Consider the following 115,343-nt stretch of genomic DNA (forward strand, 5'->3'; position numbering starts at 1 on the left):
GCCACGATGCCATCGCCCTGCAGGCGGGTGTGCTCGGCAGCGTGCTGGGGTTGGGGCTGTTCAAGGCCATTGCCCTGTCGGCGCTGGCCAGTGGATCGGTGCTGGTGATCGGCCTGTGGCTGCTGGCCTGCGCGTTGCTGGGCGCCTGGGCGCTGGCGGCCTGCCTGGCCTGTCTCGCACTGAGCCGCCGCGTGTTCGTGCTGATGCTGGCGTTGTGCAGCGTGCTGCTGATCTGCATTGGCTGAAGCCGCCCTCTGCCAGGACGCCGGGGGGCGCCGGGCACCGCATCCACGGCGCGCGCTTGATCCGGCGCATGCACGCAGCTGACTGCGCCGTCACCGCCGATGGGCAACGATGCGGCATTGTTTCCTGCCGAGCTGTCCATGCCTGACGCGATCCACCCAGTCATCAGCGCCTTTGAGGCCGTGTTCAACCTGTCCGGTGGAATCGAGCGCATCACTGCGCTGACCATCACCTGCCGCCATTGCGCCGAAACCACTTCGGCCAGCGAAGAGAGCCTGCTGCATCTGCCCGGCGGTGCCTTGTTCCGCTGCGAGCGATGCGGCTGCCATCAACAGGTCAGCCATGCACGGGTGGCCGATTGGTCGTTGCCCTCGTTGCTGGGCGTATGACGCACTGAGGCAGCGTACGGATGTGCAGGCCGTGCTGACACCCCCTCGGCTATGCTGGGTGACCTCCCCGCGCTGTCGGCCATGCATCCTTTTCCCCTTACTGTCTCCGCGCCCGACCAGCTGGCCTACCGCCTGCTGCAGGACAGCGACTGGGCGCGCTCTGCCGCCGCAGCCAGCGCTCCGCCCGAGCTGCGCTCCCTGCTGGCGATGATTCTCGATTCTCCCGAGCCGCTGTGGATTGCCTGGGGCCACCAGGACAAGACGTTCTTCTTCAACGACGCCTACCTGCCGATGCTGGGCGGCAAGCTGCACGGGGCCATGGGTAATAGCCTGGAACAGGTGTGGTCCGATGTCTGGCAGGTGGTCGCGCCGGCGATCGGCGATGCGTTTGCCGGCACCAGCCGCAGCTTCAACAACCTGCCACTGATGATGGACCGCGACGGCACGCTGCGGGAGACCTTCTGGACGTTCTCCTATTCGCCGCTGCGCCTCGGCTGTGGCGCAGTGGGCGGCATCATCTGCGTGGTCAGTGAACAGACCGAGCGGGTGATCGAGCGCGACCGGCACAGCCGCCAGGTCGCGGCCATCACCGAGCAGGCGCGCGAGGCGCACCTGGAGCTGGTACGCGCGCGCGAACAGCTGCGGCAGTCACAGAAGCTGGAGGCCATCGGCCAGCTGACCGGCGGCGTCGCCCACGACTTCAACAACCTGCTGCAGGTCATCACCGGCTCGGTGGACATGCTGCTGCACACCTGGCCTGGCGACGATCCGCGCCTGCGCTACATCCAGGCCATCGGCAGCGCCTCGGACAGGGCCACGCGGCTTACCGCACAGCTGCTGGCATTCTCGCGTCGCCAGAGCCTGTCCCCGGAGGTCTTCGATCTGTGCGAGAGCGTGCAGGCACTGTCGGACATCATCACCACCGTGCTCGGTGCCCGCATCACGATGCGGGTGGACCTGCCTTGCACGCCGTTGCCGGTGCTGCTGGACCGCACGCAGCTGGATACCGCCCTGATCAACATCGCGGTCAACGCACGCGATGCAATCGAAGGCCAGGGCACCGTGACGATCCATGTCGCACAGGTGACTGCGGTGCCTTCGATCCGCTTTTCCGCACCGATGAAGGGCGCGTTCGCCGCCATCAGCGTGACCGACACCGGTGCCGGCATCGACCCGACCGTGGTCGACCGCATCTTCGAGCCGTTCTTCACCACCAAGGATGTCGGTGCCGGAACCGGACTCGGCCTCAGCCAGGTGTTCGGCTTCGTCAAGCAGTCCGAGGGCGAAGTGGATGTGAGCAGCGAACCCGGCACCGGCACGCGTTTTACGCTTTACCTGCCACTGGCCCAGTCCAGCGGCGCACTCCCGCGGCCGCTGTCGCAGCCGGGCCTGGTGCATGGCCAAGGGCTGTGCGTGCTGGTGGTGGAAGACAACGTCGATGTGGCCGAGTTCGCGGTCGGTGCGCTGCGCGAGCTCGACTACACCGTGGTGCTGGCGCGCAATGCAGACGAAGCGCTGGCCGCACTGGAACACGATGCCGCACGCTTCCACGTGGTCTTCAGCGACGTAGTGATGCCGGGCATCAACGGCCTGGACCTGGCGCGCAGCATCCGCAGCCGTTTTCCCGGGCTGCCGATCATTCTCACCAGTGGCTACAGCGAGCTGCTGGCACGCGACCCGGGGCATGGCTTTGCCCTGCTGCGCAAACCCTATTCGCTCAAGCAGCTGGCAGCGGTGATGACCGAGGCGGGGCGGCAGCGTTCGCCCGAGCCGGTGCGGGTATAGCGGTTCCTGCACCGGGCCGGTACGCGGGGAGACGATGCGCACGCTGCACAGTGTGCAGGCAATGGGCGGCCTGGACGCAGCCAGCGCCTGCGCTACCTATGACGGTAACGCGATGCACCCGGCCTGCCAGGAATCACCGCATCTGAAGGACATTCCGCCCGACGTGGCCGCGCGTGAAAGCCGCCGCAACAAGGGCATGGAGGTGTGGTCGAGCGAGCGCAAGGGCAGCGACACGCCGCTGGACCTGAGCGGCAGCAAGAAGGACCTCTGATCACCGCCGCACAGCCCTTGCCGGCTGCGCGGCGGCCGCGCGGATCAGGCCGGCACCGGCGAACCGGACCAGCGCCGCAGCGCCTCGGCCAGCCCCGTCGCGTCGCCGCCAGCATCGCAGGCCCAGGCCACAATGCCGTCGGGCCGGACCAGCACCGCGCCGAGACCGAGTGTGTCGTGCACCGGTGAAGCGACGCAGGCAAGACGATGGGACTGGCCGTCAATGCCCTCGCAAAGCGCAGGGTCGGCGTCGAACACCAACAGCACACCGCCTCCGGTGCGCAGCAGCTCGCCCATGCGACGGCCGTCGCCCAATTGAAAGTCGGGCACGCTGCGGCCAACCAGTGGATGCCCTTCGCCCAGATCCAGCTGCTGCGCAACGCCCCAGACCCGCTCGGCCAGATAGGTCGCGCCATCGCGGGACTCGGCCAGATCGGCCATGACCGCTGCCAGTGCGCGTGAACCCGTACCGGGTCGCATCAGCGCCACCTGCGCCCGCGACCAGTCCAGCACCCGTGCGCCGATCGGGCGCCGCTCCGCGCCATAGCTGTCCAGCAGCGCGCCATCGGCCGCACCGCGCACTACCACCGCCAGCTTCCAGCCAAGATTCATCGCATCGCCGATACCCAGGTTCAGGCCCTGCCCGCCCAGCGGCGAATGCACATGCGCGGCATCGCCGGCCAGCAGTACGCGCCCGTTGCGATAGCGCGTCGCCAGGCGGGCACCATCGGTCCAGGTACTGTGCAGATGCAGTGCGGTGATGGTGGCCTCACGCCCGGAAATGCGCCGCAACAGGGCCTGCGCCGCCTCTCGATCAAGCGCCGTGCGATGGCCGGCGCCACCATCGAAATCGGCCAGCGCCAGTACGCCCGGAGGACTGAAGTTGCACATGCCGTGCGCGGTCTGCTGGCGGCCCGGCGTCAGCACCGCAGGGTCGTCCAGTTCCACCAGCAACGAATGCCCGGTGAGTTCCGGATCGGTGCCGGCGAAGCCGAAGCCGCACTGCTTGCGCACAGTGCTGCGGCCGCCATCGCAGCCGACCAGCCAGCGACCGCGGACGGTCCCCTCGTTCGTTTCGATCACCACCTCGTCGGCGCCAGCGTGTACGGCCTGCAGCGCACGACCGCGCTCGATCCGCACGCCCAGCACGGTTGCGCGCGCGCTCAGGGCGGCCTCCAATGCATGCAGCTCCACTGCCATCTGGGTGCCGACAGGCGTGGCCAGCTGGTACGGCCAGCGACTGCGATCAACGTTGTCCAATGCGAACGGGATGCCGGCAAAGTGACCGCCCAGCGGCCGCGACTGCGCCAGCCAGTGCGCGGTACCGGGTGGCGGCGCGCCCTTGTCGGGCTTGAGCACCTGGGTCGCGGCCACCGCCTCGAGTAGGCCCCGCCGGTCCAGCGCCTCCAGGGTGGGCACATTCAAGCCGCGCAGGCCGAAAGGCAAGCGCTTCAACGGCGACTCCGGCGATGCGGCCGCTTCCAGCACCAGCACCGAGCAGCCGGCCAAGGCCAGCTCGCAGGACAGGAACAGGCCGACCGGACCGGCCCCGGCAACCACCACGTCGTACCCCATGCGGATTCCTCGTGAGCACCGGGCCGGCGCTCTGTCGAGCACAATGTTACACTGGGTGTACGTTTTAACAAGTGAACCCCCATGACCCCGCCCCCTGGCCGCCGTGAGCAGCGCAAAGCCGAGACCCGACAGGCGATTTCCGACATCGCCACCAGGCTGATCATCGAGCGCGGCTTCGAGGCCGTGTCGATGTCAGAGATCGCCGAGGCCGCCGGGGTCTCGCGCAAAACGGTGTTCAACTACTTCGCCAGCAAGGAAGACCTGGTATTTGATCGTGACGAGGAGGCGCGCGCGGTGCTGCGCGAAGGCATGACCGAGCGCGGCGGCATGACGCCGCTGGCCGCGTTCCAGTCGCTGCTGTGCAGCCTGCTGCACAGTGGCCATCCCCTGCTGCGGATCAGCGCCGGCGCCGCAGCGTTCTGGGCCACGGTGGCCGACAGCCCGGCGCTGGTCGCCCACGCGCGGCGCCTGCAGGCACAGCTGACCGACGATCTGGCGCAGTTGATGGCCACCGCTGCCGGCCGCCCGGCCCGTGATGCCGAGGCCCGGCTGGGCGCGGCGATGCTGCTGTCCTCGGTGGTGGCCGCCTACGAAAGCGGGCTGGCCAGCCAGGCGCTGGGGGAGGACCCGCGCGCTGCGATGGTGCAGCTGATCGTCCGCGGCGGCACCGGCGTACTTGCCGCCCTGGCCGGCACCCCGTACACCGACCCCGGCGCACGTCCATAGCGCATTCGGGGCTAGGCTGCGAAGTGTTGCAAATGCTAATCTTTCTCATTTGCAGCCAAGCGCCTCCCTTCCATGCCCCTGCCGATGCTCCGCCAACGCGCCCTGTCCGTGGCGCTGACCCTGCCCCTGGCCGCGCTTGCCTGCGCCGCCGAACCCTCGCCCAACACTCCCACCGCGCTGGACAAGGTTGAAGTGCGTGGCCGTGCGCAGACCCTGTACCGGGTGGACGATGCCGCAGTGGGCACCCGCACCGACACGCCGCTGGAGCTCGTTCCGCAATCGATCCAAGTGGTGCCGCGCGAGTTGATCGACGACCAGGCGGCGCGTCAGGTCACCGACCTCTACCGCAGCATCAGCGGCATCAGCTTCTTCAGCTATGCCGGCGTTACCCTGCGCGGCTTCCGCCAGGAGAACGTGCTGTACGACGGCCTGCGCGGCGACCCGTACGCCGGCTTCTCGGTGCCGCAGCTGTTCAACATCGAACGGGTGGAGATCCTGAAGGGACCGGCCGGGGCGCTCTATGGCGGCGGCGATGCCGGTGGCATCATCAATTACGTCACGCGCAAGCCGAAGGCCAGCGCCGAGCGCCGCATCGAAATGCAGATGGGCAACAAGGACTTCCGCGCCGGTTCCATCGAAGGCACCGGCCCGTTGAACGCCAGCGGCAGCGTGCGTTACCGCGCCGGGCTGTATGCCGACACCGAGCAGGGCCTGCGCTGGAATGCCGACAGCGAAAGCGTGATCGGCGATGCCTCGCTGGCCTTCGACGTTGGCCAGACCGGCGAGCTGGTGCTGCAGTTCACCGACATCACCCAGAACCTGGGCGGCAACCGCCTGCGCGGCGTGCCGGTGAACGATGCCGGTACCTTCCTCACCGACCGCCGCTGGAACCACAACGAGGCCAGCGACTTCCTCGACATGCGCGCGAAGGTGGCGTTGGCGCAATACCGTTTCGCACCGCGTGACAACCTGGATGTGGACATCGCCGCGCGCTGGTTCAGCAACAACGAGCACCAGATGTACCACGAGCCGATGGGCCTGATCGACCGCGACCGCGACGGCGTGGCCGAGTGGATGACCCGGCAGCTGCGCAACCAGATCCGCGACAACGAAGCATTCACCGCCAACGCCAATGCGGTGTGGCGGATCGACACCGGCCGCATCGGGCACAAGGTGCTGTTCGGTGCCGACGTCTACCAGCTCGATGCGGATTTCACTGCACAGACCGCCAACAGTGCCGACCTCGCGCGTGGCGCCGGCCCGGTGCGTGGCATCGACCTGTTCAATCCGGTATACGGCGGCAGCAGCTGGCACGACTACAATCTGGCCGCCCTGCCCTGGCGCAGCACCGCCACCCGCAGCACACGCTACGGTGCTTACCTGCAGGACGAACTGGCACTGGGCCAACGCTGGCACGTGCTGGCCGGGCTGCGCTGGGATGGCTTCCAGGATGAGGATCGTCTCGGCGCCAGCCGCGTGGACGGCAACGATCTGAGCTGGCGGCTGGGCAGCACCTTCAGCGTGCGCGAGGGCCTGAACGTATACGCCAACGTGGCCAGTGGCTTCGTGCCGCAGAGCGCGGCGAACCAGAACCCGGCCACCGGCGGCCCGTTCGACGCCGAGCGCAGCAAGCAGTGGGAAATCGGCCTGAAATCGCTGCTGGCCGAGCGCGTGAGCGTGAACATGGCGGCCTACCGCATCGACCGCAGCAACATCGTGCAGGCCACCGGCGAGGTGATCGGCGGCGTGAACCAGCTGGCCGCGCTGGGCCTGGTGCGCAGCACCGGCATGGAGCTGGACCTGCTGGCCGATGTCACCGAGCGCTGGGTGCTGAACCTGACCTACGCCTACAACGATGCGCGGGTGAAGGACGCCGGCCCGGGCGGCATCACCAACGCCTCCGGCGACCGGTTCGCCAATGCGCCGCGCAACAAGGTCGGGTTGTGGACGCGCTATGACCTGCCTGCGATCAACTCCGCCATCGGCTTCGGCGCTGACCATGTCGGCGAGCGTGTCAGCCTCGATGGGCAGACGGTGAAGGCGTATACCGTGTTCGACATGAGCTGGAAGACCACCTGGAAGCAGTGGCAGTTCCAGGCCAACGTCAAGAACCTGTTCGACAGGGTGTATGCCGCCAGTGGCTTCATCGAACGCAACGGGCACTTCCCGGGCGAACCGAGGCGGGTGTATGTGCAGGCGGCCTACACCTTCTGATCCCGTGGTGCAGAGATCGAAGGCATGGGAGTTGCACGCGTGGATGACAAGGCGACATACCCGCAGAGGCACAGAGGCGTGCTTTCGATTGCCGAAGATCCACATGAACCGTTGCAGCGGCAATTTCGCCACAGCGCCGGTCTCACCAGGTTCCCGACCTTCAACTATCCTCGCGCGTACTGTGGTACCCGCGATAGGTTTCACCCCATTCCCGCATCGCCAGCAGCACCGGCACCAGCGTGCGCCCGAATTCGGAAAGCTCGTACTCCACCTTCGGTGGCACCTCGGGATGGACGTGGCGGATCACCACCCCGTCAGCTTCCAGTTCCCGCAGCTGGCTGGTCAGCATGGACTGGGTGGCGTTGGGCACCCGCCGCGTCAGCTCCATGAAGCGACGCTTGCCCGTCATCAGATGAAAGAGGATGACCGGTTTCCACACGCCTCCCATGACCGACAGCGTGACTTCTACGGCGCAACCGCTCTTGCCATCCCAACGCCTGCTACGCATGAATACTCCGAAAAACCATAGTACCTACGGAAAAACATCGTTCTTGTTGCAATAACGGTGCGAGCCTAGCATGGCCCCATTCCTTGAATGCGAGGCCCCGCATGACGTTCAAAGCACTGCTCACCCGCAAGACCAACAACCAGGTTTCGACCGAGCTGGTCGATTTCGATGAAGCAGACCTGATGGACGGCGACGTCCTGGTGGAGGTCCAGTACTCCACGCTCAATTACAAGGATGCGCTTGCCCTCACCGGCAAGAGTCCGGTCATCCGGACGTTCCCGCTCATTCCTGGCATCGATCTGGCCGGCGTGGTGCTGGAATCCAGCAGGGCCGACTTCACACCAGGCGACCGCGTTGTGCTCAACGGCTGGGACCTGAGCATGGGCCACCACGGCGGCCTGGCCCAGCGCGCGCGGGTGCGGGGCGAATGGCTCAACCGGATTCCCGGCAACCTCAGCACCCGCGACGCCATGGCCATCGGCACCGCTGGCTATACCGCCATGCTCTGCGTGCTGGCCCTGGAACATGCAGGGGTGACGCCTGCGCAGGGCGATGTGCTGGTCACCGGCGCCAACGGCGGCGTCGGCTCGATCGCGGTGGCGATCCTCTCGAAGCTGGGCTACCGCGTGGTGGCCGCCACCGGGCGACCGGAACATGCCGGGTACCTGCACAACCTGGGTGCGGCCGAGATCGTCGACCGTGCGCAGCTCTCAGAACCGCGCGAGCGGCCGGTGAGCGCCGAGCGTTGGGCCGGCGTGGTGGATGTGGCCGGTGGCCCTACCCTCGTCAACGCGATTGCCGAGACCAAGTACCGCGGTGCCGTGGCGGCCTGCGGCCTGGCGCAGAGCGACACGCTGCAGGGCTCGGTGCTGCCTTTCATCCTGCGCAACGTCACCTTGGCCGGCATCGATTCGGTGAACGCGCCGCAGGACGTGCGCCAGCGTGCATGGGATCGCTTGGCCACCGACCTGGACCCGCAGAAGCTGGAAAGCACGGTCCAGCAGATCGGCCTTGCCGAGGTGCTGGACGTGTACGAGCAGATCATCCCGGGCAAGGTGCGCGGGCGGATCGTGGTGGACGTCAACGCCTGACGCCTGTTACGCCCGCAGGGGTGCAACACCATCGCGGGCTTCTGGCCGGCCAGGCCGAAAGCCCTGCGCACGGCACCACGCCCCCTTATCATGGGGCTGTAAGGGCGCTTTACGCCCAGTGACGTACGCAAGGCAGTATCTGGATGTCTATGGAATGGCGCCCCTCGGCCTGGGGCCAGCGTGTGACCGGCTCGCCGCATTGGCGGCTGCGGCTGGATGGCGAGCACGTCGAGCTCTTGATCGGCGGCCAGCAGTACCGGCAGCAGCTGGATGATGATCGATGCGTGCAGGTCATTCCGGGGCTGCTCTGGGCCCGGATCGAACTGAACTCACGGCAGGGTGATGCACTGACCGTGGATGGGCTGCCCAACGGCCAGGCCCGCCGGCTTGCGGCCGCCGTGCAGGATGTCTTCTTGGCGCGAAGCACGCGTGGGCGCAAGGGTCTGTTCGAGGACATCCTCCAGCAGATCCAGTCATGGTTGAGCGCGGCCGACGCGCTGGCCGATCGCGCGCACGCCCACAGACGCTGGATCACCCATGAACAACAGCAGGCGCTGCTGCACGATCGCCCCACCTTGCCGCTCGCCCCGGATGAGCTGGAGAGGTTGTTCCTCGATGCGACCGTGCACGACGACCTGCGCTCGAGCCGCCATCTGGCCGCGCTGGAGGCGCTGAATGACTGGTACCTGGATTGGCCTGCCGTCTGGGCCGACGCCAACGAGACCATGGCAACCCGCGAGCTGGCTCTGGCCAAGGACTTCCTGGACAGGGTCGAAAGCAGGCCACTGACCGAAGAACAGGCCCGCGCGGTCATCTGCTTCGACAACCGCGTGCAGGTCGTGGCCGCAGCCGGCTCCGGCAAGACCTCGACGATGGTCGCCAAGGCCGCGTATGCCATCGATCGCGGCTTTGTCGAACCCGAGCGGATCGTGATGCTCGCCTTCAACAAGGATGCCGCCAGGGAACTGGAGGAGCGCGCGCAGCGGTCCTTCGACCGACTCGGCATGGGCGACACCGTGGTCGAGGCGCGGACCTTCCACGCCTTGGGCCTGGCGATCATCGGCAAGGCCACCGGACGCAAGCCCGACATCCCCGAATGGGCCATTGACGCCACGCTGGGCTTCACCAAGCTGGCCGAACTGGTGGACGACCTGAAGGACCGCTCGACCCACTTCCGCACCCAATGGGACATGTTCCGCCTGGTGTTCGGGCGCGACCTGCCGCCATTCGGCGCCAAAATGGAGGCCGACGGCTACGACCGCGACGGCACGCCGTACATTCGGACCCTGCAGGGCGAGCGGGTGAAGAGCCTGGAAGAGTGCGTCATCGCCGATTGGCTGTTCTACAACGGCGTGGCCTACCACTACGAGCGCCGTTACGAATTTGATACCGCCACCGATACCCATCGCCAGTATCGTCCGGACTTCTATTACCCGGACGCTGCCCTGTATCACGAGCACGTTGCGCTGGATGCCGATGGCCAGCCGCCGAAGCACTTTGCCAACTACAGCGAAGGGATGCATTGGAAGCGCCAGCAGCACGTGGCGCGCGGCACCGCTCTGGTCGAGACGACGTCGTTTGGCCTGCGCAGTGGACAGGCCCTGCAGCATCTTGCCGAGCGGCTTGGCGCGTCTGATGTCGAGCTCGACCCGAACCCGGACCGTGAGCTCCCCACCGAGGGCGCCAAGCCGATGCCGGATGCGGACCTGATCGGCCTGATGCGCACCTTCATCGCCCATGCCAAGAGCAACTGCCTGACGCTGGACGATATGGCCGCACGCCTGCGGCAGATGCCCGACGACCAGTTCAAGGAACGCTACCGGCGCTTCCTGGAAATCGCCGGGCCGGTTTTCCAGGCCTGGGACAACGCACTGGCGGACGAGCGTGGCATCGACTTCGAAGACATGCTCAACATGGCTGCCGGACTGCTGGAACAGGGTCACTATGAATCGCCCTACGATCTGGTGATGGCGGACGAGTTCCAGGATGCCTCGCGGGCCCGCGCCCGCCTCTGCCGCGCCTTGGTCAGCCAACCCGGCCGTCATCTGTTTGCCGTGGGCGACGACTGGCAATCGATCAACCGCTTCGCGGGTGCCGATGTTTCAGTGATGACCGGTTTCCAGGAGTGGATGGGGCAAGGCCAGGTACTCAAGCTGGAACAGACCTTCCGCTGCCCGCAGGCGCTCTGCGATGCCTCCAGCCGCTTCATCAGCCGCAATCCAGCGCAGATGGCCAAGGCGGTACGTTCTGCTACGCCACCGATCGGGCCGGTGCTGCAGGCGTTCCAGCTGGCCCGACGTGAGGAAGTGCAGGACGGGGTTCGCCAGTACCTGGCCACACTGCACCAGCAGCTGCTGTCCGGCGCGCTACCTCGCGGCCACGCCGGTCGCGTGACGGTGTTCATTCTGGGCCGTTACCGGAATGAGCGCAGTGCCTTGCCTGCGGACTGGAAGGCTACATTTGGCAGCACAATGGACGTCGAGTTCCTCACCGTGCACCGCTCCAAGGGGCGCGAGGCGGACTATGTGATCCTGCCGGGATTGGTGAATCGTGGCTTCCCCAGCCTTCGCTCGGATGACCCGGTACTTTCGCTGGCGATGCCCGAAGGCGATGCCTTCCCGCTGGGCGAAGAGCGACGGTTGTTTTACGTGGCGCTGACGCGTGCGCGGCGGAGCGTGGCGATGTTCACCCTGCAGGGCAAGCACTCGCCGTTCCTGGATGAGCTGGTACGGGACGGCGCGGTGGAGGTGACCAGCCTGTCTGGCGTGGCCATCAACGAAGAACGCTGCCCGGTCTGCAAGGTGGGCGTGTTCGTGGACAGGAATGGGCCGCATGGAGCGTTCCGGTCGTGCTCGAGTTATCCGTTGTGCCTTAACAAGTCCAGAAGCGGAAATCCAATCAGAAACCAAGACTAAATACGACAACTATCACGGAGCCTACAAGAAATGTGAAAGAACCACATTAATCGATGCATCCGCACCACCTTTACGTTGAACTTCCTATCAAGCCGCCTCAGGAAGATCCAAAGGTACTGATTTCAGCTTAGTACTAAAGAACATAACCTCAGCCCCAGTGTAGCGCCTTCGCGCGGTGTACTTGAGACCATACCCCACTCCGTGGGATCTTGAGTACATCTCGCGGATCTCAGGCGCGTCATCATACGATACGATCCAGCGCCTAGGAAATTTCCGGAGCTGAAGCATGGCCGCAATAGCCAAGTGATCGTGATGAGAGTAGAAATTCCTGTATAAACCCTGTCCTTTAACGTAGTAAGGCGGGTCCAGATAGATCAAAGAACGCTCAGGCAGAAATTCGTCACACCTACTCAAAAGCGAAAGCGCGTCTTCGCCATAGACATTGATCTTTTTGGAATACTCACCAATCCTACCCAGGCGCGACACAAGGACGTCACGCATATAGCGAGCATCAATCCGATACTTTCCATCCTGAGCTTTTCCGCCAATCACACCGGCTTTCAAAATGCCTGATCGATTGGTTCTATTCATGAATAGAGTTGCAAATCCCCGGTGCAACTGCGACACCTCAACCTTACCAAAGAGAACCGATCGCCAGTGGTGCCATGCTTCTATAGTCACAGGCTCGCTCTCAACCAATGAGATCAGTTCGGAGGTGAAGCGAGTCGCGGAAATCCAAAAATCATAGACTGCAGAGTCCAAGTCATTGATATGAACTTCCTCAGCGATGCCATCAAAAAGAAGCTCCAATGCAACCCCCGCCCCCCCCGCATACGGCTCCAGATAATGACCGCCGACGAGGTTGTTATCCCTCATTACCCGAGCGATGTAAGGAGCAAAACGCCCCTTACCACCTGGATAGCGGAGCGGAGTGTATAGCTTATTGGAGTACATTCTTCACCTCTAAACTTTGCCTACTCGAGCCTGAGTCCTAAGCCTCTTCGCTACGACTTTGACCGCCTGATCGAAACTTGACCTAAAATCTGTAACCATCCCAGGATTCTCATCCATCCAAATCTTAAAAATACCCCAATCCCGGATATATTTAATTCTACCTCGCCACCACTTTTTTGCATGCTTTCGATCAGAGAGATCACCATCCCAGTTGAGCAAATGAGCTTGCACTTGGTCCGTGGTAATTCGCATTTTCTTAAGCTTCGCCCAAGCAGCGGGGTGAGCAGACGGATTATCGATAAGATCCTGAATGAATGAAAAGACAGTTCGCTCAGGCGACTTTTCGTCAATGCCAGGGAGTTTAACTAAATTTCCGTGCCTCATGCTTGACTTACTAATAACCGAGTCTGCATCGAGGGCAAATAGCGATAATTTAAAATGCGAATCAATTGAACTTAGGTTTGCCAGGCTATTACATCCAACTCCAAGAGCATAGACCTTTATCGCAACGCCGTACACGCGACCCAACGCACGCTTAATGGACGCCGGGATCAAATCATTAAAAATTTCGGCGGCCTCCTCGTCCTCAAGATACACGCGAAGAACCGGCTTTTGATTTTTAGCACTGACCGAAGGCGGAACTAGATCCATATCATTTAGTATTTCCTGAAGACCGCCTCCATGCATAACGTAAGGAGATCGTGTATCCATCAGGTAAACGACTGAATTTTTTGAAGCCTTAGTCCCGTTTTTCGGATGTACAGCTTCGATGAGCTTAGGCGAATGAGTCGTCGCAACGACCTGAAGCTCAAGCTCATCTGCAAAGCGCTCCAACTGACCAACGAGATTCAGGATAGCACGGGGATGAAACCCTGCATCCAGCTCATCAATAATCAATAGGCCACCAGGATACTCAGACCATTCTCTTTTGAGCATCTGGAATGAGGCAATGGCTGCTGCAATACTACCCAGACTATCCTGACCGAGCGAAACGCACTTCGCATCGTACTCGTAAGAAGGGTGACTGGAAAACTTGCTCGTTCCTTTAATCTTATTTGATGAAACGGAATCTTTACTTGCACCAGCCCCAACGATTACAGAATTGATAAATTCCGCAATCAGCCTCCTATCATCCTCATGCATGCCATCCATTTTCTCATTGGACACATTATCCTCTTCAACCTCGCCCAAGGGCAGGACTCGAGTCATACCGAGATAGAGGGTTGGCAGAGGAACTTTGGACGCTGGACCAACAACAACTGATCCATCCCTGCTAGTAAACTTTGTCGAGGGGCCGAAATTTCTCGGCACGATGCGCGCCTTACTTTCTGCGCTTCGATCAGTGAGTGCACAGCGCTTTTTAATAATCTCTTTGCCGTTAACGGAATACTCCACAAGAGGACGAGGAATAGCACCGGCCTCCTGCGCAGCAATGAACTCATTCTCATAATCAATGAAAATAATTTCAGAAAGATTCGCCTCGAACAATTTATCGAAATAAGATTTAGGCGCGCTTCCGCCTCGAGTTAATCCAGATGAGTTTGCGATCAAACCTAGAATTGTCGATTTTCCAACCCCGTTATGACCGCCTATCAATGTTATTCGAGGAGAAAACTCAATCTCCAAATTTTTTAGCTTTCGAAATGGCAATTCGTCAAATTTTAGACTCTTGAGCTCGACTCGACGACCCAACGAGTTCTTCGCAACATTCCTTTTCACAAAGTCCCTTTGCCCCTGCGGCAGCTAGTCACAACAAGTTTCTGGCTTTTTACGTCAACATTAACGAGCCGTCAATTGCTGTACAATACTTAGCTCCCTTCCTTACAGGCACCTCAGGAGAGGGACGTCAGGCACCAAGCTAAAGAAATCGTGGAACCATACGAGCCGTAGCTATGGCAACCCCATGAAAAGGGAAAACGACGCAGAGTCCTCGCCAAATGGCCCGTCGAAATCATGGGCACAATTTGGCGGAGAGAGTGGGATTCGAACCCACGGAAGGTTTAACCCTTCGCCGGTTTTCAAGACCGGTGCCTTAAACCGCTCGGCCATCTCTCCGTATCGGCCCAGCCTGCTGGCCGGGCACGTATTCTCGCACGGCCGGGCGATTTGCCCAAGACCGGCGTGGCGCCGGGCATCCCCCAGCGCCCCCACAGCAGGCCTCAGCCGGCATCCACCGCCAACGCGCCCAGCGCGCTGGCCTTGATCCGCTCCTTGGCCTTCTCGCATGCACCATCGCAATGCAGGCGCGAGGCCTCCAGCTGCGGTGGCAGGTGCTCGGCCAGGAAGTCGATGAACACACGCACCGCCGGCAGCAGGCCGCGGCGCGAGGCGAACACGGCGTGGCACACGCCCTGCGGCAGCGACCAGTCCGGCAGCACCACTTCCAGCTCACCATTGCGCACGGCATCGGCGCACACGGTTTCCGGCAGCATGGTGATGCCGAAACCGTCCTTCACCATGCTCTGCAGCAGCGGGAAATCGAAGCCGGCCACGCGCGGCTGCAGGTCGACCCGGCGCACTTCGCCTTCCGGGCCATGCAGTTCCCAGCGCTGGCGCGCTTCGTCTTCGCTGATGCTGAGGGTGACGTGCTGGGTCAGCTCCTCCGGGTCCTTGGGGCGGCCGGCGCGGTCCAGGTACTTCGGGCTGGCCACCAGCAGTTCCTGCACCTGGCCGAAGCTGCGCATCACCAGGCTGCCGTCGTCGTCCAGGCGCGAACGCACGCGCAGGGCCACGTCGTAGCCCTCGTTGATGATGTCCACGCGGCGGTTGCTGATGTTCAGCTGCAGCCGCACCTTCGGGTACTGCTCAAGGAACTTGGGCAGCAGCTTGGGCAGCTGCATCTGCGCCAGCGACACCGGCACGCTGGCGCGCACCACGCCGCGCGGTTCCGCGCTGAGGCGGTCCACCACTTCGCGCGCGGCCTGTGCCTCGGCCAGCATCGTCTGCGCATGGCGGTGCACGCTGGTGCCGACGTCGGTGACCGCAAAGCGGCGCGTGGAGCGCTGCAACAGGCGCACGCCCAGGTCGGTTTCCAGCTGGCTGATACGGCGGCTCAGGCGCGACTTGGGAATCCCCAGTGCGCGCTCGGCGGCGGCGAATCCGCCGTGGTCGACCACCATCGCGAAGTAGTACAGGTCATTCAGGTCATGCATACCCGAGTTCCATATCTAGAACAATACGTGGCATTCAATCACCTTTATTCCGCCTTTGCAACAACCTATCGTTCTCTCCATCGGCGGGGCCACCCCGCCCCTTCCTCCCAGAACATAGGTGACTGCCATGAAGCTTCTGCATCTCGACGCCAGCGTGCTTGGCGACAATTCCGTCTCGCGCCAGCTGTCGGCCGCCGTGGTCGCCCGCTTCACCGGCCAGATCGACGGCCTGCAGGTCGATTATCGCGATCTTGACGCCAATCCGGTACCGCACCTGCGCAGCAGCTCGCTGGCCAAGACCGACGCCGCCGAGGCGACCGACGCTGAACAGGTGATGCAGCAGTTCCTGGAGGCCGACATCGTGGTGATCGGCGCGCCGATGTACAACTTCAGCATCCCGTCCACGCTGAAGGCCTGGATTGACCGCGTGGCCGTGGCCGGCCGCACCTTCAAGTACACCGAGAACGGCCCGGTGGGCCTGGCCGGTGGCAAGCGGGTGATCATCGCCAGCAGCCGTGGCGGCATCTACACCGACTCGCCGGCCGACTTCCAGGAGCCGTTCCTGCGCCAGGTGTTCGCCTTCATGGGCATCAACGAGGTCGAGTTCGTGCGCGCCGAAGGCATCGCCTATTCGCCGCAGCACCGTGAAGACGCCATTGCCGGCGCGCTGGCGGCACTGCCGTCGCACGCAGCGGATGAAGCCGTCGCGGCGTAACGCGTTCCAACGTTCGGCGCCCCTCTCTCCTCGTCTGGGCGCTGAACGCGGGCCGGGATCCCCTCCCCCATCCTGGCCCACCCTGGCGGCCCCGCTCTGCGGGGCCGTTTTCTTTTGCGGCGCGCTAGGCTGGAGTCATGAACTACATCGTGACGGCTGCGCACCGCAGCGAATTTCCGCACCCGATCACCCTGCGCCGTGGCCAGGCACTGGTGGTGGGCGGGCGTTATGAAGGCCCGGAGGGCTGGGAAGACTGGTTCCTGTGCGAGGCCGAGGGGCAGCAGCCCGGTTTCGTGCCGGCGCAGGTGATCGGTCGCGATGCGCAGGGTGGCGTGTTTGCCACGGAGGACTACTGCGCGCGGGAGCTGGATGTGGATCCCGGGCAGGCGCTGCGCGGGGTGCGCACGCTCAATGGCTGGGCATGGTGCGTGCCGGAGACCGGCGAACCGGGATGGGTGCCGTTGGAAAAGCTGCGGGCCATAAAGGAGAGCCGAGCATAGGCTCGGCTCTACACGGCTCTGTAGCGCCCGAGCCCATGCTCGGGCGGCGGCGCGGAGCGCCGGCTATCAGCCGATGGTTTCCAGGCCACCCATGTACGGGCGCAGGGCCTCCGGCACGGTGATGCTGCCGTCGGCGTTCTGGTAGTTCTCCATCACCGCGATCATCGCGCGGCCAACGGCCACACCCGAGCCGTTCAGCGTGTGCGCCAGCTCCGGCTTGCCGGTGGCCGGGTTGCGCCAGCGCGCCTGCATGCGACGGGCCTGGAAGTCACCACAGTTGGAGCAGGAGGAGATCTCGCGGTAGGTCTCCTGCGACGGCAGCCAGACTTCCAGGTCGTAGGTCTTCACCGCCGAAAAGCCCATGTCGCCGGTGCACAGCAGCACCTTGCGGTACGGCAGGCCCAGCTTTTCCAGCACCACTTCAGCGCAACGGGTCATGCGCTGGTGTTCAGCATCGCTGTCTTCCGGGCGGCAGATCGAGACCAGCTCGACCTTTTCGAACTGATGCTGGCGGATCATGCCGCGCACGTCGCGGCCACCGCTGCCGGCCTCGGCGCGGAAGCACATCGAGTGCGCGGTCATGCGCAGCGGCAGGCGCTCGGCGTCGACGATCTCATCGCGCACGATGTTGGTCAGCGGCACTTCCGAGGTCGGGATCAGGTAACGCGTGGAGTCGCCCACGGCGGTCTTGAACAGATCGTCCTCGAACTTCGGCAGCTGGCTGGTGCCACGCAGTGAATCGGCGTTGACCAGCAGCGGCACGTTGGTTTCCTCGTAGCCGTGCTCGCCGGTATGCAGGTCGACCATGAACTGGGCCAGAGCGCGGTGCAGGCGCGCGATCGGGCCACGCAGCACGGTGAAGCGCGAACCGGACAGCTTGGCCGCGGTCTCGCCGTCCAGCCAGCCGTTACGGGCGCCGAGCTCAACGTGGTCGAGCACCTTGAAATCGAACTGGCGCGGGGTACCCCAGCGCGCCTGCTCGACGTTGTCGTTCTCGTCGGCACCGGCCGGCACGTCATCGGCCGGCAGGTTCGGAATGCCCATCGAGATCGCTTCGATCTTCTCGCGCAGCTCATCCAGGGCCACTTCCGAGGCCTTCAGCTCATCGGCGAAGGCAGCGACCTCGGCCATGATGGCCGAGACGTCCTCGCCCTTGGCCTTGGCCTGGCCGATGGCCTTGGAACGGCTGTTGCGCAGGCTCTGCAGCTCCTGGGTCCGCACCTGGATGCGCTTGCGATCAGCCTCCAGGGACTCCAGGGCAGACACGTCGAGCTCGAAGCCGCGGCTGGTGCGCAGGCGTTCGGCGAGGTCGGCGGGCTGGTGGCGGAGCAGGGCTGGATCAAGCATGGCAGGCGTCGTGGTGGGTGTCAGGGATGGGATTATCGCCTGTTATACGGATTTCTGCCGCCCGGTTCATTCCCGCCGTGGCAGAATCGGGGCATTCCGTACTGGTCCGGTCCATGTCTGCACCCCGCTCGTCGTCCGCCAAGTCGTTCACTGTGCATATCCCGCGCAACGCGCTGAAGATCGCCGGCATCGCCTTCGGCGTGGGCGTGCTGCTGTTCGTGGTGGTCTGGCTGACCGGCCGCGACAAGGAGTTCTTCCGCGCCGACCCGGCCGCACAGACCCCGCAGGAGACCGCCCAGGTGGAACCGCTGCCGGAACCACTGGCCGCCGCCGCCGGGTCCAGCGACATGCCTGATGCCAAACCGGCGCCGGTGGAGGAAGAAGCACCGAAGCTGGTGGAAACCGCCCCGCCGCCGGCCCCGGTCGCCGAAGCAGCCCCGGCCGCTGCGGGCCCGGCGCCAGCCGTGGCCGCCAACAGCCAGCCGATGCCGATTGCCGGCCAGTCGCCACCGCCGTCCTACCCTGCCGCCGCCCTGCGCGCCGGTGAGACGGGTAGCGTGGTGGTGCGCGTGGATGTGGACGCCACCGGCTATCCCAACAACGCGACGGTCATCCAGCGCAGCGGTTCACGCGAGCTCGACCGTGCCGCCACCGATGCCGTGCGCCGCTGGCGTTTCACCCCGGCGCACAGCAATGGCCAGCCTGTACCGGGCAGCATTGAAGTGCCGTTCGACTTCAAGACCCAGTAACTGAATGTAGTCCGGCAGGCAAACTGAACCCTGCCGGTGGCGTTGACGCAGCACTGACACTTCCGGACCGCGGCTCGGGCAACACTCTGCACGTCGTCAATTGACGGAAGGAGTTTGCGATGACCGCCGCCACCCACGAGAACCTTCATTCGACGCACGACACCCACGCGCAGCAGCGGCCGACGTCGCCCTGGATGTGGATCGCGCTGATCGCGGCGATGTTTGCTGCCGCGCTGCTGTGGCTGCGCCACGCCAACCCGGACGAGGTGGCACCGGCGCCGGTCAGCGAGCGCATGCTGCCGGCCGCGCAGCAGCCGATGGCCGATGCCGCCGCGCCTGCCATCGAGCAGGCGGCTCCGGCCGCCGCCCACACCCGCGCAGCACCAGCGGTGCGCAACCGCGAGGCGCGCCCGCTGGCCAGCAACAGCAAGCCGACCTACCCGGCAACGGCACTGCGCAATGGCGTGCAGGGCAGCGTGGTGGCCAGCCTCAATGTCGATACCCGCGGCCAGGTGACCAACGCGACGATCGTTTCGCGCAGTGGCGAGCGTAGCCGTGATCTTGATCGTGCGGTGCTCAGCACCGTGCAGAACTGGAAGTTCCAGCCCGCGGTGCAGGATGGCCGCGCAGTAGCCAGCGTGGTGCGGGTCCCGGTGGACTTCCGCACCGAGCAGCGTTGATCGCGGACGAGGGGTTCGTGATGTTTCGACGGAGGCTTCGGCCTCCGTCCTTTTGTGCGGAAAGCGTGCCAACCCAGGTTGGCACCTACCGGGCAATGCGATCCGCCGGGGATGGCCCGGCGGTCCCGATGCCGCTCAGGCCAGGTTGAACCCGGCGCTGCGGGCCAGACCATCGAAATCCGGGAACGAGGTAGCGACATTGGCGACATCGTTGATGCGCACCTCGCCCTCACTGATCTGGCCGGCAATGGCAAACGCCATGGCGATACGGTGGTCGCCGTGGCTTTCGATGGTGCCGCTGCCCAGGCGCACACCGCCGTGCAGGGTGGCACCATCTTCGGTTTCATCCACCTGCATGCCCAGCGTGCGCAGGCCATTGGCCATCGCCGCGAGGCGATCGGATTCCTTCACCCGCAGTTCGGCCGCACCGGTGACCACGGTCTGGCCTTCGGCGGCGGCCGCCGCCACGAACAGCGCCGGGAACTCGTCGATCATGTCCGGCACCAGCGCTTCCGGAATGCGGGCGCCCTTCAGTGGGGCGTAGCGCACCACCAGATCCGCGACGGGTTCACCGCCCTGCTCGGCCGGATTCTCTTCGGTGATATCCGCCCCCATCAGGCGCAGCGCGTGCAGCAGGCCGGTGCGGCGCGGATTCAGGCCGACCTGCCTCAGGCGCAGCTCGGAACCAGGAATGATGCTGGCGGCCACCAGGTAGAACGCGGCCGAGGAAAAATCGGCCGGCACCACGATGTCGGTGGCACGCAGTCGCTGTCCGCCGCGCAGGCGCGCCTTGCCCGGTGAAAATTCGATGTCCACACCGAACGCCGACAGCATGCGCTCGGTGTAGTCGCGGGTCGGATGTGGTTCGGTCACGCAGGTTTCGCCCTGCGCGTACAGGCCGGCCAGCAGCACCGCCGACTTGATCTGCGCGCTGGCCACCGGCGAGGCGAAGTCGATGCCGTGCAGCGCCTGGCCACCATGCACCTGCAGCGGCGGCGTGCCGTCGTCCTGGGTATCGATCTTCGCGCCCATCTGCGACAGCGGGCCGGTCACGCGGCGCATCGGACGACCGGACAGCGACTCATCGCCGATCAGCGTGCAGTCAAACGCCTGCCCGGCCAGCAGGCCGGCCAGCAGGCGCATGCCGGTGCCGGCATTGCCACAGTCCAGCGCTGCATCCGGCGCTTTCAGGCCGTCGATGCCAACGCCATGGACGATGCGCTGCGACGGGCTGGGCGTTTCGATGCGCACGCCCAGCTGGCTGAAGATGCGCGCGGTGGCGCGGGTATCTTCGCCCTCCAGGAAGCCCTCGATATGCGAGGTGCCGTCGGCCAGCGCAGCAAACATCACCGAGCGGTGCGAGACCGACTTGTCGCCGGGAATGGTCAGGCTGCCCTGCAGCGGCTGGCCCTTGCGGGCGATCCAGTGTTGCGCGTTGCTCATCGTTCGATCATTCCGTAAACGCCGGCAATGCCGGCGATGCATCAGGGAGCGGCGGCCACAGCCACCGCGGCATCACTCAGGGTACGGCCACCGGATAGGAACCCAGCACCTTGATCTGCGCCGAGTGCGCTTCCAGTTCGGCCAGCGCGGCCTGCATCGGCGCATCGTCGATGTGGCCAGCCAGGTCGATGAAGAAGCCGTATTCCCACTTGCCGTGGTGCGACGGGCGCGACTCGATGCGGTTCATGCTGATGCCGTGGCGGGCGAACGGGCTGAGCACATCGAACAGCGCGCCGGGCTTGTCATGGATGAACACCAGCACCGAGGTGCGGTCGTGGCCGGAGGTCGGGAAGATGTTGCGCCCGACCACCAGGAAACGCGTGGTGTTGTCGGCATCGTTCTGGATCGGCTTGGTGACCACCTTCTTCAGGCCGTATACGTGGCCGGCACTTTCGCCACCGATGGCCGCCGCGTCGTCAGCATTGCGCGCCCGGCGCGCACCTTCGGCATTGCTCGACACCGGGATCTTCTCGGCCTTCGGCAGGTTGGCGCGCAGCCAGGCCGAGGTCTGCATGAACGACTGCGGATGCGCATAGATGCGCTCGATGTCCTCGATGCGGCCGCTGCGCGACATCAGGTACTGCTGCACGCGCAGTTCCACTTCACCGCAGATCTTCAGGTTGGAGGTCAGGAACATGTCCAGGGTGATCTGGATGGTGCCCTGCCCCGAATTTTCTACCGGCACTACGCCGAAATCGGCGTTGCCGGCTTCCACTTCCTGGAACACCTCTTCGATGCTGGCCATCGGCAGGCCCAGCGCCGAGCGTCCGAAGTGCTTGAGCACGGCCTGCTGGCTGAAGGTACCTTCCGGGCCGAGGTAGCCGATCTTCAGCGGCTCCTGCTGGGCCAGGCAGGCCGACATGATCTCGCGATAGACATGCACCAGCAGCTCGTCGCTGAGCGGGCCTTCATTGCGGTCCACCACCATGCGCAGCACCTGCGCTTCACGCTCGGGGCGGTAGTAATCGACGGCGGCGGCCAGCTTGCCCTTGGCCTTGCCGACCTGGTGGGCAAAACGCGCGCGCTCGGCAATCAGGTTCTGGATGTCGCGGTCGATCTGGTCGATCTTCGAACGCACGTCGGCCAGTGCCAGTGGCGCCAGGGTGGGCGCCGGATTGGATGCGGCCTTGCTCTTGGCGAGGCGCTTGGGCGCGGCACTGTCCTTGGCCGGTTCGGCCTTCTTCGGCGCCTTCTTGCTGGATTTGCTGCTTGCCATCGGAATTCCTTGTTGCGGGGCCCGCACCCGACGGTGCGCGCCGTTCATTGCTCAGCCGTGACGCTGCTGGAAATCGGCCATGAAGGCGACCAGCGCCTCGGCCCCGGCCAGCGGCAGGGCGTTGTACAGCGAAGCGCGGATGCCACCGACCACCTTGTGGCCCTTCAGCGCCAGCAGGCCGGCGGCCTTGGCTTCGGCAACGAAACGGGCATCCAGATCAGCGTTGGGCAGGAAGAACGGGATGTTCATCCGCGAACGCGCGGCGTGTGCGACCTCGTTGCGGTAGAAGCCGCCGGAACCATCGATGGCGCCGTAGACCAGCGCCGCCTTGGCGGCGTTGCGCCGGGCGAATTCAGTCACGCCCCCTTCGGCCAGCATCCACTTGAACACCAGGCCGGCCAGATACCAGTTCCAGGTCGGCGGGGTGTTGAGCATCGAATCGCGGGCAACGTGCGAGCGGTAATCAAAGATGTCCGCGCGCGGCTGGCCACTGCGTTCGAGCAGGTCGCGGCGGATGATCATCACCGCGATGCCGACCGGGCCCAGGTTCTTCTGCGCGCCGGCATAGATCACACCGTAGCGGCGCACATCCAGCGGCTCGCTGGCGATGGACGAACTGAAATCGGCGATCAGCGGCACATTACCGGTATCGGGCACATCACCGAACTCGACGCCATGGATGGTCTCGTTGGCGGTGATGTGCACATAGGCCGCATCGGGCGAGAGCTGCCAGTCCGCGCGCGGCGGCAAGGTGCGATAGCCATCGGCCTCGCTGCTGGCGGCGATATTGACGTCCACGTAGACGCCTGCCTGCTTGACCGCGGTCTTGCCCCAGTGGCCGCTGACCACGTAGTCGGCGCGCTGGCCTGGGCTGGCGAAGTTGAGCGGGATCAGCGCCTGCTGGGTGGTGGCGCCACCAGACAGGAACAGCACCGCGTAGTCGTCGGGGATATCGAGCAGGCGACGCAGGTCGGCCTCGGCCTCGGCGGCCACGGACATGAATTCCGCACCGCGATGGCTCATTTCCACGATGGAGGCACCTGAGCCGTGCCAGTCCAGCATTTCCGCCTGCGCTTGGCGCAGGACCGATTCCGGCAAGGTTGCAGGGCCGGCACTGAAGTTGAACGCGCGCGTCATGTCACACCTGTGGGGCAAGACCCCTAGTATGCCGCAGTGCACCAGCCTTGCGGCCTTGTGCGGCAAGGGAAATTTGGTTTCATTGGAATCCATTGGCCGCCAGCATGGCCCCGGTAGTCGCCGACCTTGGCCGGCGTACGCCGTCAGGCGTCATTCCCTCCTGGAGAGCGTGCCGACCAAGGTCGGCACCTACCAAAGCCGTGCGCTGCCAGGCTTCATGACCCCTGATGGAACGTGCCGACCAAGGTCGGCATCTACCAGGGCAGACCCAGCGGATTCAGATCAGCGCGCGCCGAACCAGAGCAGCAGGCTGAGCAGCGCGGCCAGCAGCAGTGCACTGACCAGCAGCCACGGCCAGCGCCGGACCTTGCGTGGCGCAGCAGGCATCACTGGCGCCTGCTCGGCCTCGTGACTGGCGTCGTCCTCGTCCGGCTGCGACCGCCGACGCGGGTCGTGCGGCACTTCCAGCACGAAACGGTGCTGGCCATCGAATACCACCTGGTCGCCGGCCTGCAGCCAGCAGTGGCGCACGGCCACGCCATTGACGCGGGTGCCGTCGGCACTGCCGAGGTCGCGCAGCAGTACGCGCTCGCCGTGCACTTCCACCCGCGCATGCTGTTCGGCGAAGGCCGGATCGTCGATGGCGATGTCGGCGTCGTTGCCGCGGCCGATCAGGCGTGCACGCGACAACGTGAAGCTGCGTCCATGGTGCAGGCCGCCGACCCCGCGCAGCAGGCGCTGCTGTTCGTCGCTGGCCTCATCATGCTTCGGCGCAGGCGCCTGCAGCAGGCTCTCGACCTCGCCCTGCAGCACCATCTCCACGCCATCGACGTACACCGCATCGCCTGCACGCAACAGCGCCATCCGACGCACCGGCCGACCGTTCACGTGGATGCCGCGGATACCGTTGCCGACCTGCAGCCAGAGGCCGCGATCGTCCATGCAGAACTGCGCCAGCAACAGCGCACCGTGACCGGCATCGCCCAGCCGCACGCTGCCGTTGGCCTGGCGCACGATGCGCTGCACCCCGGGCCGCAGGGGCTGGTCGGGCTGTTGTTGTTGACTGAAGTGAACAAGCAGGTTCTGCACGCGGCGCAGCCTAGCAGGTTGGCCGCCAACGAAGAAGAACCTGCGATGAGTGCTTGGCGCGGACGCCCCCGATGCGCACAATGCTCGCCCTCTCTGATCATCCCCGCCCAGCGCCAGGAGCCTGCATGTCCAACATCGATGTCCGCCACGCCCACGCCCTGCCCGACGCACAGGCGCGCGCCGCGATCGAGCAGGTCGCCGCCAAGCTGTCCGAGCGCTTCGGCCTGAAGTCGTCCTGGACCGCCGATGTGCTGAACTTCTCCGGCAGCGGCGTGGACGGTGCGATCGAGCTGCAGCCGGGCGCCGTGCGCGTCACCGCCAAGCTGGGCTTCCTGCTGTCGGCGATGAAAGGCATGGTGGAAGGCGAGATCCAGCGCGTGCTGAAGGAAAAGCTGGGCTGAATCCCTGCGGCGGCCGTCACGGTCGTACAACGCCATCGCGCGCTACTCTCGGGGCAGGCCCAACTCCCACGGGAAGTGCGATGAACCGTTACGAAAACGACGACCGCCGCGACGACGACGCCTCGTTTGGCGACCAGGCCGAGCGCTTCTCGCGCAAGCTGAGCGATTCGGCCCAGCAGGTCTGGCTGGCCGGGCTCGGTGCTCTGGGCCGCGCCCAGGCCGAAGGCAGCCGCTTCTTCGATGGCCTGGTGAAAGAAGGCGAAGCCTGGGAAGCCCGCCGCCGTGAGCGCCAGGGCGACCAGGGCCCGGGCTGGCGCGACAACGTTGAATCGTCACTGGACGAAGCGCGTGAGAAGGCCTCCGGCACCTGGAACAAGGTCGAGAGGGCATTCGAGGACCAGGTGCAGGGTGTGCTCAAGCGCCTGCATGTGCCCACCGCCGACGAAGTGACCGCGCTGGAAGCCCGCATCGATGCCCTGCATGCGCGCCTGGCCAAGCTGGAAAACCGGGCAGCTTCGGGTGCAGACGCCCCCGCACCAGGCAGCCATCAGTCGCCGGACAGCGTGCCTTGATCGGCGATTGTTGCAATGCAATAAAATCTGGTTGACAATCGCGAGCAACCCGCCAATCGCTTCGGCTGCCGTTTGTTCCCTCCCCTCACGGCTTCAGGATTGGCGGGTTTTTCGTGCCTGCAGTACGCCGATCTGAGCGTTTGATCACATTTGGTGTCAGGAACCTCCTGACCCAGCGGGGCGGTGCGACCATTACACTGTCGTCTTCCGCACTCCCCCTTCCGCGCACCTCCCGCATGCTCCCCTGGATTCTGGCCCTGCTGTCGGCCCTGCTTGTCTGTTCCCTGGCCGTTGTCTATCTGTGGTGGATCAAGCGGCGCCAGAAGGAGATGCAGCTCGGTCTGCAGGCCCTGGCAGGGATGCACTGGCGCGAATTCTCGGTGCTGGTCAAGCGCATGCTTCGCGAGCAGCGCGGGTTGCGCGAACTGAACGATCCGGCCGAGGACGCGCGTGAGCCGAGCAGCGATTTCGTGCTCAGCGACGGCCCCAACCAGTGGCTGGTGTCATGCAAGCACGGCCTGGCCTACCGTATCGGCACTGCCGCAGTGAACGAACTGGGCGCCGCCGCGCGCCTGGCCGGCGCCAGGGGCGGCGTGCTGCTGACCGAGGGGCGGATCGAACGCGACGGCCGCGCCGCCGCCGAGAAGCAGGCCGTTGAAGTGCTGGATGGTCCGCGCCTGTGGCCGCTGTTGCAGCCTTACCTGCCAGGTGACATCGAGACGCGCGTGCGTGCCGGTGCACGCCACGAGGCGCTGCGCCGGATCGCTATCGCCGCGCTGGGCTCGGTCACTCTGGGCCTGCTGGTGGGCGTGGGTCTGCAGGGCCTGCATAGGGACAGCGCCGAACCGGCTGCTGCGGCGCCGGTGACCCCGACCGTGCCTGCTGAACCGGCCCGCCAACCGGCTCCGGTGGCCACGCCGGTTGCCATGCCCCCCCTGCCCACGCAGGTCTCCGCGGCCGCGCCGGCGCCCACCGATGCGCACAGCAACCCCAACCCGGATGCAGCCACCCTGGATCGCTACCAGGCCGATCTGGCCCGTGCCTTGGCTGGCAAGCCCGGCATCGCCAGCGGCGTCTGGCTCACCCGCCAGACCCTGGCCATCAACCGCACCGGCGAACTGGATGCGGTATGGCCGCTGGTCTGCGAGGAAGTGCTGCACTACCCGGCCCTGCGCAATGTCCGGATCCAGCTCAATGCCCGCCCCGGCGTGGACGAGCCGGTGCGCTGGCGGCAGTGCGCTACGTATTGATGGGGTGTCCGTAGATCCACGCCATGCGTGGATGGAATCCCTACCGCGCGCCCGGCGCGAAGCGCGCGACCAGGTCCCAGGCGTCGCCGAGGAACACCTGGCGCACGCGGGTGATCGGCTGTTCGCCGCGCCAGGTCAGGCGTTCGATCACCAGGCAGGCGGTGCCGGGCTTCACATCAAGCAGCTTGGCAGTGGCAGTATCCGCGCCCCAGGCACTGATGCGGTGCTGGGCACGGGTCCACGACACGTTCTGCAGCAACCAGCTGCCCGGCGCGGTCATGCCGAAGTCGACGTCCAGCACCTCGGGCACGCCCACCGGGCTGATCAGGCGATGCTCCAACGCCAGCGGGCGACCATCGGCCAGATGCAGGCAGCGCATCGCCAGCAGGTTTTCCTGGCCGGCCAGCTCCACCTCGCCGGCATTGCCGGCATCGGCCAGGCGCAGCTCGCGCTGCAGCAGACGATAGGCGTACTGGTGTCCGCGCGAGCCGACTTCCATCGCGATATCGGGAATCTCCAGCGCCACCTGTTCCAGGTGCGGTGGCTGCCGCGCCACGAATGAACCCGCACGACGGCGGCGTTCGATCATGCCGCTCTCGGCCAGTGCGGTCAGCACCTTGTTCACTGTCATCCGCGAGCAGCCGTACTGCTCCATCAGCTCGTGCTCGTACGGAATCCGGAATCCCGGCGCCCATTCTCCGCTGAGGATGCGGCTTTCCAGATCGCTGCGGATACGCTGGTTGAGCGTGGCGGACTTGCTGGCCTTCACGTAATGGGGTCTCGGTAGCGGGAGGCGATCAGCCCAGCACGCCACGCAGGGCGGCGGCGAAGGCGGTGGTGATCGCCTCGCGCTGCAGGTGGCGGCCCTGGGCCACGCATTGGCGGCCATGGCGCCAGACCGATCGCAGCGCGCCATTACGTGCGGCGAACACCCAGCTGTCAAGCCATGCGTCATCCTGTCGCGCCTGCAGCGCCGGGTGCCCGGCATCCAGTTCGACCAGGTCGGCACTGGCGCCGACCTGCAGGCCGGCGGCCACGCCCAGCGCCTGTGCGCCACCGAGCAGCGCCCCCTCGAACAGGAAGCGGCCGGTGCTGCGGGTGGCATCCGGGGCCAGTACGTTGCGCCCGCGCAGGGTCAGCCGCTGGCCGTACTCGAGCAGGCGCAGTTCTTCGGCCGCATCGATCAACACATTGGAATCGGAGCCGACACCGAAGCGGCCACCCTCGCGCGCGAACGCCTGCATCGGGAACAGGCCGTCGCCCAGGTTGGCTTCGGTGATCGGGCACAGGCCCGCCACCGCCTGGCTGGCCACGATGGCGGCGCGCTCGTCATCGGTGATATGGGTGGCATGCACCAGGCACCAGCGCGCATCCACCGGCGCATGGTCGTACAGCCACTGCACCGGACGCTGGCCACTCCAGGCCAGGCAGGCCTCGACTTCACGCACCTGCTCGGCGATATGGATGTGCACCGGGCCGTCGGTCAGCGGCAGCAGCGCGCTCAATTCCTCGCCGGTGACCGCACGCAGGCTGTGCGGGGCGATGCCGAGCACGGCGTCGGGCAACGCGGCCAACGCCGGCTTGGCGGCGTCCAGCAGCTGCGCGAAACCGTCCACATCGTGGATCAGGCGGCGCTGCGCTGGATTCGGCGGCGCCCCGCCGAAATCGGCATGTGCATAGAACACCGGCAGCAGGGTCAGGCCGATACCGGTCTGGTCGGCGGCGGCGGCAATCCGTGCACTCATTTCGGCGCGGTTGGCGTAGGCGTGGCCGTCGGCGCCGTGGTGCAGGTAATGGAATTCGCCGACGCGGGTGAAGCCGCTTTCCAGCATTTCCATGTAGGCCTGGGCGGCAATGGCCTGCACCGCGTCCGGGCGCAGATGGGCCAGGAAGCGGTACATCAGCTCGCGCCAGCTCCAGAAGCTGTCACCGTCACCGCCGCCGATCTCGGTCAGGCCCGCCATGCCACGCTGGAACGCGTGGCTGTGTAGGTTGGGCAGGCCCGGCACCAGAAGGCCGACGCGGGTATCACCGTCCTGCGCGCCCTGCCCGATGCTGATCGCGGCGATACGGCCGTCCTGCACCTGCAGGCGGACGTTACGGGCCCAGCCGTCGGCCAGCAGGGCATGGGCGGCATGGAAACAGTGCGGGGAACGCGAATCGGACATGGCTGGACAACCCGAAATGGACACCTATATTGTATAGACATATAAGCACAGCCGCGTTGTGGATGCCATGCACGTCGATACTCTCTGGTCCAACGTCCACCTGATCACCCTCGATGGCGAAGGGCTGGGTGTCATCCGCGATGGCGTCCTGGCCTGCGCCGACGGCCGCATCGCCCATGTCGGCGCGGCCGGCAGCGATGCCCACCTGCAGCCGACCACCCGCATCGACGGCGAGGGCCGCTGGATCTCGCCGGGCCTGATCGACTGCCACACCCACCTGGTCTACGCCGGCAACCGCGCCAACGAATTCGAGCAGCGCCTGCAGGGCGTCAGCTATGCCGACATCGCCCGTGCCGGCGGCGGCATCGTCTCCACCGTGCGCGCCACCCGCGCCGCCACGCCAGAGCAGCTGGCCCGCGAAAGCCGCCCACGGTTGCTGGCGATGCGCGCCGAGGGCGTGACCTCCCTGGAGATCAAGTCCGGCTACGGCCTGGCCCTGCCCGACGAACGCAAGCAGCTGCAGGTCGCGCGCGCGCTGGGCGAGCAATGCCGGGTCAACGTGGTGACCACCTTCCTCGGCGCACACGCGATTCCGCCAGGCCGCGAAGCACAGGAATACACCGACGAGGTGTGCAACGTGATGATTCCGGCCATCGCCGCCGAAGGCCTGGCCGAAGCGGTGGACGTGTTCTGCGAGAACATCGCCTTCTCGCCGGCGCAGGCGCGGCAGGTCTTCGAAGCGGCGCGCGCCAACGGGCTGGCGGTGAAGATCCACGCCGAGCAGCTGAGCAACCAGCACGGCGCCGAACTGGCCGCCAGCTTCGGTGCCCTCTCAGCCGACCATATCGAACATCTGGACGACGCCGGCATCGCCGCGATGGCCGCCGCCGGCACCGTGGCCGTGCTGCTGCCCGGCGCCTTCTATTTCACCCGCGATACCACCCTGCCGCCGATCGCGGCGTTGCGTGCGGCCGGCGTGCCGCTGGCGCTGGCCACCGACAGCAACCCCGGCACTTCGCCGCTGACCAGCCCGCTGCTGGCGATGAACATGGGCGCCACCCTGTTCCGCCTGACCGTGGACGAGTGCATCGCCGGCTTCACCCGTGAAGCGGCGCGTGCGCTCGGTCGCAGCGACCGCATCGGCCGCCTCGCCGTGGGCCTGGACTGCGACCTGGCGATCTGGGACATCGACGCGCCCGCCGACCTGGTCTATCGCATTGGATTCAACCCGCTGCACGCGCGCGTGGTGCGCGGACAGCCCGACCTGCCTGCCTCCTGGAGCAACACATGAGCAACACCCTGGTACTTCGCCCCGGCCATGTCACTCTCGCCCAGTGGCGGCAGGTTTATCGCGGTGCGCCGCTGGCACTGGACCCTGGCGCGCTGCCGGTGGTGCGCGCCAGTGCTGCGGCCGTCGCTGCCATCGTCGCCAAGGGCGCGCCGGTGTATGGCATCAACACCGGCTTCGGCAAGCTGGCCAGCGTGCGCATCGAGCGCGAGGACCTGGCCACCCTGCAGCGGAACATCGTCCTCTCGCATGCCGCCGGCGTGGGCGAACCGATGCCAGCCAGCGTGGTGCGCCTGATGATGGCGCTGAAGCTGGTCAGCCTGGCGCAGGGGGCTTCGGGCATCCGCGAGGAAACCCTGCTGCTGCTGGAAGCGATGCTGGTCAAGGGCGTGCTGCCGGTGGTGCCCGCGCAGGGCTCGGTCGGTGCCTCGGGTGACCTGGCACCGCTCTCGCACCTGGCCAGCGTGATGCTGGGCGTCGGCGAAGCCTTCATCGGCGGCGAGCGCCTGCCGGCGGTCGATGCGCTGGCACGCGCCGGCCTGCAGCCGATCGAACTGGGCGCGAAAGAAGGCCTGGCGCTGCTCAACGGCACCCAGTTCTCCACCGCCTATGCGCTGGCGGGCCTGTTCGAGATCGAGACTGTGTTCCAGGCCGCGCTGGTCACCGGCGCGCTGTCGGTGGAAGCGGCCAAGGGTTCCGACACGCCCTTCGACCCCCGCATCCACGCCATCCGCGGCCAGCGCGGGCAGATCGCCACCGCCGCCACCCTGCGCACGCTGATGCAGGGCTCTGACATCCGCGAATCGCACCGCGACAACGACGTGCGCGTGCAGGACCCATACTGCCTGCGCTGCCAGCCACAGGTGATGGGCGCCGCACTGGACATCCTGCGCCAGGCCGCCACCACGCTGGAAATCGAAGCCAACGGCGTGTCCGACAATCCGCTGGTGTTCACTGATACCGGCGAAGCGCTGTCCGGTGGCAACTTCCACGCCGAGCCGGTGGCCTTCGCCGCCGACATGCTGGCGATGGCGGTGTGCGAGATCGGTTCGATCAGCGAGCGCCGCCTGGCGATGCTGGTCGACCCGGCACTGTCCGGCCTGCCGGCGTTCCTGACCCCGCGCCCGGGCCTGAATTCCGGCTTCATGATTCCGCAGGTGACCGCCGCCGCGCTGGTCTCGGAAAACAAGCAGCGCGCCTACCCGGCCAGTGTTGATTCGATCCCGACCTCGGCCAACCAGGAAGACCATGTGTCGATGGCTGCACATGGCGCGCGCCGCCTGCTGCAAATGGCCGAGAACGCCGCCAATGTGATCGGCATCGAGCTGCTGGCCGCCGCACAGGGCTGCGACTTCCACGCCCCGCTGCGCTCCAGTGCCGCACTGGAAAGCGTGCGCGCCACCCTGCGTGCGCAGGTGCCGACGCTGGAAGAAGACCGCTACTTCCACCCGGACATGGTGATTGCCACGAATCTGGTGCGCAGTGGCGCGCTGGCGCAGGGCCTGACCGACCTGCTGCCAACCGTGGAACCGCAGGCATGAATACCCATCCCGAATGGCTGACGGTGCACGAGGGCGACGCCCCCCTCATCGTCAGCTTCCCGCATACCGGCAGCGAGCTGCCGCACGACCTGATCGGCGACTACCACTCGCCGTGGCTGGCCCGCCGCGATGCCGACTGGTGGGTGCATGAGCTGTACGACTTCGTGCGTGGCATGGGCGCGACCACGGTGCGCTCGGCGATCTCGCGTTCGGTGATCGATCTCAATCGTGATCCCAGCGGGGTGTCACTGTACCCGGGCCAGAACACCACCGGCCTGTGCCCGCTGACCACCTTCGACAACCAGCCGCTGTACCACGCCGGGCGCGAACCGGATGACGCGGAAATCGCGCGCCGCCGCGACACGTATTTCCTGCCTTACCACGATGCGCTGGCTTCGCAGATCACCCGCCTGCGTGCTCGCCACGGTACCGTGGTGGTGTATGACGCGCATTCGATCCGCTCGCACATCCCGCATCTGTTCGACGGTGAGCTGCCGCAGTTCAACCTGGGCACCGCCGGCCCGTCCGGCGCGCCCGACACGTCCTGCGACAACGCCCTGAGCGATGTGGTGGAAAACCTGCTGAAGATCAGCGGCATGAGCCAGGTGCGCAACGGCCGCTTCAAGGGCGGCTGGATCACCCGTCACTACAGCAACGTCGCCGGCGGCGTGCACAGCCTGCAGATGGAGCTGGCCTGCCGTGGCTACATGCACGAGCCCCTGCCCGACCAGGTGGACGAGCACAGCTGGCCCACCCCGCTCGACCCCGACCACGCCGCACCGCTGCGCCACACGCTGGCGCAGGTGCTCAATGCCTGCCTTGAATTCGCTACGAACCGGAGCGCCGCATGACCCGCAACGACCCGTCCCGCACCCTCGCCGCGCCGACCGGCACCACGCTCAATGCCAAGAGCTGGCTGACCGAAGCACCGCTGCGCATGCTGATGAACAACCTGCACCCGGATGTGGCCGAACGCCCGCAGGAACTGGTGGTGTACGGCGGCATCGGCCGCGCCGCACGCGACTGGGAAAGCTTCGATGCCATTGTCGAGACGCTCAAGCGCCTGGACGATGACCAGACCCTGCTGGTGCAGTCGGGCAAGCCGGTGGGCGTATTCCGCACCCACGCCGATGCACCGCGCGTGCTGATCGCCAATTCCAACCTGGTGCCGCGCTGGGCCAACTGGGACCACTTCAACGAGCTGGATAGGAAGGGCCTGGCCATGTACGGCCAGATGACCGCCGGCAGCTGGATCTACATCGGCGCGCAGGGCATCGTGCAAGGCACCTACGAGACCTTCGTTGAAATGGGGCGCCAGCATTTCGGTGGCGACCTGACCGGAAAGTGGCTGTTCACTGGCGGCCTGGGTGGCATGGGTGGCGCACAGCCCCTGGCTGCCGTGATGGCCGGCGCCTCCTGCCTGGCCGTCGAGTGCCGCAAGAGCAGCATCGACATGCGCCTGCGCACCGGCTACCTGGACACCTGGACCGACAATCTGGACGAAGCGCTGCGCCTGATCGACGAGTCGTGCAAGGCTGGTGCGCCGAAGTCGGTGGGCCTGCTCGGCAACGTCGCCGATGTGCTGGCCGAACTGCTGGCGCGCGGAGTGAAGCCGGACCTGTTGACCGACCAGACCTCTGCGCACGACCCGGTGAATGGCTACCTGCCACAGGGCTGGACGGTCGAGCAGTGGGACGAGAAGCGCGTGAGTGCACCGAAGGAAGTGGAGAAGGCCGCGCGTGCCTCGATGGCCAACCACATCCGCGCCATGCTCGGCTTCCACGCGCTGGGCGTGCCCACCGTGGACTACGGCAACAACCTGCGGCAGATGGCGCTGGAGGAAGGCGTGGCCAATGCCTTCGATTTCCCCGGTTTCGTGCCGGCCTATATCCGCCCGCTGTTCTGCCGTGGCATCGGCCCGTTCCGCTGGGCCGCGCTGAGTGGCGACCCGGAGGACATCGCCAAGACCGACGCCAAGGTGAAGGAACTGATTCCAGACAACCCGCACCTGCACCGCTGGCTGGACATGGCGGCCGAGAAGATCAAGTTCCAGGGCCTGCCGGCACGCATCTGCTGGGTCGGCCTGGGTGATCGCGATCGTCTGGGCCTGGCGTTCAACGAGATGGTGGCCAACGGCGAACTGAAGGCGCCCGTGGTGATCGGCCGTGACCACCTGGACAGCGGCAGCGTGGCGTCGCCGAACCGCGAAACCGAAGCGATGGCCGACGGCTCCGATGCGGTGTCCGACTGGCCACTGCTGAACGCCCTGCTCAATACCGCCAGTGGCGCAACCTGGGTCTCGCTGCACCACGGTGGCGGCGTCGGCATGGGCTTCTCGCAGCACGCCGGCATGGTGATCGTCTGCGACGGCACCGAGGCAGCGGCCAAGCGGATTGGCCGCGTGCTGTGGAACGACCCGGCCACCGGCGTGATGCGCCATGCCGATGCGGGCTATGAGATCGCGATCGACTGCGCGAAGGAAAAGGGACTGGATCTGCCGGGGATTCTGGGCTGATCCAAGGGGTGCCGGCCAGCGGCCGGCACTACCGCAAGGCACCTGTAGAGCCGAGCCATGCTCGGCTCAATGCGTCCGGGCCCGCGACGCCTGACCCGAAGGCAGCCGAGCAGGGGCTCGGTTCTACATGCTTGACCCGCTCTTCCGTCGTGACCAACATGCGCCATCACCGCTGATGGATCACCGCGATGTACCGCACGCTCGCTGCCGCATTGCTCTGCACGCTATTGGTGATTCCGCCCGCTTCGGCGCGTGACGTCCCCACCGCTCTCTCCACTCAGCTCAACACCCAACTGCAGACCAACCGCGAGCGCTACGGCATCGCCGGGCAAGCGGCGCTGGTTGCCCACAACGGCCAGGTGCTCTACCAGGGCGCCAGCGGTGAACGTGATCCCGCTGCCCATGCGCCCGCCACCGTCGAGACCATCTTCGCCGCGCAGTCGATGGCCAAGCTGCTGACCAGCACGCTGGTGATGCAACTGGTGGATCAGGGCAAGGTGGATCTGGATGCACCAGCCAGCCGCTATGTGCCGGACCTGCCGTCAGCATGGCAGGCGATCCGCGTACGCGACTTTCTCAACCACAGCTCGGGCATCGGCGAGTACTACGACCGCGTGGACAACCGTTGGGTCAGCAAGGGCTACCCCGGTGTAGCCCCTGACCTTGGCGCTGCACTGAAGGTGGCCGGCGCGGCACCGATGCAGTTCGCCACCGGCAGCCGCGTGCAGTACACCCAGGCCAACTACCTGGTGCTGACCGCCCTGCTGGAAGCGCATTACCACAAGCCCTACCCGGCCATCGCACGCGAACGCATCCTGCAGCCGCTGAAGATGACCAGCACTTCGTGGGGCGTCGCCAGCGTGCCCGCCGAGCGCGCGGCGGTACCGTACATCGGCAAGGACAGCCAGCTGCAGCCGGCCAATGAAGATCCCTGGCCCAACTACGGCTGGGGCCATGCCGACCTGCAGACCACCGTGGGCGACATGCACCGCTTCCTGCAGGCGCTGGCGACCGGCAGGCTGCTGCGCACGGCGACCCTGGAAAAACTCTGGCAGCCGCAGAAACTGAACGGTGGCGGCAGCAACTTTTTCTCCACTGGCTGGGACACCACCCGCAGCGACGGCTACACCCAGGTCGGCCATGATGGCGGCACCCGCGTTCGTGCGCGGTTGGCTTACAAAGGCACGCTGGCCGGCGGCTACTGGGTGTTCGTGTACCTGACCAACGGCAGCGCCCGCAATGTCTGGTCCAGCACGCTGGTGGAGAGCACGATGGCGGTCGCCGCGCCGCAGGAGTTTCCGCATGCGGTGCTGTCCGAGCGGCTGATCGCGTATGCGCTGGATGACAGCATCGATGCAAAAACGCAGATGCGTAGCTGGCTGCGCGACAGCAATGGCGTTCCCACAGATGAACTGGAACGTGCGATCAATGGTGATGGCTATGCCATCCGCGAAAGCCTCGGCGCACGCAAGGCACTGAAGGTGTTCGCGCTGAACACCGAGCTGTATCCGGATTCGGCCAACGCGTGGGACAGCCTGGCCGAGTGTCATGCGGCGCTGGGTGATGCAGAGATTGCCAAGGCGCTGTACGCGAAGGCAAAGGCGCTGGCGAAGCCTTCGCCGTAAACCCTGCTGTAGAACCGAGCCCATGCTCGGCTGCTCTTCGTGGCGATCGCAGAGAACCCGCGCTGCGCGCGATAGCCGAGCGTGGGCTCGGCTCTACAGCAACACGGCGGGCAGCCCATACGCCGCCGGCGGGTGACGCGGCGCCGCCGAACTGTTAACTTGCGCGCCACTTTCGTGGTTTACAGCATTCCCGCATGTCGCTTCCGTCGTACCGCCCTAACCCGTCGCTGCTGTTCCTGGCCGTTTCCCTCGGCCTCTCCTCCACTGCCGCAGCCGCCCCACAGGCCACCACGCTGGATGCCGTACAGGTCACGGCCGCCGATGCCAGCGCGCAGGCGCGCGAGGCACTGAAACGCGTACCGGGCGCCAGCAACGTCATCGATGTAGCCAAGGCCGACAGCCGCCTGTCCAGCAGCGCCGATGTACTCGCCTACCAGCCGGGCATCAGCGCACAGTCCCCGGGCAACGAAGGCACCAAGATCTCGATCCGTGGCTCGGGCATCAACCGGGGCCCGGGTGCGCACGCCTCGGGCATCGCCGTGTCGATCGACGGTCTGCCGCTGACCGGCCCGGGTGGTACGCCCTATGAGCTGCTGGAACCACTGTGGCTGTCGCGCGTGGAAGTCCTGCGCGGCGCCAACGGTCTCCAGCGCGGCGCGCTGGCGCTGGGCGGTGCCATCGACTACGTCAGCCGCAGCGGTCGCGATTCGGCGGGCGCGCAGCTGCACTACGAAGCCGGCAGCCGTGGCTACCAGAAGCGCGCCCTCAGCTGGGGGGGCGTCAGCGGTGATGTCGATTACTTCCTGGCCTACACCGATACCGAGTTCGATGGCTACCAGCGCCATGCCCGCGGTGATGGCAAGGGTGCAATGGCCAACATCGGCTGGCAGATCACGCCGGACCTGCAGACGCGCTTCTTCGTGCGCTACCGCGAAACCAATCACGAAACACCCGGTCGCCTCACCCGCGATCAGATCCGCAACGATCCACACGCCGCGAATGCCGCCAACCTGGCCATCGACGCGCGTCGCCCGCAGCCGGGCAGCACTTGGCTGGGCAATGTCACCACGCTGCAGATCGATGAGGACTCCTCGCTGCAGGCCGGGCTGGTCTATCACAGGTACCCGATGGACCTGAACGAGAGCCTGTACCGCCAGCAGCTGGACTACGCCAACCTCAACGCCACGCTGGATTACCGCCATCGCCACACGCTGTTCGGGCTGGGCAGCGACACCACGATCGGGCTGCGCGTCACCCACGATCTGGACGCCGATGTGCGCGAGTCGCTGCGCTTTGCCAGCAACGGCTATGCCGCCGGCACGCGTACGCGTGATTTCCGCCACCACGGCACCGACAGCACGCTGCACATCAGCAATACCCTCACCTTCAATGACCGCCTGCGCATGCAGACCGGGCTGGCACTGATCAACACCCGCCGCGATGTGCAGGTGACCTGGCCAAGCAGCGGCGGCCGCCTGCGTGACCGCGACTGGGACTACGCGCCGCGGCTGGGCTTCACCTGGCAACATAGCGCGCAGACGCAATGGTTCGGCAACCTCAGCCGCTCGGTAGAGGCGCCGCATCCATGGTCGATGATCTGGGGCTCGAACCAGTACTTCGGGCCAGGCAATGGCCCGTCTACCGGCCGCCAGCGCGCGCCGGTGCCGATGCAGAACCAGACCGCCACCACGCTGGAACTGGGTGCGCGCGGCGATGCGGCGCTGGGCCGCTGGGAATTGACCGGCTACTACGCGCATGTGAATCACGAGCTGCTGAGCGTGGAACTGCAACCGGTACCGAACCTGTTCATCGCAGAAAGCAACGCCAGCCCCACCGTGCACCGTGGCATCGAAGCTGGATTGGACAGCACACTGTGGCAGGCCGCGCCGGGGCGCCTGTCGTTGCGCCAGGCGTACACCTTCAATGATTTCCGTTACCGCCACGACGCGCGCTTCGGCAGCAACCGCCTGCCCGGCCTGCCGCGCCACGCCTACCAGGCCGAGCTGCGCTTCGATCACGCGTCCGGCCTGTACGCTGCGCTCAATACCGAATACGCCTCGCGCATCGCAGTGGACTACGCCAACAGCTCCTGGGCCGACAGCCATGTGATCTTCGGCAGCCGCATCGGCTACGACGCACCCGGTGGCCGCTGGCAGGCCTGGGCGGAGATGCGCAACCTCGGCAACCGCCACTACGCCGCCACGGTCACGCCGGGCTACGACGACGCTGGCAAGGATGTCGCGCGCTCGACGCCGGGCGAAGGTCGTGGCGTCTATGCAGGCGTGCGCTTGCGCTTTGATTGATGAACGCAGGCGGTGCCGGGCGTAATCCGGCGCCCTCTGCCGCTCTCGTCAATGGGCGTACGTCCAGGGCCGCAGTATGCGGCCGTCCCATACGCCGCCCAGACCCCGTTCCGGGGGTCTGGCTATCCAGCGTCCTTGTTCCCGATGCAGTACGACAAGCTCCCGGTAGACGAAATCGTCGGAACACGAATCCCAGGCGACCGCGATCATAGCCCACTGTCCATCGACTGGCCTGGGCTGCGGCACTCTCGGTCTGGCTTGAACGAGGTATCTGTCATCACGACTCCGCCAACGGGGGCCACAGACCGTGTCCAAAGCTCATATGGCGGACAGGCTGCACTCGAACATGCTCCCATCCGCCCTTCCTGCGGTGCAGAAGGTAGAGGACGCGCATACCCATTCCTCCACTGCACAGGTCCGAGGCGACCGATGCCATTGCCCAGTTCCCGTCCAGGCTGAACACAGGTCGCTGCAGATAGACAACGCCCAGATCCCGATTGCCCGGTCCCCCCATGCATCCTTCGATACCGCGCGCGCGTCGTTGCTGAAGCTCGTCCCACGTCATACGTTGCGCCCGCACATGCGCAAGCTCAAACGCGAGGTCGGGTACCCGTGCAGCCCGGCGGTTTACGACCTGCAGCATCGACTCCAGATGCTGCTGCAGTTGAAAGGACGCCGCACTGTCATCATCGCGCCACTCGACGACGCTGTGACGAACCTGGCAGACCGGGGCGGGATCTCCTTCACCGCAGGAGGGCGCGGTCCATTCCATCACAGCGAATGGCATGCCGGGCTCCCGGCCGTGCGGCTCGAAGTGCGCTGACGCGAGGTCTTCCAGCGGCACCGCCGCGGTCGCGAACCCACTGTTACCGGTCAGCATCGGGGAAGGGACTGCCTTGATGGGAGTCGGTGGTACGGGCAGATTTCCTGGTGGTGTCGGTCGCAGGTCGATGAGCTCTGCCATCACCTCGGCCTGCATCCTTGCCGTTCCCAGATTGATCGGAGGCGGGCCGACATCCTGCCGCCACTGCGGGCGCACGCTGGCCATCAGCGCTACGACTGCAACCATCGATAGAACGACCGTTGTGGCCAGGACGCGTTTCCGTGCAATGCGCTGTCGCATGAAGTTCCTGGAAGAAATGAAGCGGGTTGGGATATCGGCCGGGAACGTGGCGCTACAGCGCTTGAATGGCCTGCAGCAGATGGGTCGCATCTGGCGCGAGTTCCTGCGCGAGCCAGCCCAGCACCACAAAGAACAGCAGCAGGCCGAGCAGCGGCCAGATCGTGTGCGTCACGCATACCCGCCACCACCCCTGCTCGTGCATGCCCTGCATGCGCCGATACAGGCCACCGGCGATGGCGGCGTCCACCAGCAGTTCGGCCATCAGCACCGGCGCCGACCACACCACCCACACGCTCGCCAGCAGGACGGTCGCCACCAGCGCGACGATGCCGAGGATCGCCAGCAACGGCAGGCCCGCTTCGTCTTCGGCCAGGCCGGTCAACGGCAGCTGACCGGCATCGCCGCCGCTGACCTGCGCCGACTCATTCCACGAAGCTGATGCGCCGCCACCTCCAGAACGGCCACCGACGCCGCTCCACGGTGATTCCAAGGGACTTCCGCGAGGCGATGGGCTGCCACTGCCCACATCCGGCGACAGGCCATCCAGCACGTTGTCCCAGCGCCAGCGGATCCAGATCCACATCAGCAGCAGGAACACGCCATAGGCCAACAGCACGGCCATCGGGTAGCGAAGCAGCATCGCGTCGATGCCGGCCAGACGCAGCACATGCGAGGCAAGAAAACCGGCCGCACCGGTCAGGGCCACGATCAGCGCCATCTGCAGGCGTGGCCAGCCGCGTTCCTGCAGATGTTGCCGCGCGCGCACGAGCTCACCGGCGCGGTTCACCGGCAACTTCAGCGGGCTCCGCGCAAAGAAACGGGTGCGTTTCATCGGCGCCACCGGGTGCCGCGGATCGTGCAGCGGGGAAGCTCGAAAACCTGATGCTGCATGCGGACATCCTTGCCGGGCACGCGTGGGTGGTGTTGCGCGGATTCTACCGCGGTCGGGGCCACTGTCCAGACGACGGGCCGAGGCCATCGATCATCAGCTGCGGTCGACGATCCGCACGATGCGACCGTCCTCAAAAGCGAACTCGCTGTGTCCCTGCAGTGCCAGTTCCGTCCCCGCGCTGGGACCATCGGGAATGTCCTGCGCGAACACGCCGCGCCAGCCGATGCTGGCCAGCACCACGCCATCCTTGAAGGTCAGCTCGAGCAACCGCTGCTCGCGCTCACGGAACAACGGCGCCGATTGCCGTGCCAGTTCGCCGAAGGCATCAATGCCTTCGGTGACCATCGTCAGCCGGCCACCACTGTGATTCTCGAAACGCACGTCATGCGCCAGCACCGCCAGCATGGCGTCGATGTCGAAGCGGTTGTAGGCCTGCAGGTAGTGCTCGATCAGATGGCGGCAGTGCGATTCGTCCACGGCGGCGTCCAGTCAGGGCCTGCGCCGAGTCTCCCGCGACCGTGCCGCCGGATCAAGGCGGCGCAGCGGCCTTCAGCAACTGCGCGGCCACCTGGTCGAACGGAGCGATGTCCTGCAGTGCGCGGCTCATCGCCACCGCGCCTTCCACGCTGGCAATCACCAGGCTGGCCAAGCCGGCCGCAGCGGTCGAATCATGACCATCGGCGATGAAGGCAGCCGCCAGGTGCCCCTGCCAGCGCACGAACACCTCGGCGGCGGCCACGCGTGGCTGGCTCGGTGCGGCATCCATCGGCTCTTCCACTGCGGCGGCCAGTACCGGGCAACCGGCACGGAACTGCGTGCGCAGCAGGCGCTCGCGCCACATGGCCAGGAACTGCTGCAGGCCTTGCACCGCCCCGCCCTTCAGCAGCTCCACCAGCAGCGCTTCCACCTTGTCGCCGGCCATGTGGGTGGCACGCGCCAGCAGCTCCTGCTTGCCGCCGGGAAAATGGTGGTAGGTGGAACCCAGCGGCGCCTCGGCCAGCTTGGTCACCTCACGGATGCTGGTGGCATTGAGGCCCACACGCGCCAGCATCTGTGCCGCAGCATCAATCACGCGTTGGGGCGCATCAGAGGGGCGCGGGCTCACGGCAAGCTCCTTGCCAGGACAGTCGTTATAGATTAGCGTACCGGCGATTCTATAACAGTCGTCATAATCATGAATCTCTGGTTCCGCCTGCTCCATCTGCTGCTGTGCAGCCTGTTCCGGCCGAAGCTGGAGGCCCCGTTCGGAGTCTCGCGGCTGCGTTTCCGGGTGCTGCCCAACGACCTGGACAGCAACCTGCACATGACCAACGGCCGCTACTGGAACATCTTCGACCTGGGCCGGCTGGACCTGATCCTGCGCATGGGCCTGGGGCGGGTGGCGCTGCGCGAGAAGTGGGCACCGATCGTCGGCGCCGGCACCATCCAGTTCCGCCGCGAGCTGAAGCCGTTCCAGCGTTTCATCCTGGAAACCCGCCTGGTCGGCTGGGTCGGCTCGCGCGGCATCATGGAGCAGCGCGTGCTGATCGGGCCCGAGCAGAAGATCGCCACCCGTGCGCTGCTGGTCACCGGCATCTACGACCGGCGCGCGCGCCAGTTCCTGGGCATGCCGCAGATGATGGAAGCGATCGGCGTGGTCGCGCCGCCCTCGCCGCCGCTCAGTGCGGCCGCCGAAGCGCTGCTGGCGGCCGATGCCGCATTGAAGCAGGACGATGCCTGAGCCACAGGTGGAAGCCGACCTGCATGCGGCGCTTTTCGCCGCGCCGCTGGCGGCCCGCCCAGCGGTTGGCTGATGCCCCAGGACAGTGCGGCAGATCCGCTGGAGATCAGTTTCGGTACGTTGCTGTCGACAAACCTGCCTGCCGCAGCGACTTCTGCTGCAGCGCGCATTTGACCGCCGCTTCGGCCAACGGCGCCATCACCGCATAGCCCTCCGCCGTAGGGTGCACGCCATCGTCAGCCAGTGCCGGATCGAGGCCGCCAGCCGCATTGGCCATCGGCGTGTAGTAGTCCAGATAGACCAGATGCTGTGCATCTGCATAGCGCTTCAACGCCGTGTTCAATGCACGCACCTTCGGCGCGGGCGTTGTTCCCGGCAGCCACGGATAGTCGCTGACCGGCAGCACCGAGGCCAGCACCACGGCGATGCCATGCGCGCGCGCCAGCTCCACCATCGCGTGCAGGTTGTCTTCGATCATCGCCTGCGTGGAGGGGCCGGTGTTACCAGCGATGTCGTTGGTGCCGGCCAGGATCACCACCACCTGTGGCTTCAATGCCAGCACGTCCTGCGGGAAACGCACCAGCATCTGCGCCGTGGTCTGGCCGCTGATGCCGCGATTGAGCCAGCCTTTGCCAGGGAAGAACGAGGCGCTGCCTTCCCTGCCCCAGCCTTCGGTGATGGAATCGCCGTAGAACACCACGCGCGGCTGGCCGGATGCAGGAGCGGGCAGCTGTGCGTTGGCATCGCGGTAGCGCTGCAGCTGCGGCCAATCAGCCAGGCGCTGCTGCATGAAACGCACTTCGTCTGCGCGCAGCTCTCCGACCGGCTTCAGCAGCAGTGGATTGACCGCCGCAGCTTCGGCCGCCCTCAGCGGCGCGCCCAGCGCCATGCAAACGGCGACGGCAGCGGCAAGCAGCACGGGTACACGCATGCGGGTTCTCCAGCAAACCAGACCCGCAGTCTAACGCCCCAACGCTGCGTCATCGCGAAGCCGAGCGCGCTGCCACACCGGTCACCTTGGCCGGCATCCACATGCCCGGCGTCCAGCCGCTGGCGGCCAGAATCGCCTTCGGGTCATCCTGCTGGATCAGCGCACGCACCGCCTCGTGCTTGTCCTTGGCCTGAAGGTAGTACGCCTTGGCGATGCGGTAACCCACCCAGTAGCCCAGGTCGTAGGGCGCCTGCGAACCGGGTGAGTAGTTGTACAGCCACGGTGACAGATCGGTGCTGTCCAGATCCAGCGCGAATGCGCTTTCGATATGCACTTCGCGGCCACGCGTCCAGGCGGCATGGCGCCCGTTGCCGACGTTGCCGGAGATCAGCTCGGTGATGAACTCGGCGATGCCTTCGCCCAGCGAGATGCGCAGCACGGTCGCGCGCGGATCACCCGGCTCGACGTCGATCAGGCCGGTCTGCTGGATATGCACGTACTCGTGCGCGATCACGTGGACGAAGCGATCCTGCACATTGGGATTCATGAAATCGGCTGCGCACAGCGCTTCCAGGCCGATGATCACGCCGCTTTTCGAGGTCAGGCCGACCGGGCGGCCGCGGCCCACGGCGATGGTCACCGCAGGGAATGTGGTCTTCGGGTAGATCGCCTGCAGATTGGCGAACACCTGCACCAGGCGCTGCTTCACCGCCGGTAGCTCGGCCAGGCAGGTTCGTCCCTGCGCGTACAGCGCCGGCTGGTTGGCGATGGCCTCGGCGATGCGTTCGGCGGTGACCCGGCGCGCCTTGGCCAGCTCGGCCAGGCCGGTCGAACCCTCGGCCAGATACCCGTGCAACTGGGCAACACTGGGCTTGCCGCCAGCGCTGTCGTAGAGCGCATAGAAGCGACTGACATCCTCGGTGAGGATCTGTGGGCCCGCCGGTGCGGCGGCGGTGGCCACGCCGATCGCCCCGCCAAAGGCCAGGGCCAGCAGGCCGCGCAGGATCATGTACATCGCTCCGTCCTTGGTGGTGTGCATGCAAGGCGCGCAATCTACCACTCTGCGCGGCCTGCCGCAGCCGGAGGATGCGGCCACCCGTGGGCTATGCCAGACTCCCCCCGGGCAGCCAGCCACGGATGACGGAGCACGCACCATGATGATCGTTCCCGCCTACTGGGCCGAAGCCCGCGTGCAGGCCCGCTTCCGTGGCCGTGCGCTGGTCGTGCGCCGCTTTGGCTGGTCCGATGAGGGCCCCGCCGAAGCCCAGGCGCATGCCGATGCCCGCGCCAACGAGGCACTCCACGCCATCGTTGCCGGGCAACCGCTGCCACGCCGCGAGGTGCGCAGCAATTACGGTGTGGAAGGCGTGCCGATCCGCGAACAGATCGTGCAGCGCGATGGCGACGTGGTCATCACCCGCAACAGTTACGGCGCGTTGTGCCTGAACAGTCCGGATGTGCTGTTCGCCGACATCGACCATGCGCAGCCACCAGCCGGTTGCGTGATACCGGCGATCGTCGCTGCGGTCGTGCTGCTTGCCGGTGCAGTCATCGGCACCCTGCTGTGGCACTGGCTGGTGGGCCTGGTCCTGGGCGTGGCGGCAGTGCTGCTGGTCAACGCGGCAGTGCTGATGCGGCGGAAGCAACGCCTAGCCGCCGCCGGCGGCGTTGAAGGACTTGCGTTGAAGCGCGTGGAGGCCTTCAGCGCACGGCACCCGGATTGGCATCTGCGTGCCTACCGTACCCCGGCCGGCCTGCGCCTGCTGGCGATGCACGCGACGTTCGCGCCCGAAGACGAGCAGCTGCAGGGGTTGTTCAAGGACCTCGGCACCGACGCACTGTACGCACGCATGTGCCGGCTGCAGCACTGCTTCCGTGCGCGGCTGAGCCCCAAGCCTTGGCGGGTCGGCCTGAAGTACCGCATCCGGCCGCCGGTGGCGGCGTGGTCTTCCGAGCAGGCCCACAATCCCGACCGCCTGGCCTGGATCGCCGAGTACGAAAAGAAGAGCGCCGGCTTCGCGGCCTGCACCTACCTGCGCAGCTTCGGCGACACCGCCCGGGTGCATGCCAAGGCCGAGCATGTGCGTGACCTGCATGACCGGCTGTCACGCGCGCAGGACCGCCTACCGCTGGCGTGAGGGCGGGTACTCAGTCAGCGCTCTGCACGAACGGCTGCCCTGCCAGGGTAGTGCCCAGCCGCACCGCGATCTGTTGACCGTCCTTTTCGAAGGTCGTCGCACATTGCTTTCCATCCTTCTGGCATCCGACTTCCGGAAAGCCGTCCAGCGATTCCGGCGCGCCCTGCGCAGGTTTTGCCCGCCAGCCTGCGGCATCCAGCAGGCGCTTGGCCTTGGCGTAAGGCATGCCGGCGATGATCCCCAGCTGCGCCAATTCGGTGGGCAATGGCTGCGCACCTGCAGTTGAGACCAGGACCAAGGACAACGTTGCAGCAAGAAGGATGGCTTTCATTGCACCGACCTGGAACGAGCTATCAGGTTCAGCCTAGACCATTTGCGCGGCGTGCGAATGTGCCGGTAACACGTCGTTACCGAGCCTCCACAGTTGATTGCATAGCACCTGCAACTGTTTACAGGCCAACGGATAGCCGAGCGTGGGCTCGGCTCTACAGCAGGATGCAGGAAGGCCACCCGGAGGTGGCCTTCCTATTCCTTTACTTGGCGTTCTTCACGTAGGTGTCGAACCAGTCCAGCATTTCCGCCACCAGCTGCTCGTTCGATTCCAGCGCGGTGTACCAGTGCGGTTCGTTGGGCAGCATCACCAGGCGGGTGGTGCCGCCGTTACCGCGGATCGCCTGGTACAGCTTGCGCGACTGGAACGGCTCGGTGCCCGGGTTGGCATCGTCCTCGCCATGGACCAGCAGCAGCGGCAGCTTGATCTTGTCGGCATAGAAGAACGGCGACGCCTTCAGGTACACGTCCTGCGCCTGCCACACCGAACGACGCTCGTTCTGGAAGCCGAACGGGGTGAAGGTCTTGTTGTACGAACCGCTGGTGGCCACGCCGGCCTTGAACAGGTTGGTGTGCGCGATCAGGTTGGCGGTCATCAGGCCGCCGTGGCTGTGCCCGGTCACGCCGATGCGGTTGCGGTCGACCACGCCCATCTCCACCGCCTTGTCCACCGCCGCCTTGGCGTCGGCTTCCAACTGCTCCAGGTAGGTGTCGTAGGCGTTCTTCGGATCGCCCACGATCGGGAACGAGGCATTGTCGATGATCGCGTAACCCGCCAGCAGCATCAGCCGGTACGGCTGCAGGCGGGTAAACGTCTGCTGTGAGCCGGACACCTGGCCGGCCTGTGCGGCGCTGGCGAAGTCGGCCGGGTACGCGTACAGGATCGCCGGTACACGCTGGCCCTGCTTGTAGCCCGGCGGCGTGTAGAGAGTGAACGACAGCTCCACACCGTCGGCACGCTTGTAGGTCACCAGCTGCTTCTTGATCTGGCGCACTTCCGGGGTCGGGTCAACCAGCCTGGTCAGCGCGGTCGCGCTGGACGCGAACTGCGCCTCGCCGGCTTTGGCGCCGGCCACAACCTCACCCTGCTGGCGGATGAAGGCATTGGGCGGATCGATCACCGACTGGTGCCAGGTCAGGTAGCGGCCCGGCGTGCTGCTGAAGCCAAGGAACTGCTCATAGGCATCGGCACTGCTGCGGAACAGGCGCTCGCTCTTCAGCGAGCCCAGGTCCAGGCGGTCCAGGAACGGGCGGTCGCCCTGCGGCGAGGCGCCGCGCCCGCTGAGGAATACATGGTTGCCCTCCTGGCGCACGACCTGCGCGCCGTTCGGCAGGCGGGTAAAGACCAGGTTGCCGGGGTCGCCGTACAGCTCATCACTGGACATGTCCCACAGCAGCCGCCCTTCCTTCTGCGGCTGGTCCACATCGACGATACGGGTCTGCACCCAGTGCCGGTTCTCGTCATTCTCGTGCTGGAACGCCACGGCCGGATCGGCGGTCCATGCATAGCCTTCGAAGCGCTGCGCGGTGCGGGCGATTTCCACTGGCTTGCCGTTGAACGGTGCCTTCAGCATCAGCACGCGGTCGCGATGCGGCACGCTGACCTTCCAGTCACCCTTGTCCAGCGCTTCGGCATAGACCAGGGTGGCCGGATCGGTGGCGCGCCAGTCAAACCCACGCGGGCCTTCCGGCACGCCGTGCACCGGCACGCGATCGGCCAGCGGCAGGCTGGCGATCGGCGTGCTGCGGCCAGTGCTCACATCCAGCACGGCCACGTCATTGGCGAAGCGCTGGTAGGTCACTGCATGGGAGTACGGTGCCTTGATCGATTCGGTCAGCACATGCACACCATCGGGCGCGGCGCTGACGTCGTTGAACAACGCCGGCTGCCCGACCGGACGCACGCTGCCGGCGGCGGTGTCGACCACGGCCAGCTGCGAGGCGCCGTAGTAGGCGAAGAGCTTCTCGTCATGCACGCTGGTCAGCGTGTCGCGCGCCTCATAGGTGCTGCTCTCGCCGCTGCTGCCCAGCGACTCCTGTGCATCCGGGCCGGTCGGTACGCCGCCGTTGGACGGTGCCGGGCCCTGGTTGGCCGGCACCAGCTTCACCAGCAGGTTCTGGCTACCGCCCAGCCACTGCACGGTATTGCCGAAGATCGGGTTCAGCTGCACATTCGGCACCTGCTTCACCTGGCCGGTGGCCGCATCGCCCACCCACAGCTGCACGCTGGTATCGACGGCATTCTGGAAGGCGAAATGGCGGCCATCGGCCGACCACAGCGCGCCGGTGGCGCAGCCCTGCGGCAGGTTGACCTTGGTCTCCTTGCCGCTGCCGATATCGACCAGGGTGAAGTCGGCCACGCAGGCCGGAATGCCATAGCCACCCGGGGTGTCATGGCGGCTGCGGTTCTTCGGTTCCAGGCGTACGCCAGCGAGCTTCAGGTAGGGCTGGGCAACACGGCTGATCGACGGATAGGTCTGCGCGGTGGTCAGCAGCAGGCGCTGGCCACCCGGGGCCACGTTTGGCGCTGGCGGCGGCGGCGCCTTCAGCACCCTGAGCAGGTGCTCCGGCGGCTTCGCGTAATCAGCGAAAGCCGGTCCAGCGGCCAGCAGGCCGGCGGTGGCAACGGCAACCGCCGCCGCCAGCGAGGTTCGACGGATCAGCATCCTTATCCCCTGCAGTGTGAATGGAGCCCAAGGACGGGCAAGAGCCCGAATCTAGCACCGCAGGAGGTGGGGGGAATGGGCCGGAAGGGCTAGTGGCCGGATGGAGCAAAGTCGAACACGCCCGCAGACGCCGGCGGCGGGCCGGCGTCTGCCAGGCGTGGCCAGTCATTACTGCTGGGCGTGCAGGTCCCAGGCGGTCAGGTAATCAGGGTCGACCACGATCATGCCGCTGCTGCGCATGCGGTACTCGCCGGGCGCGGCCCGCTGGTACTGGTCGAGCATGGGCGGCAGGTAGTGCTCATGCCCATCATCTTCGTCGGCCAGCACCACGCCTTCATCGGCGCTGATGCGCAGCACGGTGCCTGCGTACTGTTCCAGACCCTGCACCTGGCCGTCGCCGCCATAGCGGGTGACGCCGACCAGCACCACCTTGCCGATCATCTCCTCGGCCTTGGCATCGTCCAGGGGCGGCAGCATGGGAGTGAATGAGTCGCTCATCGGTGCACCTCCAAAGCCTGTGGGGATATCGAGGATTCGGCGCCCTCCGCATTGCCAATACCGACGGCGACGCAGGGGATCCTCCCGGGGCGCAAGCGCCTGGATCGCAGGACCTGCCGGGCAAGGCCGGGGTCACGATCTGGGAAAAGTGTCTGGAACTGCGGGGAAACGGCCATCCGTTCCGGGGCGTGACCCAGTCAGGTCAAGGTCAACACCGGGCGTTGCGTTGCATGCAGGGTGAAGCATGACAGCTGCACTGTAGCGGCATCACGGCCTCCTGTTGAAGGTCACACGCGGGCGCGTTGCTCCGTCGGAACGAATGCTGCCACCCTGCACGGAAGGACGAAGTGAAGATTGCGGGCGGCCGGTACACGGTGATCCGCGCACTATCTGTTCGTTAAGCTGGGCCCCGCTCCGCCACAGCGCGACGGCCCGGGCGCCACGCTAGAATGCGCCATGCGCACCGTACATGCCCTCCGTTACATCACCCCGCTGCGGGAAGGCGGCTCCCTGCCCGCCGTAGTCGAAACCGACGACGACGGCATGGCCGTGCTGAAATTCCGCGGTGCCGGCCAGGGCCCGAAGGCGCTGATCGCGGAGCTGATCGCCGGCGAGATGGCACGCACGCTGGGCCTGCCGATTCCGGAAATCCTGTTCGTCGAGCTGGACCGCGAGTTCGCCCGCACCGAGCCGGACCCGGAGATCCAGGAGCTGATCCGCGCCAGCGAGGGCCTGAACCTGGGCCTGGACTACCTGCCCGGTGCGATCAATTACGACCCGGCCGCAATGCCGGTAGATGCCGACCTGGCCTCGCGGATCGTCTGGTTCGATGCGTTCACCAGCAATGTCGATCGCACCACGCGCAATCCCAACCTGATGGTGTGGCATCGAAAGCTGTACCTGATCGATCACGGTGCGGCCATGTACTTCCATCACGACTGGGCCAACGCCGGCGATGCCTGCGAAAAGCCGTTCGTGCTGATCCGCGACCATGTGCTGCTGTCGTTCGCCAGCCGCATCGCCGCGGTGGATGCCGAGCTGGCCGCGCGCCTGACCGATGCCGAGATCGAGCGCATCGTCGGCCTGGTGCCAGACAGCTGGCTGGTCAACGAGCCGGCCTTCGACAGTCCGCAGGCCTATCGCCAGGGTTACATCGACTATCTCAAGCATCGCCTGAAAGTGCGTGCGGTGTTCGTGCAGGAGGTCATCCGTGCCCACGCTGCACACGTATGACTACGCGGTCATCCGCGTGGTACCGCGGGTGGAACGCGAGGAGTTCATCAACGTCGGGGTGATCGTGTCCTGCCCGGGCGCGCGCCATCTGGAAGCGGCCATCGAAATCGATCCGGTGCGCCTGCACGCGTTCGCACCGGCGCTGGACCAGGAGGCGCTGCAGCCGTGGCTGGATGCGATCGTGGCGATCTGCCGCGGCGACGCCAGCGCCGGCCCCATCGCGCAGTTGCCCGCACGTGCACGGTTCCACTTCCTCACCGCCAAACGCAGCTCGGTCGTGCAGATGTCGAGCACGCATGTGGGCCGCACGGCCGACCCGGCGGGTGTGGTGGAACACTTGATGACGAGGATGGTGCGGGTGCCGGAATGACCGACACCTGCGGCGGTCACAGTGGCAGCCTTCGCGCGATGTAGCTGACGACGTTGCCGATCGCATCCGGATCGACATTGGCCAGGCCGACGATCACATAGCCCTGCGCGGGCAGCACCACGATGGCACTGTTCGATCCGGGCGCACCGCCTTCATGGCCGTACTGGTGTTCACTGCCCTCGCCCTGCACCACGAAGCCGAATCCGTACCAACCCTTGTGGTTCTGCGCTGTGGTGGCCTGCTTCAGCAATGCGGGCGAGACCAGCTTTCCGCTGCGCAATGCCTCGGCAAACTTCACCATGTCGCTCACCGTGCTGTAGCCACCACCGGCTGACATGCCGCGCCAAGGCAGCGACTTCGTTTCACGGATCCAATGCCCATCCTTCTTCGTATAGGCGACGGCACGTTGCGGGACGTTCACCGTTTCCGGCTCGAAGCCGGTACCGCTCATGCCGGACGGGCGCAGGATGTGCTCATCCACATACGCGTAGTATGACTTCCCTGAAACCGCTTCGATGATGCGCCCCAGTACGATGAAGCCATAGTTCGAGTAGCTGTCCTGGCTGCCAGGCGCGAACTGCGGCGCATCCTTGGCGAAGCGCTGCACGTAGTCATCCAGCGTCCTCAGCGACGCGGAATACTGATCGAAATCGTCGCCGAAGAAATCGCCCAGGCCACTGGTATGTGACAGCAGCTGGCGAACGGTGACGCTGTTGGCAACGGTCCTGTTCGGATAGTCCGGCAGGTGCTTGCCGATCGTGTCATCGAGACTGAGCCTGCCCTCCTGCACCAGCTGCAGGAGGGCCACTGCGGTGAACATCTTGTTGGAGGACGCAAGGCGGAACTGCGTATCCACGCCTACTGGAATGCCAGCGGTGCGATCAGCATCACCACCGCGCCAGTCCAGCAGCACCTTGCCGTTCTGTGCCACCTGCAATGCACCCGACAGCGCGTCCTGCGCCCGCAGCGCTTCCAGTTTTTCCATGGCATCAGCCATCAGCACAGGCAATGCAACCCGCGCTGGCTTGTACTTGTCCGGCGTTTCAGTGCCTTCGATCTGGAACTGCTTCACATGCTCCGGATTGGCCGGATCCATGACGGCCGTCACCCACATCGCGCGTTCGCTCAGCTGTCCCATCACCAGCAGCTTCGCCTGGCCGGGCGCGCTCTCGAGCGTTTCCAGAATGCTCAGCGGGCCCGTGCTCTGGCGGAACTCGAGATAGTCATTGGGAGTGCTGCCCTCCTGCTTCGCATATCTGTCGGCAAATGCCTGCAAGGCCTCGAGGCTGCCTGCATTGAAGGCCGCAAGCCAGTCATCGATGACGTCCTGCGCACGTGGCTGCGCACGCTCGGAAGAGGCTGCGCCAACTGCCGGAAACGCCGATGTGAGAATCAGGACCAAACAGGCCAGCGTATTGCAGAGAAACAGGCGTCCGGCAGCCCTCATTGCAGTTCCTTTGCGGTTATCCCTGCAGGCATCCTAGACGATAGGTCCGCCCGCCGCATCAACGCCAGAACTCCGCCGCAATACCCCAACGGTGACGTTGAATGCTCCGATGCGATGCCATCCACTCCGCCCACCGCCCCCATTGCGGTTACCTCGGCAGCGCAAACGCCATCACGTAATCGCCGTTCGGGGTTTCCATGAAATGGTGGCCGCCGGCCATGATCACCACGTACTGGCGCCCGCCCTGTTCGTAGATCATCGGATTGGCCTGGCCCCCCGCGGGCAGCTTGGCATGCCACAGCTCCTTGCCGGTCTTCAGGTCGATGGCGCGCAGCAGGTCATCGGTGGCGGCGGCGATGAACACCAGGCCGCTGGCGGTGATCACCGAGCCGCCATTGTTCGGCGTGCCGATCTCGATCGGCAGGCCGGAGCGGATGCCGAACGGGCCATTGCCGCGCGCGCTGCCGAACGGCCGATCCCACAACAGCTTGCCGGTGCGCAGATCGATGGCCCGGATGCCGCCATAGGGTGGCTGCTTGCACAGCAGCCGGGTGAACGGCAGCCGCCAGCCGGCGTTGACCTGGATGGCATAGGGCGTGCCCACCTGCGGATCACCGGCTCCCTCGCCACCGCCCTTGTCGGCGCGGATCTTCTCGCGCGGCAGCCAGCCCCGCCGGTCGGCCTCCGCACGCGGCACCAACCGGTTGTAGTTGGGCATGTCGTTGTAGTTGGCCACGATCACGCCACGTCGCGTGTCAATGGAGACGCTCCCCCAGTCCGAACCGCCGTTGTAGCCGGGATACTGGATGGAATGGCGGTCGCTGGCCGGCGGCGTGTAGAAACCTTCGTAGTAGGCCTTGCGGAACTGGATGCGGCAGACCAGCTGGTCGATCGGGGTCAGCCCCCACATGTCGCGCTCGGTCAGGTCATGCTCACGACGCAGCGTGTGGTACAGCGAGAACAGCTGGGTGGGCGAACGCTGTTCCGGTTCGACGCCGCCGACCGGGACCTTGCGCTCCTCGGCAGCGCTGAGCAGCTGGCCGTTGCGGCGATCGAGGATGTACAGGTCGCCCTGCTTGGTCGGCAGCAGGATTGCCGGCACCTTGCCGGCCGCCGTCGGGTAGTCGACCAAGCTGGCCTGCGAACCGAGGTCGTAATCCCACACATCCTTGCGCACGGCCTGGAAATGCCAGGCTGGCTTGCCGGTAGCCACGTCGATCGCAACCAGCGACGTCGCATAGCGGTTCTGGTTTTCCGTACGTGAGCCACTCCAGTAGTCCCCGGCTGAATTGCCCAGCGGCAGATAGACCAGCCCCAGCGCCTCATCACCGGTGGCCGTGGTCCACATGTTCGGCGTGCCGCGCGTGTAGGTCTGCCCATGCGGCGGCAGGCCGTTGCGCTCGGGCTGGTCCATGTCCCAGGCCCAACGCAGCTTGCCACTGATCGCGTCGTAGGCCTGGATCACGCCCGACGGCGCATCCCGGCGCTGGCCATCGAGTACCTGGTGGCCGGTGACGATCACCCCGCGCACGATGGCCGGTGGCGAGGTGATCGACACATAGCCTGGCGGCACCTCGCCCATGCCCAGGGTGATGTCGACCTGGCCGTTGTTGCCGAAGTTGGCGCACGGGCGGCCGCTGCCTGCATCCACCGCGATGATGCGGCCGTCCAGGGTGCCCTCGATGATGCGCGCCCAGCAGGCGGGATGAGTGCCGGGTGCGGCATTGCGGGGGAGCGTGGGCGGTGGCTCGGGCAGCGCCAGATCGGCGGCTACGTCGGCCAGCACCGCATCGGCGATGGCCGGCGCGCTGGGTTGTTCGTAGTAGCTCACGCCGCGGCAGGCGGCGGTGTACGGGATCGAAGCGTCCTTCACCTTTGGATCGAACCGCCATAGTTCCTTGCCGGTGGCCGCATCAAGGGCGATCAGGCGGTTGCGCGCCGTGCACAGGTACAGGCGGTCGCCAATCTTCAGCGGCGTGGTTTCCGCGCCCCAGCGCTTCTTCGGCAGGTCACCGGTTCGGAACTGCCAGGCCAACTGCAGCGTGCCGACGTTGGCCGGCGTGATCTGCTGCAGCGGCGAGAAACGGGTGGCGGCGTTGCTGCGGCCCCAGGCCGGCCAATCACCGTCGGCAGGCTGGTCGGCCGGCTGCAGGCCGGTGGTATCACGGGTGGGTTCCAGGCCGGCGCTGACCGCAGTTTCCGGGAACGGCTGATGCCCATCCACGTCGCCATGCGGCGCGAACGCCAGGCCGAACGCGGCCACGAACACCAGCATCAGCACAGCGGCCGCCGCACGCGACAACCGCCTGGGAACCGGCGTACGCAGGGTCGGCGCCAACAGCGCCAGTACGATGCCCAGTGCGGTCACCAGGCCCAGCCGCGGTACCCACCGCCAGTAGTCACTGCCCGACTCCCACCAGGTCCACAGCAACGTTCCGATGAATACCAGCGCGTACAGCAGCGCGCCACTGCGCCGGTTGCCGAACAGCAGCACGCCGCTGGCCAGCAGGCCGACGCCGGCGATGGCGTAGTACGCCGAACCTCCCAGACTGAGCAGCCACGCGCCGAGGCCACCGATGACCAGGCCAAGCACGATCAGCAGCAGCGACAGCACGGTCACCAGCGGATGGCGGGACACAACGGGGGCGACAGACTGCGGCGTGGCGGACATCGTCGATCTCCGGGGGGCAGCGTGGCCCGTTATCCCACCGTCGCTGTGAAGTGCGCGTGCGGTGAGCACCGGATACAACAACGCCGGCACGAAGCCGGCGTTGTTGAGGTGGCGCGGCGATGCGGGCTTACGCCTGCGGCGCGTCCTCGCTCGGTGCGGGGGCTTCGGCCGGGGTGGCGGCGGCCACCTCGTCCTCATCCTCATCGATCGAGGCATCCATGCGCTCCACCGCCTGCAGCTTCTCGTCCTTGGACAGGCGGATCAGGGTAACGCCCTGGGTGTTGCGGCCAACGCGGCTGATTTCCGAGCCACGCGTACGCACCAGAGTGCCGCCGTCGGAGATCAGCAGGACCTCGTCGTTGGAACCCATCAGCACCGCAGCGACCAGCTTGCCGTTGCGCTCGGTGGTCTGGATGCCGATCACGCCCTGCGTGCCACGCCCCTTGCGCGGATAGTCCGGCAGTGGGGTGCGCTTGCCGTAGCCGTTCTCGGTGGCGGTCAGGATGTACTGCACGCTGGCGTCGTCGGCGCTGTCGATCACCGCATCGCCATTGGCGGCGGCTTCCTCGACACCGTTGTCGTCCTCGTTCTCGTCCTCGATGCCACCGGCACTTTCGGCCACGATCAGGCTGACCACTTCCTCGCCGGCCGGCATCTTGATGCCGCGCACGCCGGTGGCGGTACGGCCCATCGAGCGGACCTTGTCCTCACCGAAGCGCACGGTCTTGCCGTTGGAGGCGAACAGCAGGATGTCGCGCTCACCGTCGGTCAGGCCGACGCCGACCAGGGCATCGCCCTCGTCCAGGTTGATCGCGATCTTGCCGCGCGCCAGACGGAAGGCGAACTCGCCCAGCGGGGTCTTCTTGACCGTACCGTTCTTCGTGGCGAAGAACACGAACTGGCCATCGGCGTACTCGCGCACCGGCAGCACGGCCTGCACGCGTTCGCCCGGTTCCAGCGGAATCCAGTTGATGATCGGGCGGCCACGGGCGTTGGAACCGGCTTCCGGCAGCTGGTAGACCGGCAGCCAGAACACCTTGCCCGAACTGGTGAAGGTCAGCAGCGTGTCATGCGTGTTGACCAGCCACAGCTGTTCGATGAAATCCTCTTCCTTGGTCGCCGCCGCGCTGCGGCCACGGCCACCGCGGCGCTGCGCGCGGTACACGCTCACCGGCTGGCGCTTGACATAGCCGGCGTGGGACACGGTGACCACCACGTCTTCCGGCGCGATCAGGTCGAGGATGTCCAGGTCTTCTTCGCTGTGGCGGATCTCGGTACGACGCTCGTCGCCGAACTCGGCCTTGACGCTGACCAGCTCTTCGCGGATCACCTGCAGCAGGCGGTCGGGGTCTTCCAGGATGTGGATCAGCCCGGCGATCACTTCCAGCAGCTGCTTGTACTCGTCGGTCAGGCGATCCTGCTCCAGCCCGGTCAGGCGGTGCAGGCGCATTTCCAGGATCTGCGTGGCCTGGATCTCGGTCAGCTGGTAACCGCCCTCGATCAGGCCCACGCCCTTGGGCAGGTCTTCCGGACGCGAGGCTTCGGCACCGGCGGCACCCAGCATCGCACCGACCAGGCCCGGCTCCCACACGCGTGCCAGCATGCGCTCGCGGGCTTCGTTCGGGTTCGGCGAGGTCTTGATCAGTTCGATCATCTCGTCGATGTTGGCCAGCGCGACGGTCAGGCCTTCCAGCACGTGGGCACGGGCACGCGCCTTGCGCAGCTCGAACACGGTGCGGCGGGTGACCACTTCGCGACGGTGGCGGACGAACGCCTCCAGCATCTGCTTGAGGTTCATCAACTGCGGGCGGCCATCGACCAGTGCCACCATGTTGATGCCGAACACCGATTCCATCTGCGTCTGCTGGTACAGGTTGTTCAGCACAACCTCGGCAGATTCACCGCGCTTGATCTCGATGTAGATGCGCATGCCGTCCTTGTCGGACTCATCGCGCAGCTCGCTGATGCCTTCAATCTTCTTTTCCTTGACCAGCTCGGCGATCTTCTCGATCAGACGCGCCTTGTTCACCTGGTAAGGAATTTCAGTGACGATGATCGACTCGCGGCCGTTGTCGGCCACTTCGATATCGGCCTTGGCACGGATGCGCACGCGGCCACGGCCGGTGCGGTAGCCGGCGACGATGCCGGCAGTGCCGTTGATGATGCCGGCCGTCGGGAAATCCGGGCCCGGGATGTACTCCATCAGGCCGTCGACGTCGATCTCCGGATTGTCGATCAGCGCGATGCAGGCATTGATCGATTCACTGAGGTTGTGCGGCGGAATGTTGGTGGCCATGCCCACCGCGATACCGGCCGAACCATTGACCAGCAGGTTCGGGAACCGGGTCGGCATGACCGTCGGCTCCAGTTCCTTCTCATCGTAGTTGGGCTGGAAATCGACGGTTTCCTTGTCGATGTCGGCCATCAGCTCATGCGCCAGGCGCGACATGCGCGCTTCGGTGTATCGCATCGCTGCTGCCGAGTCGCCGTCGATCGAACCGAAGTTACCCTGGCCGTCGACCAGCATGTAACGCAGCGAGAACGGCTGAGCCAGGCGCACCAGCGTGTCGTACACCGACTGATCGCCATGCGGGTGGTACTTACCGATGACGTCACCGACGATACGCGCCGACTTGAAGTAGGGCTTGTTGCTGTGCGCGTTGAGTTCATTCATCGCGAACAGCACGCGGCGATGCACCGGCTTGAGGCCGTCGCGCGCATCCGGGAGCGCGCGGCCCACGATCACGCTCATGGCGTAATCGAGGTAGCTCTTGCGCATCTCGTCTTCCAGGTTGACCTGGATGATTTCCTTGGCGGTTTCTGCCATTCGGGTTCCGTTGTCTGGTAGCGGTCCAGTCCGGCGCAGCCCTCTGCGGGAGGGGGTCGCACCGGAACCTCGATTCAACCTGCGGATACTACCACAACAGGCCGTTTTCCGCCTCCCTTTATCGGGATTTTACCGGCACAAATCAGGAACTTAGGGCCCCATACCGCCCCTGTAGAGCCGAGCCCATGCTCGGCTGCGGCGGATTCGCGGGCCGGGCCGAGCGTGGGCTCGGCTCTACAGGCATCCGCGACCCTGCCCGCCTCAGCCGCCGAAGGCAGCGCGCATGTTTTCGGCGGTCGGGTTCAGGATCACCCCGCGTTCGGTCACGATGGCGTCGATCAGCTCGCCCGGGGTGACGTCGAACACCGGGTTCCAGGCGGCGATGCCTTCGGCCACGGTGCGGGTACCGCCCACGCCGTACAGCTCGCCCGGGTCACGCTGCTCGATCTCGATCTGGCTGCCGTCCACGGTGTCCATGTCCACCGTCGAGGACGGCGCCACGACCATGAACTTCACGCCGTGATGGCGGGCGGCGATGGCCAGCTGGTAGGTGCCGATCTTGTTGGCGGTATCGCCATTGGCACAGATGCGGTCGGCGCCCACGATCACCCACTGCACGGCACCGGTCTTCATCAGGTGCGAGGCCGCGGAGTCGGCGATCAGGGTGGCATCGATGCCGTCCTGCTGCAGCTCCCACACGGTCAGGCGCGCACCCTGCAGCCACGGCCGGGTCTCGCCGGCGAACACCCGGGCAATGCGGTGCTGGGCCATGCCGGCGCGGATCACGCCCAGCGCGGTGCCGAAGCCGGCTGTCGCCAGCGAACCGGTATTGCAGTGGGTCAGCACGCCACTGCCGGCCTCGATCAGGCCTGCACCCAGCGCGCCCATGTGGCGGTTGGCGGCCAGATCCTCTTCGGCGATGGCCTGCGCTTCGGCCTCCAGCAACGCCGTCCAGTCGGCGCCTGCGACACTCAGGCAACGGCGCATGCGCGCCAGGGCCCAGGCCAGATTGACGGCGGTCGGACGCGAGGCGTTCAGGCGCTGCAGCGCCGGCTCCAGCTGCTGCAGGGCGTGCGCGCCATCGGCGGCCTGCACCCCGCGTGCCGCCAGCACCACGCCCCAGGCCGCGGCGATACCGATCGCCGGCGCGCCGCGCACGGTCAGCGCGTGGATGGCCGAGGCGACCTCGTCACTGTCATTGCAGACCACGTGCTCGACCACGAACGGCAGCTTGCGCTGGTCCAGCAGTTGCAGGGCGTCGCCGGTCCACAGGATCGGGCGGATGTGGTCGTAGCGGGCGTAATCGATGTCAGGGGCAGTGTTCATGGTCCCATTGTAGGGCCACGTCCTGCGCGGTTGGAGCCCGCCAGGGCTCAATTCACCGAGAATTCGGCGCGGCAGCCGCCATCCACCCAGATCCCGTTGCGGCTCCAGCCCCAGGTGTGGCCCTCCTCGCAGGGCGTGCTGGAGAGTTGCTGGGACACCGCCGCGCCCACGGAGATGCTCGCCCCGCAGAAACGCCGCTTCTTGGATTTCGATTCGCAGGTCAGCCGGCGCGGCATATCGACGAAGCGGCCCTGCTCGTCGGCCACTTCGAAATCGCCCTGGCAGCCACGGCTGGTCCACACTTCGTTGCGCTTGTAGCCCCACCCCTGCCCTTCCCGGCACGGCAGCACCGACAACTGGCGCAGCAGGCGCACCGGCGCCCCATCCAGGCGGACCGGGCAACTCTGCGGGCGGCCGTTGGACTCGCAGCGCACCACGCGGCGGAACTGGCGCTTGCCGTCGCTGCTGGCCGCTGCGGCGGACCCGGGCGCGCGGCGCGCACGGAACTCGGCGCGGCAGCCCAGGGTGACCCATACGCCACTGCGATCGGTCCCCCATTCGCTGCCACGGATACAGCTGTTGCTGGACAGCTGCCGGATCAGGTCGACGCCATTGGCGACCTCGATATCGCAGTGCACCCAGCCCATGTCGCGTGATTCGCAGGTGATCACTTCCTCGTCATAACCCGGTTGCTGGGCAGACGCGGAGAACGGCAGCCAAGCACCCCATAGCGCGATGGAGTACACCGGTACCGCAACAACCGCAAACCACTTGACCAATGCCTTCCCCAACAGGAGTGGACGAATTCCGATGCCAGTGTCCCGCATCGCCCGTGATAAGAGCATCATCCTGCTTGCTGAAGCAAGCGCGTGGATCCGGCAATCCGTTCAGTCTTCGATGTCCGGTAGCGGACGATGTTCATGCATGGGCGAAATCGAACGCCAGCACATCGGCGATGCGCGGCGTGCGCTCCATCGCCATCAGCAGGCGGTCCACCCCTACCGCCACCCCCGCGCACGCCGGCATCGACGGCAATGCGGCCAGCAATGCCTCATCCAGTGCCGGCTGCACCTGCCCGCGTGCATGGCGCCGCTGCTGGTCACGCAGGAAGCGGGCACGCTGCTCGTCGGCATCATTCAGTTCGTGATAGCCGTTGGCCAGCTCCACCGTGCCCAGGTACAACTCGAACCGTTCAGCCAATGCAGGTTTACCGGGACGGATGCGCGCCAGCGCGGCCTGGCTGGCCGGCCAGTCATGCACCACGGTCATCACCGCGTCATCGAACTGCGGCTGGATGTGGTGGGTCATCAACAGGTCCAGCCAGTCATCACGGGTCAACCCGACCGGGTCGATGTGCACGTCGCCAAGCGCAACACGCAGCGCGGCTTCATCGGCCTCGAACGGATCCAGGCCCACGTGCTGCTGGAACAGCTCGCGGTAACTCAACACACGCAGCGTCGCACGGCGTCCGACCAGGGCCAGCGCCTGGCCGACCAACTCGGCGGTTTCCTGCACCAACCGGTGGTGGTCCCAGCCGACCCGATACCACTCCAGCATGGTGAATTCCGGGTTGTGGCGGCCGCCGGCCTCGCCGTTGCGGAACACCCGGCCCAGTTCGTAGCAGTCGCCCACGCCGGCCGCCAGCAGGCGCTTGAGCGGATATTCCGGCGAAGTGCGCAGCCAACGACGGCGGCCACCGGCATCGACATGGCCGGTGAAATCGGTATGGAAGCTGTCGATGTTCGGCTCGGTGTTGCCCGCCACCGACAGGATCGGCGTTTCCACTTCCAGCACGTCGCGCTCGGCGAAGAAGCGGCGCACCAGCGCGTTGAGCGCAGCACGCTGGCGCAGCGCACGCAGCAGGGCCTGGCTCACAGGATGCCCTCCGGGCGCGGGTGGTCCAGCGGCAGGGTCAGCAGATCGCGGGTGTCGTCGATGTAGCCGCTGGCCAGGTACAGGCGGCGGGCCAGTTCGTTGTGGTGGTTCACCTCCAGGCGCAGGCGGCTGACACCACGCCCGCGAGCGCGCTGTTCACAGATGGCCAGCGCCTGCTTGCCGCGACCACGACCGCGCGCGCGATGGCTCAGGTACAGCTCGTCCAGCAGCATGAAGTGGCCGCCCTGCTCCAGGCTGAAGCCCATCGCGATCACCGCGTAGCCGACCACCTCGCCCGCCTCGTCCAGCCACAGCAGCACTTCGCCATTGCGCGGATCGGCCAGCAGCGCGTCGACGCCGCGGCGCACGCGTGCGTCGTCGAAGTCGATCCTGTCTTCGGCGTAGAACGCGCGCATCAACGCGATCAGCCGTTCTTCGTCGGCACGGGTCGCCAGGCGGAAATCCAGCGGGGCGGTCTGCATCGGTCATCCTTTGTAGTGCTTCATGCCGGGCGGGAAACGCCCGGCGGGGTCATCACTCGTGTTCGGCAAGGTAGGCCAGCAGGCGGTCTTCGTCCCACACCGGCACGCCCAGCGACTGCGCCTTGTCCAGCTTGGAGCCGGCCTCGGTACCGGCCACCACGAAGCTGGTCTTCTTCGAGACACTGCCGGAGACCTTGGCGCCGAGGGCCTCCAGGCGTTCCTTGGCGGCATCGCGGGTGAGCTGGGCCAGGGTGCCGGTCAGCACCACGGTCTGCCCATCCAGCGGACCGGCCACGATCTCGGCCAGCGCCGGCGCCTTGGCCAGGATCTGGCGCATCGCCCGTTCGGCCGCCAGCAGCATCGCGCCATGGCCCTCGCTGTCCAGCCACTGGGCCAGCCCACGCGCGGTGTCATCGGGCAGCCCGGCATTGACGAACTGGCCATGCTCGGCGTCGAGCACCGCCTGCGCGCCAGGAAGCGCGGCCACCAGCTTCTCCGCACGCAGGCGGGTGATGCCGGGAATTTCCGATTCGACCAGCAGCTGGGCCAGATCCAGCCCCTCGCGCAGCCTGGCACTGGGCGCATGCACATCACTGATGCGTACCTGGCCGACCTGCAGCAGGTCGTCGATGGCCTGTTGGTTGCCCTGCTGTTCGAAGAAGTGGCCCAGCGAGCGGGCCACTTCGCCGCCGATGTCCGGCACGCGCTTGAACAGCGGCCACGGCAGGTGGCGGATCAGTTCCAGGTCACCGAACCACTGCGCCAGCGCCTTGGCCGTGCTCTCGCCCACGTGCTCGATGCCCAGCGCGAACAGCAGCCGTTCCAGCGTGGCCGCTCGGCTGGCATCGATCGCCGCGATCAGGTTGTCGGCCCACTTGGTGGCGATCTTCTTCGTGTTCCATTCGAAACCGGCGGGCTGTGCCAGCGCCTGTGCGCGCCAGCCCGGATCGTTGCCGTCCAGCTTGAGCACCGCCGTGAGCACCGCACCACTGCCCTCGGCGGGCAGGTGCAGCTTCAGCGCGGCGGCCAGTGCCGACGGGTCCTCCGCATCCAGCACCAGCTTCAGGTGCAGCAGCGTATCGCGGTTGAGCCGGTACAGATCGGCCACGCTGCTGACGATGCCGGCATCAACCAGGGTTTCGATGTACTTGTCGCCCAGGCCGTCGATATCCATCGCGCGGCGCGAGGCGAAATGAGCGATGGCCTCCTTGCGCTGCGCCGGGCAGGACAGCTCACCCGAGCAGCGCCATGCGGCCGCGCCTTCCTCACGCACGATCTCCGAGCCGCACACCGGGCAGCGCGTCGGCATCTGCCAGGGCGAGGTGCCCAGTGGACGGCGGTCGAGGATGACGCTGACCACTTCGGGAATCACGTCGCCGGCGCGGCGCACGATCACGCTGTCGCCGACGCGCACATCCAGGCGCGCGATCTGGTCGGCATTGTGCAGCGTTGCGTTCGATACGATTACCCCGGCCACCGCTACCGGCGCCAGCCGTGCAACCGGTGTTGCGGCACCGGTGCGGCCGATCTGGATCTCGATCGCCTCCACCGTTGTACTCTGTTCCTGCGCCGGGAATTTGTGCGCGATGGCCCAGCGCGGCGCACGCGAGACGAAGCCCATGGCCTGCTGGCCGGCGCGGTCATCCAGCTTGTAGACCACGCCGTCGATGTCGAACGGCAGGCCGTCACGGCGCTGGCCGATATCGCGGTAATAGCCGAGCAGGCCCTCAATCCCCTCCACCACCTTGCACAATGCGCTGACCGGGAACCCCCAGGCACCCAGCTGTGCCAACGTTGCGGAGTGGGTATCGGTCAGCTCACCACCCTGCACGTCGCCGGTGCCGTAGGCGAAGAAGCTCAACCGGCGCTGTGCGCTGATCTTCGGGTCAAGCTGGCGCAACGAGCCGGCCGCGGCGTTGCGCGGGTTGGCCAGCACCTTGCCACCCTGCAGGCGTGCGCGCTCGTTGTAGGCCTCGAAGTCAGCGCGCGCCATGTAGACCTCGCCGCGCACCTCCAGCACATCCGGCCAGTCCTTGCCGTGCAGCCGCTTGGGAATGTCGCCGATCTCACGCAGGTTGGCGGTCACGTCCTCGCCGGTGCTGCCATCGCCGCGGGTCGCGCCAAGTACGAAATGACCGTCTTCGTAACGCAGGCTGATCGCCAGCCCGTCCATCTTCGGCTCGGCCGAGAACTGCAGGCTGCGACGGCCCAGGCGTTCATCGATGCGGCGCACGAAATCGGCCACTTCCTCGTCGCTGAAAGCGTTGGACAGCGACAGCATCGGCACCGCGTGGCGCACTTCCGGGAAACGGCCGGAAGGACGCGCACCGACCTGCTGGGTCGGGCTGTCGGCCCGGGCCAGTTCCGGATGCTCGCGCTCCAGCGCTTCCAGCTCGCGCACCATGCGGTCGTAGTCGACGTCGGGGATCTCCGGCGCATCCAGCTCGTGATAGGCGCGGTTGGCCTGGGCGATCTGCCGGCGAAGGTCTTCGGCGCGTTCGGCGGGGCTGGGGCTCATCGGAATCCGGTGGTTCTGGGATGGCCGGGAATTCTACCTCGCCCGGCCGTCAGGCCCCGTAACGCCCTCGCCTTCCGCAGCGTCGAGCCATGCTCGACTGCATTTGCCATCACAGTCGAGCATGGCTCGACGCTGCAAAAGGCAGCTTGCCGCCGATCGCCGCCGGCGCTAGCGTGCGACGGTCGCCCTTCGGAATCCTGCCCGTGACCCTGCCCGCCTCCCGTAGACGCTTCCTGCAAGTGGCCGGTGCCGGCTTCGCCCTGGCCGGTACGGGCCTGCCCCGCCTTGCCGATGCCCAACCCGCTGCGGCTGCGCCTTCGCCCTCGGCACCCGGCGAAGGCGCGGTGCTGCTGAACTTCAACGAATGCCCCTACGGCCCTTCGCCCGCGGCCCAGCAGGCGGCACGCGACAGCATCGCCGGTTGCGGCCGCTACCGCTTCGAACTGGCCGGCCAGGTGCGCGACGCCTTCATCGAACAGGCCGGCCTTCCGGCTGATCACGTGCGGCTTTATCCGGGCTCCAGCGAACCGCTGAACCGAGCCGCCGTGCTGTGGACCAGCCCGCAGGCGGGACTGGTGGTGGCCGACCCGACCTTCGAAACGCTGGGCGAAGTTGCCGCCGCGCACGGCGCGCACGTGCAGAAAGTGCCGCTGCGAACCGACGGCGCACACGACCTGCGCGCAATGGTCGCTGCCGCGCACGCGCGACCGACCGGGCTGCTGTATGTGTGCAATCCGAACAACCCGACCGGCTCGATCAGCCCGCCGGCCGAACTGGCGTGGCTGCTGTCGCACAAGCCTCCGACCACCCGTGTACTGGTGGACGAGGCCTATCTGCAGTACAGCGAGCAGCCGAGCCTGATCGCGCAGGTGGCGCAGCGCGATGACCTGATCGTGCTGCGCACGTTCTCCAAGCTTTATGGCATGGCCGGCCTGCGCCTGGGCGTGGCGGCCGCGCATCCCGACCGCCTGCGCGAACTGGCCAGCCTGGGCGACAACCCACTGCCGGTGCCGGCGCTGGCCGCGGCATTGGCCAGCCTGCGTGATCCTCAGTTGATCGCGCAGCGGCGCCTGCAGAATGCCAGGGTGCGGCAGGCCACCATCGCATGGCTGGGCAAGCGTGGTTTCAGTTGCGTGCCGTCGGAAGCGAACTGCTTCGTGGTGGATGTGCAGCGCGACGGTGCCGCCTTTGCCAAGGCGATGGCAGACAACGGCGTGGTGATCGGGCGCAGCTGGCCGATCTGGCCGCAGCGCGTGCGCGTGAGCGTCGGCACCGAAGATGAAATGGCCGCGTTCCGCAGGGCATTTGCCAAGGTCGCCGGCGTACCGGCCTGACCCTGTTGGTGGGGGCGAACCTTGGTTCGCCCCATCCACGCATGGCGTGGATCTACTGTTGTGGGTGCCGACCGTTGGTCGGCACACCATGGCGCTCACCAGCGCGGGGTCTTGGTCAGCGGCGGTGCCTGGTGCTGGCGATCATAGGCACGCAGTTCGTCACGGATGTGCGCGATGCGCTGCCGGCCGAGCGCATTGCGGCTGTCATCCAGCACCACGCCATCGAGCAGCTCGGCCATGCGCTGCACCGTCGGCAGCATCTTCTCCCAGGCGTCCAGCGCGGTCAGCGGCGCCGGCAGGGTCAGGAAGAAGGCAATGGCCGGGGTTTCCATGGCACGGATGTTGGCCATGTCGAAGCTGCCCGGCTTCATGATGCTGGCCATCGAGAAGATCGGGCCGCGCTCGGGGTGGCCTTCCACCAGGCGGTGGAACACGTTCATGTGGCCGAACACCAGCCCAGTCTTCTCCGCTGCCACCACGATGTCTTCGCCCCGCAGCTGCTCGCCGGCGCGGGCGGCCACGAACAGCGAGACGATCTTGTCGAAATCCTGGGTCGCGCGCTTGCCCAGGTCGCTGGCTGCGCCTGCGTCGGTGTCGGCCAGGCCGAGTTCGGCCTGCTCGCCCTCCCCGCCCATGCCGGGCTCAGGGCGGCCATCGGCCACGGCGACGCCGTCCTCACCCAGGACCGGCTCGCGGCGCTCGCCGCTGGTCGGTTCCGCGCCTTCCACGCGGCGCCCCTGGGGCTTCTTCTTCGGACGGCCAAACAGGAAGATCGCGGCGATCAACAGCAGGCCGGCGGCCAGGATGCCGATGCGCAACAGTGCCGTGTCGGACATTCGATAGGTTCTCCGGCTGGTTCATTCAGGTAACTAGGATGGCACGTCAGGCCGCGCCCGCCAATCGTGCGGCTTCTTCCAGATCCACGCTGACCAGGCGGCTGACGCCCGGCTCGCGCATGGTCACGCCCGAGAGCTGATGTGCCGCCTCCATCGTCGCCTTGTTGTGGCTGACGAACAGGAACTGCACCTTCTCGCTCATTTCCTTGACCATGTTGGCCAGGCGACCGACGTTGGCCTCGTCCAGCGGTGCGTCCACCTCGTCCAGCAGGCAGAACGGCGCCGGGTTCAGCTGGAAGATGGCAAACACCAGCGCCACCGCGGTCATCGCCTTCTCGCCGCCGGACAGCAGCGAGATGCTGGACACGCGCTTGCCCGGCGGGCGCGCCATGATCGTCACGCCGGTGTCGAGCAGGTCTTCACCGGTCAGCTCCAGGTAGGCATGGCCGCCGCCGAACAGGCGCGGATACAACGCCTGCACACCGGCGTTGACGCGGTCGAAGGTGTCCTTGAAACGCCCACGGGTCTCTCGGTCGATCTTGCGGATGGCGTCTTCCAGGGTTTCCAGCGCGGTAGTCAGGTCCGCATGCTGGGCATCCAGGTACTCCGAGCGCTGCGACGCCTCGCCGTATTCGTGGATGGCGGCCAGGTTGACCGGCTCCAGCCGGCGCATGCGGCCATCGATCTGGTGCACGGCCTGCTCCCAGTCGCCCAGGCGGGCGTCCTCGGGCAGTGCATTGAGGACGTCCTGCAGCACGAAGCCAGCCTTCTCCACCGCCGCCTGCAGGGTGTCCGCGCTGAGCACCAGGGCCTGCTGGTCCAGCTTGCGCTGCGAAATACGCTCACGCTGCGCCAGCGCCTGTTCGTCGCGTTGGTGACGGGTCTGTTCGTAATTGCGCAGCTCGGCGTCGATGCCATCGAGCAGCGTGCGCGCCTCGGTCAGCACGCGATCGGCGCGCACGCGTTCTTCCAGCGCATTCTGGTGCTCGGCCTGCAGCGACTCGACCGGCGAATCACCTTCATCCAGCTGCGAATGCAGTTCGCCCAGGCGCGAGTCCAGCTGCCCGCGCTGCATGCCCATACGCTCCAACGCCTGGCTCAACGAGGCCAGCTGCGCCCGCTGCGATTCCAGGGTCAGGGCCAGCGAATGCGACCGCTCGCGCACCGCGCGTGCAGCGTCGCGTGCCAGATCACGGGCCTCGGTCAGCTGGCGGCGCTCGCCCTCCAGCCGCTGCCGGGTCGATTCCAGGTCGCCCATGCTGCTGACCGCGTTCTCCAAGCGCGAGCGCGCTTCGCGCGCCTGCTCGTTGTTGGCTTCAATCGTTTCCTGCAGTTGCTTCAGCTCGCCTTCGATGCGGTCGATGCGCGTGCGCGCCGCCTCCACCTTGCCCTGCTGGCCCTGCAACTGCCCGGCCAGTTCAGAGACCGCACGATGGGCCTGGTACAGCGCACGCTGCGCGTCTTCGCGCTGCTGTTCGGCAGCCTGCAACTGCTCGCGGAAACCGGCCAGCTGTTCTTCCAGTTCGGCCTCGCGGTCCTGCAGCTGTTCGATCTGCTCGCGGAGTTCCTGGATCTCGCGTTCGCGCAGCAGCGCGCCCTGCTGGGCCGCACCGGAGCGCGATACGCGCAGCCAGCCCTGGCCCAGGCGCTCACCACGCTGGGTGATGATCGAATCGCCGTCCGGAAGGCTGCCCTGCAGCATCTTCGCTTCGGAAAGGTCCTTGGCTGCGTGCAGGTGTGCCAGCAGCCGACGGATCGCCACCGGGCCACGCACGCGGGCGGCCAACGAGGTCGGTGCAACCTTCAGTTCGGCATCGTCGTTGGCAACCAGCGCAAGGTGACCGTCGCCCAGCTCGCCGAGCGCGTCGACCAGGCCGGCCGGATCATCGACCAGCACGCCTTCGATCAACTGGCCGAGCGCGCTTTCCACCGCGTTTTCCCAGCCGGCATCAACGTCCAGGCGCTCGCCGACACGCGCCGCCGAATCCAGCCCGCGCGCCTTCAGCCAAGCCACGGCCGCGCCCTGCTCCTGGCCCAGCGCGGCCTGCTGCAGGGTTTCCAGCGAGGCCAGGCGACCGCGCAGGCCGTTGGCCTGCTTGCGCAGTTCGGCCAGTTCGTTCTGGCCATTGCGCTGCTGTTCCTGCACCGCCGCTACGCCCTGCTTGCGCAGCTCGACGTCTTCGCTCAGCTCATCCAGCGCGGCCTTCTGCGTGTCGTGCTGCAGGTGCAGCTGCTCGAACGCCTCTTCCAGCGCGTCCACGTCCAGCCCGGCGCGCTCGGCGGCCAGCGCTTCACGGCGCCGGTCGGCATCGAGGATCTGCTTGTCCAGGTAGTCCACGCGCGTGCGCTCGACGTCGCCGGCACGCGAGGCTTCCGAACTCTGCGAGGTGTGCTGCTCCCAGCGCTGCTGCCAGCTGGCCAGCCGTTCCTCAGCCTCGCGCAGGCTTTCCTGCTTGATCTCGTTCTCTTCCTGCAGCGCTTCCAGCTGCGGGGTGGCGGCCTCCACCGCTTCGCGCAGCACGCTCAGCCTGGCCTCGTCGCCGCTGATGTGCTGGCCCAGTTCGGCCAGCGCCTGCTGCGTCTCATCCCGCGCCTTGTGCAGGCGCTGCGACAGCTCGCGCTGGTGCTGGATCTGCTGTTCCAGGCGCGCCAGCGTGCTGCCGACCTGGTAGACCGCCGCCTGTGCGGTGTTGAGTGCATCGGCGGCCTCTTCGCGACGCACGCGCGAGGTCTCGATGCGGGCTTCGGCATCACGCTGGTCGGCAATCAGCTGCTGCAGCTTGGTCTCTTCCTGCGACAGCCCTTCGCGCAGCTTCGACAGGCGACCGTCCAGCCCTCGGAACTCCAGCGCCTTCCACTCGGCATCCTTGACCCGGCGCTCTTCCTGCAGCGCCTGGTACTGCTCGGCCTGCCGGGCCTGGCGCTTGAGGTGTTCGAGCTGCTTGCTGATCTCGTCGCGCAGGTCGCCCAGCCGGTCCAGGTTCTCGCGGGTGTGGCGGATGCGGGTCTCGGTCTCCTTGCGGCGCTCCTTGTACTTGGAGATGCCGGCCGCCTCTTCCAGGTACACGCGCAGGTCTTCCGGGCGCGCCTCGATGATCTGGCTGATCATGCCCTGCTCGATGATCGAGTAGCTGCGCGGGCCCAGGCCGGTGCCGAGGAACAGATCGGTGATGTCGCGGCGACGGCACTTGGTGCCGTTGAGATAATAGTTGCTGGTGCCGTCGCGGCTGACCGTGCGCTTGACCGATATTTCGTTGAACGAGGCGTACTCGCCGGAAATCGTGTGGTCGGAGTTGTCGAAGATCAGCTCGACCGTGGCCTGCGAGACCGGCTTGCGGGCATTGGACCCGGAGAAGATCACGTCGGTCAGCGAGTCGCCACGCAGGCGGCTGGCCGAACTCTCGCCCATGACCCAGCGCACGGCGTCGATGATGTTCGACTTGCCGCAGCCATTGGGCCCCACCACGCCGGTCATGTTGGTCGGCAGGTGGAGGGTGGTCGGATCGACGAACGACTTGAAGCCGGACAGCTTGATCGTGGAAAGACGCATAGGGGTTCCGGACTGGGGCCGGCGGGCGGCCTGCGTTTACCCTCCAAGTCATTGATCCTGTTGGGATCGATGCCCGTGGAACGGGTGTGACGCCCTGAGTATACCGATGTGGCCGTGTTCTACGAATGGGCGTGGAACATTGTCCAGCCCGACCGCGCCGGCCGGACGTGGCCCGACGCCACGAAACGGAGCCATAAAACAAAACGGGCACCCTTGCGGGCGCCCGTTCTGCGGTGATGCCAAGCCTTGCGGCGTGGGATCAGGCTTCGGCGACGACGACGACCTTGACGGTGGTCTCGACGTCGGCGTGCAGGTGGACCAGCACGTCGTATTCGCCGATGTTGCGGAAGGCGCCTTCGCCCAGGATGACTTCGCTCTTTTCCAGCGGCAGGCCGGCGGCGGTGAAGGCCTCGGCGATGTCGCGCGGGCCAACCGAGCCGTACAGCTTGCCTTCGGTCGAAGCGTTGGCGGCGATGGTCACGCTCGCGCCTTCCAGCTTGGCCTTGCGGCCTTCGGCGTCGGCGTGGATGGCCTGGGCCTTGGCTTCGTATTCGGCGCGCTTGGCTTCGAACTCGGCCTTGTTGCTCTCGGTGGCCGGCACGGCCTTGCCCTGCGGCACGAGGAAGTTACGGCCGTAGCCCGGCTTCACGTCGACCAGGTCGCCCAGGTTGCCGAGGTTGGTGACTTTCTGCAGGAGGATCAGCTGCATGGTATTGCTCCAGATAAGTTATTCGTTAGCGAGGCGATGCCCCGCAACAAAGGCTGTCCGAATAGCTGGCACAGCGGGGGCGGCGCCAGGCCGCCCCGCCTGCATCAGACGTCGTGGTTGTCGGTGTACGGGATCAGGGCCAGGAAGCGAGCGCGCTTGACGGCGGTCGCCAGCTGGCGCTGGTACTTCGACTTGGTACCGGTGACGCGGCTCGGCACGATCTTGCCGTTCTCGGTCAGGTACTGGCGCAGGGTGTTGAGATCCTTGTAGTCGATCTCCTTCACACCTTCAGCCGTGAACTTGCAGAACTTGCGGCGACGGAAGAACTTGGACATGGGAAGGCTCCTTAGGCGGCGGAAGCGGCGTCGTCGCCGGCTTCGTTGTCAGCGGTGGTGGTGGACTCGCCTTCTTCGTCGTCACGACGACGGCGCTCACCGCGCTCCGGCTTGTCACCCTTCTCGTCCTTGCTCTTCATGATCAGCGACTGCTCGGTGTCAGCCTCGTCACGCTTGATGACCAGGTTGCGCAGCACGGCGTCGTTGAAGCGGAAGCTTTCGGTCAGTTCGTTCAGAACGGCCTGGTCGGCTTCGATGTTCATCAGCACGTAGTGGGCCTTCACCAGGTTCTGGATCGGGTACGCCAGCTGGCGGCGGCCCCAGTCTTCCAGACGGTGGATGGTGCCGTTGCCGTTCTCGACCAGCGACTTGTAGCGCTCGATCATGGCCGGGACCTGCTCGCTCTGGTCCGGGTGGACCATGAACACGATTTCGTAATGACGACTCATGTTTTTTCTACCTTTCGGATGTGGCCTTGCGGCCGGACAGCCCCCCGCCGTGGTTACCGCGGTGGGGCAAGGGTTCCCGCCAGGAAGGCAGGAAGCCGCGCATTATGGCGCAGATGGGGGTGCCGGGCAACCGGCGGGGTCCAGGCAACCTGAACCGGGCAGCAGCGAGCCCTGGAACCGCCCCGCGCTACTCCAGATCAACATGAAGGCGATGCTGGCCGCATTCCAGGCACTGGAACAGGCATCCGACCATCGCGCCGTCCCGGCTCAGATGCTCCAGCACCCAGTCGGCGTCGCGCGGGTTGACCTCGGCCACGTCCGGCCGGACCTGGTCGAGGATGGGCTGAAGGTCCTCGCTGCCGGCATAGCCGAGGAAGGCGCAGGGCCGTTCACAGTGACTGAGCCAGACCGACTGCTGCCAGGAGGCATAACCGGGCGTGCGCTCGCAGATTTCCAGCAGCAGCGGACGGGCAATGGTCGGCGGCGGATCGGCCGGGTCCGGCGACACCCCCTCGATATCACTCCAGGCAGTGAACTCACCGCCGTAACTGGCCGCGGCCCTGCCATCGGCAATGCACCACGGACACAGGTAATCCGGGCGCAGGCGGGTGTAGAACGGCCCCCGGTAGCGCAGTTCCCGCAGCTCGCCGCAGCAATCGCAGACCCCGTCGATGTCCTCGAAGGACAGTGCGTAGGCGTTGGGGTGATAGGTGAAAACCGGTCGTTCCATCCGTGGATTCCCTTCTGGATATAGCGTGCCGACCACGGCCGGCACCTACCGGGACCGGCCGGGCCGTCAGGCCTTGTCGGCGTCGGTGGTGAAGCTTTCGCCGCAGCCACACTCGGCGGTGGCATTCGGGTTGCTGAACGTGAAGGTCTCGCTCAGGCCGTGCTTGCCGAAGTCGATCACGGTGCCGTCCACCAGCGCCAGGCTCTTGGCATCGACGTAGATCTTCACGCCGTCCTGCTCGAACACGGTATCGCCCTCGCGCTCATCGCGGGCCAGGTCGGTCACGTGGCCCCAGCCGGAACAGCCGGTCTTGGTCACGCCGAAACGCAGGCCCAGCGCGCCGGGGGTCTGGGCGACAAAGCGCTGCACGCGCTCGAAGGCAATGGGGGTCAGGCTGACGGCCATGGGACTACTCCAGAGGTACAGGGACATTATAAGGAGCCGTTGCCACGAAAAATGCCTCGCAAGCAGAACGCTGCAACCGGTAAACTCCCGTGTTCACAGATCGAGTCGATCAGCAGAGGATTCAAGTCATGACGGTGGTCAGCGTTGAACATGCGCTTGCCGGGAAGATCCCGGAAGGCGGCGAAGTCACGGTACGCGGATGGGTGCGCACGGTGCGCGGTTCAGCGAATCTGGCCTTCGTGAATGTGAGCGACGGCTCCTGCTTCGCCCCGATCCAGGTCGTGGCCAACGACACCCTGGGCAACTTCGATGAGATCAAGCGCCTGACCAGCGGCTGCTCGGTCATCGCCACCGGTACCCTGGTGAAGTCGCAGGGCAAGGGCCAGTCGTTCGAGATCCAGGCCAGCACGCTGGAGGTGGTCGGCTGGGTCGAAGACCCGCTCACCTACCCGATCCAGCCCAAGCCGATGTCGCCGGAGTTCCTGCGTGAAGTGGCGCACCTGCGCCCGCGCACCAACCTGTTCGGCGCGGTCACCCGCATCCGCAACTGCCTGGCCCAGGCCGTGCACCGCTTCTTCCACGAGAACGGCTTCAACTGGATCAGCACCCCGATCATCACCACCTCCGACGCTGAAGGCGCCGGCCAGATGTTCCGCGTGTCCACCCTGGACATGGTGAACCTGCCGCGCGACGAGAAGGGCGCGATCGATTTCAGCCGCGACTTCTTCGGCAAGGAGACCTTCCTGACCGTGTCCGGCCAGCTGAACGTCGAGGCCTACTGCCTGGCGCTGAGCAAGGTCTACACCTTCGGCCCGACCTTCCGCGCCGAAAACAGCCACACCACCCGCCACCTGGCGGAGTTCTGGATGATCGAGCCGGAAATCGCCTTCGCCGACCTGGCCGAAGACGCACGCCTGGCCGAAGAGTTCCTGAAGTACCTGTTCCGCGCGGTGCTGAACGAGCGCAGCGACGACCTGGCCTTCATCGCCGAGCGCGTGGACAAGAACGCGATCACCAAGCTGGAAGACTTCATCAACGCACCGTTCGAGCGCATCGACTACACCGATGCGGTCAGCCTGCTGCAGAAGTCCGGCAGGAAGTTCGATTTCCCGGTCGAATGGGGCCTGGACCTGCAGACCGAGCACGAGCGCTGGTTGACCGAGGAACACGTCGGCCGTCCGGTGGTGGTGACCAACTACCCGGAGCACATCAAGGCCTTCTACATGCGCCTGAACGACGACGGCAAGACTGTTGCCGCGATGGACGTGCTGGCCCCGGGCATCGGCGAGATCATCGGCGGCAGCCAGCGCGAAGAGCGCCTGGACGTGCTGGACGCGCGCATGGCCCAGTTCGGCCTGGACCGTGAGCACTACAGCTGGTACCGCGATTTCCGCCGCTACGGTTCGGTGCCGCACGCGGGCTTCGGCCTGGGCTTCGAGCGCCTGGTGGTGTACGTCTGCGGCCTGTCCAACATCCGCGATGCGATCCCCTACCCGCGCGCCCCGGGCAGCGCGGACTTCTAAGCCCCATACGACCACGGAGGTACTGCCCCCATGACCCTGTTCTTCGCCCTCTGTTTCGTCGGCGTGGCAGTGGCCGGGTTCAGTGCCTTCGTGATCTTCTGGCCGCTGACCCTGGTGCATGTGCGCGACCGCCACCCGGCGCTCGCCGAGCGCTTCGGCAGCGGCGCCTTCCTCAAGCCCGATGCCCTGGCCTGGCTGCTGCGCCGCGACTATCGCCAGCAGCCGGACCGCTCGCTGTCCGGGCTGGCGACGCCGGCCTGGGTATCGCTGCTGACCCTGCTGGCCGGACTGGGCATGGCTGCCCTGCTCTGGCTGGCCTCGCTCTGGTAATACGCCCATGAATGACATCACCGCCTCGCGCGACAGCTGGTGGCTGGCCAGCCTCGGCAACACCCTGATCTGGGCACGCCTGCGCGTTCGCCCCGCCGGCACCGCAGAAGTGCTCGACAGCGATGGCAACACGCTGAGCTATGACAGCGAGGACACCGCGCGTTCGCAGCTGTTCGACGCCGAATTCGTCGAGTACGACGGCCTGGACGAGGAAGACGCGCTGGTGCGCGGCTTCAGCCTGCACGAAGTGCACCCGCCGCAGGCCGACAGCGACGAGGGCCTGCGTGGCCGCATGATCCAGTCGCTGGGCGGGCGCGCCTGATCCAGGCATGTTCACTCCACGCGCCTTCGCCGAGACCGACCTGCTCTGGCTGGACCGCCTGCTGGCGCGCGATCCATTCGTCACCGTGCTCACCCCCGGCAGCGATGGCCTGCCCGAACTGACCCGGATGCCGGTGCTGTACCAGCGCGACGGTGACCGCATCGAACTGCGTGGCCACTGGGCGCGTGCGAACCCGCAATCGCGTCATCGTGGCGCGGCCAAGGTGCTGGTCGATGGCCCGCACGGGTATGTGTCGGCCAGCTGGTATCCCGACAAGGAACCTGCCGCACGGGTGCCCACCTGGAACTATGCCGCCGCCGAGCTGCGCGGCCAGCTGCAGACGTTCGACGATACCGGCGCACTGGCCGATCTGGTCGGTGCGATCAGCGACCGTTTCGAAGCCAGCGTCGGCCAGGCCTGGCAGTTCGACGCCACGCGCGCCGAACATGGCCCGGAGCTGCGCGTGATCGTCGGCTTCCGCTTCCAGGTCGAGCACGTGCAGCTGAAGCTCAAGCTCAGCCAGAACCATCCCGAGGCCAACCAGCAGGCGGTCATCGCCGCGCTGGAGGCACTGGCCACCCCTTCATCCCAGGAGCTGGCGCAATGGATGCGCTGGCACCGTGAACAGACCGCCCCCAGCGGCTGATCGCCTCAGCTTCCCGCGACGACGCGGCCAGAACGGCCGCGCCTTGCCCCCCACCCGACGCCAGGGATACCGCACATGAAAGACATCCACCGCCTGCTGCAGAACAACCGCGACTGGGCCGACCGCATCGCCAAGGAAGACCCTGAGTTCTTCCAGCACCTGTCCAAGCAGCAGCATCCGGAATACCTGTGGATCGGCTGCTCCGACTCACGGGTGCCGGCCAACCAGATCATCGGCATGGCGCCGGGTGAGGTCTTCGTGCACCGCAACGTCGCCAACGTGGTGGCACACAGCGACCTGAACTGCCTGAGCGTGGTGCAGTACGCGGTGGACCAGCTGAAGGTGAAGCACATCCTGATCGTCGGCCACTACGGCTGCGGCGGCGTGCATGCGTGCCTGCACAACACCCGCGTCGGCCTGGCCGACAACTGGCTGCGTCACGTCGGCGATGTCGTGCAGAAGCACCAGGGCATCCTCGATGCGATCGAGGATGACGAGCTGAAGCATGCACGCCTGTGCGAACTGAACGTGATCGAGCAGGTCGCCAACCTATGCCGCTCGACCATCGTCGAGGACGCCTGGGCACGGGGCCAGAAGCTGATGGTGCATGGCTGGGTCTACAGCCTGAAGAACGGCCGGGTCAGCGAAATGGGCATCGACGTCGGTGCACCGGAAGAGCTCAAGCCGGCCTACGAAAAGGCCCTGTCCTATGTGCCGCGCCAGGGCCGGCGCGACTGACCTCACTACGGACCACGACCATGCTCGCCTCGCCGATCAACCTGCACGCCTGGATCGAAGAACATCGCCACCTGCTGAAGCCGCCGGTGGGCAACAAGATGATCGACAACGGCGACTTCATCGTGATGGTGGTGGGCGGGCCGAACTCGCGCACCGACTACCACTACGACGAAGGCCCGGAATGGTTCTACCAGCTCGAAGGCGAGATGGTGCTGAAGGTGCAGGAAGACGGCGCGGTGCGCGACATCCCGATCCGCGCCGGCGAGATCTTCCTGTTGCCGGGGAAGGTGCCGCACTCGCCGCGGCGCCCGCCCGGCGGTGTCGGCCTGGTGGTCGAGCGCAAGCGCCTGCCGCACGAACGTGACGGCGTGATCTGGCATTGCGAGCGCTGCAATCACAAACTGTACGAAGAGTATTTCACGCTGCAGAACATCGAGACCGACCTGCCCAAGGTGTTTGCCAGGTACCAGGCCAGCCTTGAACTGCGCACCTGCAGCGAGTGCGGGCACGTGGACCCGCTGCCGGTGACCGCGGTGGGCTGACGCCCACACCGATAGGCGCCCACCTTGGTGGGCGCAGGAATCTACGCGCGCCAACCAAGGTTGGCCACTACCAGAAAACGCGGCGCTCGAAGCGTGGCCGCGACGCCCCGGGCAGGCGCCAGGCGCTACACTGGCCGTCCCGTTGCAGCCTGTTGCCCGCCCATGTCCGACCTGCTCAGCCGCACCCACGCCATTGCCCTGGACGCCGCCGACCCGCTGCGTCCGCTGCGCAACGAATTCCTGATTCCACGCCATGGCGGCGGCGAACAGACCTACTTTGTGGGCAACTCGCTGGGCCTGCAGCCGCGCGGCGCACAGGCGGCAGTGCAGGAGGTGATGAAGCAGTGGGGCGAGCTGGCCGTGGAAGGCCATTTCACCGGCCCCACCCAGTGGCTGTCCTACCACCGCCTGGTGAGCGCGCAGCTGGCCCGCGTGGTCGGCGCACTGCCCAGCGAAGTGGTGGCCATGAACACGCTGAGCGTGAACCTGCACCTGATGATGGTCAGCTTCTACCGGCCGACCGCACAGCGGCCGGTGATCCTGATGGAGGCCGGCGCATTTCCCACCGATCGCCACGCGGTGGAGGCGCAGATCCGCTTCCACGGCTTCGACCCGGCCGAGTGCCTGGTGGAAGTGCAGCCGGACGAGGCCAGCGGCACGATCTCGCAGGTCGCGATCGAACGCGCCATCGCCGAGCATGGCCCGCGCCTGGCGCTGGTGCTGTGGCCGGGCGTGCAGTACCGCACCGGCCAGGCCTTCGATCTGGATGCGATCACCCGTGCCGCGCGCCTGCAGGGCGCGCGCATCGGCTTCGACCTGGCGCACTCGGTGGGCAACCTGCCACTTCGCCTGCATGACGTGGCCCCCGATTTCGCCGTGTGGTGCCACTACAAGTACCTCAACAGTGGCCCGGGCGCGGTCGCCGGCGCCTTCGTGCACGAGCGCCACCACCGCGACACCACCCTGCCGCGCTTTGCCGGCTGGTGGGGCCATGAAGAGAGCACCCGCTTCCAGATGGCGCCGCAGTTCACCCCGGCCATCGGTGCCGAAGGCTGGCAGCTGAGCAACCCACCGATTCTCGGCCTGGCCCCGCTGCGTGCCTCGCTGGACCTGTTCGAGCGCGCCGGCATGGAGGCGCTGCGCAGCAAGTCGCTGGCATTGACCGGCATGCTGGAAGCGCTGGTACGCGCACGCCTGTCCGGCGTGCTTGACATCATCACGCCTGCCGAGCCGCAGCGGCGCGGCTGCCAGTTGTCGCTGCGGGTGATCGGCGGCCGCGAGCGTGGCCGTGCGTTGTTCGAGCACCTGCGCGGCATCGGCGTGCTCGGTGACTGGCGCGAGCCGGACGTCATCCGCATCTCGCCGACCCCGCTCTACAACCGCTACCTGGACGTGCACCATTTCGTCGAGGAAGTGGAAGCCTGGGCCGGCCTCTGAGCCGGCCCCTCCCCTACTGCTGGACAGTTCGTTGATCGCACACGCTTCCCGCTCGTTGAGCATTATCGGCGCCGGTCTTGCCGGGTCCCTGCTGGCCATCCTGCTGTCGCGCCAGGGCTGGCGCATCACCCTGTACGAACGCCGTGGCGATCCGCGCATTGCCAATTACGAAAGCGGCCGTTCGATCAACCTGGCACTGGCCGAGCGCGGGCGCAACGCACTGCGCCAGGCGGGCGTGGAAGACGAGGTGATGGCGCGCGCGGTAATGATGCGCGGGCGCATGGTGCATCCGCGCGACGGCGAGCCGCAGCTGCAGCGCTATGGCCGCGATGACAGCGAGGTGATCTGGTCGATCCACCGCAGTGACCTGAACACCACGCTGCTGGAGCTGGCCGAACAGGCAGGTGCCACCGTGCACTTCCACCGCCGCCTGCACACTGTCGATTTCGATGCCGGCCATGCGCGCTTCATCGACGACCGCGATGACAGCCCGCATGACATCCACTTCGACACCCTGATCGGTGCAGACGGCGCCGGCTCGGCGCTGCGTGCGGCGATGAACCGGCGCGCACCGCTGGGCGAGGACATCGCCTTCCTCGACCACTCCTACAAGGAACTGGAGATCCCGCCGGCCGCCGACGGCAGCTTCCGTATCGAGCGCAATGCACTGCACATCTGGCCACGCGGCCACTACATGTGCATCGCCCTGCCCAACCACGAAGGCACCTTCACCGTCACCCTGTTCCTGCCCAACCAGGGTGATCCCAGCTTCGCCACGGTCAACACCGGCGCGCAGGCCGAAGCACTGTTCGCGCGCGAGTTCGCCGACACCCTGCCGCTGATCCCGGACCTGCGTGCGGACTGGGAACAGCACCCGCCGGGCCTGCTCGGCACGCTCACCCTGGAACGCTGGCACCAGCAGGGCCGTGCCGTGCTGATCGGCGATGCCGCCCATGCCATGGTGCCGTTCCACGGCCAGGGCATGAACTGCGCCTTCGAGGACTGCGTTGCACTGGCGCGCCATCTGATGGAGGCGGACGACCTGGAAGGCGCCTTCGCGGCGTTCGAGAATGAGCGCAAGCCGAACGCGCGTGCCATCCAGCAGATGGCACTGGAAAACTATCTGGAGATGCGCGACCGCGTCGCCGATCCCGCATTCCTGCTGCAGCGCGAACTGGAGCAGGAACTGCAGCGGCGCTGGCCGACCCGCTTCGTGCCGCACTACACCATGGTCACCTTCCTGCACACGCCGTATGCCGAAGCACTGCGCCGCACGGAGATCCAGCGCGACCTGCTGGCGGCGGCCACGGCCGGCCATGATTCACTGGACAACATCGACTGGGCCGCACTGGAATCGCAGATCCATGCGCAGCTGACGGTGCTGGAGGGCGCGCACTGATGGCTGACAGCTTCCTGTTCTACGACCTGGAAACCTTCGGCCAGGACCCACGGCGCACCCGCATCTCGCAGTTCGCCGCGATCCGCACCGATGCAGACCTCAACGAGATCGACAGCCCGGTCAGCTTCTTCGTGCGGCCGGCCGATGACCTGCTGCCCTCGCCTATGGCGACCCTGGTCACCGGCATCACGCCGCAGCAGGCCCTGGCCGAAGGCATCAGCGAGGCCGAGGCATTTGATCGCATCAACGAACTGCTGTCGCGGCCCGGTACCTGCGCGCTGGGCTACAACACCCTGCGCTTCGATGACGAGTTCGTCCGCTACGGCCTGTTCCGCAACTTCCACGATCCGTACGAGCGCGAGTGGCGCAACGGCAATTCGCGCTGGGACCTGCTGGACATGCTGCGGCTGATGCGCGCCATGCGCCCTGACGGCATCCAATGGCCGCTGCGCGAGGACGGCGCCACCTCGTTCAAGCTGGAGCACCTGGCCGAAGCCAACCACGTACGCGAAGGCGATGCGCACGAAGCGCTTTCGGACGTGCGCGCCACCATTGGCATGGCGCGCCTGTTCAAGCAGTCACAACCACGCCTGTGGGACTACGCACTGAAACTGCGCGACAAGCGCTTCGTCGGCAGCCTGCTGGACGTGGCCGCGATGAAGCCGGTGCTGCATGTTTCCATGCGCTATCCCGCCAGCCGCCTGTGCGCGGCGCCGGTGCTGCCGCTGGCAGTGCACCCCACCATCAGCAACCGGGTGATCGTGTTCGACCTGGACGGCGACATCGATGACCTGCTGGAACTGCCCGCCGAGGTGATCGCGCAGCGCCTGTACATGCGCGCCAGCGAACTGCCCGAGGGCGTGGCGCGGGTGCCGCTGAAGGAGGTGCATCTGAACAAGGTGCCGGCACTGATCGCCTGGAACCACCTGCGCGCCGATGACCACGAGCGCCTCAGCCTGGATGTGGCGGCGATCGAGGCCAAGGTGGAACGGCTGCGCGCGTTCGCCCCGCAGCTGGCCGAGAAGGCGCGCCAGGTCTACAACCAGCCGCGCGCGGCCACCGTGGCCGACGTCGATGCCTCGCTGTATGACGGCTTCCTCGGCAACGGCGACAAGCCGCTGCTGGCGCTGGCCCGCACCACCGCACCGGAACAGCTGGCCGCGCTCGAAGGCCGCTTCCGCGATCCGCGCCTGCCCGAGCTGCTGTTCCGCTACCGCGCGCGCAACCACCCCGACAGCCTCGCGCCGGCCGAACGCCAGCGCTGGCAGGATTACCGCCGCCAGCGCCTGCTCGGAGACGGCGGCCTGGGCGAACTCAACCTGCCCCAGTACCAGCAGCAGCTCGATGCACTGGCCGCCGATGCGCCCGACGACGCGCGGCGCCAGGCCCTGCTGCAATCGCTGCGCGACTGGGGCCAGCACCTGCAGGAGACACTGTGAGCACCTACTTCTCGGACGCCAGCTTCAGGTTCCTGCGCAGCCTCGCGCGGCACAATGACAAGGCCTGGTTCAACGAGCACCGCCAGCAGTACGAAGACCACGTGCGGCAGCCGTTCCTGCGCCTGCTGGGAGACCTGCAACCGGCGCTGGCGGAGGTCAGCGAGCACTTCCGCGCCGATACCCGTGGTGTCGGTGGCTCGCTGTTCCGCATCCACCGCGACGCACGTTTTTCCAACGACAAGTCGCCGTACAAGACCTGGCAGGGCGCGCGCCTGTTCCACGAGCGTCGCCGCGAGGTGGCCGCGCCGTCGTTCTACGTGCACCTGCAGCCGGGCGAGAGCTTCGTCGGTGCCGGCCTGTGGCATCCGGAACCGGAAACCCAGCGCCGCGTGCGCCACTTCATCCTCGACAACCCGGGCAGCTGGAAGGCCGCCGCGCATGCGCCGGCCCTGCGCAAGCGCTTCGATTTCGAGGAAAGCGAGAAGCTGGTGCGTCCGCCGCGCGGCTTCCCGGCCGACTTCGAGTTCATCGACGACCTCAAGCACCGCAACTGGGTGATGTGGCGCTCGCTGGACGACGCCACGATGACCGGGCCGCGACTGTTGTCCACGCTGGGCAAGGATCTGGCCGGGCTGGGCCCGTTCGTCGACTACCTGTGCGCGGCACTGGACCTGGAGTTCTGATGCCGCCGCAGCCTGCGCTGGCGCGCCAGCGCCGAGTGCTGGGACGGACCGGCCTGGCGGTTTCGCCGGTCGGCCTGGGCTGCTCCGGCTTTTGGGGCCATCGTCGCTTCCCCGAAGAGGCGGCGGCAGCCGTGGTCGCCCATGCCCTGGCCCAAGGCGTGAATCTGCTCGACACCGGGCACAACTACTCAGGGTTCCATGCCGAGCCGCGCCTGGGCCGCATTCTTCGCCCGCTGCTGAAACAGTACCGGCGCGACGCGCTGGTGATCTCCAGCAAGGGCGGCACGCTGACCGGCCAGGCCGGCATCAGCGGTGCCGAGCAGCGCAACTTCTCGCCCGCAGCGATCACCGCCAGTTGCGAAGCCTCGTTGCGCAACCTCGGCCTGGACCATCTGGATATCTACCAGCTGCACGGCGCCAGCGAGCACGACATCAACGACGATCTGCTGGCCGCACTGCAACGCCTGCGCGAGCGTGGGCTGATCCGGCACACCGGCATCAACACCCACTCCGCGTCGACCCTGCGCTGGATGATCGCCCACCCCGCTGCCTTCGATGTGGTGCTGCTGGACTACAACGCCCTGCAGCAGGACCGCGAACCCCTGATCGACCAGCTGCACGCCGCCGGCATCGGCGTGCTGGCAGGCACGGTGCTGGCACAGGGCCATCTGCTGCCCGCGCGTCCGCGCCTGCCACGGCTGGCCGATGGCTGGTACCTGGCGCGCACCTGGCTCAAACCCAGCAGCCGGCAACTGATGCGCAGCGCCCGCGCGATGCGCAGCGCCGTGGCCGCGATCGACAGCCAGCGGCCCGCCCAGACCGCCTTCGCCTACGCGCTGGGCTACCCCGGCGTGGCCAGCGGCATCCTCGGCACCACCCGCATCGGCAGCCTGGATGAAGTGCTGGCGACACGACTGGAGGCGCTCAGTGCTGCCGAGCGCCAGCAGCTGGTGGACGCCTTCGGTGATGGCCGCCGCTCACCCAGTCATTGAGTCTTCACCCGGCACGGCCGCCGTTGCGGCAGTCTGGAGGCATGAAGAAGCTCATAGCCCTCGCAATCCTGCTGGTCCTGGCGCTGGCGCTGGCGGCCTGGTGGTTTGGCGGCCCCTACATGGCCGTCAACGGCCTGTCCAAGGCCATCGAGCAGCGTGACACCGCGCGCCTGGAGCGCTACGTCGACTTCCCGCGCGTTCGCAGCAGCCTGCGCGCCCAGCTCAACGACTACCTGGTACGCCAGGCCGGTCCAGAAGTGGCCACCAGCCCGTTCGGCGCCCTGCTCTACGGCCTGGGCGACCAGCTGGGCGGTGCCGCCGTGGACACCATGGTGACCCCGACCGGGATCGGCGCAATGCTGCAGGGCCACGTGCTGTGGAAGCGCGGCCGCAATGAACTGCAGGGCGGCGATGCCTTCGGCCCGACCGAACCGGCGCGGCCGCTGAAGAACGCCAAGCACCATTTCGAAGCGCTGGACCGCTTCGTGATCGACGTTGATCGTGGCCCCGGCCAGCCGCCGTTGAAGGTCGTGCTGGAACCGCAGGGCCTGCGCTGGAAGGTGGTGGACCTGCAGCTGGGGATGTCGGGCAGCCCTTGAACGGCCCCGTGGCCTGAGGGCAATGCCAACCAAGGTTGGCAACTACCGGGGCATGGGGCTCTGGTAGATGCCCACCTTGGTGGGCATGGATCCAGCACGGCGCCCGCCAAGGTGGGCACCTACCAGGCCCTACCCCTCGTTGGCAACGCCGTGCGGTACGTGGCCGGCGGCCACATGTTCGCGCGCACTGTCGATGTTGTGCTGCGAATCATCGAAGAAGATGTCGGCGCCAAACGCCTGCAGGAACGGCCCCTTGTGGCGCCCGCCCAGGAACAGCGCCTCATCCAGGCGCACACCCCATTCGCGCAGGGTGCGGATCACGCGCTCGTGCGCCGGTGCCGAACGCGCGGTGACCAGCGCGGTGCGGATCGGTGCGCTTTCGCCGGCCGGGAACACTTCCTGCAGCGTATGCAGGGCCGACAGGAAGCCGCGGAACGGGCCGCCGCTGAGTGGCTCGCGGGCGCGCTCGCGCTCGTGGCGGCCGAATGCCTCCACGCCCTGCTCGCGCGAGATGCGCTCGCTTTCATCGCCGAAGATCACCGCGTCACCGTCAAAGGCGATGCGCAGCTGCCCGGCAGGGCGGCCGATGTCGATCTGGTCGGCCGCTGCGGCCGCGGTCTCACCCGGTGGCTTGGGCAGGATGGTCGCTGCGGCAATGCCATGGCGCAGCGCGCTGCGCACCGATTCGGGGTTGGCCGACAGGAACAGGTCGGTACCGAACGGCTTCACGTACGGCCAGGTCGGCTCACCGGCGGTGAAGGTCGCGCGGATGATGCCCAGGCCGTAGTGCTGGATCGAGTTGAAGATGCGCAGGCCGGTATCGGCCGAGTTGCGCGACAGCAGGATCACCTCGACCCGCGGGTTCTCCGGGCTGGCGCCCTGGTTCAGCGCCAGCAGCTTGCGCACCACCGGAAAGGCCACGCCGGGGCCGAGGATGTCGTCCTCGTGCTGGCGCTGGAACTCGGCGTAGGCCGCCACGCCATCGCTCTCGAACAGCGCATGGCTTTCCTCGAGGTCGAACAGGGCGCGCGAGGTCACCGCGACGGTCAGCAAACGGGGGGAGTTGTCGCCCATCGGTGGGGGTCCTTCAAGCGATCGGCACGGCCGGCCGCCTATTGTCCTCAAAAAACGAACTGTTCGCTCAGGATCCGGTCTTCCAGGTTGTGCTCCGGGTCGAACAGCAGGGTCACGCGGCGGTCCTTCGACTCACGGATGGTCACCTCGACCACATCGCGGGTCTCGTGCGAATCGGCGGTGACGCTGACCGGACGCTTGTACGGATCAAGCACGCGGAAGCGTACTTCGGTATCTGCCTTGAGGATCGCCCCGCGCCAGCGTCGCGGCCGGTACGGGGCCAGCGGCGTCAGCGCGATGGTATGCGAGCCCAGCGGCAGCACCGGGCCGTGCGCGGAATAGTTGTAGGCGGTACTGCCGGCCGGGGTGGCCACCAGCACGCCGTCACCGATCAGCTCGGCCACGCGCTCCTGGCCGTTGAGGTCAATGCCGATGTGCGCCGCCTGGCGGGTCTGCCGCAGCAGCGAGACATCGTTGTAGGCCAGCGAGCCGGTACTGGTGCCGGACTCGGTCAGCGCCACCATTTCCAGCGGGCGCAGGTTGGCCGGTTCAGCGCGCGCGATGCGGGCCTGCACGTCATCGTCGCCCCGGTACTGGTTCATCAGGAAGCCGACGGTGCCCAGCTTCATGCCGAACACCGGCTTGCCCAGGTGCCCATGCCGATGCAGGGTCTGCAGCATGAAGCCGTCGCCCCCAAGCGGGCACAGCACGTCAGCCTGCTCCGGCGCGTGATCGCCATAACGCGAGATCATCGCCACGCGGGCCATCTGCGCGGGCTCGGCGGTGCTGGCCAGGAAAGCGATGCGGGGGGTGTCGCTCATCAGGCGTGGGTCCGGGGGATTTCGGCAAAGCATACCCGGACGCTCCATGGGTGCAACCACGGGGCCGCAATCGAACCCGGCACGTTCATCTGCTACGTACCTGCGCAGATCGGATTCCGATCAACGTTGCGAGCCGCAGATGGAATGTGATCGCAACCGCATTCCAGCGATCAGGGCATACATCTCTACATCGTCCGATAGGCGTCGTCGCCACGCGTTCTGATGATCGGGGACCCGATGCGCGCACCAGACAGGAACCCGCACGAGCGGAACGCTCGATGGAATCGCACGCAAAGGGGCAACTCCCAATGAGAGAGACACGATGAAGAATCTCACCGTCACCCTGGCCATGCTGTTGCCCGCCAGTACCTGCCTCGCCCAGGACTTTGGCGTGCCACTCAACCCCGGCCCGGCGCCTGGCGCAGGCACCGTTTCGGGACAGGGCCTTCTGACCCCAAGCAGCAACGGCTATAACGAATGGCTTCCGGATCGATACAGGAATCTCATCTTCACTCTGCGCAACAATGACTGGCAGGATCAGGTGCGACTGCCAATCAACAGGCAGCACCATGGCTACAAGACCATTGTCCTCCAGAATCGGGCAAGCTCCCCGAATCATCTGCACGTGCGCGGTAACTTCGCCCACCTTCCGGAGGGTGTGGACAGAATGATGCTGCCGGCCGGCACCACCCTTTCCGTCGACAACCGCAGTAATCGCTGGAACCTGTTGACGGAGAACATCCGCACACTGAATGGCCCCAATGAAGCACGCTGGCGTATTCCGTCCAACGGCCGCAAGCTGGCGACAACGCTGAACCTGCGAGACGGCCAGCACGTCAGCCTCGTAGGCCTGCCGGATGGGGCGCACCCCTACGACACGGTCACCGTCCGGCACACTGCGTCATGGCCCAGTACAGTCATCGCGGCGGACACGCTGTTCCCGCGCTCGAACCTCCGGATCGAGTCCGGAGATGTACATCACTACGTATTCGATCCCTTTTTCCGCCGGTGGAAGCTGGACCACGCAACCTATCGTCCGGTGCTCCCGAACGAAGCATCGCAGAAGACGGACTCGGCACGCACCCGGGTCACGGCCACCAACGAGAACTTCCGTGGCTACTACCTGGATTTCCCGCGCAGCCCGTCGGACCGTGATCGCCGCATGTTCAAGGTCGCTGATTCGAAGGTGATCGATCCGAGCTGGGGACTGAAGATCAACGATGACAATATCTTTGACCGCGAGGCCCACGTCTGGACCAATCCTGGCGAAGAGTTCGAATTCATGTACGTCGACGACGGCGGCCCCGGTTCCGGCCATTGGCACGCACTTCGCTATCCGGTGCCGCGCGTCGACATTGACAAGTCTCGTGGTGGCAAGGTCGACAACGCCGCCGCACTGCTCACCTGGGTGACCACGGGCGGAGGTACGGTCACGCTGCCAAATGCGTACCAGCGCCTGACGCGGCTGGTCGTGGAGAATGTTACCGGCACCCCGGCGCATCCAACACCGAGGACGACCACCGTCATCGGCCCCGGGTTGTCGGACAAGGTACTGCCGGGTGAGCAGGTCTCCTATCGCCTCAGGGACTACAGGTGGGTTCGTGAAACAACCACTGTTGACGTGGTGTTTGCCGTCTCCGGCCAGCTCGGCGAGATCGGTTCGAAGGACATGGCGTTGGAGCTGATGCGCGAAAGCCTGGCGAAGACCAACCAGGCGCTCGACAACTCGGGCGCAACGTTCCGCTTCCGTGAAGCGGCAGTGCGTGATATCACCGTGCCGTACTACCTGCCGACCTATGCCATTCCCGAATGGATTGCCAATCATGCACCGCAGGTGATCAGCGACAGCGGCGCGGACGGCGTGTACTTCGGTGGTGTCGCGACCGGCTGCAACGGCTTCCACCACTCCAAGCCGCGCAAGCAGTTTGCGGTGGCAATGAACCTGCTCTGCCCCACCGACCTGCTTCGTGAGGAAATGGGCAAGGCATTGGGCATGAAGGTCAATGGCATGCAGGGCGTCCCGGTCATCGGCTCCGGCAACAAGCTGCCGCTGTATCCGACGCCGGTGCGCTTCGTGGACGATGGCAACCGCGCCATCAACCCCGGCCAGCGCGATGAAGTGCCGCACATGAACGATGTCGCCGCCGAAGTCGCGCGCTACGGCTACCCGCGTTGATGACCTGATCGCTGGCCGCCATCGGTGGCCAGCGATCCCGGATACAGAACGGCCCCGCTTTCGCGGGGCCGTTCCGTTTCACGCATGCCAGGCATGGCCCGGCACTACATCACTTACGCACCGTGCGCAGCGAGCTGGCCCAGGCGCTGGACCGCGACCGAGACGGTCGGGTAGTCCAGGGTCTTCTGCTCGGCCAGTTCGGCCAGCATTGCCAGGGTGAAGCGCAGGCTGTTGTCGTCGCGGCCCATCCACGCAGCGACCTTGGCTTCGGCGCTTGCGCCCTTGGTGCCCAGCACCTGGCCGGCGAGGTTGCGGTGGTTGGCGGCCAGCTCGTCACGCAGCACGCCACGCGCCACCGCATGCCAGCGGCCGTTGACCTCCAGCGCGTCGACCTGCTCGAACAGCCACGGCAGCTGCAGGGCATCGCCCAGGCGGAAGTGGACCTTGGACACGTCCACCGGCTTCAGCTTGCGGGTACGGGCCAGTTCGATGATGTCGAACGCCGGCTCCAGGAAGTGCAGTTCGGCCAGCTGCTGCGCCAGGGCCGACGGCAGGCCCTTCTCCTTCCACTCGGCCACCAGGGCTTCGTAGGTCGGACGCTGCGAATCCGGCAGCACACCCGAAGCAACGCGGATGTCGTTGAACGGCCCCTGGTAGCGGTTGACTGCTTCGGTGATGCCCGGCATCGCGCCCGGGCGCGACAGCAGCCAGCGCACGAACGAGCGCTGCAGCTTCCAGATCACTTCCAGTGCGTCGATCTGCACCGATTCCGGCACCTTGCCGTCGAGGGCATCGATCTGCGCCCACAACGCGCGTGCATCCAGCGTTTCGCGGCTGATGGTGTAGGCCTTGGCGACCTCGGCGATGGAACGGCCGGTGTCTTCCTGCATGCGCATCAGGAAGGTGGCGCCCATGCGGTTGATGGTCTGGTTGGTCACGGCCGTGGCGATGATCTCGCGCTTCAGGCGGTGACGCTCCATCGCGTCGGCATACTTCTTCTGCAGCGGGCTCGGGAAGTAGCGCTGCAGTTCCTTGGACAGGTACGGATCTTCCGGAATGTCCGAATCCAGCAGCTGGGCGAACGCCACCAGCTTGGAGTAGGACAGCAGCACCGACAGTTCCGGGCGGGTCAGGCCCTGGCCACGCGCCTTGCGCTGGGACAGCTCGGCATCGGACGGCAGGAACTCGATCTGGCGATCGAGCAGGCCCTGCTGTTCCAGGGTACGGATGAAGTGCTGCTTGGACCCCAGGCGCTTGACCGCCATCCGCTCCATCAGGCTCAGCGCCTGGTTCTGGCGGTAGTTGTCGTTCAGCACCAGGTCGGCCACTTCGTCGGTCATCGACGCCAGCAGCTTGTTGCGCTGTTCAACGGTCAGCTTCTTGGCGCGCACCACATCGTTGAGCAGGATCTTGATGTTGACTTCATGGTCGGAGGTGTCCACACCGGCCGAGTTGTCGATGAAGTCGGTGTTGAGCAGCACGCCGGCCTGCGCGGCTTCGATACGGCCCAGCTGGGTCATGCCCAGGTTGCCACCCTCGCCCACCACCTTGCAGCGCAGCTCACCACCGTTCACGCGCAGCGCATTGTTGGCGCGGTCGCCGACATCGCTGTGCTGCTCGCTGGCGGCCTTGACGTAGGTACCGATGCCGCCGTTCCACAGCAGGTCGACCGGTGCCTTCAGGATCGCGCTCATCAGATCGTTCGGCGACAGTGCCTTGACGCTCTCGTCCAGGCCCAGCGCCTCACGCACCTGCGGGGTGATCTCGATCGACTTCAGGCTGCGCGGGTACACGCCGCCGCCCTTGCTGATCAGCTTGGCATCGTAGTCGGCCCAGCTCGAACGCGGCACGGTGAACATGCGCTCACGCTCGACGAACGAGGTCGCTGCATCCGGGTTCGGGTCCAGGAAGATGTGGCGGTGGTCGAATGCAGCGACCAGGCGGATATGGCGCGACAGCAGCATGCCGTTGCCGAACACGTCGCCGGACATGTCGCCGACGCCGACCGCGGTGAAGTCCTGGGTCTGGCTGTCACGGCCCAGCGCACGGAAGTGGCGCTTGACCGATTCCCACGCGCCACGCGCGGTGATGCCCATGCCCTTGTGGTCGTAACCGACCGAACCGCCGGAGGCGAACGCATCGCCCATCCAGAAGCCGTGCGCGATGGCCAGCCCGTTGGCGATGTCGGAGAAGGTCGCGGTGCCCTTGTCGGCGGCCACCACCAGGTACGGGTCGTCCATGTCGTGGCGCACGACATCCACCGGCGGCACGATCTTGTTGTTGACGATGTTGTCGGTGATGTCCAGCAGGCCCTGGATGAACAGCTTGTAGCAGGCCACGCCGTTGGCGAAGATCGCGTCGCGGTCGCCGTTCACCGGCGGGGTCTTGGCGAAGAAGCCGCCCTTTGCGCCGACCGGCACGATGACGGTGTTCTTGACCATCTGCGCCTTGACCAGGCCCAGCACTTCGGTGCGGAAGTCTTCGCGACGATCCGACCAGCGCAGGCCGCCACGGGCGACCGCGCCGAAGCGCAGGTGGGTACCTTCCACGCGCGGGCCGTAGACGAAGATCTCGCGGTACGGGCGCGGCTTCGGCAGGTCCGGCACCAGCGCCGAATCGAACTTGAAGCTGATGACATGGCCGTGCTGGCCGTTGGCATCGGTCTGGTAGTAGCTGGTGCGCAGGGTCGCGTCGATCACGCCCATGAACGAGCGCAGGATGCGGTCCTCGTCCAGGCTGGACACGCGGTCCATCAGCTTCAGCAGCGCATCGCGCGCGGCCTGCATCTGCGCGTCGCGGTCACCCTTGCGGGCATCGACCACGGCCTTGAGCACCTTCAGGGTGGCGTCGTCGCCAGCGGCCAGCACATCGAAGTGGGCCTTCAGCTGGGCCTGGCCGGCCGCGATGTCGTCCTTGCTCTCGTGGCCGGTGGCCGGATCGAAGCGGGCTTCGAACAGCTCGACCAGCAGGCGGGCCAGCAGCGGGTAGCGGGCGAAGGTGCCTTCCACATAGGCCTGCGAGAACGGCACGCCGGTCTGCAGCAGGTACTTGCAGTAGCCGCGCAGCATGGCGACCTGGCGCCAGTGCAGGCCGGCAGCCAGTACCAGGCGGTTGAAGCCATCGTTCTCGGCATCGCCGTGCCAGACGCGGGCGAAGGTCTCGCCGAAGGCTTCATCGACACTGGCGGCATCGATCGCGCCAGCGGTCGACTCGACCTCGAAGTCCTGCACGTACACCGGGGCGTTGTCGACCGACAGGCGGTACGGACGCTCGGCGATCACGCGCAGGCCCATGTTTTCCATCATCGGCAGCGCGTCCGACAGCGGAATGTCGTCCAGCTGGCGGTACAGCTTCAGGCGCAGGCCATCGCCGCTTTCGCGCGGCACCGCCTGCAGGCTCAGGCGCAGGTCGTCCGGGCCGGTCAGCGCGTCGAGCTGGCTGACGTCGTTGGCGGCAACGGCAGTGCTGTTGTCTTCGATGTAGCCGGCCGGCAGCGCCTTGCCGATACGGGCGGCGATACGCAGGCCTTCGGTCTCGCCGTGGCGGGCCACCAGCGCTTCGCGCAGGTCGTCCTGCCAGTTGCGCAGCACCTGGGCCAGCTTCTGTTCCAGTTCGGCGGTGTCGACGTCGAGCATCTCACCCGGCTTCGGGCGCACGATCAGGTGCACCTGCGCCAGCGGCGATTCGCCCAGCACCACCGAGCTGTCCACGTACTCACCGTGCAGTGCGTCCTTAAGCATCGCTTCGATGCGCAGGCGCACGTCGGTGTTGAAGCGCTCGCGCGGCAGGTAGACCAGCGCGGAGATGAAACGGCTGTACTTGTCGCGGCGCAGGAACAGGCGGCTGCGCACGCGCTCCTGCAGGCCCAGCACGCCCATCGCGGTGCGGAACAGTTCGTCCTCGCTGGACTGGAACAGTTCTTCGCGCGGCAGGGTTTCCAGGATGTGGCGCAGGGCCTTGCCGCTGTGGCTGGCCGGGGCCAGGCCGGACTGCTTCATCACGTGCTCGTGGCGCTGGCGCACCAGCGGGATTTCCCACGGGCGGCGGTTGTAGGCGCTGGAGGTGAACAGGCCGAGGAAGCGCTGCTCGCCGATGATCTTGCCCTTGGCGTCGAATTCCAGCACGCCGATGTAGTCCATGTAGCCGGCGCGGTGCACGCGCGAACGGGCATTGGTCTTGGTCAGGATCAGCGCGTCCTTCAACCCGGACGTGGTGTTCAGGCCCTGCGCGGCCAGGGTCTTGACCGGACGGGCGGCGGACTTGTCCTTGCCGCGCATCAGGCCCAGGCCGGTGTCGTTCAGCGGCGCCAGCACCTCTTCCTTGCCCTGCTTCTCGACGCGGTACTCGCGGTAGCCGAAGAAGGTGAAGTGATTGTCAGCGGCCCAGCGCAGGAATTCCTGTGCTTCCTTGCGCGAGGCATCGTCGACCGGCAGCTGGCGGCTGCCCAGGTCGTCGGCGAGCGCCAGCGCCTTGTCCTTCATCGGCTGCCAGTCGCGCACGATCGCTCGTACTTCGTCCAGCGCCTTGTTGATGGCCTGTTCGATGGCGGCCATGGCGTCGGCCGGCTGGCGATCGATTTCCAGCAGCATCACCGACTCGGCATCACCCTCGCCGACCTTGACCAGCTTGCCGGCCTTGTCGCGGGTGAAGCGCAGCACCGGGTGGCCCAGCACGTGGACGCCCACGCCCTGCTCGGCCAGCGACATGGTGACCGTATCGACGAGGAACGGCATGTCATCGTTGACGATCTGCAGCACGGTGTGCGGCGATTCCCAACCATTGGCCTTGGCGGTCGGATTGAACACGCGGACGTTGGCCTTGCCGGCCTTGCGGGCACGGGCGAATTCCAGCGTCTCAGCCGCGAGAGCGGCCCACTCTTCAGCGCTGTGGTGCGGGAACTCGTCCGACTCCATGCGCTTGTAGAAGTCAGTGGCAAAGGCCACTGCTTCGGCCTGCGCGGCCGCGGGGTAGCGCTTGCGCAAGGCCGTGTACACCGGCTCCAGGGAGAAACCAGCGGTCACTGCGACCTCCGACTCTGCTGGTTTCGTCTTGTTTTTCACGGTCTTGGCTGCGGTTTTTTGCGGTTTCATGGCAGAGCGATGCGCTTGCTCAGTTGGGAAAATGAAATTGTAGCCCTACCGCACGAAAAGGCCTTGCTGCAGGACGGAATAAGCAGATTCGGGTTTGCTGCGGTTTAGACGCCTATTCAGTTCGCTCCGGTATGGTCCCGGCGCCCTCCCCGGCACTGCCGACAGGATCGGCAAAGCGTGTTACCGGAAGACACACGCGGCAACGCCGATTCGATTCCACAATGCTGAACTGGACGGTATAGTCCACCGCGTGAACCCGGCCTACCTTCCCGTTGCCCTCGACGCACGCGATGAGCGCGTGTTCGATGCCGTGCGCGAACTGCTGGCCCAGCAGGGCATGCAGATAAGCATGGACGCGGTGGCCCAGCATGCCGGCTGTTCCAAGCAGACCCTGTACTCGCGTTATGGCAGCAAGCAGGAGCTGCTGCGCCGGGTCATGCAGCGCCATGTCGGCCACGCCACCGGCGCCATGGTGCGTGCACTCCGCACTGACGACCTGCGTGCCAGCCTGCTCCAGTTCGCCACCGACTTCCTGGAGCATTTCAACCAACCGCACGTGGGCCAGGCCTGTCGGCTGATCGCTGCCGACGCCGCGCAGTTTCCTGAAGAGGCGCGTACGCTGTACCGGCATGGCGCCGGCGCGCTGACGCTTCATCTTGCTGAATGGATTGGAACCGTTTGCATGCAGGGCCGGCTCCGCCATGACGACCCGCACTACATGGCCGAACTGCTGCTGAGCATGATCGCCGGTCAGGATTTCGACAAACAGCGCTTCCATACCGCCCATCGTGATGACGCGTTGCAGCGTCGGCGCTGGGCAGAGTTCTCCGTCGACAGCTTCCTGCGCGCGTTTGCGCCGCAGCCGTCGCCGGCCCCGACTACAAACCAACCCCGGAGTTCCTCCTGATGACCGCCCCACTCCGCACCCTTGCCTTGACGTGCGCCGTTGCTGTCGCGCTGGCTGCCTGCAAGAAGCCGGAACAGCAGACACCCCCGCCGCCGGAGGTGGGCGTGATCGACGCCAAGCCGCAGACCCTGCCGCTGCAGCGTGAGCTGGTCGGCCGCCTGTCGCCGTTCCGCAGTGCCGACGTGCGCGCACGCGTGCCGGGCGTTCTACTCAAGCGTGTCTACCAGGAAGGCTCGCAGGTCAAGCAGGGCCAGACCCTGTTCCTGATCGACCCGGCGCCGCTGCGCGCCTCGCTCAATGCGTCCGAAGCGCAGCTGGCTTCGGCGCGCGCCACCTACGCCAACGCCAAGGTCGCCGCCGACCGCGCCCGTTCGCTGGCACCGCAGCAGTTCGTCTCCAGGTCCGACCTGGACAACGCCGAATCGGCCGAGCGCACCGCACTGGCCGCGGTCAAGCAGGCCGAAGCTGCGGTGACCTCCTCGCGGATCAACCTGGGCTACGCCGAGGTGACCGCACCGATCAGCGGCGTGGCCAACAAGCAGCAGGTCACCGAGGGTGCGCTGGTCGGCCAGGGCGATGTAACCCTGCTGACCACCGTCGATCAGCTCGATCCGCTGTACGTGAACTTCTCGCTGAGCGTGGACGAACTGACCCAGCTGCGCGCGCAGCAGGCCAAGGGTGCGCTGGCGCTGTCCGGCGATGGCAAGGCGACGGTCAACGTCAAGCTGGCCGATGGCAGCACCTACAGCGAGCCGGGCACGCTGGACTTCTCCTCGACCACGGTCGATCCGGCCACCGGCGCGGTGTCGCTGCGTGCACTGCTGCCGAACCCGCAGCAGATCCTGCTGCCGGGTGCGTTCGTCAGCTTCCAGGCCAATCTGGGCGAGCGCAACAACGCCTACCTGGTGCCGCAGCAGGCGCTGCTGCGTGACACCAACGGCGGCTACGTGATGGTGGTCGGCGCCGACGGCAAGGTCATTCGCAAGAACGTCAAGACCGATGGCGCGCAGAACGGCAACTGGCTGGTCAGCGATGGCCTGGCCGCCGGCGACAAGGTCATCGTGGCCGGCGTGCAGAAGGTCAAGGAAGGCGCACCGGCCGTGGCCAAGCCGTGGACCCCGGGGCAGGACGCCAATGGCAAGCCCGCCGCAGGTGGCGCTGCACCGGCGGCCGCCAATGCGCCGGCCGACGCGGCCAAGCCCGAGCAGGCCGATGCGGCCAAGCCGGCCGCCACCGAATCGAACAAGCAGTAACGGGAACCTTCCGTCATGCCTAAATTTTTCATCGAGCATCCAGTCTTCGCCTGGGTGGTTGCGATCCTGATCTCGCTCAGCGGCGTGATCGCGATCCTCAACCTGGGTGTGGAGTCCTACCCCAACATCGCCCCGCCACAGGTGACCGTCTCGGCCACCTACCCGGGTGCCAGTGCCGACACCACGGAAAAATCGGTCACCCAGGTGATCGAGCAGCAGCTGACCGGTATCGATCACCTGCTGTACTTCAGTTCCTCATCCGCCTCCAACGGCCGCGCCTCGATCACCCTGACCTTCGAGACCGGTACCGATCCGGACATCGCCCAGGTGCAGGTGCAGAACAAGGTCTCGCTGGCCACGCCACGACTGCCGTCGGAAGTGACCCAGCAGGGCGTGGTGGTGGCCAAGGCCAACGCCGGCTTCCTGATGGTGATCGCGCTGCAGTCCGATACGCCGACCATCAACCGTGACGCCCTGAACGACATCGTGGGCTCGCGCGTGCTCGACCAGGTCTCGCGCATCCCCGGCGTCGGCAGCACCCAGCAGTTCGGCTCCGAGTACGCCATGAACATCTGGCTGAACCCGGAGAAGATGCAGGGCTACGGCCTGTCGGCCAGCCAGGTGCTGGCCGCGGTACGCGCGCAGAACGTGCAGTTCGCCGCCGGTGCGCTGGGTTCGGACCCGTCGCCGGAAGGCCAGCACTTCACCGCCACGGTCTCGGCCGAAGGCCGCTTCAGCTCGCCGCAGGAATTCGAGAACATCATCCTGCGCGCCAACCCCGACGGCTCGCGCGTGCTGCTCAAGGACATTGCCCGCGTAGCCTTCGGTGCCAACAACTACGGTTTTGATACCCAGTACAACGGCAAGCCCACCGGTGCCTTCGCCATCCAGCTGCTGCCGGGCGCCAACGCCCTGAACGTGGCCGACGCGGTGCGCGCCAAGATGGACGAACTGCAGCCCAGCTTCCCGTCCGGCGTGACCTGGTTCTCGCCGTACGACAGCACCACCTTCGTCAAGATCTCGATCCAGGAAGTGGTCAAGACCCTGTTCGAAGCGGTGTTGCTGGTGTTCCTGGTGATGCTGATCTTCCTGCAGAACTTCCGCGCCACGCTGATCCCGACCCTGGTCATCCCGGTGGCCCTGCTCGGCACCTTCCTGGGCATGTGGATGATCGGCTTCACGATCAACCAGCTGACCCTGTTTGCGATGGTGCTGGCGATCGGCATCGTGGTCGATGACGCGATCGTGGTGATCGAGAACGTCGAGCGCATCATGACCGAGGAAGGGCTGGCGCCGAAGCCGGCCACGCAGAAGGCGATGACCCAGATCACCGGCGCGGTGGTGGCGATCACCGTCGTGCTGGCGGCGGTGTTCATCCCGTCGGCACTGCAGGGCGGTGCCGCCGGCGAGATCTACAAGCAGTTCGCGCTGACCATCGCCATCTCGATGGCCTTCTCGGCATTCCTGGCACTGGGCTTCACCCCGGCGCTGTGCGCGACCTTCCTGAAGCCGACGCACAACGACAACCCGAACATCGTCTACCGCACCTTCAACAAGTACTACGACAAGATCAGCCACACCTACGTGGGGCATATCACCTCGGCGGTGCGCCACGCCCCGCGCTGGATGATCCTGTTCGTGGTGCTGACCGCGCTGTGCGGCTTCCTGTTCACCCGCATGCCGGGCAGCTTCCTGCCGGAAGAAGACCAGGGCTATGCGCTGGCGATCGTGCAGCTGCCGCCGGGTTCGACCAAGGGCCAGACCAACGAAGTGTTCGCGCAGATGCGTGGCATCCTGGAAAAGCAGGATGGCTATGAAGGCATGCTGCAGGTGGCCGGCTTCAGCTTTGTCGGTTCCGGCGAGAACGTGGGCATGGGCTTCATCCGCCTGAAGCCGTGGGAGGAACGCAAGTTCACCGCGCCGGAGTTCATCCAGAACATGAACGGCGCGTTCTACGGCATCAAGGAAGCGCAGATCTTCGTGGTCAACCTGCCCACCGTGCAGGGCCTGGGCCAGTTCGGCGGCTTCGACATGTGGCTGCAGGATCGCAGTGGTGCCGGCTACGAGCAGCTCACCCAGGCACGCAACATCCTGCTCGGCAAGGCCGCGCAGAAGCCTGAAGCGCTGGTCGGCGTGCGCCCCAACGGCCTGGAGAACGCGCCACAGCTGCAGCTGCACGTCGATCGCGTGCAGGCGCAGTCGATGGGCATGTCGGTGTCGGACGTGTACAGCACCATCCAGCTGATGCTGGCACCGGTGTATGTCAACGACTTCTTCTACGAGGGCCGCATCAAGCGCGTGACCATGCAGGCCGATGGCCCGTACCGCACCGGCCAGGAATCGCTGAAGAGCTTCTACAGCCCGTCCAGCCTGACCACCAATGCCGATGGCACCAACGCGATGATCCCGCTCAACACGGTGGTCAAGTCCGAGTGGGTGTCGGCACCGCCGTCGCTGAGCCGCTACAACGGTTACTCGGCGATCAACATCGTCGGCTCGCAGGCCCCGGGCACCAGCTCGGGTGAAGCGATGCAGACGATGGAGAGCATCGTCAACGACGACCTGCCGGCCGGCTTCGGCTACGACTGGTCCGGCATGTCCTACCAGGAAATCCTGGCCGGCAACGCCGCGACCCTGCTGCTGGTGCTGTCCATCGTGGTGGTGTTCCTGTGCCTGGCCGCGCTGTATGAAAGCTGGTCGATCCCGGTAGCGGTGCTGCTGGTGGTACCGCTGGGCGTGCTGGGCGCGCTGGGCCTGTCGATGCTGCGTGGCCTGCCCAACGATCTGTTCTTCAAGATCGGCCTGATCACCGTGATCGGCCTGGCAGCGAAGAACGCGATCCTGATCGTGGAGTTCGCGGTGGAGCAACGCGCAGCGGGCAAGAACCTGCGCGATGCCACCATCGAGGCGGCGCGCCTGCGCTTCCGCCCGATCCTGATGACCTCGTTCGCGTTCATCATGGGCGTCATCCCGATGGCGATCTCCACCGGCGCCGGCGCCAACTCCCGCCACGCCATCGGCACCGGCGTGATCGGTGGCATGCTGTTCGCCACCCTGCTCGGCCTGCTGATGATTCCGGTGTTCTTCGTGGTCGTGCGGCGCATGCTGGGCGACAAGCTGGATGAACCGTCCAAGGAGTTCATGGAACGCCAGCGCGACGCGGATGCTGCACACCGCCCGGACCGCTGATCCGGCCGTGCGCTGAAATGAGAAGGCCCCGGAGTGATCCGGGGCCTTTTTCTGTTGCCGCTGCGATTGAATGCAGGCCAACCAAGGTTGGCATCTACCAAGGCAAGGGCCTGCCCGCATGCCCACCAAGGTTGGCATCTACCCGAGCAACGGCATGCGCGGTAGCCGCCAACCCGGCGTTGGCGCCCCTCAGGCAACGCTTCAGCGCAGCAGCGCGACCACCGCGCACACTGCCACCAGAACCAGTGCGGCCCACTGCATCGGCACGAAGAAGAAATGATGGGGCGCGACTTCGCCCTTCTGCCGGGGTGCACGGTTGAGCCACAGGCCCAGCAGCACGTTCACCGCCGCGCCAATGCCGGCACCCAGCAACACCTGCGATAGCGGGATGTTGCCCTTGGGGCCTTCGTGCGGGAAGAAATACGCCAGCAGCAGGATCGCTGCGATCGGCGTGACCAGTGTCAGGATTCCCCAACCACGATAGATCATCTGTGCAGACCGTATGAAAACGGCCTGCATTGGAACAGATGCGGCATCGTTCGGCCAAGAGCACAGCGCATCCACGCGTGGCGTGGAGCTACTGGCCACGCCGCCATTACAGCGGCGCGGCCGTTGCGCCTCAGCGCAGCCCGGTCTCGTTGCGCGCGATCACCAGGCGCTGGATTTCCGAGGTACCTTCATAGATCTCGGTGATCTTGGCATCACGGAAATAGCGCTCCAGCGGCATTTCCTTCGAATAGCCCATGCCGCCGTGGATCTGCACCGCCTGGTGGGTGATCCACATCGCCGCCTCCGAAGCGGTCAGCTTGGCGATGGCCGCTTCATTGCTGAATCGCTTGCCCTCGCCCTTCACCCACGCCGCGCGCAGGGTCAGCAGCAGCGCCGCATCCAGCTTGCACTTCATGTCGGCGATCTTGGCCTGGGTCATCTGGAAGGTACCGATGGCCGCGCCGAATGCCTTGCGCTCCTTCACATACTCGATCGTGGCTTCATAGGCCGCGCGGGCAATGCCGATCGCCTGCGAGGCGATGCCGATGCGGCCGGCATCCAGCACGCCCATCGCGATCTTGAAGCCCTCGCCTTCCTGGCCCAGCACATCTTCGGGCTGTGCCACGTAATCGTTGAATTCGATCTCGCAGGTGGCCGAAGCGCGGATGCCCAGCTTCGGCTCGGTCTTGCCGCGACCGAAGCCGGCCTTGTCGGTGTCGATCAGGAAGGCGGTGATGCCGCGCGCGCCCTTGTCCGGCTCGCTCATCGCGAACAGCACGATGTACTTGGCCACCGGGCCGGAGGTGATCCAGCTCTTCTTGCCGTTGATGACGAAGCTGCCATCGGCCTGCTTCACGGCCCGGCAACGCATGGCCGTGGCGTCCGAACCGGACTGCGGCTCGGTCAGCGCGAATGCACCGATGGCCTCGCCCTCGGCGATGGCACGCACGTATTTCTGCTTCTGTGCTTCGCTGCCATGGGTCAGGATGCCATTGCAGAACAGCGAATTGTTCACCGACATGATGGTCGAATGCGCAGCATCACCGGCGGCGACCTCCACCATCGCCAGCACGTACGCAACCGGGTCCATGCCTGCGCCGCCGTATTCGGTCGGCACTTCGATGCCCATCAACCCGTTCTCGCCCAGCAGGCGGATGTTGTCCAACGGGAACTCGCCGGTGCGGTCATGGTGCTCCGCGCTGGGGGCGATCTTCTCCTGCGCGATGCGACGCGCCACGTCCTGCAGCATCAACTGCTCTTCGGTAAAGCTGAAATCCACAACACCCTCCCGGGTACATGAAGTTATGGGCCGCGTACGGTGCGCCCAGGTAGCTCGATTGTACCGGGGCATGAATGGTTCCGTACGCCAGCGACTTGACCCTGGCAGGCCTTCTCGGCGAATATATCTCTATATCGCGATAGGTAGATATTTATGGATCTGGAAGACTGGTCGACCCGCCTGAAGGTGTTCGCCGATGCCACCCGCGTGCGCCTGCTGGCGCTGCTGGAACAGGAAGAGCTGACCGTGGCCGAGCTGTCGGCGATCACCCGGCTGGCGCAGCCACGCGTGTCGACCCACCTGGCGCGCCTGAAGGAAGCCGGGCTGGTCCGCGATCGCCGTGCCGGCGTGTCGGCCTACTACCGCTTCGACGAGGCCCAGCTGGACCCGGCGCAGCGTGCATTGTGGCACGCCTTGAGCAATGGAAGCGACGACCCGCTGCTGCGCCAGGATGCTGAACGGGTGGCCGCCGTGCTGGCCCACCGCGCTTCCGACCAGAACTGGGCCGACAGCGTGGCAGGCGACATGGAACGCCACTATTCCCCGGGCCGCACCTGGGAGGCGCTGGCACGGACCGCCCTGCCGTTGCTGGAAACCGGCGACGTGCTCGACATCGCCTCCGGTGACGGCGTGCTGGCCGAACTGGTCGCCCCGCATGCCAAGCGCTACGTCTGCATTGACACCAGTGCGCGCGTGGTCGCCGCCGCCAGCGAGCGCCTGCGCCGCCTGCCCAACGTGGAAGTGCGCGAGGGCGACATGCACGCGCTGCCGTTCAAGGACCGCAGCTTCGACCTGGTGGTGCTGATGCACGCGCTGACCTACGCCAGCAAGCCGGCGCAGGCGGTCACCGAGGCCGCACGCGTACTGCGTCCCGGCGGCCGGCTGCTGCTGTGCAGCCTGGCGCGCCACGAACACAAGGCTGCAGTCGAGGCGTATGGCCACGTCAACCTCGGCTTCAGCGACAAGGAGCTGCGCAAGTTCGTCGACAAGGCCGGCCTGCAGGTGTCGAGCCTGGAGACGGTCACCCGCGAAAAGCGCCCGCCGCATTTCGAGGTGATCTCGCTGATCGCCAACAAGCCCTGAGCTCGAGACCGCCATGCCCGCCCTGCCCTGGTTGCATCCTGATCGTGCCAATGCCCTGCTCGCCGCCCTGCGCGAGCGGATCCTGATCATCGATGGTGCCATGGGCACCATGATCCAGCGCCACGGGCTGCAGGAGCAGGATTATCGCGGCGAGCGCTTCGCCGGCGGCTACGATCACGCCCATGGACCCGGCTGCGACCACGCCGCGCCCGAGGGTCACGACCTGAAGGGCAACAACGATCTGCTGCTGCTGACCCGCCCGCAGATCGTTGCTGACATCCATACCGCCTATCTGCTGGCCGGCGCCGACCTGGTGGAAACCAACACGTTCAACGCCACCTCCGTGAGCCAGGCCGATTACCACCTGGAACACCTGGTGTATGAGCTGAACAAGGCCGGCGCAGCCGTCGCGCGCGCCTGCTGCGATGCGGTCGAGGCCACCACGCCGGACAAGCCGCGCTTCGTCATCGGTGTGATCGGGCCCACCAGCCGTACCGCCTCGATCAGCCCGGACGTGAACGATCCCGGCTTCCGCAACACCAGCTTCGATGAACTGCGCGATACCTATCGCGAGGCGATCGAAGGCCTGATCGATGGCGGCGCCGACACGCTGATGGTCGAGACCATCTTCGATACGCTCAATGCCAAGGCCGCGCTGTATGCGCTGGAAGAAGCCTTCGATGCACGCGGTGCGCGGCTGCCGGTGATGATCTCCGGCACCATCACCGATGCCTCCGGCCGCACCCTGTCGGGACAGACCGCCGACGCCTTCCACGCCTCGCTGGCGCATTCGCGGCCGCTGTCGATCGGCCTGAACTGCGCGCTCGGCGCCGACGCGATGCGCCCGCATGTGGAGGCCCTGTCGCGCGTGGCCGACTGCCATGTCAGCGCACACCCCAACGCCGGCTTGCCCAATGCCTTTGGCGAATACGACGAAACGCCCGAGGAAATGGCCGCGACGCTGCGCGGCTTCGCCGAGGATGGCCTGCTGAACCTGGTCGGTGGCTGCTGCGGCTCCACCCCCGAGCACATCCGCGCCATCGCCCAGGCCGTCGCTGGCCTGCCACCCCGTCCGCTGCCTGGCGCGCAGGAGCAGCAGGCCGCATGAACACCGCCCCTTACACCCGCCTGTCAGGCCTGGAGCCGCTGGTCATCACTCCGGACCTGCTGTTCGTCAATGTCGGCGAGCGCACCAACGTCACCGGCAGCGCGCAGTTCCGCAAGCTCATCAAGGAAGGCCGCTACGAGGAGGCCGTGGATGTCGCCCGCCAGCAGGTGGCCAGCGGCGCGCAGATCCTCGACGTCAACATGGATGAAGGCCTGATCGATTCGGAGGCAGCGATGACCCGCTACCTCAACCTGATCATGTCCGAGCCGGACATCGCCCGCATCCCGGTGATGGTCGACTCTTCCAAGTGGAGCGTGATCGAGGCCGGGTTGAAGTGCCTGCAGGGCAAGAGCGTGGTCAACTCGATCTCGCTGAAGGAAGGCGAGGCACTTTTCCGCGAGCACGCACGCAAGGTGCTGCGCTACGGCGCGGCCGCGGTGGTGATGGCCTTCGACGAAACCGGCCAGGCCGACACCTGCGCACGCAAGGTGGAAATCTGCACCCGCGCCTACCGCATCCTGGTCGATGAGATCGGCTTCCCGCCGCAGGACATCATCTTCGACCCGAACATCTTCGCCGTCGCCACCGGTATCGAAGAACACGACAACTATGCGGTGGACTTCATCGAAGCCACCCGCATCATCAAGCAGACGCTGCCGCACTGCCATGTCTCCGGTGGCGTGTCCAACGTGTCGTTCTCGTTCCGTGGCAACGAAACGGTGCGCCAGGCCATCCACTCGGTGTTCCTGTACCACGCCATCGCCGCCGGCATGGACATGGGTATCGTCAATGCTGGCGCCATGCCGATCTACGACGAACTGGAACCGGAGCTGCGCGAGCGCGTGGAGGATGTGATCCTCAATCGCCGCAGTGATGCCACCGAGCGCCTGCTGGAGATCGCCGAGCGCTACAAGGGCAGGAAGGGCACGGCCAAGGCCGAAGATCTGGCCTGGCGCGAGAAGCCGGTGGCGCAGCGCCTGGCGCATGCGCTGGTGCATGGCCTGGACGCGTGGGTCGAGGAAGACACCGAGCTGGCCCGGCAGGCTTCCAGCCGCCCGCTGGACGTGATCGAGGGCCCGCTGATGGATGGCATGAACATCGTCGGCGACCTGTTCGGCGCCGGCAAGATGTTCCTGCCGCAGGTGGTGAAATCCGCGCGCGTGATGAAGAAGGCAGTGGCCTACCTGCTGCCTTACATCGAGGCCGAGAAAGCCCGCAGCGGCGATACCGCCAAGAGCAACGGCCGCATCATCATGGCCACGGTGAAGGGCGACGTGCATGACATCGGCAAGAACATCGTCGGCGTGGTCCTGGCCTGCAACAACTTCGACGTCATCGACCTGGGCGTGATGGTGCCCGCACAGAAGATCCTCGACGCCGCGCGCGAGCACCATGCCGACCTGATCGGCCTGTCCGGGCTGATCACCCCCTCGCTGGAAGAAATGAGCCACGTCGCGCGCGAAATGGAGCGCCAGGGTTTCGACCTGCCGCTGCTGATCGGCGGGGCAACCACCTCGCGTGCGCACACGGCCCTGAAGATCGACCCGCACTACAAGGCACCCACGGTGTGGGTGAAGGATGCCTCGCGTGCGGTGGGCGTGGCTCAATCGCTGATCTCGCGTGATCTGCGCGAGGCTTTCGTCGCTGCCAACGAAGCCGACTACGCCGAGATCCGCGCGCGCCATCGCAACCGTGGCGATGCCAAGCGCCTGGTCCCGCTGGAGCACGCACGCGGGCAGAAGTTCCAGGGCGACTGGGCGAACTACACACCGCCGGCCCCCAGGCAGCCGGGCCTGCACGTGTTCGATGACTACCCGCTGGCCGAACTGGTGGACTACATCGACTGGACCCCGTTCTTCCAGGCGTGGGAGCTGGCCGGCAAGTTTCCGGCCATCCTCACCGACGAGATCGTCGGCATCCAGGCCAGCGAACTGTACCGCGACGCGCGCGCGATGCTGGACCGCATCGTCGGCGAGAAGTGGCTGACCGCCAAGGCGGTGTTTGGCCTGTGGCCAGCCAACAGCATCGGCGATGACGTGCGCGTGCAGCATCCGCAGGGCGAGACCACCCTGCACTTCCTGCGCCAGCAGGTGGACAAGCCGGCCGAGCGCCCGGATTTCTGCCTCGCCGATTTCATCGCCCCGGCCGACAGTGGCCGCGACGACTGGATCGGCGCGTTCGCGGTGACCGCCGGCATCGGTATCGACGCGCACGTCGCACGCTTCGAAGCCGAGCATGACGACTACAACGCGATCCTGCTGAAGGCACTGGCCGACCGCCTTGCCGAAGCGCTCGCAGAGCGCCTGCACCAGCGCGTGCGCACCGAATTCTGGGGCTATGACCGTGCCGAGGCGCTGGACAACGAGGCACTGATCGATGAGCAGTACCGCGGCATCCGCCCAGCGCCCGGCTACCCGGCCTGCCCCGAGCACAGCGAGAAGCGCCGCCTGTTCGACCTGCTGCAGGCCGAGGCCAACGCCGGCATGGAGCTGACCGAGAGCTTCGCGATGCTGCCCACTGCGGCGGTGTCGGGCTACTACTTCAGCCACCCGCAGAGCCAGTACTTCGTGGTTGGCCGGCTCAGCCGCGAACAGGTCAGCGATTACGCCCGGCGCAAGGGTGTTGACCGCACACAGGCCGAGCGCTGGCTGGCCTCCAACCTCGACTACGACCCCGAATGACACAAAAAGGGGACGGAGGGGATTAAGTCGTTTATGCATTCGCGACTTAATCCCCTCCGTCCCCTTTTTTGCCTCATCATTCCGCGATGACCGTTCCCGTTGCCCGCCTCTCCAGCTTTTACCTGTTCTACTACGCGGCGCTGGGCGCGTTCACCCCGTACTGGAGCCTGTTCCTGACCGCGCGCGGCATGAGCGTGACCGCGATCAGCGTGATGATGGGCCTGTGGTACGCCACCCGCGTCGTCGCACCCAGTACCTGGACCTCGCTGGCGGCAGCATCGCCACGGCCGATCCGCCTGCTGCGCGTCGGCTGCGTGTTGACACTGCTCAGCTTCGCGGTGTTCCTGCTGCCGCTCCCGCAGCCCTGGATGTACCCGGCCATGGTTGTGTTCTGCTTCTTCTACAACGCGGTGATGCCGCAGTTCGAGTCGATCACCCTCACTCACCTGGGCAACGACAGCCATCGCTACGGGTTGATCCGGGTCTGGGGCTCACTCGGCTTCATCGCCGTGGTCACCCTGTTCGGCTGGCTGATCGAAGGCGATGGCGACAGCAACCACGCCGGCTTGCTGCCCTGGATGATGCTGCCGCTGTTCGCCTTGCTGGTGGCATCGGCCTTCAGCAACCACTATGCGCGCGATATCGGCAGGACCCAGGGCGATGCCAGCGGCTTCTGGCAGATCGTGCGCCGCCCGCCGGTGCTGGCGTTCTTCCTGGCCGCGTTCATGGAGCAGCTGTCATTCGGCCCGTACTACACGTTCTTTTCGGTCTACATGGACCATCATGGTTACCGCACCTCCACCCTCGGCCTGCTGTGGACCATCGGCGTCGTCTTCGAAGTGGGCGTGTTCTTCACCATCGGCCGCTTCTTCCGCCGCTATGACGCCAGTTGGATGCTGTTGATCGCGCTGGTCAGTTCCTGCCTGCGCTGGGCGGTGACCGCCCTGTTCCCCGAAAACCTGCCGGTGATGCTGCTGGCGCAGACCGCGCATGCGCTGGGCTTTGCCGCCTTCTTCGCGGCTGCGATGCAGATGCTGGCCACCTACTTCCCGGGCCGCCTCAATGGTCACGGCCAGGGCCTGCTGTACGGCTTCTCGTCCGGCGTGGGCGGCGTACTGGGCGCACTGATCGCCGGTCAGCTGTGGAAGATCGACGACGGCCGCACGGCCTTCCTGGCCGGCAGCGGCTTCGCCCTGGTCGGCGCCCTGCTCTGCTTCTTCGCGCTGAGCCTGCCGCTGATACGCGCACGCCGGCCCCGCAGCGCACACTGACTCAGCGCTGCAGCACCACCTGCTGCAGCGAAGGCAACAGCACGCGATTGCCCTGCGCACTGAGGTGATCGCCATCGAAGAACAGCGGCCGGCCATCACGCTGTGCCGGGCACAGCCGGTCGTCGCACAGTGCCGGCAACGGATCCCAGAGAACGCCGCCGGGCAGGCCGTCGACCACCTGCCGCAGGCTGCCCAGCATGGGCGCGCGCAGCGTCTCCATCGCCTCGCGCGTGCTGTCCAGGCCATTGCGGCAGACCGTGTTGCGCGCATTGAAGCTGTCCGAACAGCGATACGGTGGCGCCGGCAGCACCGGCTTGGGCGCCTCCAGCACGATGCGCACGCCACGCTCGGCCAGCGGCCTCCACTGCGCGATCGCTTCGGCCACCTCGGCCTCGCGCCCGGCTGCCGCTTCTGCGGTCAGCTCACCGGCCAACTGCGCCTGCGCGTCGAACAGCACGAACTGATCGGACAGGCGCGGAACCCGCAGCGACACCAGCACTACCGCGTCACCCGGTTGCGCACGGCGCGCGATGTCGGCGAACACCGCTGCGTCGAAATCAGCGCAACCGGCACCGGCACCGCGCCACTTCTGAAGGCTCACCTGCGGGCATCCGCCGCGGCCATAGAGGGAGACCTCCGAGCCGGTTTCCAGCGCCAGCCGCTGCAGCAGCTCGATGTAGGCCATCGCATGCGAATCACCGGCTACGAACACCCGCTTCGGCGCGCCCGGAGGCAGCGGACGGTCGCAGTTGCCGCGGGCATAGGTGCGTGCACTGCCTCCCTCGAAGCGATGCTTGCCCACCGCCAGTGCACAGCCGGGATAATCCCCGGCCACGCTTCTGCCATCGGGGTACCAATCGGCTGGATGCCGGCTGACCGTGCTCAACGACAGCCGTGGCGCCTGCTGGTAGAGCAGTGTCTGCAGGCCGGCAACGAGCAGCAGCACCCCTGCGCCGGCCAGCACCCATCGCCCCGGGCGCAGGTGCTGCGCCAACGTGCCACGGAAGGGTTGCTCCACCCAGCGCCACGACGCCCACGACAGCAGCAGTACCAGCGCCATCGCAGCAATCATCTGCGCGGGTGTCTGCAGGCCCACGGTCCAGCGCATCAGCACGAATACCGGCCAGTGCCACAGGTACAGTGAATACGACAGCAGGCCGACACGGCGCATCGGGGCACTGGCCAGCAGGCGCGCCACCCAGGCCTGCGGATGATGATGCAGCGCCCACAGCAGCCCTGCGGTGGCCGAGGCGGGCAGCAGACCATCCGGCCATGGGGAATGCCCCGCGCGCGCGGACCACAGCGCCCACCCCAGCAGGGCCAGCGCCACCATGGCCAGCAGGGAGAACACCGGCGCAGCGCGCTTCAGTGCCTGGCCGGTTGTCGGGTCCAGCGATTCACGCACGTGCAGCAGCTGGAACAGCAGCACGCCCACCCCCAGTTGCCACAGGCGCGTGCTGGTGGCATAGAACGCCCACGGCGGCGGCGCCTCGCGCATGCCCAGCAACGCCGCATGCAGCAGCGACGCCACACTGACCAGCGCAAACAGGCCCAGGCTGATCCAGCGCCCGCGCGCACCGCGCGCCCAGGCCAGGAACAACAGCGGGAAGATCAGATAGAACTGCTCCTCCACCCCCAGCGACCAGGTATGGGTATAGGGATTGAACTCGGCCCTGGGCGCAAAGTAATCATTGCCGATCGCTGCCAGTACCCAGTTGCTGAAGCCGAACAGGGCCATCAGCCCGGTCTTGTCACTGGCCTCGCTGAGCCAGGACTCGGGAATGAACAGCACGCTGGCCAGCGCGGTCAGCAACAGGCAGGTCACCAGGGCGGGCGCGATGCGGCGGATGCGGCGCGCATAGAAGCGCAGCATCGACTGCCCCAGCGGTAGCGGCGGCAACCGGTGCACCGACGCACTGACCACGAAGCCGGAGATGACGAAGAACACGTCCACACCGGTGAACCCACCTGGCAGCCAGGCCGGGTCGAGGTGGAACACGATGACGGCCAGCACGGCAATCGCGCGCAGGCCGTCGATGTGCGGCACATAGCCGCGGCTAGGATCAGCGGTCATCCCTTCCCCCACGGCCGCGATGGCAGCGCGCCCGCGGCGGTCACGCGTTTACCAGACCAGGTCGTCCGGTACCTGGTACTGCGGGTCGGCGTACGGATCTTCCTCGGCCGGCGCATTCGGATCGACCTTCAGCGCCACCGATGCGGCGAACACCGCCTCGGACTGCGCCAGCACCTCGGCGGTCACCAGCAGGTACCGGCCATTGAGCTGGACCACGCCCAGTTCACCGGCATTGAGCGCGGTCAGCTGTTCAGCGGTCACGTAGATTCGCTTGATCTTGCCGCCATACGGGAAGTGGCGGGCAATATCGGCCGCTTCGGCATTCAGGCTCTTGCCCTTCAGCAGTTCTTCCAGCTTGGCCTTGGCCTCGCGGCGAACGCGCGCTTCTTCCTGCTTCAGGCGCTCGGTCTCGATCCGTTCTTCCTTTTCCTTCTGCGCACGGATCGCATAGGCCTTGGCCAGATCCATCTCTTCGGCAGAACGCGGCTTGCGCGGGCCTTGCTGGCCGGGCCCGCGGGACTGCCCGGGCTTGCCTGCACCAGCCTGGCCGTGGCCACCACGGCGCTCGCCAGGCTTGTGTTCGCCCTTGCCGGCGCCCTGCGGCTTTCCATTGCCATTGCCACCCTTGCCCTGCGGGCGGCCATCACGGCGGGGGCCATCATTCTTGCGCTCGGGCTTGGGCGCCGGCTTGAAGCCCAGGCCCATCAGCTGGTCGCGGAGGGTATCGCTCATAGGATTCGGATCAGTAGTGCGGCGGCGGCGGTTCGCTCGCCGGATCGGAAGAATTCAGTGCGTTGCGGACCTTGCCGAGATCTTCCAGCAGCACGCGCAGCACGTCGGCATTGCGCATGCCCTGCATGCGGGCATCGGCCAGCGCATCGCTCAACTCGGCCAGTGCCTGTTCCTGGAAGGACACGCGCATTTCCAGTTCGACCAGGCGCGCTTCCAGCGCCTGCTCGCGTTCGGTGGGCAGATCAGACATGCAGCGAGCGCCCCCGGCCAATGCCGTAGTAGGCCAGCCCGGCGGCTTCAACGTCGGCAGGTTCGTAGAGGTTGCGGCCATCGAACACCACCGCATCCTTGAGCTGCTCGCGCAGCTTCTGGAAATCGGGGCTGCGGAACTGCTTCCACTCGGTCACTACCACCAATGCATCGGCCCCTTCCAGGGCCTCGTTGGCGCTGGCGCAGAACACCAGATCATCACGATCGCCGAAGATGCGCTGCGACTCGTGCATCGCTTCCGGATCGTAGGCGCGCACCGTCGCACCGCCTTCCCACAGCTGCGCCAGCAGGCGGCGGCTGGAGGCTTCGCGCATGTCGTCGGTGTTGGGCTTGAAGGCCAGGCCCCACACGGCGAAGGTCCTGCCGCGCACGCCTTCGTCCTCGCCCTTGTCGTAGTGGCGCTGGATGAGTGCGAACAGGTGGCCCTTCTGTGCATCGTTCACGGCTTCGACCGCGTTCAACAGCTTCGGCTCCAGGCCATACTGCTGCGCGGTGCGCGCCAGCGCCTGCACGTCCTTGGGGAAGCACGAGCCGCCGTAACCTGCACCGGGATAGATGAAGTGCCAACCGATACGTGGATCCGAACCGATGCCCTGGCGGACCTGCTCGACGTCGGCGCCCACGCGCTCGGCGATGTTGGCGATTTCGTTCATGAACGAAATCTTGGTCGCCAGCATGGCGTTGGCCGCGTACTTGGTCAGCTCGGCCGAACGCACGTCCATTTCCACCACGCGGTCGTGGTTGCGGTTGAACGGCGCGTACAGGCGACGCATCACCGCCACCGATTCGGCACTGCTGGCACCGATGATGATGCGGTCCGGGCGCATGCAGTCGGCCACCGCATCGCCTTCCTTCAGGAATTCGGGGTTGGAGACCACGTCGAAGGCGATGTCCGCGCCACGCGCTGCCAGCTCTTCGGCAATGGCGGCACGCACCTTGTCGGCGGTGCCCACCGGCACCGTCGACTTGTTCACCACCACCGTCGGCACGGCCATGTGGCGGCCGATGGTGCGGGCCACGGCCAGCACGTACTGCAGGTCAGCACTCCCGTCCTCGTCCGGCGGCGTGCCGACGGCGATGAACACCACCTGGCCATGGCCGATCGCCAAAGCCGCATCCGTGGTGAACGCCAGCCGCGCGGCCGCGTGATTGGCCTTCACCATCGGTTCCAGGCCCGGCTCGTAGATCGGGATGATGCCCTGGTTGAGGCCGTCCACCTTGGCCTGGTCGATATCGACACAGACCACCTGATGACCGACATCGGCCAGGCAGGTACCAGTCACCAGCCCTACGTAACCGGTACCAAAAATTGCAACGCGCATGTCCGTATTCGCTCCTGGATGACTTACGGCAGAACGCCCAGCAGTTCGACGTCAAACGTCAGCGTGGCGTTCGGGCCGATCGGGCCACCCGGGGTGCCGTTCTCGCCATAGGCCAGTTCGCCCGGGATCCAGAAGCGGTACTTCGAACCGACCGGCATCAGTGCCACGCCTTCGGTCCAGCCCTTGATCACCTGGTCCAGGCCGAACTCGGCCGGCTGGCGGCCGTAGGAGCTGTCGAACACGGTGCCATTGAGCAGCTTGCCTTCGTAGTTGACACGCACCTTGCTGCTCGGCAGCGGACGCTCGCCACTGCCCGGGCGGATCACCTGGTACTGCAGGCCCGACGCGGTGGTCACCACGCCCGGCTGGGTCTTGTTCTTGGCCAGGAACGCATTGCCTTCCTCGCGGTTGGTCTGCGCGGCGGCGGCGGCCTTGGCCTGCATCTCGGCCTGCTTGCTGCCCATGAAGGCCTGGATGGTGGCGGTCGCGTCAGCTTCCGTCATCTTCGGCTGGCCCTTGCTCAGGCCCGTGCTGATTGCGTCAAACAATGCGGCAACATCGATGTCGTCCTTCAGCTGTGCCAGCGACGGACCGACCGAGTAGGAACCGATCATCTGCGAGACCTTGACACGATCGACCTTCGGCGGCTGCGTGCCCGGCGCCACGCCCGGCACCTGCTGGCCGCTGCGTGCCATCACCACCTGGCGCAGCGCAGCGTCGGTGGCCTTGGCCTGTTCCTGGGTGATCTGCGGCTGCAGGCCTTCGAAGGAGCGCTCCACGGCGGTGCGCAGCGCGGCCACGTCGATCTCACCGGCGATCGGGGTGAACGACTTGGCCACGTCCAGGCCGATGGCATAGCCCAGCTTCTGCTTGGGGGAATTCAAGGTTGCGGTCTCCTTGGCGGCTGCCGGGGCAGCCGGTTGTTGCGACAGAGCGACACCCGAAGTGCCCATCGCCAGAATCAGAACCGACGCCGCGGCGCCGCGCATTCCCATCTTCATTCGCTGCATTCCTGGAAGTGTCTGGGCGCCGACGTCGGCGCGAAAAGAACCATTGTCGCACGCATGCCCCCGATGTCGAGGCATCCGTGCCGGATATCAATGCTGGGCGGCGGCCAAAGCCTTGTCGATGGCCGCAGTCAACTGCGGATCGTCGGGCGTCACCTTGCTGGCGAACTGGGCGATGACCTTGCCATCGCGGCCGACCAGGTATTTGTGGAAGTTCCATCCCGGCGCCACGCCGGTGGCTGCGGTCAGCCGCTGGTACAACGGCGTGGCCTGCGCGCCAATCACATGCACCTTCTCGAACATGGGGAACCTGACCCCGTAGGTCAGCGTGCAGAAGTCCTGGATCTGCTTCTCGTCGCCCGGCTCCTGGCCCTTGAAGTCGTTGGACGGAAAACCGAGCACGGCAAAACCCCGGCCGGCATAGCGCTTGTGCAGGGCTTCCAGGCCTTCGTACTGCGGGGTGTAGCCACATTTGCTGGCGGTATTGACCACCAGCAGCACCTGCCCGTGATAACGCTGCTGCAGATTGACCTGCTGCTTGCCCGCCAACGGACGGTACGACAGGTCAAGCAGATCGGCGGCCAGCGCACTGGCCGGACCGGCAACGCCGGCAACCATCAGGGCCAGCAGGGTGAGCCCACGCAGGCGGCGCAGGGAAACGGTCGGCAGAGGCATCAAGGTCAGTCCGTAGTGGCCTTTTACAGGGCCCGACCGGTACGGGCCGGGGATCGGCCGAACTATAGCACCGGGCCTGCACCGCCCCGGCAGGCGCCGTCCGGGCCGGCTTTGCGCGGCATGGCGGCTTTGCCTGCCGGCGCCCGGGCACAGCGCACGAATGACGCGGCCTGGACAATACTGAATGGAAGGACGGCCTTGAGCCTTCCCTGGCGCATTTCTATTTGTATTGAAAAACAATGAGTTGAATGAACATTCCGGTCATATGCCCCCCCCTGCCATCAGTTGGGTCCGGCAAAGGCTTGCACGACGGCGTGCCGGTGTTATAGTTGCATACAACACCAGTCACCTGAGACAGGGGGAAGCCATGAACGCTCGGATTCGTCGCACTCTTGCCGCACCTGCGGTTACGGCCGTTTCGACGCTGCTCGTGCTGGCCTGGCTGGCCATGCCCGCCCCCCCGGCCTCGGCGGACAGTGCGCAGGACGCGACCGTTTCACCAACAGCAACTGCCACCCCCTCCCCCCCGCGTCGGCTGCACAGCTCCCTGTCCATGCCGTATTTCTCGTTCGCACAGCCGCTGACCCCACGGAGCTGAACATGAGCGACATCCAGTGGAGCGACGGCGCTCCGATCTACCGTCAGTTGAAGGAGCGCGTGGTCGCCATGATGCTCGACGGAATCCTCAAGCCGGGCGATGCCCTGCCCTCGGTGCGCCAGGTGGCCGCTGACTATCAACTCAACCCCATCACCGTTTCACGCGCTTACCAGGAACTGGCTGATGAAGGCCTGGTGGAAAAGCGCCGCGGCCTGGGCATGTTCATGACCGAGCAGGCGGCCACGCAGCTGCGCAGTACCGAGCGCGACCGCTTCCTCAACGAAGAGTGGCCGGCCGTACTGGAACGCATCCAGCGGCTGGGCCTGAGCCTCGACGAATTGCTGCCCCAGGGGAATGTCTGATGAACAACTCTGCAAGTGAACCGGTGATCACCGCCCGAGGCCTGCGCAAGGCCTACAAGACCACCGTCGCGCTCGACAACGCCAGTTTCAGCATTCCGAGCGGGCGCATCGTCGGCCTGATCGGTCCCAACGGTGCGGGCAAGACCACCGCGTTGAAGGCCATCCTCGGCCTGACCTCGGTGGAAGGCGAGTTGAGCGTGCTCGGACGTGACCCGCGCCTGCACCGCGATGAGCTGATGAAGGACATCTGCTTCATCGCCGATGTCGCCGTGCTGCCGCGCTGGCTGAAGGTGCGCGAGGCGATCGATTTCGTCGCCGGCGTCCACCCGCGCTTCGACCGCGCCCGCTGCGAGCGCTTCCTGGCCAACACCAAGCTGCAGCCGAAGCAGCGCGTGCGCGAGCTGTCCAAGGGCATGATCGTGCAGCTGCACCTGGCGCTGGTGATGGCCATCGATGCCCGCATCCTGGTGCTGGACGAACCCACCCTGGGCCTGGACATCCTCTACCGCAAGGAGTTCTACCAGCGCCTGCTGGAAGATTACTTCGACGAACAGAAGACCATCATCGTCACCACCCACCAGGTGGAAGAGATCGAGCACATCCTCAGCGATGTGATGTTCATCCGGGATGGCCGCATCGTGCTGGACGCGGAAATGGACGACGTCGGCCAGCGCTACACCGAGCTGCTGGTGAACGCCGACCAGCTGGACACGGCACGCGCCCTGAAGCCGATCGACGAACGCAGCCTGGCGTTCGGCAAGACCGTGATGCTGTTCGATGGTGTGCCGCGCACCCAGCTTTCCACCCTCGGTGAAACCCGCAGCCCGGGCCTGGCCGATCTGTTCGTCGCCATCATGAAGGGGACCTACGCATGAATGCCGTCAACCACCCTGTCGGCCCGATGGGCACCCTGCGCTGGCTGCTCAAGCGCGAGTACTGGGAAAACCGCGGCGGCTTCCTGTATGCCCCGCTGATCGCCGGCCTGATCTCGCTGGTGATGAGTACCGTGGGCATCGCCTTCGGCCTGTTCGCCCTGCACCGTGCCGCCCGCGATGGCGGCCTGCACATCGACGGCGAGGACGTGAACATCAACGGCCTGGACCTGGCCCTGCTGACCCGCGACATCAGCGCCAAGGACCTGACCGATCTCGGCAACGGGCTGGACCTGACGCTGGTACTCAGCTCGGCCTGGCCGTTCCTGGTGCTGGCCTTCGTGGTGTTCTTCTATTGCCTCGGCGCGCTGTACGACGACCGCCGCGACCGCAGCATCCTGTTCTGGAAATCGCTGCCGCTGTCGGACAGCCAGACGGTGCTGTCCAAGCTGCTCAGCGCGCTGATCGTGGCGCCGCTGATCGCCGTGGTGGCCGGCATCATCACCATGTTCGGTTTCATGCTGGTCATCAGCATCGTCGCGCTGATGCACGGTGGCAGCCCGATGACCCTGATCTGGGGCCCGGCCAGCCCGCTGACCCTGGCCGCCGGGCACCTGGCCTGGATTCCGGTCTATGCCCTGTGGGCGCTGCCGACCGCCGGCTGGCTGCTGCTGTGCTCGGCCTGGGCCAAGAGCAAGCCGTTCCTGTGGGCGGTGATGCTGCCGCTGTTTGCCGGCGTCATCGTCAGCACCACCAAGGTCATGCCGCTGGTCGGCCTGAGCACCGGCTGGTTCTGGCAGAACATCGTCGGCCGCCTGCTGCTGAGCGGCGTGCCGGGCATGGACCTGCTGTACCGCCTCAGCGCCGGCGAGGGCGCACGCCGCGACCTGGATTCGGTGGTCAGCCTGATGTCGCCGGCCTCGCAGTTGAAGTCACTGGCCATGCCGGAACTGTGGATCGGTGCCGTCGTCGGCGCACTGTTCATCTTCCTCGCCATCCGCCTGCGCAAGCGCGCCGGCGAGATCTGACCCCATCGCTCTGGAGCCACCCCATGCGTTCCCTGCTCGCTTGTTCTGCGCTGTTGCTGTTGCCACTGTCGGCGCTGGCCGCCGATGCTCCGAACTGCAAGTTCACCGCTGCGCGCGCGTTGAAGCTGGACCTGGCCGGTGCCAGGGCGGTGGTCCTGGAAGTGAACCAGCATGACCTGAAGGTCGTCGCCAGCAAGGGCGGTGGCCAGCTGGATGGCCGGGCCTGTGCCTCCAGCCAGGAATGGCTGGACCAGCTGGTACTGGACCAGCGCCGGGTGGGCGACAAGCTGGTGGTGAGCCTGCGCCGCGAAGGCCGCAGCAGCGGCATCAGCCTGGGCAACAGCTACGCCTGGCTGGACATCCGTGGCAGCGTGCCGGACAACCTGCCGTTGCAGCTCAAGGTCGGCTCCGGTGATGCCAGCGTGGACAACGCGCAGTCGCTGAGCGTGGACGTCGGGTCCGGCGATGCCATCGCCCGCGGCACGCGCGGCAGCATCCATGCGGCCGTGGGCTCGGGTGATCTCGACATCGATGGCGGCAGCTCGCTGAACCTGCTGTCGCTGGGTTCGGGCGATGTCACGGTGCGCAATATCGGTGGCGATGCAAGCACCGGTACGGTGGGCTCGGGCGACCTGAAGATCAGCGATGTGCGCGGCAACGCGCGGCTGGACACGGTCGGCTCGGGCGACATCGAGTTCAAGCGCGTGCAGGGCAACGTGGAGGTCGGCGTGGTCGGCTCCGGCGGCGTCGACCTGGATGACATCGGCGGTAGCGTGCACGTGCGCAGCCACGGCTCGGGCGATATCCGCGTTGACGGCGTGCGCGGCGCGCTCAGCGTCGACCACAGCGGCAGCGGTGATGTGAAGCACCGCAACGTCAGCGGCAAGGTCACCCTGCCGCGCAACAAGTAACCACCATCCAACCGGCTCGAGGGGAATGCCATGAAGCTGTTGCGCCTGCTGCCTGCCACACTGCTGTGCCTGCCGCTGATCGCCTGCGGCGGTACTTCTTCCGCGCCCGACAAGACCGTCGGCAAGAGCGTCGCCGAGGCCACCAGCGGCGTCGGCCAGGCCGTCAAGGAGGCCATGAATGATGCCCGCAAGGACATCACCCAGGGCAACATCAAGATCTCCGCCGACAAGCAGCCGCGTGCGGAGATCACGCCGGATGGCCACCTGCTGATCGACGGCAGGGATGTACCGGCCAACGAAGCCCAGCGCCAACGGCTGCTGGAATATCGCGGCCATGTCGTCGCCATTGCGATGGACGGCATGGATGTCGGCCTGGCCGGCGCCAAGCTCGGCGCCAGCGCGGCCGGAGAGGCACTGAAGGGCATCTTCAGCGGCGACAGCGAAGGTGTCGAGAAGCGGATCAACGCCGAGGCCGAGAAGATCGAGGCACAGGCCAAGCGCATCTGCGACCGCCTGCCGGCGATGTTGTCCAGCCAGCAGGCGTTGGCGCGCGAGCTGCCTGCGTTCAAGCCTTACGCCACGATGGACCAGAGTGACGTCGACGA

At 66.3% G+C, this 115,343-nt stretch carries 98 protein-coding genes and 1 tRNA gene (1 of these 99 running past the window's edge); 51 read left to right on the plus strand and 48 right to left on the minus strand.

All coding sequences use genetic code 11. The features are described from left to right. From ARC23_RS00005 to ARC23_RS00020, 4 genes are all read left to right on the plus strand, one after another. Window positions 1-245: hypothetical protein (locus tag ARC23_RS00005; RefSeq protein ID WP_057495320.1), on the plus strand; the 245-nt coding region annotated here is incomplete at its 5' end. A gap of 138 nt (window positions 246-383) precedes the next feature. Further along, a complete protein-coding gene (locus ARC23_RS00010) occupies window positions 384-632 on the plus strand; it encodes a hypothetical protein (RefSeq protein WP_057495409.1) in 249 nt (82 codons plus the stop codon). A gap of 81 nt (window positions 633-713) precedes the next feature. Next, window positions 714-2,417: a hybrid sensor histidine kinase/response regulator gene (locus ARC23_RS00015; protein ID WP_057495410.1), complete on the plus strand. Its 1,704-nt coding sequence runs from the start codon at window positions 714-716 to the stop codon at window positions 2,415-2,417. Window positions 2,418-2,451: 34 nt separating this feature from the next. After that, window positions 2,452-2,688: a hypothetical protein gene (locus ARC23_RS00020; RefSeq protein WP_057495321.1), complete on the plus strand. Its 237-nt coding sequence runs from the start codon at window positions 2,452-2,454 to the stop codon at window positions 2,686-2,688. A 44-nt stretch (window positions 2,689-2,732) separates the two neighbouring features. Here the strand turns inward: ARC23_RS00020 and ARC23_RS00025 are convergent, their stop codons facing one another. Next, the gene (locus ARC23_RS00025) at window positions 2,733-4,262 is read right to left on the minus strand and encodes an FAD-dependent monooxygenase (RefSeq protein WP_057495322.1); all 1,530 of its coding nucleotides are present in this window, start codon (window positions 4,260-4,262) and stop codon (window positions 2,733-2,735) included. 81 nt (window positions 4,263-4,343) lie between these two features. Between ARC23_RS00025 and ARC23_RS00030 the strand changes: the two genes are divergently transcribed. Further along, window positions 4,344-4,988 carry a TetR/AcrR family transcriptional regulator gene (locus ARC23_RS00030; protein ID WP_057495323.1) on the plus strand — a complete coding sequence of 215 codons (645 nt, stop codon included), beginning with the start codon at window positions 4,344-4,346 and terminating at the stop codon, window positions 4,986-4,988. Window positions 4,989-5,060: 72 nt separating this feature from the next. Then, window positions 5,061-7,202, plus strand: coding sequence for a TonB-dependent siderophore receptor (locus ARC23_RS00035; protein ID WP_057495324.1), 2,142 nt, complete (start codon window positions 5,061-5,063; stop codon window positions 7,200-7,202). A gap of 160 nt (window positions 7,203-7,362) precedes the next feature. Here ARC23_RS00035 and ARC23_RS00040 read toward each other — a convergent pair whose 3' ends face one another. Beyond that, window positions 7,363-7,710 (minus strand): winged helix-turn-helix transcriptional regulator, encoded by a 348-nt coding sequence (locus ARC23_RS00040; protein WP_057495325.1) that lies wholly within the window; start codon window positions 7,708-7,710, stop codon window positions 7,363-7,365. Between the two features lie 101 nt (window positions 7,711-7,811). On the opposite strand from ARC23_RS00040, the gene acuI reads away from it, so the two are divergent. Together acuI and ARC23_RS00050 are read left to right on the plus strand one after the other, a co-directional pair. After that, window positions 7,812-8,801 carry an acrylyl-CoA reductase (NADPH) gene (gene acuI / locus ARC23_RS00045; protein WP_057495326.1) on the plus strand — a complete coding sequence of 330 codons (990 nt, stop codon included), beginning with the start codon at window positions 7,812-7,814 and terminating at the stop codon, window positions 8,799-8,801. Between the two features lie 149 nt (window positions 8,802-8,950). Next, window positions 8,951-11,716, plus strand: coding sequence for a UvrD-helicase domain-containing protein (locus ARC23_RS00050; protein WP_057495327.1), 2,766 nt, complete (start codon window positions 8,951-8,953; stop codon window positions 11,714-11,716). Between the two features lie 87 nt (window positions 11,717-11,803). Here the strand turns inward: ARC23_RS00050 and ARC23_RS00055 are convergent, their stop codons facing one another. The 4 genes from ARC23_RS00055 to ARC23_RS00065 all read right to left on the minus strand — a co-directional run bounded on the left by ARC23_RS00055 (window position 11,804) and on the right by ARC23_RS00065 (window position 15,822). After that, window positions 11,804-12,670, minus strand: coding sequence for a DNA adenine methylase (locus tag ARC23_RS00055; protein WP_057495328.1), 867 nt, complete (start codon window positions 12,668-12,670; stop codon window positions 11,804-11,806). A gap of 9 nt (window positions 12,671-12,679) precedes the next feature. Then, a complete protein-coding gene (locus ARC23_RS20210; protein ID WP_152985170.1) occupies window positions 12,680-14,362 on the minus strand; it encodes an AAA family ATPase in 1,683 nt (560 codons plus the stop codon). 273 nt (window positions 14,363-14,635) lie between these two features. Then, window positions 14,636-14,725, minus strand: a tRNA-Ser gene (locus ARC23_RS00060). A 104-nt stretch (window positions 14,726-14,829) separates the two neighbouring features. Further along, window positions 14,830-15,822, minus strand: coding sequence for a LysR family transcriptional regulator (locus tag ARC23_RS00065; RefSeq protein WP_049429058.1), 993 nt, complete (start codon window positions 15,820-15,822; stop codon window positions 14,830-14,832). 127 nt (window positions 15,823-15,949) lie between these two features. On the opposite strand from ARC23_RS00065, the gene ARC23_RS00070 reads away from it, so the two are divergent. Both ARC23_RS00070 and ARC23_RS00075 read left to right on the plus strand, forming a co-directional pair. Continuing rightward, window positions 15,950-16,537: an FMN-dependent NADH-azoreductase gene (locus ARC23_RS00070; protein WP_014037684.1), complete on the plus strand. Its 588-nt coding sequence runs from the start codon at window positions 15,950-15,952 to the stop codon at window positions 16,535-16,537. A gap of 137 nt (window positions 16,538-16,674) precedes the next feature. Next, a complete protein-coding gene (locus ARC23_RS00075) occupies window positions 16,675-17,037 on the plus strand; it encodes an SH3 domain-containing protein (protein ID WP_057495329.1) in 363 nt (120 codons plus the stop codon). A 66-nt stretch (window positions 17,038-17,103) separates the two neighbouring features. On the opposite strand, the gene serS is transcribed toward ARC23_RS00075, so the two are convergent. Next, window positions 17,104-18,384 carry a serine--tRNA ligase gene (gene serS / locus ARC23_RS00080; RefSeq protein ID WP_057495330.1) on the minus strand — a complete coding sequence of 427 codons (1,281 nt, stop codon included), beginning with the start codon at window positions 18,382-18,384 and terminating at the stop codon, window positions 17,104-17,106. 113 nt (window positions 18,385-18,497) lie between these two features. Between serS and ARC23_RS00085 the strand changes: the two genes are divergently transcribed. Next, complete coding sequence (locus ARC23_RS00085; RefSeq protein WP_057495331.1) at window positions 18,498-19,133, plus strand: energy transducer TonB; 636 nt, start codon at window positions 18,498-18,500, stop codon at window positions 19,131-19,133. 119 nt (window positions 19,134-19,252) lie between these two features. Continuing rightward, the gene (locus tag ARC23_RS00090) at window positions 19,253-19,813 is read left to right on the plus strand and encodes an energy transducer TonB (RefSeq protein WP_057495332.1); all 561 of its coding nucleotides are present in this window, start codon (window positions 19,253-19,255) and stop codon (window positions 19,811-19,813) included. Window positions 19,814-19,948: 135 nt separating this feature from the next. Here the strand turns inward: ARC23_RS00090 and aroA are convergent, their stop codons facing one another. The 4 genes from aroA to ARC23_RS00110 all read right to left on the minus strand — a co-directional run bounded on the left by aroA (window position 19,949) and on the right by ARC23_RS00110 (window position 24,758). After that, window positions 19,949-21,256, minus strand: a complete 1,308-nt coding sequence (gene aroA, locus ARC23_RS00095; RefSeq protein ID WP_057495333.1) for a 3-phosphoshikimate 1-carboxyvinyltransferase — start codon at window positions 21,254-21,256, stop codon at window positions 19,949-19,951. Window positions 21,257-21,332: 76 nt separating this feature from the next. Beyond that, window positions 21,333-22,532: a prephenate dehydratase gene (pheA, locus tag ARC23_RS00100; protein WP_057495334.1), complete on the minus strand. Its 1,200-nt coding sequence runs from the start codon at window positions 22,530-22,532 to the stop codon at window positions 21,333-21,335. A gap of 51 nt (window positions 22,533-22,583) precedes the next feature. After that, entirely contained in the window at window positions 22,584-23,669 is a 1,086-nt protein-coding gene (serC, locus tag ARC23_RS00105; RefSeq protein WP_057495335.1) for a 3-phosphoserine/phosphohydroxythreonine transaminase, read from the minus strand. A 282-nt stretch (window positions 23,670-23,951) separates the two neighbouring features. Then, window positions 23,952-24,758 (minus strand): FHA domain-containing protein, encoded by an 807-nt coding sequence (locus ARC23_RS00110; protein WP_057495336.1) that lies wholly within the window; start codon window positions 24,756-24,758, stop codon window positions 23,952-23,954. 125 nt (window positions 24,759-24,883) lie between these two features. Between ARC23_RS00110 and ARC23_RS00115 the strand changes: the two genes are divergently transcribed. The 3 genes from ARC23_RS00115 to ARC23_RS00125 all read left to right on the plus strand — a co-directional run bounded on the left by ARC23_RS00115 (window position 24,884) and on the right by ARC23_RS00125 (window position 26,981). Further along, entirely contained in the window at window positions 24,884-25,159 is a 276-nt protein-coding gene (locus ARC23_RS00115) for a polyhydroxyalkanoic acid system family protein (protein WP_057495337.1), read from the plus strand. A gap of 80 nt (window positions 25,160-25,239) precedes the next feature. Continuing rightward, the gene (locus ARC23_RS00120; protein WP_057495338.1) at window positions 25,240-25,731 is read left to right on the plus strand and encodes a phasin family protein; all 492 of its coding nucleotides are present in this window, start codon (window positions 25,240-25,242) and stop codon (window positions 25,729-25,731) included. A gap of 236 nt (window positions 25,732-25,967) precedes the next feature. Beyond that, window positions 25,968-26,981, plus strand: a complete 1,014-nt coding sequence (locus ARC23_RS00125; RefSeq protein ID WP_057495339.1) for a restriction endonuclease — start codon at window positions 25,968-25,970, stop codon at window positions 26,979-26,981. A gap of 40 nt (window positions 26,982-27,021) precedes the next feature. Here ARC23_RS00125 and hutC read toward each other — a convergent pair whose 3' ends face one another. Both hutC and ARC23_RS00135 read right to left on the minus strand, forming a co-directional pair. Then, a complete protein-coding gene (gene hutC / locus ARC23_RS00130; RefSeq protein WP_057495340.1) occupies window positions 27,022-27,750 on the minus strand; it encodes a histidine utilization repressor in 729 nt (242 codons plus the stop codon). A 28-nt stretch (window positions 27,751-27,778) separates the two neighbouring features. After that, entirely contained in the window at window positions 27,779-29,149 is a 1,371-nt protein-coding gene (locus ARC23_RS00135) for a formimidoylglutamate deiminase (protein WP_057495341.1), read from the minus strand. Window positions 29,150-29,216: 67 nt separating this feature from the next. Between ARC23_RS00135 and hutI the strand changes: the two genes are divergently transcribed. From hutI to ARC23_RS00165, 6 genes are all read left to right on the plus strand, one after another. Further along, window positions 29,217-30,440: an imidazolonepropionase gene (hutI, locus tag ARC23_RS00140; protein WP_057495411.1), complete on the plus strand. Its 1,224-nt coding sequence runs from the start codon at window positions 29,217-29,219 to the stop codon at window positions 30,438-30,440. Then, window positions 30,437-31,978, plus strand: a complete 1,542-nt coding sequence (gene hutH / locus ARC23_RS00145) for a histidine ammonia-lyase (RefSeq protein ID WP_057495342.1) — start codon at window positions 30,437-30,439, stop codon at window positions 31,976-31,978. Before hutI ends, hutH begins: the two co-directional genes overlap by 4 nt. Further along, complete coding sequence (gene hutG, locus ARC23_RS00150) at window positions 31,975-32,829, plus strand: N-formylglutamate deformylase (RefSeq protein WP_057495343.1); 855 nt, start codon at window positions 31,975-31,977, stop codon at window positions 32,827-32,829. The genes hutH and hutG overlap by 4 nt, the downstream gene beginning before the upstream one ends. After that, window positions 32,826-34,493 carry a urocanate hydratase gene (hutU, locus tag ARC23_RS00155; protein WP_057495344.1) on the plus strand — a complete coding sequence of 556 codons (1,668 nt, stop codon included), beginning with the start codon at window positions 32,826-32,828 and terminating at the stop codon, window positions 34,491-34,493. The genes hutG and hutU overlap by 4 nt, the downstream gene beginning before the upstream one ends. Before the next feature lie 188 nt (window positions 34,494-34,681). Then, window positions 34,682-36,118 carry a serine hydrolase domain-containing protein gene (locus ARC23_RS00160; protein ID WP_057495345.1) on the plus strand — a complete coding sequence of 479 codons (1,437 nt, stop codon included), beginning with the start codon at window positions 34,682-34,684 and terminating at the stop codon, window positions 36,116-36,118. Between the two features lie 194 nt (window positions 36,119-36,312). Beyond that, window positions 36,313-38,421: a TonB-dependent receptor family protein gene (locus tag ARC23_RS00165; protein WP_057495346.1), complete on the plus strand. Its 2,109-nt coding sequence runs from the start codon at window positions 36,313-36,315 to the stop codon at window positions 38,419-38,421. 277 nt (window positions 38,422-38,698) lie between these two features. On the opposite strand, the gene ARC23_RS00170 is transcribed toward ARC23_RS00165, so the two are convergent. The 4 genes from ARC23_RS00170 to ARC23_RS00185 all read right to left on the minus strand — a co-directional run bounded on the left by ARC23_RS00170 (window position 38,699) and on the right by ARC23_RS00185 (window position 41,541). Continuing rightward, the gene (locus ARC23_RS00170) at window positions 38,699-39,544 is read right to left on the minus strand and encodes a hypothetical protein (RefSeq protein ID WP_057495347.1); all 846 of its coding nucleotides are present in this window, start codon (window positions 39,542-39,544) and stop codon (window positions 38,699-38,701) included. A gap of 52 nt (window positions 39,545-39,596) precedes the next feature. Then, complete coding sequence (locus ARC23_RS00175) at window positions 39,597-40,376, minus strand: hypothetical protein (protein ID WP_057495348.1); 780 nt, start codon at window positions 40,374-40,376, stop codon at window positions 39,597-39,599. A gap of 153 nt (window positions 40,377-40,529) precedes the next feature. Further along, window positions 40,530-40,913 (minus strand): nuclear transport factor 2 family protein, encoded by a 384-nt coding sequence (locus ARC23_RS00180; protein WP_057495349.1) that lies wholly within the window; start codon window positions 40,911-40,913, stop codon window positions 40,530-40,532. Window positions 40,914-40,965: 52 nt separating this feature from the next. After that, window positions 40,966-41,541: a TetR/AcrR family transcriptional regulator gene (locus ARC23_RS00185; RefSeq protein WP_057495350.1), complete on the minus strand. Its 576-nt coding sequence runs from the start codon at window positions 41,539-41,541 to the stop codon at window positions 40,966-40,968. A gap of 69 nt (window positions 41,542-41,610) precedes the next feature. Here ARC23_RS00185 and ARC23_RS00190 point away from each other — a divergent pair, with 69 nt between their 5' ends. After that, entirely contained in the window at window positions 41,611-42,156 is a 546-nt protein-coding gene (locus tag ARC23_RS00190; RefSeq protein WP_057495351.1) for a thioesterase family protein, read from the plus strand. Window positions 42,157-42,262: 106 nt separating this feature from the next. Here the strand turns inward: ARC23_RS00190 and ARC23_RS00195 are convergent, their stop codons facing one another. Further along, entirely contained in the window at window positions 42,263-43,087 is an 825-nt protein-coding gene (locus ARC23_RS00195; protein WP_057495352.1) for an SGNH/GDSL hydrolase family protein, read from the minus strand. Between the two features lie 49 nt (window positions 43,088-43,136). Next, window positions 43,137-44,102 carry a DUF2268 domain-containing putative Zn-dependent protease gene (locus ARC23_RS00200; protein ID WP_057495412.1) on the minus strand — a complete coding sequence of 322 codons (966 nt, stop codon included), beginning with the start codon at window positions 44,100-44,102 and terminating at the stop codon, window positions 43,137-43,139. Between the two features lie 139 nt (window positions 44,103-44,241). On the opposite strand from ARC23_RS00200, the gene ARC23_RS00205 reads away from it, so the two are divergent. Then, window positions 44,242-45,225 carry a hypothetical protein gene (locus tag ARC23_RS00205; protein WP_057495353.1) on the plus strand — a complete coding sequence of 328 codons (984 nt, stop codon included), beginning with the start codon at window positions 44,242-44,244 and terminating at the stop codon, window positions 45,223-45,225. A gap of 10 nt (window positions 45,226-45,235) precedes the next feature. Here the strand turns inward: ARC23_RS00205 and ARC23_RS00210 are convergent, their stop codons facing one another. From ARC23_RS00210 to ARC23_RS00220, 3 genes are all read right to left on the minus strand, one after another. Continuing rightward, window positions 45,236-45,556 (minus strand): hypothetical protein, encoded by a 321-nt coding sequence (locus tag ARC23_RS00210; protein WP_029379698.1) that lies wholly within the window; start codon window positions 45,554-45,556, stop codon window positions 45,236-45,238. A gap of 202 nt (window positions 45,557-45,758) precedes the next feature. Beyond that, window positions 45,759-48,221 (minus strand): S9 family peptidase, encoded by a 2,463-nt coding sequence (locus ARC23_RS00215; RefSeq protein ID WP_057495354.1) that lies wholly within the window; start codon window positions 48,219-48,221, stop codon window positions 45,759-45,761. Window positions 48,222-48,389: 168 nt separating this feature from the next. Continuing rightward, window positions 48,390-48,719 carry a hypothetical protein gene (locus ARC23_RS00220; protein ID WP_057495355.1) on the minus strand — a complete coding sequence of 110 codons (330 nt, stop codon included), beginning with the start codon at window positions 48,717-48,719 and terminating at the stop codon, window positions 48,390-48,392. Window positions 48,720-49,175: 456 nt separating this feature from the next. Here ARC23_RS00220 and ARC23_RS00225 point away from each other — a divergent pair, with 456 nt between their 5' ends. After that, window positions 49,176-49,952 carry a HipA family kinase gene (locus ARC23_RS00225; RefSeq protein ID WP_057495356.1) on the plus strand — a complete coding sequence of 259 codons (777 nt, stop codon included), beginning with the start codon at window positions 49,176-49,178 and terminating at the stop codon, window positions 49,950-49,952. Next, on the plus strand, window positions 49,930-50,322 hold the full coding sequence (locus tag ARC23_RS00230; protein WP_057495357.1) for a DUF3037 domain-containing protein: 393 nt from the start codon (window positions 49,930-49,932) through the stop codon (window positions 50,320-50,322). Before ARC23_RS00225 ends, ARC23_RS00230 begins: the two co-directional genes overlap by 23 nt. Window positions 50,323-50,338: 16 nt before the next feature. Here ARC23_RS00230 and ARC23_RS00235 read toward each other — a convergent pair whose 3' ends face one another. From ARC23_RS00235 to ligA, 8 genes are all read right to left on the minus strand, one after another. Continuing rightward, the gene (locus ARC23_RS00235) at window positions 50,339-51,769 is read right to left on the minus strand and encodes a serine hydrolase domain-containing protein (RefSeq protein WP_057495358.1); all 1,431 of its coding nucleotides are present in this window, start codon (window positions 51,767-51,769) and stop codon (window positions 50,339-50,341) included. Between the two features lie 148 nt (window positions 51,770-51,917). Further along, window positions 51,918-54,440 carry a membrane-bound PQQ-dependent dehydrogenase, glucose/quinate/shikimate family gene (locus ARC23_RS00240; RefSeq protein WP_057495359.1) on the minus strand — a complete coding sequence of 841 codons (2,523 nt, stop codon included), beginning with the start codon at window positions 54,438-54,440 and terminating at the stop codon, window positions 51,918-51,920. A 127-nt stretch (window positions 54,441-54,567) separates the two neighbouring features. Beyond that, a complete protein-coding gene (gyrA, locus tag ARC23_RS00245; RefSeq protein ID WP_057495360.1) occupies window positions 54,568-57,267 on the minus strand; it encodes a DNA gyrase subunit A in 2,700 nt (899 codons plus the stop codon). A 261-nt stretch (window positions 57,268-57,528) separates the two neighbouring features. Next, on the minus strand, window positions 57,529-58,593 hold the full coding sequence (gene mtnA / locus ARC23_RS00250; protein ID WP_057495361.1) for an S-methyl-5-thioribose-1-phosphate isomerase: 1,065 nt from the start codon (window positions 58,591-58,593) through the stop codon (window positions 57,529-57,531). Between the two features lie 47 nt (window positions 58,594-58,640). Further along, a complete protein-coding gene (locus ARC23_RS00255) occupies window positions 58,641-59,372 on the minus strand; it encodes a DUF3011 domain-containing protein (protein ID WP_057495362.1) in 732 nt (243 codons plus the stop codon). Window positions 59,373-59,511: 139 nt separating this feature from the next. Next, window positions 59,512-60,468 carry an EF-P lysine aminoacylase EpmA gene (gene epmA / locus ARC23_RS00260; RefSeq protein WP_057495363.1) on the minus strand — a complete coding sequence of 319 codons (957 nt, stop codon included), beginning with the start codon at window positions 60,466-60,468 and terminating at the stop codon, window positions 59,512-59,514. Then, entirely contained in the window at window positions 60,465-60,950 is a 486-nt protein-coding gene (locus ARC23_RS00265) for a GNAT family N-acetyltransferase (RefSeq protein ID WP_057495364.1), read from the minus strand. Before ARC23_RS00265 ends, epmA begins: the two co-directional genes overlap by 4 nt. 52 nt (window positions 60,951-61,002) lie before the next feature. Next, window positions 61,003-63,474 (minus strand): NAD-dependent DNA ligase LigA, encoded by a 2,472-nt coding sequence (ligA, locus tag ARC23_RS00270; RefSeq protein ID WP_203226328.1) that lies wholly within the window; start codon window positions 63,472-63,474, stop codon window positions 61,003-61,005. Between the two features lie 197 nt (window positions 63,475-63,671). On the opposite strand from ligA, the gene ARC23_RS00275 reads away from it, so the two are divergent. Next, window positions 63,672-64,802 (plus strand): pyridoxal phosphate-dependent aminotransferase, encoded by a 1,131-nt coding sequence (locus ARC23_RS00275; RefSeq protein WP_057495366.1) that lies wholly within the window; start codon window positions 63,672-63,674, stop codon window positions 64,800-64,802. A 95-nt stretch (window positions 64,803-64,897) separates the two neighbouring features. On the opposite strand, the gene zipA is transcribed toward ARC23_RS00275, so the two are convergent. The 7 genes from zipA to ARC23_RS00310 form a co-directional block, all read right to left on the minus strand. Beyond that, on the minus strand, window positions 64,898-65,638 hold the full coding sequence (gene zipA, locus ARC23_RS00280) for a cell division protein ZipA (RefSeq protein ID WP_057495367.1): 741 nt from the start codon (window positions 65,636-65,638) through the stop codon (window positions 64,898-64,900). Window positions 65,639-65,684: 46 nt separating this feature from the next. Next, entirely contained in the window at window positions 65,685-69,188 is a 3,504-nt protein-coding gene (smc, locus tag ARC23_RS00285) for a chromosome segregation protein SMC (protein ID WP_057495368.1), read from the minus strand. 259 nt (window positions 69,189-69,447) lie between these two features. Further along, a complete protein-coding gene (rplI, locus tag ARC23_RS00290; protein ID WP_005410227.1) occupies window positions 69,448-69,897 on the minus strand; it encodes a 50S ribosomal protein L9 in 450 nt (149 codons plus the stop codon). Window positions 69,898-70,001: 104 nt separating this feature from the next. Next, on the minus strand, window positions 70,002-70,232 hold the full coding sequence (gene rpsR, locus ARC23_RS00295; RefSeq protein ID WP_002804494.1) for a 30S ribosomal protein S18: 231 nt from the start codon (window positions 70,230-70,232) through the stop codon (window positions 70,002-70,004). Window positions 70,233-70,243: 11 nt separating this feature from the next. Next, window positions 70,244-70,681, minus strand: coding sequence for a 30S ribosomal protein S6 (gene rpsF / locus ARC23_RS00300; RefSeq protein WP_006452997.1), 438 nt, complete (start codon window positions 70,679-70,681; stop codon window positions 70,244-70,246). A 187-nt stretch (window positions 70,682-70,868) separates the two neighbouring features. Next, window positions 70,869-71,411, minus strand: coding sequence for a CbrC family protein (locus ARC23_RS00305; protein ID WP_057495369.1), 543 nt, complete (start codon window positions 71,409-71,411; stop codon window positions 70,869-70,871). Between the two features lie 66 nt (window positions 71,412-71,477). After that, entirely contained in the window at window positions 71,478-71,816 is a 339-nt protein-coding gene (locus tag ARC23_RS00310) for a HesB/IscA family protein (protein WP_049428383.1), read from the minus strand. 128 nt (window positions 71,817-71,944) lie between these two features. Between ARC23_RS00310 and asnS the strand changes: the two genes are divergently transcribed. The 12 genes from asnS to ARC23_RS00370 all read left to right on the plus strand — a co-directional run bounded on the left by asnS (window position 71,945) and on the right by ARC23_RS00370 (window position 82,466). Next, window positions 71,945-73,339: an asparagine--tRNA ligase gene (asnS, locus tag ARC23_RS00315; protein ID WP_021202732.1), complete on the plus strand. Its 1,395-nt coding sequence runs from the start codon at window positions 71,945-71,947 to the stop codon at window positions 73,337-73,339. Between the two features lie 30 nt (window positions 73,340-73,369). Further along, on the plus strand, window positions 73,370-73,669 hold the full coding sequence (locus ARC23_RS00320; RefSeq protein WP_005417403.1) for a hypothetical protein: 300 nt from the start codon (window positions 73,370-73,372) through the stop codon (window positions 73,667-73,669). Window positions 73,670-73,676: 7 nt separating this feature from the next. Next, window positions 73,677-73,991, plus strand: a complete 315-nt coding sequence (locus tag ARC23_RS00325) for a hypothetical protein (RefSeq protein ID WP_057495370.1) — start codon at window positions 73,677-73,679, stop codon at window positions 73,989-73,991. 7 nt (window positions 73,992-73,998) lie between these two features. Further along, window positions 73,999-74,637, plus strand: coding sequence for an FMN-binding negative transcriptional regulator (locus ARC23_RS00330; RefSeq protein ID WP_057495371.1), 639 nt, complete (start codon window positions 73,999-74,001; stop codon window positions 74,635-74,637). A gap of 75 nt (window positions 74,638-74,712) precedes the next feature. Next, a complete protein-coding gene (can, locus tag ARC23_RS00335; protein ID WP_057495372.1) occupies window positions 74,713-75,375 on the plus strand; it encodes a carbonate dehydratase in 663 nt (220 codons plus the stop codon). A gap of 20 nt (window positions 75,376-75,395) precedes the next feature. Then, the gene (locus ARC23_RS00340) at window positions 75,396-75,917 is read left to right on the plus strand and encodes a 3-hydroxyanthranilate 3,4-dioxygenase (protein ID WP_057495373.1); all 522 of its coding nucleotides are present in this window, start codon (window positions 75,396-75,398) and stop codon (window positions 75,915-75,917) included. Between the two features lie 162 nt (window positions 75,918-76,079). Further along, window positions 76,080-77,354, plus strand: a complete 1,275-nt coding sequence (kynU, locus tag ARC23_RS00345; RefSeq protein ID WP_057495374.1) for a kynureninase — start codon at window positions 76,080-76,082, stop codon at window positions 77,352-77,354. A 31-nt stretch (window positions 77,355-77,385) separates the two neighbouring features. Continuing rightward, window positions 77,386-78,753 carry an FAD-dependent oxidoreductase gene (locus ARC23_RS00350; protein WP_057495375.1) on the plus strand — a complete coding sequence of 456 codons (1,368 nt, stop codon included), beginning with the start codon at window positions 77,386-77,388 and terminating at the stop codon, window positions 78,751-78,753. Further along, window positions 78,753-80,192, plus strand: coding sequence for an exodeoxyribonuclease I (gene sbcB, locus ARC23_RS00355; protein ID WP_057495376.1), 1,440 nt, complete (start codon window positions 78,753-78,755; stop codon window positions 80,190-80,192). Before ARC23_RS00350 ends, sbcB begins: the two co-directional genes overlap by 1 nt. Continuing rightward, window positions 80,189-80,875, plus strand: a complete 687-nt coding sequence (locus ARC23_RS00360) for a DUF2461 domain-containing protein (RefSeq protein ID WP_057495377.1) — start codon at window positions 80,189-80,191, stop codon at window positions 80,873-80,875. Before sbcB ends, ARC23_RS00360 begins: the two co-directional genes overlap by 4 nt. After that, window positions 80,875-81,867, plus strand: a complete 993-nt coding sequence (locus ARC23_RS00365) for an aldo/keto reductase (RefSeq protein ID WP_057495378.1) — start codon at window positions 80,875-80,877, stop codon at window positions 81,865-81,867. Before ARC23_RS00360 ends, ARC23_RS00365 begins: the two co-directional genes overlap by 1 nt. A gap of 41 nt (window positions 81,868-81,908) precedes the next feature. Further along, window positions 81,909-82,466, plus strand: coding sequence for a DUF2939 domain-containing protein (locus ARC23_RS00370; protein WP_057495379.1), 558 nt, complete (start codon window positions 81,909-81,911; stop codon window positions 82,464-82,466). Between the two features lie 129 nt (window positions 82,467-82,595). Here the strand turns inward: ARC23_RS00370 and ARC23_RS00375 are convergent, their stop codons facing one another. Continuing rightward, window positions 82,596-83,540 carry a 5'-nucleotidase gene (locus ARC23_RS00375; RefSeq protein WP_019660382.1) on the minus strand — a complete coding sequence of 315 codons (945 nt, stop codon included), beginning with the start codon at window positions 83,538-83,540 and terminating at the stop codon, window positions 82,596-82,598. A gap of 47 nt (window positions 83,541-83,587) precedes the next feature. Further along, entirely contained in the window at window positions 83,588-84,361 is a 774-nt protein-coding gene (locus ARC23_RS00380) for an NAD kinase (protein ID WP_057495380.1), read from the minus strand. Between the two features lie 322 nt (window positions 84,362-84,683). Between ARC23_RS00380 and ARC23_RS00385 the strand changes: the two genes are divergently transcribed. After that, complete coding sequence (locus tag ARC23_RS00385; protein WP_057495381.1) at window positions 84,684-86,537, plus strand: hypothetical protein; 1,854 nt, start codon at window positions 84,684-84,686, stop codon at window positions 86,535-86,537. 113 nt (window positions 86,538-86,650) lie between these two features. Here the strand turns inward: ARC23_RS00385 and ARC23_RS00390 are convergent, their stop codons facing one another. Next, window positions 86,651-91,627, minus strand: a complete 4,977-nt coding sequence (locus ARC23_RS00390; RefSeq protein WP_057495382.1) for an NAD-glutamate dehydrogenase — start codon at window positions 91,625-91,627, stop codon at window positions 86,651-86,653. A gap of 250 nt (window positions 91,628-91,877) precedes the next feature. On the opposite strand from ARC23_RS00390, the gene ARC23_RS00395 reads away from it, so the two are divergent. Genes ARC23_RS00395 through ARC23_RS00405 form a run of 3 tightly spaced genes read left to right on the plus strand, consistent with a single transcriptional unit; the run spans window position 91,878 to window position 96,976 of the window. Continuing rightward, window positions 91,878-92,534 (plus strand): TetR/AcrR family transcriptional regulator, encoded by a 657-nt coding sequence (locus ARC23_RS00395; protein WP_057495383.1) that lies wholly within the window; start codon window positions 91,878-91,880, stop codon window positions 92,532-92,534. Then, a complete protein-coding gene (locus tag ARC23_RS00400) occupies window positions 92,534-93,787 on the plus strand; it encodes an efflux RND transporter periplasmic adaptor subunit (RefSeq protein WP_057495385.1) in 1,254 nt (417 codons plus the stop codon). The genes ARC23_RS00395 and ARC23_RS00400 overlap by 1 nt, the downstream gene beginning before the upstream one ends. Window positions 93,788-93,802: 15 nt before the next feature. Next, window positions 93,803-96,976 (plus strand): multidrug efflux RND transporter permease subunit, encoded by a 3,174-nt coding sequence (locus ARC23_RS00405; protein ID WP_057495386.1) that lies wholly within the window; start codon window positions 93,803-93,805, stop codon window positions 96,974-96,976. A 201-nt stretch (window positions 96,977-97,177) separates the two neighbouring features. On the opposite strand, the gene ARC23_RS00410 is transcribed toward ARC23_RS00405, so the two are convergent. Together ARC23_RS00410 and ARC23_RS00415 are read right to left on the minus strand one after the other, a co-directional pair. Continuing rightward, a complete protein-coding gene (locus ARC23_RS00410; protein WP_057495387.1) occupies window positions 97,178-97,465 on the minus strand; it encodes a hypothetical protein in 288 nt (95 codons plus the stop codon). Window positions 97,466-97,595: 130 nt separating this feature from the next. Beyond that, window positions 97,596-98,744: an acyl-CoA dehydrogenase family protein gene (locus tag ARC23_RS00415; protein WP_057495389.1), complete on the minus strand. Its 1,149-nt coding sequence runs from the start codon at window positions 98,742-98,744 to the stop codon at window positions 97,596-97,598. Between the two features lie 153 nt (window positions 98,745-98,897). Between ARC23_RS00415 and ARC23_RS00420 the strand changes: the two genes are divergently transcribed. The 4 genes from ARC23_RS00420 to ARC23_RS00435 all read left to right on the plus strand — a co-directional run bounded on the left by ARC23_RS00420 (window position 98,898) and on the right by ARC23_RS00435 (window position 104,887). Beyond that, window positions 98,898-99,827, plus strand: coding sequence for an ArsR/SmtB family transcription factor (locus tag ARC23_RS00420; RefSeq protein WP_057495390.1), 930 nt, complete (start codon window positions 98,898-98,900; stop codon window positions 99,825-99,827). A gap of 13 nt (window positions 99,828-99,840) precedes the next feature. After that, the gene (locus ARC23_RS00425) at window positions 99,841-100,935 is read left to right on the plus strand and encodes a homocysteine S-methyltransferase family protein (RefSeq protein ID WP_057495391.1); all 1,095 of its coding nucleotides are present in this window, start codon (window positions 99,841-99,843) and stop codon (window positions 100,933-100,935) included. After that, entirely contained in the window at window positions 100,932-103,616 is a 2,685-nt protein-coding gene (gene metH, locus ARC23_RS00430; protein WP_057495393.1) for a methionine synthase, read from the plus strand. The genes ARC23_RS00425 and metH overlap by 4 nt, the downstream gene beginning before the upstream one ends. 86 nt (window positions 103,617-103,702) lie before the next feature. After that, complete coding sequence (locus ARC23_RS00435) at window positions 103,703-104,887, plus strand: MFS transporter (RefSeq protein ID WP_057495394.1); 1,185 nt, start codon at window positions 103,703-103,705, stop codon at window positions 104,885-104,887. 1 nt (window position 104,888) lies between these two features. Here the strand turns inward: ARC23_RS00435 and ARC23_RS00440 are convergent, their stop codons facing one another. From ARC23_RS00440 to ARC23_RS00465, 6 genes are all read right to left on the minus strand, one after another. After that, the gene (locus tag ARC23_RS00440; protein WP_057495395.1) at window positions 104,889-106,961 is read right to left on the minus strand and encodes an acyltransferase family protein; all 2,073 of its coding nucleotides are present in this window, start codon (window positions 106,959-106,961) and stop codon (window positions 104,889-104,891) included. Between the two features lie 48 nt (window positions 106,962-107,009). Continuing rightward, window positions 107,010-107,693, minus strand: a complete 684-nt coding sequence (locus ARC23_RS00445) for a DUF2058 domain-containing protein (RefSeq protein ID WP_057495396.1) — start codon at window positions 107,691-107,693, stop codon at window positions 107,010-107,012. A gap of 10 nt (window positions 107,694-107,703) precedes the next feature. Next, window positions 107,704-107,943, minus strand: a complete 240-nt coding sequence (locus ARC23_RS00450) for a SlyX family protein (protein ID WP_019660397.1) — start codon at window positions 107,941-107,943, stop codon at window positions 107,704-107,706. Then, window positions 107,936-109,285 carry a UDP-glucose dehydrogenase family protein gene (locus ARC23_RS00455; protein ID WP_057495398.1) on the minus strand — a complete coding sequence of 450 codons (1,350 nt, stop codon included), beginning with the start codon at window positions 109,283-109,285 and terminating at the stop codon, window positions 107,936-107,938. The genes ARC23_RS00450 and ARC23_RS00455 overlap by 8 nt, the downstream gene beginning before the upstream one ends. Before the next feature lie 23 nt (window positions 109,286-109,308). Further along, complete coding sequence (locus ARC23_RS00460) at window positions 109,309-110,286, minus strand: FKBP-type peptidyl-prolyl cis-trans isomerase N-terminal domain-containing protein (RefSeq protein WP_057495399.1); 978 nt, start codon at window positions 110,284-110,286, stop codon at window positions 109,309-109,311. A 96-nt stretch (window positions 110,287-110,382) separates the two neighbouring features. Then, on the minus strand, window positions 110,383-110,967 hold the full coding sequence (locus tag ARC23_RS00465; RefSeq protein WP_057495400.1) for a glutathione peroxidase: 585 nt from the start codon (window positions 110,965-110,967) through the stop codon (window positions 110,383-110,385). Between the two features lie 600 nt (window positions 110,968-111,567). Between ARC23_RS00465 and ARC23_RS00470 the strand changes: the two genes are divergently transcribed. The 5 genes in view from ARC23_RS00470 to ARC23_RS00490 are tightly spaced (at most 30 nt apart) and all read left to right on the plus strand, a layout consistent with a single transcriptional unit that may run on beyond the window. Then, on the plus strand, window positions 111,568-111,927 hold the full coding sequence (locus ARC23_RS00470; RefSeq protein ID WP_057495401.1) for a GntR family transcriptional regulator: 360 nt from the start codon (window positions 111,568-111,570) through the stop codon (window positions 111,925-111,927). Next, a complete protein-coding gene (locus ARC23_RS00475; protein WP_057495402.1) occupies window positions 111,927-112,802 on the plus strand; it encodes an ABC transporter ATP-binding protein in 876 nt (291 codons plus the stop codon). The genes ARC23_RS00470 and ARC23_RS00475 overlap by 1 nt, the downstream gene beginning before the upstream one ends. Continuing rightward, the gene (locus ARC23_RS00480) at window positions 112,799-113,827 is read left to right on the plus strand and encodes an ABC-2 transporter permease (RefSeq protein WP_057495403.1); all 1,029 of its coding nucleotides are present in this window, start codon (window positions 112,799-112,801) and stop codon (window positions 113,825-113,827) included. The genes ARC23_RS00475 and ARC23_RS00480 overlap by 4 nt, the downstream gene beginning before the upstream one ends. A 23-nt stretch (window positions 113,828-113,850) precedes the next feature. After that, a complete protein-coding gene (locus ARC23_RS00485) occupies window positions 113,851-114,738 on the plus strand; it encodes a GIN domain-containing protein (RefSeq protein ID WP_057495404.1) in 888 nt (295 codons plus the stop codon). A gap of 30 nt (window positions 114,739-114,768) precedes the next feature. Next, window positions 114,769-115,343, plus strand: partial view of a YggN family protein gene (locus ARC23_RS00490; RefSeq protein ID WP_057495405.1) — the 5' portion only. Its footprint extends 31 nt past the window's final position; only the first 575 of its 606 coding nucleotides appear in the window; its start codon is at window positions 114,769-114,771; its stop codon lies beyond the right edge, outside the window.

Origin of the sequence: Stenotrophomonas beteli (genome assembly GCF_001431665.1) — a bacterium.
Lineage (GTDB): Bacteria > Pseudomonadota > Gammaproteobacteria > Xanthomonadales > Xanthomonadaceae > Stenotrophomonas > Stenotrophomonas beteli.

Excerpts from the sequence above, each read along its gene's own strand:
- ARC23_RS00010 (WP_057495409.1), top strand. The coding sequence starts at position 384 with ATGCCTGACGCGATCCACCCAGTCATCAGCGCCTTTGAGGCCGTGTTC.
- ARC23_RS00015 (WP_057495410.1), top strand. The coding sequence starts at position 714 with ATGCATCCTTTTCCCCTTACTGTCTCCGCGCCCGACCAGCTGGCCTAC.
- ARC23_RS00020 (WP_057495321.1), top strand. The coding sequence starts at position 2,452 with ATGCGCACGCTGCACAGTGTGCAGGCAATGGGCGGCCTGGACGCAGCC.
- ARC23_RS00025 (WP_057495322.1), bottom strand. The coding sequence starts at position 4,262 with ATGGGGTACGACGTGGTGGTTGCCGGGGCCGGTCCGGTCGGCCTGTTC.
- ARC23_RS00030 (WP_057495323.1), top strand. The coding sequence starts at position 4,344 with ATGACCCCGCCCCCTGGCCGCCGTGAGCAGCGCAAAGCCGAGACCCGA.
- ARC23_RS00035 (WP_057495324.1), top strand. The coding sequence starts at position 5,061 with ATGCCCCTGCCGATGCTCCGCCAACGCGCCCTGTCCGTGGCGCTGACC.
- ARC23_RS00040 (WP_057495325.1), bottom strand. The coding sequence starts at position 7,710 with ATGCGTAGCAGGCGTTGGGATGGCAAGAGCGGTTGCGCCGTAGAAGTC.
- acuI (WP_057495326.1), top strand. The coding sequence starts at position 7,812 with ATGACGTTCAAAGCACTGCTCACCCGCAAGACCAACAACCAGGTTTCG.
- ARC23_RS00050 (WP_057495327.1), top strand. The coding sequence starts at position 8,951 with ATGGAATGGCGCCCCTCGGCCTGGGGCCAGCGTGTGACCGGCTCGCCG.
- ARC23_RS00055 (WP_057495328.1), bottom strand. The coding sequence starts at position 12,670 with ATGTACTCCAATAAGCTATACACTCCGCTCCGCTATCCAGGTGGTAAG.
- ARC23_RS00065 (WP_049429058.1), bottom strand. The coding sequence starts at position 15,822 with ATGCATGACCTGAATGACCTGTACTACTTCGCGATGGTGGTCGACCAC.
- ARC23_RS00070 (WP_014037684.1), top strand. The coding sequence starts at position 15,950 with ATGAAGCTTCTGCATCTCGACGCCAGCGTGCTTGGCGACAATTCCGTC.
- ARC23_RS00075 (WP_057495329.1), top strand. The coding sequence starts at position 16,675 with ATGAACTACATCGTGACGGCTGCGCACCGCAGCGAATTTCCGCACCCG.
- serS (WP_057495330.1), bottom strand. The coding sequence starts at position 18,384 with ATGCTTGATCCAGCCCTGCTCCGCCACCAGCCCGCCGACCTCGCCGAA.
- ARC23_RS00085 (WP_057495331.1), top strand. The coding sequence starts at position 18,498 with ATGTCTGCACCCCGCTCGTCGTCCGCCAAGTCGTTCACTGTGCATATC.
- ARC23_RS00090 (WP_057495332.1), top strand. The coding sequence starts at position 19,253 with ATGACCGCCGCCACCCACGAGAACCTTCATTCGACGCACGACACCCAC.
- aroA (WP_057495333.1), bottom strand. The coding sequence starts at position 21,256 with ATGAGCAACGCGCAACACTGGATCGCCCGCAAGGGCCAGCCGCTGCAG.
- pheA (WP_057495334.1), bottom strand. The coding sequence starts at position 22,532 with ATGGCAAGCAGCAAATCCAGCAAGAAGGCGCCGAAGAAGGCCGAACCG.
- serC (WP_057495335.1), bottom strand. The coding sequence starts at position 23,669 with ATGACGCGCGCGTTCAACTTCAGTGCCGGCCCTGCAACCTTGCCGGAA.
- ARC23_RS00115 (WP_057495337.1), top strand. The coding sequence starts at position 24,884 with ATGTCCAACATCGATGTCCGCCACGCCCACGCCCTGCCCGACGCACAG.
- ARC23_RS00120 (WP_057495338.1), top strand. The coding sequence starts at position 25,240 with ATGAACCGTTACGAAAACGACGACCGCCGCGACGACGACGCCTCGTTT.
- ARC23_RS00125 (WP_057495339.1), top strand. The coding sequence starts at position 25,968 with ATGCTCCCCTGGATTCTGGCCCTGCTGTCGGCCCTGCTTGTCTGTTCC.
- ARC23_RS00135 (WP_057495341.1), bottom strand. The coding sequence starts at position 29,149 with ATGTCCGATTCGCGTTCCCCGCACTGTTTCCATGCCGCCCATGCCCTG.
- hutI (WP_057495411.1), top strand. The coding sequence starts at position 29,217 with ATGCACGTCGATACTCTCTGGTCCAACGTCCACCTGATCACCCTCGAT.
- hutH (WP_057495342.1), top strand. The coding sequence starts at position 30,437 with ATGAGCAACACCCTGGTACTTCGCCCCGGCCATGTCACTCTCGCCCAG.
- hutG (WP_057495343.1), top strand. The coding sequence starts at position 31,975 with ATGAATACCCATCCCGAATGGCTGACGGTGCACGAGGGCGACGCCCCC.
- hutU (WP_057495344.1), top strand. The coding sequence starts at position 32,826 with ATGACCCGCAACGACCCGTCCCGCACCCTCGCCGCGCCGACCGGCACC.
- ARC23_RS00160 (WP_057495345.1), top strand. The coding sequence starts at position 34,682 with ATGTACCGCACGCTCGCTGCCGCATTGCTCTGCACGCTATTGGTGATT.
- ARC23_RS00165 (WP_057495346.1), top strand. The coding sequence starts at position 36,313 with ATGTCGCTTCCGTCGTACCGCCCTAACCCGTCGCTGCTGTTCCTGGCC.
- ARC23_RS00170 (WP_057495347.1), bottom strand. The coding sequence starts at position 39,544 with ATGCGACAGCGCATTGCACGGAAACGCGTCCTGGCCACAACGGTCGTT.
- ARC23_RS00175 (WP_057495348.1), bottom strand. The coding sequence starts at position 40,376 with ATGAAACGCACCCGTTTCTTTGCGCGGAGCCCGCTGAAGTTGCCGGTG.
- ARC23_RS00190 (WP_057495351.1), top strand. The coding sequence starts at position 41,611 with ATGAATCTCTGGTTCCGCCTGCTCCATCTGCTGCTGTGCAGCCTGTTC.
- ARC23_RS00195 (WP_057495352.1), bottom strand. The coding sequence starts at position 43,087 with ATGCGTGTACCCGTGCTGCTTGCCGCTGCCGTCGCCGTTTGCATGGCG.
- ARC23_RS00200 (WP_057495412.1), bottom strand. The coding sequence starts at position 44,102 with ATGTACATGATCCTGCGCGGCCTGCTGGCCCTGGCCTTTGGCGGGGCG.
- ARC23_RS00205 (WP_057495353.1), top strand. The coding sequence starts at position 44,242 with ATGATGATCGTTCCCGCCTACTGGGCCGAAGCCCGCGTGCAGGCCCGC.
- ARC23_RS00210 (WP_029379698.1), bottom strand. The coding sequence starts at position 45,556 with ATGAAAGCCATCCTTCTTGCTGCAACGTTGTCCTTGGTCCTGGTCTCA.
- ARC23_RS00215 (WP_057495354.1), bottom strand. The coding sequence starts at position 48,221 with ATGCTGATCCGTCGAACCTCGCTGGCGGCGGCGGTTGCCGTTGCCACC.
- ARC23_RS00220 (WP_057495355.1), bottom strand. The coding sequence starts at position 48,719 with ATGAGCGACTCATTCACTCCCATGCTGCCGCCCCTGGACGATGCCAAG.
- ARC23_RS00225 (WP_057495356.1), top strand. The coding sequence starts at position 49,176 with ATGCGCACCGTACATGCCCTCCGTTACATCACCCCGCTGCGGGAAGGC.
- ARC23_RS00235 (WP_057495358.1), bottom strand. The coding sequence starts at position 51,769 with ATGAGGGCTGCCGGACGCCTGTTTCTCTGCAATACGCTGGCCTGTTTG.
- ARC23_RS00240 (WP_057495359.1), bottom strand. The coding sequence starts at position 54,440 with ATGTCCGCCACGCCGCAGTCTGTCGCCCCCGTTGTGTCCCGCCATCCG.
- gyrA (WP_057495360.1), bottom strand. The coding sequence starts at position 57,267 with ATGGCAGAAACCGCCAAGGAAATCATCCAGGTCAACCTGGAAGACGAG.
- mtnA (WP_057495361.1), bottom strand. The coding sequence starts at position 58,593 with ATGAACACTGCCCCTGACATCGATTACGCCCGCTACGACCACATCCGC.
- ARC23_RS00265 (WP_057495364.1), bottom strand. The coding sequence starts at position 60,950 with ATGCAGACCGCCCCGCTGGATTTCCGCCTGGCGACCCGTGCCGACGAA.
- zipA (WP_057495367.1), bottom strand. The coding sequence starts at position 65,638 with ATGTCCGACACGGCACTGTTGCGCATCGGCATCCTGGCCGCCGGCCTG.
- smc (WP_057495368.1), bottom strand. The coding sequence starts at position 69,188 with ATGCGTCTTTCCACGATCAAGCTGTCCGGCTTCAAGTCGTTCGTCGAT.
- rplI (WP_005410227.1), bottom strand. The coding sequence starts at position 69,897 with ATGCAGCTGATCCTCCTGCAGAAAGTCACCAACCTCGGCAACCTGGGC.
- rpsR (WP_002804494.1), bottom strand. The coding sequence starts at position 70,232 with ATGTCCAAGTTCTTCCGTCGCCGCAAGTTCTGCAAGTTCACGGCTGAA.
- rpsF (WP_006452997.1), bottom strand. The coding sequence starts at position 70,681 with ATGAGTCGTCATTACGAAATCGTGTTCATGGTCCACCCGGACCAGAGC.
- ARC23_RS00305 (WP_057495369.1), bottom strand. The coding sequence starts at position 71,411 with ATGGAACGACCGGTTTTCACCTATCACCCCAACGCCTACGCACTGTCC.
- ARC23_RS00310 (WP_049428383.1), bottom strand. The coding sequence starts at position 71,816 with ATGGCCGTCAGCCTGACCCCCATTGCCTTCGAGCGCGTGCAGCGCTTT.
- asnS (WP_021202732.1), top strand. The coding sequence starts at position 71,945 with ATGACGGTGGTCAGCGTTGAACATGCGCTTGCCGGGAAGATCCCGGAA.
- ARC23_RS00320 (WP_005417403.1), top strand. The coding sequence starts at position 73,370 with ATGACCCTGTTCTTCGCCCTCTGTTTCGTCGGCGTGGCAGTGGCCGGG.
- ARC23_RS00325 (WP_057495370.1), top strand. The coding sequence starts at position 73,677 with ATGAATGACATCACCGCCTCGCGCGACAGCTGGTGGCTGGCCAGCCTC.
- ARC23_RS00330 (WP_057495371.1), top strand. The coding sequence starts at position 73,999 with ATGTTCACTCCACGCGCCTTCGCCGAGACCGACCTGCTCTGGCTGGAC.
- can (WP_057495372.1), top strand. The coding sequence starts at position 74,713 with ATGAAAGACATCCACCGCCTGCTGCAGAACAACCGCGACTGGGCCGAC.
- ARC23_RS00340 (WP_057495373.1), top strand. The coding sequence starts at position 75,396 with ATGCTCGCCTCGCCGATCAACCTGCACGCCTGGATCGAAGAACATCGC.
- kynU (WP_057495374.1), top strand. The coding sequence starts at position 76,080 with ATGTCCGACCTGCTCAGCCGCACCCACGCCATTGCCCTGGACGCCGCC.
- sbcB (WP_057495376.1), top strand. The coding sequence starts at position 78,753 with ATGGCTGACAGCTTCCTGTTCTACGACCTGGAAACCTTCGGCCAGGAC.
- ARC23_RS00365 (WP_057495378.1), top strand. The coding sequence starts at position 80,875 with ATGCCGCCGCAGCCTGCGCTGGCGCGCCAGCGCCGAGTGCTGGGACGG.
- ARC23_RS00370 (WP_057495379.1), top strand. The coding sequence starts at position 81,909 with ATGAAGAAGCTCATAGCCCTCGCAATCCTGCTGGTCCTGGCGCTGGCG.
- ARC23_RS00375 (WP_019660382.1), bottom strand. The coding sequence starts at position 83,540 with ATGGGCGACAACTCCCCCCGTTTGCTGACCGTCGCGGTGACCTCGCGC.
- ARC23_RS00380 (WP_057495380.1), bottom strand. The coding sequence starts at position 84,361 with ATGAGCGACACCCCCCGCATCGCTTTCCTGGCCAGCACCGCCGAGCCC.
- ARC23_RS00385 (WP_057495381.1), top strand. The coding sequence starts at position 84,684 with ATGAAGAATCTCACCGTCACCCTGGCCATGCTGTTGCCCGCCAGTACC.
- ARC23_RS00390 (WP_057495382.1), bottom strand. The coding sequence starts at position 91,627 with ATGAAACCGCAAAAAACCGCAGCCAAGACCGTGAAAAACAAGACGAAA.
- ARC23_RS00400 (WP_057495385.1), top strand. The coding sequence starts at position 92,534 with ATGACCGCCCCACTCCGCACCCTTGCCTTGACGTGCGCCGTTGCTGTC.
- ARC23_RS00405 (WP_057495386.1), top strand. The coding sequence starts at position 93,803 with ATGCCTAAATTTTTCATCGAGCATCCAGTCTTCGCCTGGGTGGTTGCG.
- ARC23_RS00410 (WP_057495387.1), bottom strand. The coding sequence starts at position 97,465 with ATGATCTATCGTGGTTGGGGAATCCTGACACTGGTCACGCCGATCGCA.
- ARC23_RS00420 (WP_057495390.1), top strand. The coding sequence starts at position 98,898 with ATGGATCTGGAAGACTGGTCGACCCGCCTGAAGGTGTTCGCCGATGCC.
- ARC23_RS00425 (WP_057495391.1), top strand. The coding sequence starts at position 99,841 with ATGCCCGCCCTGCCCTGGTTGCATCCTGATCGTGCCAATGCCCTGCTC.
- metH (WP_057495393.1), top strand. The coding sequence starts at position 100,932 with ATGAACACCGCCCCTTACACCCGCCTGTCAGGCCTGGAGCCGCTGGTC.
- ARC23_RS00435 (WP_057495394.1), top strand. The coding sequence starts at position 103,703 with ATGACCGTTCCCGTTGCCCGCCTCTCCAGCTTTTACCTGTTCTACTAC.
- ARC23_RS00440 (WP_057495395.1), bottom strand. The coding sequence starts at position 106,961 with ATGACCGCTGATCCTAGCCGCGGCTATGTGCCGCACATCGACGGCCTG.
- ARC23_RS00445 (WP_057495396.1), bottom strand. The coding sequence starts at position 107,693 with ATGAGCGATACCCTCCGCGACCAGCTGATGGGCCTGGGCTTCAAGCCG.
- ARC23_RS00450 (WP_019660397.1), bottom strand. The coding sequence starts at position 107,943 with ATGTCTGATCTGCCCACCGAACGCGAGCAGGCGCTGGAAGCGCGCCTG.
- ARC23_RS00455 (WP_057495398.1), bottom strand. The coding sequence starts at position 109,285 with ATGCGCGTTGCAATTTTTGGTACCGGTTACGTAGGGCTGGTGACTGGT.
- ARC23_RS00460 (WP_057495399.1), bottom strand. The coding sequence starts at position 110,286 with ATGAAGATGGGAATGCGCGGCGCCGCGGCGTCGGTTCTGATTCTGGCG.
- ARC23_RS00465 (WP_057495400.1), bottom strand. The coding sequence starts at position 110,967 with ATGCCTCTGCCGACCGTTTCCCTGCGCCGCCTGCGTGGGCTCACCCTG.
- ARC23_RS00470 (WP_057495401.1), top strand. The coding sequence starts at position 111,568 with ATGAGCGACATCCAGTGGAGCGACGGCGCTCCGATCTACCGTCAGTTG.
- ARC23_RS00475 (WP_057495402.1), top strand. The coding sequence starts at position 111,927 with ATGAACAACTCTGCAAGTGAACCGGTGATCACCGCCCGAGGCCTGCGC.
- ARC23_RS00480 (WP_057495403.1), top strand. The coding sequence starts at position 112,799 with ATGAATGCCGTCAACCACCCTGTCGGCCCGATGGGCACCCTGCGCTGG.
- ARC23_RS00485 (WP_057495404.1), top strand. The coding sequence starts at position 113,851 with ATGCGTTCCCTGCTCGCTTGTTCTGCGCTGTTGCTGTTGCCACTGTCG.